This is a genomic window from Shewanella sp. KCT (assembly GCF_007636505.1).
GTDB lineage: Bacteria > Pseudomonadota > Gammaproteobacteria > Enterobacterales > Shewanellaceae > Shewanella > Shewanella halotolerans.
In genome coordinates, this window is the sequence record NZ_LVDJ01000002.1 from 277,927 (window position 1) to 393,269 (window position 115,343).

The following is a 115,343-nucleotide window of genomic DNA, read 5'->3' on the forward strand; positions in this document are numbered from 1 at the left end:
GGCACTGGCACTGGCACTGGCACTGGCACTGGCACTGGCACTGGCACTGGCACTGGCACTGGCACTGGCACTGGCACTGGCACTGGCACTGGCACGCATGAAAACCCGTTACATATTGATAGTCAACAAGATTTGCAAACGATTAAAGAAAATAGTGTTATCGATACGGTATCGGGCAAACTCGCGGCCAGCGGCGATACTAAGGACGCCGTCACCTGGACTGTGGAGACCAGTAAGGGACAATATGGCGATCTTGTGCTCAATCCCAGCACGGGTGAGTGGCACTATCATCTCAACAACTTCGATGCCAAGACCAATGCCCTGTTCGAAGGCGAGCACCACAACGAAACCTTTACCATTACGGCCACAGACAATTTGGGTAACAGAGTCAGCAGCGTCATTTGCGTCGCCGTCGAGGGCAGTAACGATCTGCCGGTGATCTCCGGCGTCCATCACGCCAGCCTCAACGAGCTGGGCTCGGTTGATCGGGTATCGGGGCAATTGATCGCCACAGATCCCGACTCGGGAGACGGCGTCCATTGGGCCGTGCCCCACTCATCAGGCGTCTATGGCGAGCTGGTGATCGACCCAGATACAGGTGTCTGGCAGTATCGGCTCGATAATAGCTCGCCCAACACCCTCTCCCTACATGCGGGCCAGGTGGCCACTGAGACCTTCAGAGTCACGGCAACCGACAGCTCTGGACAACCCGTCAGCCAGATAGTGACCATAGAAGTTCACGGCGCAGATCAGCGAGCCGTCATCCATGGCATGGCCAGCGGCTCGGTGACAGAAGACAGAGACCTGGTCGCCGGACAGCTACAGACATCTGGGCAACTGACGGTGATCGATCCCGATGGCGGCGACAATCACTTCATTGCCACCACACTCCAAGGGCAATACGGCACCCTCACCATCAACGATCTCGGCCACTGGAGCTACACAGCAGATAACTCACAAAATCCGATACAAGGGCTCAAATCTGGCGAGTCCCTCACCGAGACCTTGTTTGTTCATAGCGTCGACGGTACCGAGCAGAAGGTGACCGTCACCATCAATGGCACAGACGACAAGGCGGTGATTGGCGGCGCGGCGACAGCCAGCGTGACCGAAGATAGGGACCTCTATCAGGGTCAGCTGAGAGTGGACGGAACGCTGACGGTCACCGATGCGGACAGTGGTCAAGCTCAGTTCCAAGCAACTAGTTTACAAGGTCAATTTGGTACCTTGTCGATTGATTCATATGGCCACTGGACCTACACCGCCGATAACTCACAAACCGCCATTCAGGGGCTCAAGTCCGGCGAGTCCCTCACCGAGACCCTATTTGTTCATAGCGTCGATGGCACAGCGCAAAAGGTGACCGTCACCATCAATGGCACCGACGACAAAGCAGTGATTACTGGCGCAGCCACGGGGACGGTTACCGAAGACAAAGACCTCTACCAAGGGCATTTGCGTGTTGATGGTGCGCTCACTGCGACCGATGCAGACAGTGGTCAAGCTCAGTTCCAGGCAACTAGTTTACAAGGTCAATTTGGTACCTTGTCGATTGACTCAAATGGCCACTGGAGCTACACAGCAGATAACTCACAAAATGCGATACAGGGGCTCAAGTCCGGTCAGTCACTCACAGAGACTCTGTTTGTTCACAGCATCGATGGCACAGCGCAAAAGGTGACCGTCACCATCAATGGCACCGACGACAAAGCAGTGATTACTGGCGCAGCCACGGGGACGGTTACCGAAGACAAAGACCTCTATCAGGGACAACTGAGGGTCGATGGTGCGCTCACCGCCACCGATGCGGACAGTGGTCAAACGCAGTTCCAAGCAACCTCACTACAAGGTCAATTTGGTACCTTGTCGATTGATTCAAATGGCCACTGGACCTACACCGCTGATAACGCTCAAACCGCTATTCAAGGGCTCAAGTCCGGCGAATCACTCACTGACACCTTACTGGTGCACTCAGTCGATGGCACAGAACAGAAGGTCACCATCACCATCAATGGCACAGACGACAAAGCGGTAATTGGCGGCACGGCCACTGGGACTGTGACCGAAGACAAAGATCTCTATCAAGGCCAGCTGAGGGTCGATGGCGCCCTGACGGTGACCGATGCCGATAGCGGTCAAAATCAATTTGTCGCCACTAGCCTGCAAGGCCAATACGGCACTTTGACCATCAACGATCTCGGCCACTGGACCTACACGGCCGACAACTCCCAGGCCGCTATTCAAGGACTCAAATCCGGCGAGTCCCTCACCGAGACCCTATTTGTTCACTCGGTCGATGGCACAGCGCAAAAGGTGACCGTCACCATCAATGGCACAGACGACAAGGCAGTAATTGGCGGTACTGCAACAGGAATTGTTAATGAGGACAAAGACCTCTATCAGGGACAACTCAGAGTCGATGGTACCCTGACAGTTACCGATGCCGACAGCGGCCAAAACCAGTTGATTGCCACCAGCCTACAGGGGCAATACGGCACACTCACCATCAACGATCTCGGCCACTGGACCTACACCGCCGACAACGCTCAAACCGCCATTCAGGGGCTCAAGTCCGGCGAGTCACTCACCGAGACTCTGTATGTACACTCAATCGATGGTACAGAGCAGAAGGTGACCGTCACCATAAACGGCACAGACGATAAGGCGGTGATTGGCGGCGTGGCAACAGCCAGCGTTACCGAAGATAGAGACCTCCACCAGGGTCAGCTGAGAGTGGACGGCGCGCTGACGGTCACCGACGCTGATCACGGAGAGGCGCAATTCGCCGCCTCTAGCCTTCAAGGCCAATACGGCACTTTGACCATCAACGATCTCGGCCACTGGACCTACACGGCCGACAACTCCCAGGCCACTATTCAGGGGCTCAAGTCCGGTGAATCACTCACAGAGACTCTGTTTGTTCACAGCATCGATGGCACAGCGCAAAAGGTGACCGTCACCATTAACGGAACCGACGACAAAGCAGTGATTGCTGGCGCAGCCACGGGGGCGGTTACCGAAGACAAAGATCTCTACCAAGGCCAATTGCGTGTTGACGGAGCACTCACGGTAACAGATGCCGATAGTGGTCAAGCGCAGTTCCAGGCAACTAGTTTACAAGGTCAATTTGGCACACTGTCGATTGACTCAAATGGCCACTGGACCTACACAGCAGACAACTCCCAGGCCGCTATTCAAGGGCTCAAATCCGGCGAGTCACTCAACGAAAACCTGACGGTACATAGTCTGGATGGCACTGAGCAGCAGATCATCATCAAGATCTCAGGACAAGATGACGCAGCCGTCATCACGGGAGAAGACAAGGGCTACTTGAAGGAAGACCATTATCCTGCAGGTGATGCGCACCATACCCTGCACTATACGGGTTCCCTGGACGTCCATGATCCAGACAAGGGAGAGAGCTATTTTCGGGCGACTCACGACGCTCAGGCGATCTCAGATCCCTTCGGTGGCAGCCTGGATATCGAGAAGCACGGGGTGTGGCAATATGTGGTCTCAAATGACGCCCTTCAGCATTTAGGTAAGGGGCAGTTTGAGCAGGTCGTCTATCGCGTCTACAGCACCGATGGCACGAGTAAAGATATCAAGATCACCCTAGAGGGCACCAACGATGCCCCCGTGGTTAGCGCCACCCAGATACTCCCTGCAGGCCTGGAAGACCACGCCTTCACCATCACCCAGACCCAGCTGCTCGCCAATGTCACTGATGTCGATGACAACGACGCCGGGCAACTTACAGTCGCCAACCTGCATGCCGATCATGGAACTATTACCACCAACCCCGACGGCAGTTTCACCTTCACGCCAGAGAAGGACTACAACGGCGAAGTGCATTTTACTTACGATGTGAAAGATGCCCACGGTGGTACGGCTCACACTGGCGCAAGCACTACATTAGCAGCTGTCAACGACGCAGCAATAATTACAGGAACCGATACCGGCTCTGTCACCGAAGATCTTCATCCTCATGCCCCTGTGCAAGGGAACTACGCATATAAGCTCGAAGCACGTGGCACACTTCAGGCTATAGACCCTGATGCTGGAGAAAGTGGCTTTGAATTCAAAACTCTTATCTCGGCAGCTATGCACCCAGAGTGGCGACCTTATTCTTCATCGCTGGGTGGACAATTAGCAATTGACCCAAAAGGGAACTGGAATTACTACATAGATAACCGCAAACCTGAAATCCAGCACTTAGGTAAAGGCGAAACCTTAACGGATACCGTGACGGTGCACTCTAAAGATGGCACCACCCACGATATCGTCATTACCATCCACGGCACTAATGATGCCCCGACAGTATCAAGTGAGGTGCAGTTAAACTCAGGCAAGGAAGACACTGTTCAAACCATTACTGCGTCTGATTTGCTGGCGCATGCAACCGATATTGATAATAACGACCAAGGCCAGCTTACCGTCGCAAACCTTATCGCCGACCATGGCTCCATTCGAGACAACCAAGACGGCACCTATACCTTCACCCCCGACAAAGACTACAACGGCGCGGTGCATTTTACTTACGATGTCAAAGATGCACATGGCGGTACGGCTCACACTGGCGCAAGCACTACATTAGCAGCTGTCAACGACGCAGCAATAATTACAGGAACCGATACCGGCTCTGTCACCGAAGATCTTCATCCTCATGCCCCTGTGCAAGGGAACTACGCCTATAAGCTTGAAGCACGTGGCACACTTCAGGCTATAGACCCTGATGCAGGAGAAAGTGGCTTTGAATTCAAAACTCTTATCTCGGCAGCAATGCACCCAGAGTGGCGACTCTTATTCTTCATCGCTGGGTGGACAATTGGCAATTGACCCAAAAGGGAACTGGAATTACTACATAGATAACCGCAAACCTGAAATCCAGCACTTAGGTAAAGGCGAAACCTTAACGGATACCGTGACGGTGCACTCTAAAGATGGCACCACCCACGATATCGTCATTACCATCCACGGCACTAATGATGCCCCGACAGTATCAAGTGAGGTGCAGTTAAACTCAGGCAAGGAAGACACTGTTCAAACCATTACTGCGTCTGATTTGCTGGCGCATGCAACCGATATTGATAATAACGACCAAGGCCAGCTTACCGTCGCAAACCTTATCGCCGACCATGGCTCCATTCGAGACAACCAAGACGGCACCTATACCTTCACCCCCGACAAAGACTACAACGGCGCGGTGCATTTTACCTACGATGTCAAAGATGTACATGGCGGCATAACCCACACAGGCGCCAGCACCACACTGGCAGCGGTGGGTGACCAGGCCCAGATCTCAGGCGATACCCGGGGCGAGCTCGTCGAAGATCACCATCAGGACGCCCACAACCAGATTGCTATCTCGGGCCAGCTCAATGTGCAGGATCCCGATGCGGGACAGGCGGCCTTCCAAGCGGGCACGGCGACACAATTGGACGACCCCTTCGGCGGCAGCCTGCATATCGGTGCCGATGGCAGCTGGACCTACGACGTCGACAACGCCAGGCTACAAGAGCTGAGCGAACATCAGGAGGTCTTGGTTACCCACAGAGTCTATACCTTGGATGGCACGGCGCAGGATATCGTCATCAAGATAACAGGCACCAACGATGCCCCTATGCTTGGCGTGGCGCAGCTCTCCAGCACCACGGGGCATCTCACGGTACAAGACCCAGACAGCCAAGACAGCCACAGCTTCTCGGTTGCCCAACAAACGGGACAATTTGGCACCCTGGTTGTCGACCCAGACACAGGCGCCTACAGCTACCACCTCAATCAGAGCGTTGCCGGCATGCATTACGACAAGGCCAGCGGTCAGTACCAAGGCACAGACACCTTCGAGGTGCAGGTCAGTGACAACCATGGCGGCAGCGAGACCAAATTTATCAGCTTCGATGCCAGAGTTAGCCTCACCGCGCCAACAGGCGCAGGCCTTCAACCCCAATTGCATGCAACTGTCACCAGCCCATCGCAACTGGTGGACACTAGGCCACAGCTGCCCCCGACACAGACCATAGGCAACGCCATTACTCTCGCACTGAGTCATGGCAGCGATACCGGGGCCTCCGACAGCGACGGTATCACCCATGACACCCACCCTGTGGTCGAAGGGCAGACGGACATCCCCTTCTCCTTGGTCACCCTCTATGAGCAGGGCAACAAGCTCACCAGTGTGTTAAGTGATGCTCAGGGACACTACAGCGTCGCACTTAACGGCCTTAGCGAAGGCGTGCACCAGCTCACTGCCACTGCCCAGGCCCCCGGCAGTCAACAAACTGTGCAGTCCACACCGCTCGCGCTCACACTCGACACCCAGACAGACATAGCCGTACATAGCGCCTCACTGAATGGCCATGGCGAGTTGGTGGTGCAGGTCTACCTGCCCAAGGATAGCGAGCTGACTCAGCTGGTGATCAGCAGCAGTGGCGGCGGTCAGCCCCTGGTGATCGACCCTCAACACCACGACGCCATTGGTGGCAGCGTGAGTCATCCCGATCATCAGTATATTAATTTCGAGCATATCGACCTCTCATCGCTGCCCGATGGCGAACTCACCATCAGCGTGCGCGGGCAAGATGTAGCGGGCAATCAGGCATCAGCCAGCAGTAGCCAATTTAACGGCTTACCGCTCAGCCTCAACACCAATATACCGCCCCTCACCCTGGCGCTGACCCATGATACCGGCCAGTCCAGCAGCGATGGCATCACCACAGACGCCAGCCTGACCATAGGTGGCCAGCTCGCCGGCATGCGGGTGGAATATTCGATCGACGGCGGTCAGCATTGGCAGTCGCAATTTACGCCGGTGCAGGGCCACAACCAGCTTTGGGTGCGCCAGACCGACGCCTTCGGCCACGCATCACCTCACACCCAACTCGACTTTGAGCTGGATAATCAGGCGCCGCTCCCCCAGATACGACTCGACGCCATCACGCCAGATAATCTGGTCAATGCCGCCGAGGCGGGCAGAAGCATAGCGGTCACGGGCAGCGTCAACAGCGAGGTGCCCGCCGGTACGCCAATCACCCTGGCCATAGGGCAACAGACCTATCAGGGACAGGTGGACAACCAGGGGCATTTCAGCGTGCAGGTGCCCGGCAGCGCGCTGGCCGGCGCCCATGAGATCAATGCCTCCCTGACCACCACAGATCTTGCCGGTAACCAGGGAAGCGCCACGGAGAGCCATCAATACCGGGTCGATACCCAGGCCAGCATAGACATGAACCCCATCGCCGGCGACAACATGTTACAGGCCGGCGAGCAGCACCAAGCCCTCACCATCAGCGGCACGGTCACTAATGTCGAAGAGGGGCAGAGGGTGACCGTCTCCATCGGTGGGCAGCAATACCATGCCAATGTCCATAACGGTTGCTGGAGCACTCAGCTAAGCGCCGCCGAGGTCGATGCCTTGCCGGGCGGCAGCCTGGAGATCAAGGCCATGGTCAGCGATCTGGCGGGTAACCACGCCCAGATGAGCAGCCCCCTGTATGTAGTCGACCACGCTAACCCCATTCCCAGCATGAGTTTTCTCACGCCGCCTACGCCAACGGGAACGGGCGCCATTGGCTCCCACATTTCGGGCGATCTGATTGCGCCGCCGCTACTGCAACAGCTTACCCCCAACGCCCCCACAAAAGGCGCCTGGGCGATCGATGACGGTCATGGTCACCCCACCCTGAGCCTCAGGGGCCAGTACGGCACGCTCACCATAGATCCAGATACCGGCCATGTGGATTATGTCTATAACCAGGCACCCTCACCTGGCGATAAGGCTGCCGGCGGTACCCACTGGGCGGGGGAAACCGTCTCGGAAACCCATCACGATATCTTTCATATCCTCTATCACGACAGCCACTCCTCCAATGTGGATGTGGAAGTGAATCTGGATATCACCTATGTTCACGGTCACAGTGGTCACAACCAACTATCGACCCAGTTGGTAGATATGACGGTCACCCCTGTCACCACTAGCCCTGCCCCGCCGCCACCGCCGCCTGAGCTGCACGATACTCCCCAATGGGATGGCGACCAAGATGCGATCGATGATGCCCAGGTGATTGTCATCCCGATGGATGAAGGTAAGGAAGAGGATAAGCATGCTGCAGATCTGGATGACAAGCCGGTGCATAGCCAGCCCCATGAGTTGGCGGCGAGTGGCGCCGAACCCTCTCATACAGAGGCGGACGCCCGCCCACTGGCGGCTGCGGCGCTCGCCCCCGTGGACCACTACCTGCAGATGGTGGGGCTGAGTCAGCAGGATCTGGCGCAAGTCGAGAGTCACACTAAGCCTCAGCCTGATCTGGAGACGCCGCTGATGGCCACAGAGCACTTCGACGCCGACGATCTCACCCTGACCCCGGCAGATCAGTTCGACAACCCGCTGCTGGAGGAGCATGAGAAAGAGAAGCCTCATCCATCGCTTGTGGATATCGACGATCCCAGAGACGATCAGCATGCCAGTGCCCATGACGATGACCTTCTACACAACGCCTTAAACGATATGCACAACCAGTTTTAAGACATAAGAAAGGCCCGCTCGCGGGCCTTTGCATTTAACCTAGGCTTGGTCGCTAAGATTGAGACAGGCTCTTCAGGCCGCTGGTGTCTACCCCCTTTAGCGCCTCGCGCTCCATCGCTTTCTTCTCTTCCCAGGCATTATGTTTCTTCTGCTCGTCGAGTTTCTGCTGCTCCAGACTCAGCCTCACCTGGCGCTGAATCGCTTCCTGCTCAGACTCGCATTGCTTGAAGCCGTCGGACCATCCCTGAGCATACTGCTTATCGGCGTCGAACTTGGCGACATCCTTCTTGAACTGATCGAAAAGGCTGCCGCCCGCCTTATTGCCACTATGGCATCCATCGTCGTAACCATCGGCATAGGCGACCGGATATCCTTGGTCTATCATGATGTCTCTCTGGCTGGCACAGGCCGACAGCAAGAATGTCGTCGCCACCAGCAAAGGCACAATCCCCAATTTGGCAAACTGCTTTTCTTGCATCTCTTGACCCCCTTTTCATTTGGCAGAAGCGACACACTAACACACACATCCGACCAGAAATCCACGTCAATCGCACACTTTTTGAATGATTAGCAATAATTAATGTTGAGATCTCTTGACCCAGTGCCGGCCTAATGTGTGACAACTTGTCTCATCCACTTCAGCCAAATGGCCCATTTTGCCTCGGTTTTACCCATAAAAGCCTACAAAAAACATGGCATTAAATTTGCCATGAAATGAGTGATGATTTCCCACGGCAAGTAATATGAGATGTAACACCCAAGACGTTAGCCAGCTAAACAAACACATAGGAGAATTCAGCGGCGCCTTCGCCGACCTCGGCACCTTTCTGCCACTGGTACTCGGCCTAATTGCCATCAACCATTTCTCCCCTCAAGGGATCTTTCTCGGCTTCGGCCTGTTCGCCCTCTTTACCGCCTACTTCTATCGCAGACCCATTCCGGTACAACCGATGAAGGTGATTGCAGCGCTGGTGATCGCCCAGGGACTCACGCCGGGCATGCTGCAAGCCAGCGGCATCATGATGGGACTCATACTCTTGCTGCTGGCCTATAGCGGCGCCATCGGCTGGATGGCCAAACAACTGTCCCCCGCCGTGAGCATAGGTATACAACTGGCTATCGGCCTGCAACTCATCTGGATGGGCGGGCAGATGATGAGCGGCACCTGGCTCATCGGCATACTGGCCTTCAGCGCCCTGTTTATGAGCCGTTTCATGCCGCTTCCCTACCTGGCCATGCCCCTGGTATTGGTGCTAGGCGTTCTATGGCAGGCAAACCAGGGCTCGGCCACCAGCTTCACCCTGTCGGCCACCACAGACTGGCAATTGGGCTGGCCCAATATGGATGAATGGAGCTCGGCGGCGCTACTCCTGGTACTGCCACAGCTGGCGTTGACCCTGACCAATGCGGTTATCGCTACCTCAGCCATGGCCAGTGAGAAGTTTCCCCAAGATAGGCTAATCGATGACAAACGTTTCGCGCCGCGGCGCCTGGCCACCAGCTCGGGCTGGGCAAACCTGCTATTGGCGCCACTAGGCGCAACGCCCATGTGCCATGGCGCGGGCGGCCTGGCGGTGCAATATCACTTTGGTGCCCGCAGCTGGCGCGCCCCGGCCCTGTTCGGTATCTGCTGCCTGCTGGTCGCCCTGTGCTGGGGCGATACCATAGCCCAGGTGCTATCTCTGATCCCTCTTGCGATCCTGGGGAGCCTGCTGGCGATCGCCGGCCTGCAACTGGCCTGGTCGAAACGCTTCCTCGATGGCAAACCCTTCTGCATCTTTGTGATCTTATCCACCGCCGCCGTCTGCCTGACCATCAATACCGCCGCCGGACTCGCCGTGGGGGTGATATTGGAGATGGGCCGCAGGCAGTGGCATCTGATCTCTGATCTAAGACACTAACAGCTTGTGCATGTTAATCCCTCGGCACCGACCCTCGGCAGCTAAGGGATTAACGTATCATCGAACTCGAGATAATGTTCACCCAAGAGCTGCGCCGTCCTGCCGCTACGCTTCATTTCGCGTAGCGCCTTCGAAATGGCATCGACAAAGGCTTCCGTCTTGGGCGTGCGATGACAGGTGATCTGATCAAATTCGATCCTTATGGGATGCGCAGGCGAATAGCTGAGGCGATATAGATACTGGTTCACATCGGGTAGATAGGCGAGAAACACCTGAATACGACCACTTTCCAGCTTCTTGATATTCTGTTCATCGGTCGCGGCGTACTCTATCTTGACACCTGACGCTAGCAGCTCTTGATCCCACACCTCAGTGCCTAGGGTTGCCCCGACCAATCCCCCCTGAAGCTGGGCAGTCGATGTCAGCGCAGGGGTGCCTCGCAGGGTCATCATATACTCTTTAAAGACGCCCAACGGGAAACTGGTCACTATCTTATCCACACCAAACTCTTGGCGCATCACGTTGGCGTAACTGTAAATACAATCGTAACGGCGCTTGCGAAACATGTAGATGGCCCGCTTTTCTGGGATGACATCTTCGACAAAGTCGACCTTCGCCATACCCGCCGCCTCCTGCAGCAGATTTTGATAGGGCCCACTGTGCTGCTTATTGATAAGGCCGGTAAAGTGGGGAGCAACCAGGCTAATCTCGGCCGCCCAAAGAGAAACATTCACACAGAGGGTCAGACACAGACTAAGACTCGACAGTATGAGTACACTAATCAACGGCATGGCTTTTCCTCATTGAGAGTTAGTCTATATGCTGACGATGGAAAATGGTTCGCCAGCAGACAATTCCTCCACGGACACTAGCTATAAACATAGTCGCAAATGCCTGATTGAGAGAAAAATTCACCTTGCCATCCCAAGGCCCCGCGCCAATTTAAGTCGCCTTGGGATAATCCGTATACCCAGCGGCGCCACCGCCAAACAATGGGCCCTTGTCGAAGCTTGCCAGCGGCAACTTGTACTGCAACCTGTGGGGCAGGTCCGGATTGGCGATAAAAGGGCGACCGAAGGCCACCAGATCCGCATAGCCCTTGCTCAGCACCTCACTGGCTCTGGCGAGATCGTAGCGTCCTGCCACGATAATAGTGGCGTCGAACAGGTTGCGCAGCTGCACCCTGAAAGACTCGGGGATCTGCGGCGCGTCATCCCAATCCGCCTCAGACAGATGAATATAGGCGATCCCCACCTTTGACAGCGCGCCGGCTGCCAGCAAGATGGTATCGACGATCTCCGGGCAGTTCATGTCCTTAAAGGTCACGAAGGGAGCGAGACGCACGCCGACCCGCCCGGCGCCTATTCTTTCGCTCACGGCCGCCACCACCTCAAGCAGGAAGCGAATACGTTTCTCACCGCTGCCGCCGTAGGCATCGCGGCGCTTGTTAGAGTTGGTGCGCAGGAACTGATCGATGAGGTAACCATTACCGCCGTGGATCTCTACTCCATCGAAGCCAGCTGCCAGCGCATTGCTTGCCGCATCGGCAAAGTCCTTGACCACACGATCGATATCCGCCTGGGACATCTCTCTGGGCGTCGGACAATCCAGCATCTGCCCCTCGGGGTGCACATCATCGACCACCCAGACCTGGGTTCCTTCCGGCTTAATGGCCGAGGGGGCCATGGGCGCCTCGCCGCCCTGAAAGACAGGATGAGACACCCGGCCCACATGCCAGAGCTGATTGAAAATCTTACCACCCGCACTGTGCACCGCATCTGTCACCTGACGCCAGCCGTCGATCTGCGCCTGGGTATAGATGCCTGGGGTGAAGGAATATCCCTGGCTATCGCCTGAGATCTGAGTCGCCTCGGTTACTATCAGCCCCGCCGAGGCGCGCTGTGCATAGTAGGTGGCCATCATCTGGTTGGGCAGATTGCCCGGCTGACTGGTGCGTGAGCGGGTCATCGGTGCCATAACGATACGGTTGGCCAAGGTGTTCTGGCCCATCTGGTAGGAGTTAAAGAGTTTCATCGGGTTTCCTTATGCCGACAGCTGGCGGCAGATGCAGTTCAAGTTGTTCGATGAAACAGAGTCTATTACCCGTTACATAATTTGATAATTAGGCTAGTATTGAAATCATTTTCAAAAATTTTTTGATATGTATCATCTCAAAGATCTGCAACTGGCGATCCGCATCGCCGATCTGCACAGCGTATCGGCCGCCGCCCGCGAGTTGGGCATGACTCCTGCCTCCGCCAGCGCCGCCCTGCAGCGTCTGGAACATAAGCTCAACTGTCAGCTGTTCGCCCGCTCGACCCGCAACATGCAGCTCACCGAGGAGGGCCAGGCCTTCATCGACACCGGGCGTCAGGCCCTCAGCCTGCTGCAAGGCGCCAGCGACGCCCTCGCCGACAAGCGAGGCGAACTCAGGGGCGAGCTGCGCATCGCCCTCCCCTCAGATCTTGGCCGCAATCGGGTCAGAGCCTGGCTGGATGAGCTAGCGGCCCAGGCTCCCGAGCTGACCCTGAGGCTCTATTTCGGCGATCAGCTGGACGACCTCATCGCTCAGAATGTCCACCTGGCGCTGAGATACGGTGAACTACAAGACTCCTCCCTGATGCGTCGGCAACTGACGCGTATGCACAGGGTGGCGGTGGCCTCCCCAGGCTACTTAGCGCGACATGGCCGCCCGAGCCATCCCCAGCAGCTTAGCCAACATAAGATCTTATTGCTCAACCGGGGTAACACCCCATGGCACAAGTGGCGATTTGCCGACAAACAACAGCCCCTCGAGGTCGAGCTGACGGGCAGCAAGAGTTGCAACGACGGCGCCGTGGTAAAAGAGTGGGCCCTGGCGGGGGAAGGGATCGCCTACAAAAGCTGGTTCGATGTGGCCCAGGAGGTCACAGAGGGCAGGCTCGAGCTGCTGCTGACCGACTATCTGGCCGACCCCATCCCTCTGCAGCTCACCTATCTGCAAACGGAATACCCAAGCCACAAGGTCCGCACCTGCATCGAGTTTCTTAAAGAGAAATGCCAGGCCTTCGACAACCAATATCCGCTGCTCAGGCGCTAGCAACAAAAAACGCCGGCTCAATCTCCTGGCCGGCGCTTTTAATTACGTAAACTTGAAAGCCAGTAGATTAGTAACCAGTTCGGCTCACCGCGGGCCAGTGTTTATCCACCTCTTGCTTGATAAAGGCCTGCTTAGCCTCGGTCAGCTTATCCAGCTCGATCCCCACCGCCTGCTGCGCCGCCTCCTTGGTGGAGATGTCCGGGTAGCTCACTTGGGTGACAGACAACATGCTGAGGATTTCGCTAAGCGCGCGGCGGGCATGTTCGGCCTGAAGGATCGCCGTGTCGAGCAGGGCGTTAGCCTCCTGGGGGTTATGGGCATAGCTGCCGTGGGATGACATGGCGAAATCCCAGCGCCACTGGGCATGACGGATCGCCATGATGGCATCGTTCATGATGGCCCAGCTCGCACCCGCATCCCAGGCGGCTCCCGCCTCATAGTGGGCCTTGACCAGCAGTTGCTCCACGCGTCTCGCCTTCTCGGCTATCTGCGACTTGGCCGAGTTGAGCTGCTTCATTAAGGCCTGTTTATTCTCATGGCAGCCCTGACACACAACGTCATAGTTTGGCAGCGCCTTGCCCACCTGATGGTTGGTGTAGGCCTTGCCCTCGCCGTCGGTCGCCGCCGGCATGTGGCAGGTCACGCAGGTCACCCCCGCCTTAGCGTGTTCGCTGCGACTCCAGTGCTCAAACTCTGGGTGGCGCGCCTTGAGGATGGGCGTCTTAGAGACGGGATGGATCCACTCGTAGAAACGGCGGGTATCGTAATATTTTTCAATAAGATCTGCGCTACTGCCGAAGATCCAGGGAATGTTAACCTTGTTGCTGCGCTCCGGCTGAAAATAGTAGGTCACATGACACTGGCCACACACCTGCGCCCCCTGCATTGCCTCATCCTGCTTGTCGAAGGGCAGATGGACCTTGGCCATGGCGTCGCGGGCGTGAGGACGCGGCAGGGTCAACTCCGCCTTACCCTGCTCATGACAGTCGCTGCAGTAGACCACGCTGTTCATCTCGGTGCCGAGATCGGTAAAGTTCTTCGCCGAAAAGCCTTCGACCCCCAGCTCATCGATGAGCCTTGGCACGTCCGGCGACTTACAGGTCCAGCAGCTCGCCGACAGCCCCTTCTTGCCCTCTCCCGGTGGCACACCTGTGCGCAGGGTATGGGTCACGTCGGCCACCGCAAACTGATGCCCACGAGGGCTATGGTACTCCTTGGCGTAGGCCGAGCCCGCCCAGAGGATAATGGCGGCGGGATAGCTGGCCAGCATGTCGCTGCGCGCCGCCTGGGTCGAAGTCGCCTGCCAGCTGGCATACTGGTTAGGATATTTGGCCTTCATCTTCTCGGGGCTAATATCTGCGGCGAGCGCCTGACTCAGGGTGCACCAGCCTAGCAGGCTCAATGCGATGGCAGTTAGTTTCTTCATTACACTTCCACACTCATTTAAATGACTACTTGTGTCTGGGATAGATTGTCTCTGGGCTAGCCCGGACGTCCGTCGACTCTGGGCCGGATTAATATGGGCGCGTAGCACCAGACAAACCAGCCGAAAGCCAGGCTCCAGCAGCTGCCGGCGATCCACAGCCACAGCTCGCTATACTCGGGAAACCACAGCGGCATCACGGCCCGGCACAGCGCCGCCAGCGTGATGCCCATAAAGGCCAGTGACATCTTGGGGCCCTGATAGATATTACGGCTGGTATGGCCCAGAGAGACCCGGGAGATCATCGACAGGCAGAGCCCGGCCATGGTGCCTATGGCAAACAGATGCAGCAGATGGCGATAGGCATTTTCATCGTCAATATTCCAGGCGAGCGCCGCCAGGGTCAGGGGCAGACAGAGATAGGCCAGCTGCAAGGACCAGAGCATGGGCTCGCCGAGCGTCTTGTGGGGCAGCCAGCGACTCCAGCGCAGCAGGTGTGCCAGCGCCGTCACCGCCAGCAATGCTTGCTCGCCCCCGGGCGAGAGGTATTTAGTGATCCCCTGGGCAATCAACAAGATCATCAAGGCAATCAGGCTGAGATCCAACGCCTTAATCGGCTCGGGTTTGGCCTGTTTGATACGCACCGCGGTAAAGAAGGGGATCACCCGGCCGCCCACTATGGTGATCAACAGCCCCAGCCACCAGAGCATGCCCTGCCAGATATGGTGGCTCAGCACGAAGTCGCGCTGGCTCAGGGCGTAGTAACTCAGCAGGTTGATCCCCGTGGCCACCAGCAACATGATGGGAAAACCTATGTTGCGCCACTGCTTGACCCGGTAGATGCAAGACCAGAGCTTGGCCGCCGTTAGCAGCAAGAAGATGCTGTCAAACAGCGCGGGCAGCCACACCGGCAGCTCAAACGGCGACAATAGCAGCACCCGCGCCAGTAACCAGCAGGCAAATACCAAGGCCAAAGGCCAGCCCTTGAGGCTTGGCTGATTGGTCCAGGTCTGCACCGAGGTGAGCAGGAAGCCCGAGACGATCGCCATGGCAAAACCGAACAACAACTCATGAGGATGCCACCAGAGCGGCACCACCTTGACCCAGAACTGAGATCTCAGCAGGCTCATCTCAGGTAGATACCAGGTGATCAGCCAAAGCGGCACATACAGGGTCGCCAGCAGGGCACCCCCCAGGAAAAAGGGCCTAAACCCCAGGCGCCAAATCGCCGGTGTCTTGTCGACCACGCTAGGATCATCGATATTTAGCATCTGCTGCGCCTCGGTCTGAATAAGGGATTAAACAAACATCTTGAATATAGCTTTATTGCCGCCAGTCTACTCAGAGGAGAGATAGCGGACAACGGATATTCGAGCCGAACAAAAGAAGTGTGAACCAGGTAGGTAAATTAGGCTATGATATTGAATTTAAATACCTCTTTAGAGGCATACTCAGTAAGTGACGTAACACTTGAGAAGCCACCGGAGAGATTCGAAGCAAGGCGAGACAAGAAAGTTCAGGAAATAGACAAGGGTAATGTAGATGGCACAGTTAACCGCCGATAACATAGAGTCGAATGATGCCTTGGACGACTACTTAGCCACCCATGAGGCCGTGCTCCTGCTCTTTGGCGGCGCCCACTGTGGCGTCTGTCAGAGTATCAAGCCCAGGCTGCTGCAGATGCTGGCCGAGCAGTTTCCCAAGATGCGCCTCGGCTATATCGACTGTGAGCAGCAGGCCGATATTGCCGCCGCCCACAGGGTGTTCACCCTCCCCGTCGTCGAGCTCTACTTTCAGGGTCAGGCGTTTGCTCGCTTTGTGAAGGTGTTTGCCATGGCCGAGGTGAGAGAGGCGATCGCTCGCCCCTATCAATTGCTGGACTAGAGAAGGTGCGAATAAGTCCCGTGCTTGCTCTGCGTGTGCTTAAAGTGGATAGATGCAAGGCACAGTTTGCAGCGAATGGCCTAGTCCTTCGCAAGAAGTGTAACGCAGCAAATACCGCTGTAAGCCTCGCCCTGCGGGGCTTTGATAGCGACGACTTGCTCGCACCTTCCCTGGCCTATACGCCTCTTTACTAACAGACCATGATCAATCAAGTCAAAGGACGAAATCCCTGATAGCTAATGGGCTTGTCGGCCTCGCCTTCAGCCTTGCGTGAAGAATGGGCAGCCTTATGCAAAGCAGACTGCTGCAACAGGCTTGAGGATTGGGCCTCGTGCCCATCATGGCCACCACATCCGCAGCCGCCACTCGCACCCGAGCCACTCGCACTGGAGCAACAGCCACCGCCATCTGCACAGCAGCCGCCCTTCTTGGCGTGATTGAGGGAAGCCCGTCCCTGTGAGGCGTCCAGCAGACGACGCTCCAGCAACTGGGTCTGGCTAAGCAGCACCTCGATACTCTCAGCGTTGTCACCCTGGCTGACGCTTATCCCCGCCGCCAGCAACTTACCCAGCATGCGCTCGCCGATATGCTGCACTATCACTATGTCTGTCTTCTGCGCCTTGATCAGGCTAAGCAGCTCACTCTTGGCGCGACAACCACCGCCATCTATGGCCGGGTTATCGAAGCTAGTGATCAGCTGGTGATATTCGTTGAAGAAGCCGATGCGCTGCGCCTTGGTAAAATGCGCCGCCAGACGGCCCCTGCTCATGGGCATAGCAATTATCATGATGATTCCTTATTGGTTCGATGTCAGCAGCACTATGGCCTGCCCCTGAGTGATCGCCGTCGCCACCTTTTGGCGGGCGCTGGCCAGTAGATTGCCGAAGGTCTGGCGAGAGATCCCCATGGACGCGGCCGCCTCCAACTGACTCAGACGCTGGACATCTCCCAGCGCCAGAGCCTCAAATTCGTCGGCCTCCAACTGGATCTTCTCCAGCTCCACGCTTGGGATCCCATTAGGCTTAAACAGGCTGCAGGGCGGACGGCACTGCAGGCGGCGACATTTTTTGGGTCTTGGCATGGCCATTCCCTTTATCGATTAAATGTTGATGAGTTATTGGCGTAGGCCAATAACTGAATTGTGGGAGATCTTATGAAATGAAACTGAGGGCCGGCTCACACTGGCTTATATTCGCGGTGGCTAAAAAAACAAAAAGCGAACCACCTAAGAGTGATTCGCTTTTGAGAGGCCCTAGAGACTAGAGACTAGAGACTAGAGACTAGAGACTAGAGACTAGAGACTAGAGCGCGTGCTGCTTAGTCAAGGCTCGAGTGCTCATCTCACCAGCATCTATGCTCTTAAATTTTGGCGTCAGGTATTCCTTCGCCATCTGAACACGCTGGGCAAACTCCGGCTGCTGCACCACAGTCTCATCCAGCACCATCAGCCTGGCTTTCTCCTGCCACTTCTTGATGGTCTTAGCCGACTTGACGGGATCGATCGGCAAGATCTGCACATGGGCCTGATTCCATCCCATATCGACATCGTACTCGACCACATACTCCTTGCCCGCCTCGACCTCGGCTTCGAGCACAGAATAACGCTCAGAGAGTGATACGAAGGTGTGCTTGCCCGGGGTGACTCTCACCTGAAAATAGGTGCCCGCCTTGGTACTGCCCACATAACCGGTTTCAGACCAGACATCGAAAGGCACCTCACCGATCAGCGTCTCCATGCGATAGAAGTTGATCACCGCCGAGTGCTCATCGGGTTTAATCGGCTCGACGCCTGTCTTCATCACGGGAAAACCCAGCAAGGCAGGGTTGGCCAACAGGTTATCGTAGGCATCGTTCTTTCTCGGCGCGCCGATATCTTTGGCCTTCTTGGTCTGCATGATCATGGAGACACCAAGGTCACGCTCGACCTCCTTCATCTTGCCCGTGGTGTAGTCTATAGTCAGATACACTGTCTCACCGGGACGATTATCTACCCGACTATAACCGAAGCCCACCAGCCCCTGCACCAGATGCACAGAGTTAAGCCCGGTTGCCAGCTTTAACAGGGTATGACTGCCGTTAGAGAGATCGGCAACCACATCGTTGTTAGCCGCTACCCAGGCACCGCGGGCGCCCCCCTGAAAGTTAGCACCGCGGATCACATAGACGAAGGTTTGCTCCTGAGTCGGCGTCGCCTCAGGTTTAAACTGGCTCACCAGCTCAGGATCAACCTTATAGGAGGTGGCACAACCTGTGGTCAGGCCTAATAAAACAACCCCTAAAATTAGCGAAAAATGTTTTTGTATCTTGTAGTTAGTCACGATTTTTGTTCCCTCAAAAAAAAGAAACTAGAAGCTACTGCCAGGCCAACCGAGTGTCAACAAAAATACAACAAATGTATTAGTCCGCTCACTGACCTCCCATACTTAATTCCGGTTCGATTAAGATCAGTGCCGTTTGGCGGCCATCCAGATACCAGACGCCGCTGGCGTCAAACATGGCATCTTCCTCCAGCATGATACGGATCTCGCGCTCCCATTCGGGGATAAACACGGCGTTATTGAGCTCGATGGAGTAGGCGGTATTGAGATGCAGGGGGTGATCCCCAGATCCCGCGATCCCTTGCTGGGCATCCCACATCCCTAAGCTAGTGCCGGCGCCATGACCGTGATAGCCGATGGGATGAGAGTAAATAGTCGGCTTAAGCCCGGCAGCGATGGCCTGTTCGCGCGCCGCCTTGAGCACCTCATTGCCCGTCCTGCCCACGGCAAACTGAGCCGTAAGTAGGTCTTGCAGCTGGTTACCAGAGTTAAACGCCTTCACCAGATAGTCGGGCGCCTGGGTCTCGCCATCGCGCAGTACATAGGCGAGTTGCTGGGTATCGGTATTCAATCTCAGGTAGGTGATACCAAAGTCCACATGCAGGAGATCACCCGGCAGAATTAGGGTATCGCCAGAGAGGTCTTGCTGCTTAGCCCTCTGTATGGTGACGCTGGGATGGAACCAGGTGTCGAGTTTCAGCTCACGTACCCGCTCCCTAAACCACCACACCAGATCCTCGCTGGTCGTCTGCCCCACCTTAATCACCCGATTGGAAAAACCCTGGGCGATTATCTCATGGGCCATCTTGATCAGGCTGGAGTAGAGCTCAACCTCCTCTGGGATGCGGCGCTCAAGCCAGCCCACCGCAAGCGGCTCGGCAGACACCAGCGCCTGTCGATAACGCTCGGGCAGATGACTCAAGAGCCGCTGCTCGTCTCCCGATACCAAGCCGTCGGCGTGGGCCCAGTTGCCGGAGCGGTTCACTCCGATACGCTTGGGTTGATAGCGCTCCACTAAGGCGTTAAGCGCCTGCCACTGACTGGGATGCGCCTCCTTATCCCAGGCCTTGGAAAACAGATTCCCCACACTGTAAGGCGCGATGGCATAGGCGTTCACCTCACCCGCTTTATCGCGGGCAAATACCAGTATGGTGGTGCGCCGCGCCGACAACCAGGTAGCAGGTAGCAGGGTTTTCAGTACAGGATCTTCGTTATATTCACGGCTGATCAGCAGCCACATATCGATATTGGTCTCGCCCATCAAGTCGGGCAGCAATTGCTGCACACGCTTCTGAGTCAGACTGTCGATCATCGCCGCACGCTCGCGCAGCGGCAGTATCTCGTCGGTAGCGGCCGCCCGACCAAACTGAGGCGCCAGTAGGCAGACGAGCGAGATAAAAATCGCAAAGAGGCTTAAGTTATTATTCTTATTGGTAAACATTCGAGCTCTCACAGTTAGGTAGGGGATTTTTTAGACTAATCAAAAACTCAGCCCAAGACCAGAGAGTTGTTTTTCGAGCTGAAGCGGCGTTAAATAACCTAATCGACGGCAGTCTTGGCAGAGGGTGATGAGATGGACACTCAGGCGCGTTATTACTATGAACCGAGCAAGGGCCATGGGCTGGCGCACGATCCGCTCAATGCCATCGTCGGACCCAGACCGATCGGCTGGATCGCCTCGCGCAGCCCCGAGGGCCATAGAAATCTGGCTCCCTACAGCTTCTTCAACTGCTTCAACTACCATCCGCCCATCATAGGCTTCGCCAGCGTCGGCTATAAGGACAGCCTGGCCAACATATTGGCTACGGGCGAATTTGTCTGGAATCTGGCCACCCGGCCGCTGGCCGAGAAGATGAACCTCACCTCGGCGGCCCTGCCAGCGGGCAGCGACGAGTTTGGTTTTGCCGGGCTCACGCCTGTGCCGGGTAGCATTGTGGGGGTCGACCGAGTGGCCGAGAGCCCGGTCAACTTCGAGTGCAGGCTGACCCAGTCGCTGCAGCTGCAATCGGCCGCTGGTGAGAAGATTGATACCTGGCTGGTGCTGGGCGAAGTGGTCGCCGTGCATATCGACCCCAGCCTGATAGAAGATGGCAGCTACCAGACCGCTAAGGCCGATCCTATCCTCAGGGCCGGCGGCCCCTCTGCCTACTACGGCATCTCTGAGGCGCTGCGCTTCGACATGCAGCGGCCCCAAGTGCCCTAATCGCTTTATGCCTGCGCCGTCATCCGCTGGGCCAGCGCAAAGCTGTCGTCCATGGTGCGGGCGTACTCCACCTGACCACGGCGTTTGCGGATCCCCGCCCGCCTGAGCTTGAGCAACATGCGTGGCTGCAGGTTGTTGATGATCAACGCCACCTGCTTGCCCGACAGATCTTGGGCGATAGACTCCATGGCGACGATGGCGCTCATATCCAGCAGAGTCACCTCGGACATATCCAGAATCACCACCCGCACGTCGGGACGCACCAGGGCGATGGTCTTGAGCGCCTTGTGGGCCGAACCGAAAAACAGCGGCCCATTGATGTCGTACACCACCACACTCTCAGGCACCTGGTAGGCCTGATGATTAGTCTCCACCGCCCTGGCATCGGTCAGGCTGATGCTGCGGCGAATAAACAACATGGCCGCCAGCCCCATGCCCACCGCCACGGCAATCGTCATGTCGAACAGCACGGTAAGGGCGAAGCAGAGCACCAAGATCAACACATCGTCCCTCGGCGCCACCTTGAGGGTACGGGCAAAGTGTTTGGCCTCGCTCATGTTCCAGGCCACCACCAGCAGCAGCGCCGCCATCGAGGCCATGGGAATGTATGACAGCAGCGGCGCCAGCAGGAGGATCCCCGCCAGAATAAACAGGCCATGCACCACTGAGGCCAGCGGCATGCTGCCCCCGGCCTTGACGTTGGCCGCGGTGCGAGCGATGGCCGCCGTCGCCGGAATACCGCCAAACAGAGGCACCAAGATGTTACCCAGCCCCTGGCCGATCAGCTCATCGTTGGGGTTGTGCTTCTTGCCCGACATACCGTCGGCCACTACGGCGCACAGCAAGGATTCCAGCGCCCCAAGGATGGCGATGGTAATGGCAGAGGGCAGTAGCTCGCGCACCAGCTCGAAGCTCATGCCTATGGGCTGACCATCGGCGCCCGGCAGGTTCCAGGGCCACTCGAAGCTGGGCATGATGGGCGGAATACCGCTGCCCAGCAGGCCATCGAGCTCATAGTGAAAACGGCTGCCTATGGTCGCCACCGAGAAACCGCCGATCATCTGGGTCATGACCCAGGCGATGAGTGCGCCCACCAAGAGCGCCGCCAGATGCGCCGGCACCTTAGACTTGAGCTTAGGCCAGACCAGCAACACGGCCAGGGTCAGGGCACCGATCAGCGTCTCCTGCCAACTGATGCTGGTCAGCGCCTGGAGGATATAGGAGAGCTTTTCCAGGTAATGTTCGCCACCGGCGGCCACCTCAAGGCCGAAAAAGTCTTTGATCTGAAAGGTGGCGATCACCACACCTATCCCGGCGGTGAAGCCTACGGTCACGGGATAAGGCACTATCTCGATCAACTTGCCCAGCTTACCCAGCCCCATCAACAGCAGTATCACCCCGGCCATCAGGCCGCTCAGCAGGAGTCCCCCCAGGCCAAACTGCTGCACTATGGGCAGCAGAATCACCACGAAGGCCGCCGTCGGCCCAGAGATGTTGACCTTAGAGCCGCCACACAGGGCGATCACTATGCCGGCGATCATCGCCGTGTAGAGGCCGTGCTGGGGCGGCACGCCGCTGGCGATCGCCAGTGCCATAGAGAGTGGCAGGGCAATCACCCCCACGGTCAATCCCGCCAAGATGTTGGTCTGTATCTCCTGAAAAGAGGGTTTAGCGCTGATGCTTTTTTTGACTGCTGAAAACATGTTGATCCCGATGAAATAATGCTTGCGGCCGCAACACAGTTGCGAACATCTGAGTGTAACGAGTCGAGATCAAGGCTTGTCTGCACTTGGCAAAAAATGGCAAGTCGTGAGGTGACGATACACCTGAAGTTTCTGTGAGCGTAGAGGCTGGACTGCTAAGCAATGAATGCCAGTATAACCACAGTGTGATTATGAGCTTTTATTCTAAACCCTGGGCGGGCGCCAAGGTAAGGGGCTGGGCGAAAAAAATCGTACGCCTTTGGTCTAAGCCTGGCGTTTAAACCCTCTCCTTCCTATCCCCTACTCTCTTTGCCACACTTCTCAACCAAAAGTGTGACTTAACCCCTTGAGCTGACGCGGCGTTTGACGCATGCTATACGGTCCGGGGGCTAGCGCCCCCGGATTCCGTTCGGATGAAGGTAGCAGGAGAGTGGGGAGTCAACCCCACACCGACGAGGCAAGTTTGTCGCCAAGCGTTATCGGCGAGAAACCACTCTTTCAGGTGCCATATTGTGGCGTGGACTGTTACTGGACGAGCCTCTGGAGAGACTGTGAGCCCAGGATAACCCCTAGGTATCACGGCGCCGAAGGCGAAAGTGCAGCCCCAATGGCTCTGCGCGAAACGCTCAGGCAAAAGGACAGAGGAGAGGATGACTGTAGCGGTTATAGCCCCGGCTATATTCAGTCACTGTCGTTTGTTGCTTTTGCCCAGTTGGTATCCACCAATGTAAATGCTTGTCGAAGCTAATAGCTGTAACTGTCAATAGCTGTCAAATAGCCACAAACGCCAGTCTCCACACAGACATTTCTTTTCCTCCTCCATATTAGGGGGTCTACGGACCCTTGAGTTTAATATTCGAGGAACATCATGAATTTTTACGCGTTACTAAGCGAGATCAACGCCATCGTCTGGGGCCCTATCACCCTGTGCCTACTGGTCGGTACCGGCCTCTATCTCACCCTGCGCCTCAGGCTGATCCAGGTATTCAAACTGCCCCTGGCACTCAGGCTGCTGTTCAAACCCGCCAGCGGCCAGGGGGATCTCTCCTCCTTCGCCGCCCTGTGCACCGCGCTGTCGGCCACCATAGGCACGGGCAATATCGTCGGCGTGGCCACCGCCATCAAGGTAGGCGGCCCGGGCGCCCTCTTCTGGATGTGGCTGGCGGCCTTCTTCGGTATGGCCACCAAGTATGGCGAGTGCATGCTGGCGCTCAAGTATCGCACCACAGACGCGCGCGGCAATATCGCCGGCGGCCCCATGTATTACATAGAGCGCGGCCTGGGTCTGGGCTGGCTGGCCAAGCTGTTCGCCCTGTTCGGCGTCGGCGTCGCCTTCTTCGGCATAGGCACCTTTGCCCAGGTCAATGCCATCAGCGATGCCATGATCATCGCCTTCCACCTGCCCGCCTGGGTCACGGCCCTGGTGCTCACCCTACTGGTTGCCGCGGTTACCCTTGGGGGCGTTAAGCGGATCGCCAAGGTGGCACAGAAGCTGGTACCCAGCATGGCGCTGGGATATGTGCTGGCCTGCCTGTGGATTTTGGTGACCTTTAGCGAGCAGATCATCCCGGCGCTGCAGCTGGTGATCCACTCGGCTTTCAGCCCCATCTCGGCCGCCGGCGGCTTCCTGGGTGCAACTGTTGCGCAGGCGATTCAGATAGGGATCGCCCGCGGCGTCTTCTCCAACGAGTCGGGTCTGGGTAGCGCGCCCATCGCAGCGGCCGCCGCCAAGACCAAGGAGCCGGTCGAACAGGGACTGGTGAGCATGACGGGCACCTTCTTCGACACCCTGCTCATCTGCACCATGACGGGACTGGTGCTGATCATCACGGGGGTCTGGAGCGGCGACGCCGCCGGTGCCGCCATGACCAGCGCCGCCTTCGCCACCGGCGGTTCGGCCATCATCGGCCAATATCTGGTCACCATAGCCCTGGTCTGCTTCGCCTTCACCACCATACTGGGCTGGCACTACTACGGCGAGCGCTGCTGGTACTATCTCACCGGCCACAAGCTGGGCGAGCGAGGCATTAAGATCTACCAGTTTATCTTTCTCAGCCTGATTGCCGTGGGTGCCTTCATCCAGCTGGATCTCATCTGGCTGCTGGCCGATACCGTCAACGGCCTGATGGCGATTCCCAACCTTATCGCCCTCATCGGCCTGCGCAAGGTGATCATAGCCGACACCCTGAGCTATTTCGCCGCCAAAGACAGCCAGGGCGCGCAGCAGGAGCTGGCCGCCTGAGATCTTAAATGATCGCCAGAACGCTTAAAGGATCGCTGCCGAGCGCGGCGGCGATCACAACAAGTCGACAAAAGCTGATCGAGATCAAATACCCGAGTAATTTAATCAAGTACTCTGTGGCCAGTTAATCGAACCAACAGGAGTTGTTATGAGTTGTTGTGGCGGATGCGGCGGACAAGCCGAGAAACCTAAACAGGAAGAGAGCAAACAAGAGAAGGCAGCAGAGCAGGAGGCCGACACCCAGCAGACCAAGGACTAGGCGCCATCTCACCACCTCCCTACACCACTGCATCGAAAGCCGGCCCTCATCACCGGCTTTTATTTTGCCTCCTAATCAGCCCGGGGCCGGGCGATTCTAGCGGCGTAATTTAAGATAGAGTTCGCCATCGCGGATCTGCAGATCCTCGACCCCATCGGCGAAGGCGTTCCAGAAGCCGCGATCGCCAAACTCCCCAACCAGATTGACGTTCTTCATGTTACCCAACCAGGCATTGGGGATAGGCACGCCCATCAGGCTCACGCCAGCCAGGGCAACCACGGGGCGACGGCTGGCATCCAGATGGATATCCAGCCCGGCGTTCACCCGCAGGATCTCACCGGCCATGATGGGAAAGTCCTGGGGAATGGGGATCAAGATCTTGGCGCTGGCCAGATTGTCGGAGAAGTCTATCGCCACGCGCTCGGCAAAATCAGGGTTGCGGCCAATCATGGCGTTGACCTCCTTCTCGCTAAAGGTCACCCGGCGATCGGCGTCGCGCTCACGATAGGGCTCGGGCTCGAGTTTACCAGCGCCGCCGTGGCGATCATCCTTGCGCTCCACCTGCCAGCCCAGCTGGGACAGCTTGTTATCCAGTCGCTGCTCCTCCTTCGCATTGAGGGTCACAGGGGTAAAGGGCGAGGGAAAGATATAGGTCTTGATGATAAAGAAGCTGGCCAGCGCGGTCAGCACCATGGTCAGGAGCACGATCAAGAAGATCTGCATTCCGCTAAAGCCTCGCTGAGCGCGCATCGCGGTCATGGGGCCTCTTTTTCTGGCAAGCAATTTGTTAGCAAGCATCACGCCTTCCTTTGGCCGCCGAACAGTGTTGGTTCGTGGCGCTATAAATCAGTCTGTTGCAGGCTATGGTACTTGGCTAAGGGGAAGAAGAAAACCTGGGCCACACCCTAAGGGTGGGCCCAGGCGGAGATCGCCGACACCAGGAGAGAGGGTAGCGTCGGCAAATTTGTAGGCAAAGGTTTGATTTAAAAGACGTAAAAATAACGCAGCTTCAAGGTCGACTCTGTACCCACCACATAACCGCCGAAGGGAGAGTTCTCACCTATGTAACGGGTCCTGTGGTCGGTAGAGGCGTTATTGACCAGAAAATGTTCGTTCACCAGCATCAGCTTATGACGTTTATCGTCCGTCAGGTTAGCGGTCAGGTTAAACTCCAGCTTAAGGGTCTGCCCCAGCTCGTCATCGTTCCAGCTGGCGTACTGGGGATGAAAGGTGGCGCTGAAGGTATCGTTAAACTGATAGTCCGCCTTGATGTTGAGCTGGGCACCATTATCTTTAAACACCTGACCATCGGCGCCCTTCATGTCGATCGCCGCCAGGGTCGGATTAACCCGCAGGCAAAACTTGTCCCAACAATCTTTATAGGCGAGACCCACCGCGGCGATATTGGGGCCGGCGCCGAGCCAGTCCCCCTTGATGAGATCCACTGAGACACCGAAGTTATCGTTCCAGAAGCCGTAGGCCCAGTTGCGCGCCACGGTCATGTCGCCGTTACGGTTTATCTTGGCAGCCGTGGTGTTGCTCCAGTTAAGCCCGAGAAACTCCACATTCACCGCCTGCAAGATGGCTTCGACCTGCTGTTTCTCCTTCTTCTCCGTGGGCTGCACTGTGCGCGCCGACTCGAAGCCTAGACCACCGATAATGGTCGCCGCCGATGCCGGCGTGGCGGCAATAAAGGCGCCAGAGATCAACGCCGGAACAAGGAGTAATTTTTTCATGGGCCTTCTCTTATTGGTTATCACAGAGGTAATGGAATGCCATCTTATCCCCGCAGGGACGATCCGCCTTGGCAGTTAATATGCGAAAAACCAATAGATACTGGCGTGGTTGCGCTAGCCTGCTATGAGACGGCTAGGATGCGAGCGCTCTTGTTGCAAGCCATGCCCCACTCCTTGGACTAGGCATTCGTGGGGATTCTGTTAGAGTAATTAAGATAAACATAAAGTGCATGAGGAACTTACCTATGGGTGTATTCACCAAGCTGTCACTCCCCCTACTCGCCGCCCTGGCGCTCTCGGCCTGTAACCAGGAAGAGCAATCAGCCCCCGCGCAGCCACCTGCGGCGAAGCAAAGCGCTGAAGAGACAGTCGCAATTAAGACCGATGAGGCCAAGATGACTCAAGTCGAAACGAGCAAGGCTCAGCCCAAGGCCGAGGATCTTAAAATTGTCGCCGAGGGGTTATCTAAGGAGACCAGCGACTCACTGCAGAAGGCGATCACCATGACACAAGGCACGGTTAGGTATTTCAATCTCGAAGGCGGTTTCTGGGGCATAGTCGCCGACGATGGTCGCCACATACTGCCGCAAAATCTCCCCCAGGAGTATCGCAAGGATGGCCTGCGCCTGAGCTTCAAGGCCCAAGAGGTTAAAGATATGATGACCATACAACAGTGGGGCATACTCTCTAAGCTGAGCAATATCGAGGTGACCGGCAGGGTCGACAGCAAGTCCGGCGATCCCCGCCTCTAGGCACTCACCTTCCCTCCCCTCCACATTCTACCCGCATTAGACTAACATTTGGCCCGGCTAAATCAGCGCCGGGCCGAGCGGTTTTTATTAGCGGAGACAGATAACCTATTTAGTGAATTTGGACTAAATTTTATAGAGTCACACTCAACATAAGGTTTGGGAATGATTGATAAAATTGCGAAAAGGATCGCTTCGCTGAGCGCCCTGCAGTGGAGCCTGCTGACCGGCCTGCCACTGGTGCCGATAGCCTACCTCTTGATACGCCAAGGCGCCTGGGGCTGGCTGGCCCTGTTAGTTATCGACTACCTGTTTATCCTCTCCGTGCTGCTAGCCATGAGTAGCATGTTCGGCAGGCTGCGCAGCGCCGCCATCCATCTCTCCGAGGGCGATCTCAGGGTAAGACTCGACACCCAGGAGGCCCTCGGCGGCCCGCTGTTTAAGGCCTTCAATCAGATAGGCGAGGATGTGTCGCGCACCGTCTTCTCCCTGAGCAAGTCTGCCCAGCAGCTGGTCAGAGTGGCCGATACAGTGCAGGCCGACTCCCAAGTCTCCAAAACCGGCGCCCTCAGGCAGAAAGGCGATGTCGAAGAGGCCAAACAGATAGTCTCCAGGCTGTTTGAGACCACCGCCGAAGTCTCCTCCTTCTGCGAGTCCACCTCACAGCTGGCCAGCGAGTCCAAGCGTCAGGCAGATCGTGGTAAACAGGAGATGCGCTCCCTCGAAACGGCCCTTGAAGAAGTTGGCGAACAGTTTGCCGCCTCGGACCAGAACTTCGAGCAGCTCAAGCAGGAGAGCCAGCAGATAGGTCAGGTGGTAGAAACCATCAAAAGTATTGCCGAGCAAACCAACCTGCTGGCGCTCAACGCCGCCATCGAGAGTGCCCGCGCCGGCGAGCTGGGCCGAGGCTTCGCCGTAGTCGCCGACGAGGTTCGCTCCCTGGCGCTACGCACCCAGGTGGCCACCGAAGATATCAACAACAAGATAGTCAACCTGCAGACCCAGATAAATGGTGCCATCGCGGCGATGCAGAAAAACCGCCAGAGCGTGCAACACTCCCAGAGCGTGGCCAACGAGGCCGAATCCCATTTCGAAGAGTTGGTGAGTCAGATAGACGCCATCGATGCCCTGGGCCAGGAGATCGCCGTCGCCTCTCAGCATCAGGTAGAGCAGACTCAGGTGCTGGAAACCTGTCTGGTGGAGGTCGACAAGGTATCGGATGAAAACGTCAAGGCTACCCAGGAGACACTGCTGGCTAGCATCACGGTGCGTAATCTGGCGGGTGAGATCGACTCCCTGCTGCACCGCTTTGCCACCGACAGCGAGCAGATCGGCCGTGAGGATACACGCCGCGACAAGCTGATCGAATGGAGCGACGCCCTGGATCTCAACCTCGCCGAGATCAACCGTCAGCACCAGACCCTGGTACACCTGATCAACGAGCTCTACTATCTGCTCAACAACAACTATGGCCTGGCCTCCATCAAGCGGGTGGTACAGGGGCTGATCGACTACACGGCCAATCACTTCAAATATGAAGAGACGCTGTTCGAGCAGTTTGGCTACCCCCAGGACAAGCAGCATACCGACTCTCACCACCAGCTGGTGGGCAAGGTGCTGGCGTTTCAGCGCCGGGTCGAACAGGGCGAAGATATTGGCGATGAGTTGATGGCATTTCTGAAGAGCTGGCTCAGCCAGCACATCCAGAAGGAGGACAAGGCCTATGTGGACTGCTTCAAGCGCAATGGCATGAACTAGATACTGCCGCATGAACTAGAAACTGCGGCATGCGCTAGAAGCTTTGGCATGAGAAGCTATCGCTTGAGCTGGTCACAGAGGATGCTACACTTGCGGCCTGTTTTACTTTCAACCGAGATAAGGTAGTGCAATGAATCCTATTATTGCGATCTTAAAAGAACACAACGTCAGCGACGCGCAGATCCAGGAGCTGTTTCAGGCCCTGACCGAAAACCCTCTGATGGCCATGGGCACCATTGGTCAGCTGGGGATCGCCCCGGAGAAGCTACAACAGTTGATGGCGCTGGTGATGCAAAATCCCGCCCTGATCAAAGAGGCGGTGACCGAGCTAGGCCTGGATTTCGCCAAGGTCGAGGCGGCCAAGGCCCAACTTCAGAAGTCTTAAGCTTTTCATCTCATCAAAAAAGGCTGCCCTATGTAATTGGGGCAGCCTTTTTTATTGCTGACTTAATGGCTAGATTGATCGCCTACTTGCCACCCGGCTCGGCGAAGCGGGTCATCCAGTCTTTCACCTGGTGATACCAGTAGATGGAGTTGTTAGGCTTCATGATCCAGTGATTCTCGTCGGGGAAGTAGATCATGCGCGACTCCACGCCACGGGTCTGCAGGGTTCTGAACAGCTCGAAGCCCTGGCCCACAGGCACGCGATAATCCAGCTGACCATGGATCACCAGGGTCGGGGTGTTGAAGTTGCCCGCGCCATAGTGAGGCGAGATAGACTGGTAGATCTCTGGGTTATCCCAGTAGTTGCCAAAGCGTGGGCTGTGCACCGAGAAATCCGCCGCCATCTGAGAGTACATGTTGTATACGGCAGCGTGGATCAACAGGGCGTTGAAGGGATGCTTCTGCCCCAGGATGATAGAGGTCAGGTAACCACCATAGCTGGCACCACCGGCCACCATGCGCTTGTCGTCGATCCAGGACTGCTGCTTAAACCAGTCTGCCGCCTTGAGCACATCTTCCAGTGACTTGTTCTTCCAGTCCGGGTTGATGCTATCGGCAAACGCCTGGCCGAAGCTGTTGGAACCGTGGAAGTTTGGCCAGGCAGTAACATAGCCCCAGGAGGCGAAGGTCTGGGCGTTCCAGCGGTAATGGAAACCGTCTGAGATGGCGTTGTGCGGCCCACCATGAACCAGCATCATCAGCGGATATTTCTTGCTGCGATCGAATCCCGGTGGGTAATGCACCCACATCTGGATCTCTTTGTCCTGATAGCCCTTGTAGGTCACGGACTCATAGGTGCCCAGATCGACATCCGCGAGGATCTCGTCGTTAAAGCTATCCAAACGGCTGTTCTTGCCGTTCTTGCCATTCACCTTCACCAGGCGCGCCGGGTAGAGAAAGCTATCATTAGTCGCAACCAGGGTACCATTGTTGGCGATGGCCGGCTGCCCAAAGTTGGTCGCCTTAGTGATCGCCTTCACCTTGCCATTCTTGGCATCGATATGGAACAGGCGTCTGGTAGCCGCATCGTCGATGGCGGCATAGAAACCCTTGCTGTCTGGGGTCCACACAAAGCGGGCCACAGAGCGATCCCAATCCTTGGCAAGCATCTTAGTGCTGCGCTTCTTCAAGTCGAACAGCATCAGCTTGGCGGTATCGGCATAGAAGCCCTGAATATGCTGGCGGGTGAAGGCCAATGTCTTACCGTTAGGGCTGAACTGCGGGCTGGCGTCCGGCGCCAGGTTGTCTGGGGTGATGTTCTCCGCCTTGCCGCTGCCGATGGCCGCCAGGAAGAGATCCAGCTTAGGATTCACCTGATTGTCGCTGCCGTTGGCGTTAAAGGCGATCCAGGCTTCATCGGGGCTGATGTCATAGCTGCCCGCACCTTGGGAAGAGCGTGGCAACTCGATATTCAGGGGCTGAGTGATCGCCTCCACCTCGCCGCCCTTGGCGGCAATACGGAACACATGAGCCTGACGGCCTTCGTCTATCCAGTGATCGAAGCTCGAATAGGGCAGCGCGTTCCACTGATGGGCCGACACCTTGTTGTCCTTATCGGCCTTGAGCTGCTCGCCTATCTCTTTCCAGTTCTTACCCGGATAGACAGAGCTGATGAAGTAGAGGTGCTCGCCCACCCACTTGAGGCCATAGACGCCGCTGGGCACATCGCTTAGACGCTGAGCCTCGCCCGGTCCATCCATAGGCAAGAGATAGATCTGCCCCGCCTCATCCTTATCGCGCTTGCTGATAAAGGCCAGGGTCTTGCTGTCTGGTGAGAATACCGGCTCGCTCACCCGCATCCCCTTGGCGGTCAGGGCGCGCTGCTGCTTGCCGTCCTGGCTAAACAGCCACAGCTGGGTATTGCCCTTATCTTCGGGCACATCGTACTCGGTGACTGGGGCGATGATGTAATCGCCGTTGGGGGAAATGCTGGGGTTACCTATTCGACTGAGCTGCCATAGCACCTCCACCGACAGGGGCTTGCCCATCTGGGCAAAAACCGTCGTCACCGGCATCAAGATGCACAGCAACAAAATGGCTATCTTCTTCACGCGTCCTCTCCTTCAAGTTGTTTTTATTGTGATTTGGCCAACATGATCGACCCTAACACTTAAACTAAGCTTAATCCTTAGCACACCTCCAAGAGCTTCACTCTATCACCACGCAACATAAGTACAAATTTTCGCCACATAGATAGACTATCCTGCACCAGACCTGCGCCAGAGGCTCGACAGAGTTGCACAAACTGCAAATCTGATTCACTCAGATTGCAAATCAGCCAGGGCTCACAAAGCCTTCTGCAGTTGAAAGGCTCATCACAAACCCGAGCTAAACCCTTGATTAAAGCTAACTCCCACCCAGAACATTTGGCTATTATGCCAAATGAAGGCTCCACTTTTTGAGGCGCACCATGAAACCTGCAACGACACAGATCCAGACTCAAGCTCAGGCCCAGACTCATACCCAAGCTCATATCCAGAGCCAAGAGCGACTCAACACCCGCGCCGCCCTACTCAAGGCGCTGGCCCACCCGACCCGTCTCTGGCTGGTTGAACAGCTGGAACACCAGGAGCGCTGCGTCTGCGAGCTGACCGATGGCGTCGACGCCGACATCTCCACCGTCTCCAAACACCTGGCGCTACTGCGGCAGGCGGGCATAGTCGCCAGTCGCCGCGAGGGCAAGCAGATCTACTACCGGCTGGAGACGCCTTGCCTGCTCGGCATGCTGAGCTGTATCGAAGCCGCCCTAGCGCAATCACCCGGCTGCTGCGCCAATTCATAAGCAGCCAAAACAGATAAAGCCAAACCTATTCAATCCGTGAGATAAGGGGAAACAGATGAAGATAGAAGTACTCGGCAGCGGCTGTAAACGCTGCACTAACCTCGCCAGCGACATCGCCAGGATCGCCGATGAGCTTAACCTCAACATAGAGCTGACCAAGGTGACCGACATGGCGCAGATCGCCGCCTACGGCGTGATGTCGACCCCAGCCATAGTGATCGACGGCGAGGTGCTGGCCGTCGGCCGCCTGCCCAGCGAGGACGAGCTCGCCCAGCTGCTGACCAAGATCAACAAGGTGCAATAGCGCCTCAATCACCTTTAGGGGGCCCCATGCTAGCCTGGTTTACCCAACTCGCCGATCTCCTGATCTACGATCTGCTCGGCCTCTCCAGCCAGAGCGCCGCCGGACAGGCGCTGCACTTCTTCGTCGAAGACACCAGCAAGATCTTCGCCCTCCTGCTGGTGATGATCTACCTGATCGGCTGGCTACGGGCAGCGCTCAATGTCGAGCGGGTGCGCGACTATCTGGCGGGCAAGCCTAAGCTGCTGGGTTATGGCTTGGGGGCCGGCTTTGGCGCCATCACCCCCTTCTGCTCCTGCTCCAGCATTCCCGTGTTCCTCGGCTTTACCACGGCGGGGATCCCCGTGGGGATCACCATGGCGTTCCTGCTGACCTCGCCGCTGATCAACGAGGTGGCCATCTTGCTGCTGTTTAGCCTGCTGGGGGCCAAGATCACCCTGCTCTACACCCTCACCGGCATCACCATTGGCATGCTCGGCGGTGCCCTGCTGGATCTGCTACATGCCGAACGCTGGCTACAGCCCCTCGCCGCTAACGCCTACCGACGCGGCGCCACCCAGACGCAAACTTCAACTTCGATGTCTGACACTTACACGCCAGGCGAGAGCCCGCTCGGCATAAATCCGCCCGGCATGAGCTGGCGCCAACGCCATCAATTTGCCAAGGAGGAGACGTTCACCATCTTCGGCCGCGTGTGGAAGTGGGTGATTATTGGGGTCGGTATCGGCGCGGCGCTGCACGGCTTCGTGCCCGCAGGTTATCTTGAAGCCAACCTGGGCGACGGCCAGTGGTGGTCAGTGCCCATCGCCGTGCTAATGGGCATCCCCCTGTATGCCAATGCCACCGGGGTGATCCCGGTACTTGAGAGCCTGTTGATCCAGGGCGTGCCCCTGGGCACCACGCTGGCCTTCTGCATGAGCACGGTCGCCGCCAGCTTTCCCGAATTTGTCATGCTCAAACAGGTGATGCAGTGGCGCCTGCTGGCCCTGCTGTTTGCCCTGCTACTGGTCGCCTTCACCCTGATGGGTTGGGTGCTGAACCTGGTCACCATTAGCGGATGACAAAGCAGGAGAATTCGCGATAGCATAGGCGAACAATATTGCTTAGCCGCTGAATCAACAGGCAAATAATTCATAAAAGGACAATCTTAGCCATGGAAAGAGGCACGCTGGTTCGCTGGAACGATGACAAAGGCTTTGGCTTCATCAAGCCGAACACGCCCAATGCCCAAGATGTGTTTATCCATATCTCCACCCTGAAACAGATGGCCAGAAAGCCTGTGGTGGGCGACGAGATAGTCTATCAAAGCCAGCAACAGAGCGATGGCAAGATAAAGGCGATTAAAGCCAGCATCGAGGGGGTCGCCGTCATATCGGGCGTAACTTCTGGCCTCGCGAATAAACCGACTCGCTCCCAATATAAAGACCATACGCCCACGTCCCACTATTCCCATCGTCGCTCCGGCTCACGCCTACAGCGGATGATCTTCATTATCATACTGGTAAGTATCGGCAGCTTCGCCATTAAACAGTATCAGGCACTCAATGCCACTCCGGTGATCACCTACGATGAACTCCCTACAGTAGAGACCCAAGAGTGGCAACCGGCGACGCCTAAGTTTCGCTGTGAGGCTGGTAAGACACATTGCAGTCATATGCGCTCCTGCGAGGAGGCCACCTATTACCTTCGTCATTGCCCGGGCACAGAAATGGACGGCGATGGCGACGGTATCCCCTGTGAACGCCAGTGGTGCAACTAAAGGAACACCCTAAATCAATTAACAGCTACAACGACAAGGAAGCTTCATGAAACAAGGATTGGTATTTCTCGGTCTGGCCCTGGGTGGCCTGGCCCTCAACGTCAACGCTCAGCAGTGCGATCTCACCATCACAGGCACAGTGCCCGAAGGGATTAGCCTGGATAAGCTGGTCGTCTCCACCTACAACAAGGAACTGCCGGTCACCAGCCGGGACTATTCCCTGTGCGCCAGCAAGCAAGATCTTGAGGTCGTCGGCCGCCATAGCCCCAACAACACCATCTACCTGATGGATAAAAGCGGCGCTATCCCCAGAGGCATATATACCGCCGAGGTGTTTGTGCAGAGCAAGGCAATCACCCTAGGCCCTGCCTCCAGCCTGACCAAGCAAGCCTGTAACCTGCGCTGCGGCTACTATGCCAACCAAAGGGTGCTGCACTCAGACAAATTGCAGCAACTGGCAAGCCAGTATCAACAACTGGCGGCCAGCGATCGCAAGGCGATTGGTTCCTTCGTTAGCCAGCATAAAGCCGAGTTGGCCCAGCTCTACTATGGCGACTTAAAGCCCAAATCCATGGCGCCAGTCGATACCAGCGATCTCTGGGTCGATCCCTACAGCGGTGCCGGACTCTACTTCGATTCGCCCGAAAACCTGCTCAATAGCACCTTTAGAGACACTGTGGGCACCGAGGCCAGAGAGGCGCGCAAACAAGACAAGGCCGTCGCCGAGGTGATGAAGCAACATATGGCCTCGCTACAAGGGCTTATGAAAGGCTTCAACAGCTGGCAGGCCCGCGGGGACGCCATCGCGACCGTAACCGATGAGCTTAAGGCGAGCCAAGATCCGGCGGCGACTCAGGTGGCGCAGATCTTCATCGACGGCTACCAAGAAGCCGAGGCGACGCTCAAGGCATACCTAGCCAACGACAACAAGACGCCTATCGCCTCGCTCACCCAGGCCGACAAGGCATTCGAACTGCTGCTGGCCGACTGGACTGTCGCCGCCTACACCCACAGCAAAGATAAACAGGCCTTCTCGGCACTGTTCAGCGAGCAGTTTAAACTCAAGCTGCCAATTAAGGATCGTGAGTTAGACAAGGCGCTGAGCCGCCTGATAGACCTGCCCAGTCATCTGAGTAAGATGTCACTCGAGCAAGGCTACCAAAACATTCAGGTCGAATTTAAAGATGCCTTGCCCAAATCAAGCGAACGCTATGACTTCAAGGATGCCCTGCACAGCGTCAGCTTTGTGTATGAGAAGGGTGCCTGGCGACTCGATAGCGTCAGCCAGCTGCCGATCGCCCACTACGAAACCAACTAGCAGGCGCTTGGGTTAAATTAGTCGCTTAAGCTAGGCGTTTATCTTGGGCGTTTATCTTGAGCGTTTATGCTGGGCGTTAATGTTAGCCGCCGCGCTTGAATTAGGAAAGAAAGCGGGCGACTCACGCCGAGGGGGCCAGGTCGCAACTCGAGCTGTAATGGTTCAGCTCGATGAGGCCCTGCAGCAAGATGCCGTGATAGCGCGCCTTGATCAGCTGATAGTCCAGCTCGGGGGCGAAATAGTAAGTCACCTCTTCGGCGCCAGTCTGTTCCACGGGCACCAGCATCAATTCTCCCCAAGGCGCCACCTCGGCGGCTTGCGGAGCCTTCACATAAAATTGATAGGGCTCCATGGCATCGGACGCCTGACGAACCAGGGCAAACTGATGCCTGCCCTGCATCAACAGTCGGCGCATCTCTATCGCCAGGGTGTCTACGTCCCGCAGGGCCTTGTCTTTGGAGTGATAATCGGTCACCTCACCATCCAGATCCACCCGCGCGGCGCGGCCATTGTGACTGAAGCGCACCTGCATGTCTCTGGCGCGAAAGCCGCTCACCTGCTGATGAAACGCCTGGGTGACCCACTCCTCTGTGGTCTCCGACCAGCTGAGTTCGGCCCGCTGCCGATAGCGGGTGCCTATGCCTAGGATGCTGGCCTCACTGTTTGAGGTCACTACTGCCTGTTTGCCCTGCCACTGCTCGGTGCGGCTCATGGTGCCCGTGTGTATGCCGCTGAGATAGATGTCGTAATCCGAGCGGCGAGTACACTGTGGCTTCTGCTTAGGGGCCGCATCGATAACAGCCTTGTCTTGTGCATCACGAATCCGAGTCTCGTCCGCCTTCGCGTACTGGCTCAAAGCCAGGGCCGCAACAACGGCCGAGGCGACAAGCATAGGCTTGGTGTTAACACACAATCGAACAGGCAGAGCGAACGGTACAGTCATGACTAGAAGACTTCGTTGACGTTGAGGTAGAAGTTGGTCTCATTCTCGCCGACCCCCACATCCAGACGCAGGTTGATGTTATCTTTGATCTTAAAGCGGAAACCCGTACCGTAAGAGGTCAGCAGTTCATCGTTAAGATCGCTCACCTTATCGGCCACGCTACCCACGCCGCCCCAGAACACCATGCCGTAACGCTGGAAGATAGGCAGACGGTACTCGACCTGACCCATCATCATCTGCTTGTCACGGTAGCGGCCCTTGATGTAACCGCGCATGGCGCTGGAACCGCCGAGATCCGGCAGCATGTTCCAAGGCACATCGCCGCTGGTGAAGTGGCCCTGCACCTGCCAGGCGATTAGGCCAGGCATCTGGCTCAACAAAGAGGTGGTGCTGAGATCGATATAGTTGGCCAGCTCAAGGTCATACTTGGCGAAGCTGTCGTACTCGCTGTTTTGATACAGACCCGCATCGAGCTGCAACAACCAGCCCTTGGTGGCGTTGAGGCGATAGTCGCGGGAATCATAGATGCTGGTCACCACCAGGCCCGAGCTAAAGTTGCTTGGCAAGATGCCGTCGGATGGCAGGGGAATATCGCCCTCTACCCGAGTGAACTTGTCGGCACTGGCGTAGGTAAAGTCGGCGCCCACACCAACAAAATAGTTGTCGGCCACCAGCGTCATCCAGCGCGGCGTGAAGCTGTAGAGCTGCTCGTCGAACTCATGGTGATTGCTGTCGATGTTACCGTCGGCTATGCCACGGCCGTAGTAGACAGACGCCTCGTTGTGCAGCTCCAGCCCTAGCTGCAGGCGCTGCTTGCCGCCGTTGAAGAAGGTCATGTTTTCCACTTCGACGCCGTAGGAGTTGTTCATCGACACGAAGGAGTTCAGCACCAATGAGGAAGGCTGCTCCTCGGGCGACGCGCCATCTGTCTTATACAGGCCCACCATCAGCAGGCCCACGCCGAACTTCTTCTCGGGCGTGTAATAGGCGGTCGGTAGGTAGCTCATGTCTATGGTCTTGCTCTCGTCAAACTCACCGTCGGCGCCGAAGACGTCAAGGATCTCATCGATCCAGGTAGGCTGCATATCTTTTGGCGTTTCAATCAGGGGCTCTACGGCGGCGGCCAATTGAGAAAAGGCCAGCAGAGAAAAGCATAAAATCCGTTTCATAAACACTCTAATGATTAGTCAGGAAAAATAAGATGTTAGGAGTTATGGGCTACGTATTTGTTGCAGTGTAAAACAGCAGCAACCGCAAGCCGAGCGGCATTTTACCACCCCAGCGCCGTTCAACAACGACTTTTTCGATTAACAAATGTTCAGCAAACTGGAAACACTTAGGTTAAGACGGACTGCAGGGACAAGGGCTAGCACTGAGTAACTAGCAGCAAAGAATTGGTATTGAAGAAATAGCGATTAAAGATAGGCGGCGCGCCCGAAAACGCGCCCAACGAGGGATTAACGCACCCAGCGCATTAACTGATTGGCATCCTGCACCGCGAGCTGGCGCTTCACCAACTTGCCCGAACCGTCAAACAGCAGGAGTTCGGCGGCGCCTGCGCGGTATTTGGCGATCAGCTTATCCCCCTCTGGGGTGCCGACTCTGGCCAGCAGAAACAGTACATTATCGCCCAGGTGGCCCCGCGCCTCGTTCATCTGCTCTGTCTGGGTATGGCTCACCGCCAGATTAGGGTCGTAGACAAACACCAGGGCCGGCGTGCCCTTGCCTATCTCCTCATGGGTCGCCTTGAAGCCCTTGGGCATCATCATAAGCAGCAGCGCGATCATGCCCACCACGGCCAGACTCACCCCAATCGCCATCCAAGGCCCCCGCTTAGTCCCATTTAAATGCTGATTTCCCATGCCGCTCGCTCCCTTTGATAACCATTCCAGACACAAAACAGTCACCATGCTACCCAAGCAAGCTGAGGCAAATCTTAAAAATGGGTAATTGTTCAGGTTAAAGCCGATCGTCAGCGCAGGGGCCCAGATAAAGAGTTAGGCCGCGCTGCGCAGATGCTTAAGGTTATGTAGCATGGCGAGCACACGTGGCGTCATGATCCTGTGGGCGGTCGCTCTGGCCGACTCCTGCGCCTGCTGCAGGGTGCGACTATCCAGCAATGTCGCCAACCTCTGGCTGCGGGCCATGGGAATGTCGGACTCAGAGCAGGCTGCGGCAATATAGGCCCAGCGATAGGCATCGACCAGCTCGCCGCGAGCCTCAAACAGCATAGACAGACGATACTGAGCGGCGGGCAAGCCAGCATCAGCCGCCAGCAGATAACTCTCGATGGCGCGATCCAGATTGGCCGCGCTTTTAGCTTCTGCACCCGCATCTAAACCTAGTCCATGCTCCAGCATGTAACCCAGGTTAAGCGCCGCCAACATATCGCCCTGTTCAAACGCCCTCATGAAACAGGTCATTGCCTCGGCGTGACGCTGCGCCTTGGGCACCTCGATTGGCCAGTCCTCTGCTAAGCCAGAATCTCCTATACCTGAGTTGCCAAAGCCAATATTTACATAGCCAGTACTCATAAAACCAGGGTCACGCAGCAACATCAGGCCGCGAGCGGTAGTGGCGCGGATAATGCCCCCCTGCTCCGCCGCCTCAAACAGTGTCAGCGCCGAGCGATACTCCGGCGCTCCACCTAAGCCCATAAGCTGCATCATCCCCAGATGATAGGCCGCCTCCACATCCTGCTTCCTCTGCCAGGCCTTCTGACACCAACGTTTCGCGCTACGCACACTCGACCCCACAGGCGTCACGCCGATGCAGGAGAGGTTATAGTGAAACCAGGCCTCCTCTGGCGGCAGATCTTGCCAGGCCTCTAACAGACGCTGATAACGGCGGAGATGCTTTTCGCCATACTCCTTCGCGCTCGGCGCGTCCCAGTAGATAAACAGGCGCTCAAAGCCCTGCAGATCTAACCAGCCCGGCATTATGGTCGGCTTACGTCGCCCCTCGATAAAAAACACGGCCACAACGAGCAGCGCCAGCATCACGGCGATCACCAATACCGGCATAAGATCTTCATGCATGTTGTGTATCCATACCATCGACAGCCAAGGAGCTGTTATTCCTTGAGAAATGAAAGCCGCATTATTGATTGAAGCGAGAAGAAAACCAAGCACCCAGTGAAAAGCGAATGAGGAGATGACAAGAGCAAATTCTGGCACGATGGCCCTACAATAAGCTAACTAGTTCAACATCTTGTGGCTGTATTAGTGCAGATTAAAGTTTACTCTGCCTCACTCATTCAAACTATTCAAAGGCCCAATTACGCCTGCAGACTCGGACTTTAATTCATATCGGAGCTGCTATCTTGACCCCTGCCGCCAAAAGCAAATTTCTGGCAATAAAAAAGCAAGCGATTAAGCTTGCTTTTGGTTGCGTACTAAAACGTGTTATTTAACACGACGGCGCATGAATGCTATTGGTGCAAGAAGTAATGCTAACCAAGACAAACTACCACCTGATGAGCCTTCTTTTTCTGGTTCTACCGGCGCTTGACCTTCGCCATTAATAGTTACCGTCACAGAGGCTGTCACTTCAGCATCACCATCAGAGATGGTATAAGTGAAGTTCTCAGTGGCAGATTGCCCTTGATATAAGTTAGCAAACTGTCCATTAGGACTGTATGTCACTGTACCATCATTGTTATTGGTGACCTTACCCTTCAATGCATCAACATTGATGGCTGTGACAGTGAGTGAGTCGCCATCAGCATCGGTATCATTTGCAAGTAAGGCAATTTGTATATCACCAGACTTGGTCGTTACAGCTGTGTCAGCGACAGCAACAGGATTTTCATTAACACCTACAACACTTATGGTCACGTCAGTCGTGCTTGTCGCGCCAATTTCATCTGTGATGGTATAACTAAATACTTCATTGGCCGTTTCACCTTTAGCCAAATCGTTAAACTCGCCGTTAGGATCGTACACAAAGGTGCCATCACCATTATCAGTCAGCTTACCTTTCAAGCTAGCTTGTTTAGCAGTGAGGGTAAACGTATGACCATCAGCATCGGTATCATTCGTTAATGGGGATATAGTGACTGTTGAATTCTCATTAACGCTGATAGCATCGGGCATCGCCGTGGGTGCTGTATTAATTTTGATGCTGACATCAACGGTTGATTCTGCAAAACCACCTTTGTTGTCGGTAATGATGTAACTAAAACTGTCTATTACAGCTGAACCTGGTGCTTCATTTGCAAAAGCATTACCTGAGTCATAGTTGATAACATTACCTGAAATCGTGACAGCGCCCTTCGTCGCTTCGGTCGTCACACTCTCGATAACAAGAGTATCGCCGTCTGCATCGGTATCATTTGCCAATGGTGAAATCGTCACTTTTTGGCCAGACCAAATAGTCACTGTATCTAAATTGGCCACAGGTGCATTATTTGGTGGAACGTCAGTGTTTAACGGTTCACCCGCGCTGACCTGATATCCACCCGTATCTGCAGTGTCATCTTCATGGCTAACAACAACATACAGTGTCGATTCCAGCTCAGACTTAGCTAACTTTGAGAACACATAATCTGTCGCTGATGGGTTTGTTGCTAAGGTGATACCATCAACAATTGCCGTAGACGCATCTGATTTATAAACGGTTAACTTAGGCTTCATACCTAAGCTAGCATCTGTCACGCGCACCACGAGATCTTTGCTCGTATCTATGTTTTCTAAGACATAGAAATCAAGGTCGCCAGCACTGTCAATCACACCATTGACGCCGGCATTCGTCGTCTCGAGTGTAGTGGCATTATGATAACTGTTATCACCGTCATAATAAGGCACATCGCTAACAACTAATGAAGTCTTAGCAATACGTACAAAGTTCTCTGTGATGTTTGGCAAAGCTTCTTGTACTGGCTCAGAGCCATCTAATGTTGGCGTAAATAGCCCTGTAGTGGTATATCTTGCCTGGCTATCTTTGTTATCAACATTCACTTCGACTTGGTAAATACCATTCTTATTGTATGGCGCAACTGCTGAGTAAATACCGTCACCTGCAACAGCATCACCTCCTTGACCATTGTCAAACATTTCCAAATCCGTCGCGTTGCCCATAGGATCCTTGATCGTCGCGACAACGTTAGCACCAGTGATAAGTTTATCTTTGGTTAACGCAGTCGTTAAAATCATAGGACTCGGATAACTTACGGCATTACCAGCAAAGCCCTCAACTGAAACGGTATAACTCCCCGCAAGGCTTGGTTCCGCACTGACATTGATTGTCGCATCGAGTGGACGATTAGCATTTGTATTTATCAGCTCAAGTTGCCATTCACCATGGCCCAGTGAGGCAATAACGCTATTAGGAATATTAACATTACAAGACTGCCCGCCAGATACGGTAACGCAATCAAACGCCAGGCCTTCTACTTGATTACCTGAGGCGTCTTTAAGCAAGAGTTGCAGATCTGCGGTGTCACCATTATGGTTTACGAAAATGTTCACATTATCTAAACCAGAGTCGATATGAATCCCCTGAGTGGCGTTCGTATTGTTTACAACATTAATCGTTGATGACACTAAGTTTTGGTTATCAGTGGCAATGGCATTGGCTTGTAAGAACGCATCGACAATTTCCGCGAGTGTCGTGGGTGAAGAAAAGTATTTACCACCTGTCGCATTCGCCATTGTCACTAAAGGGCCCGTAGGCGAAGCTGAACCATAACCGAAACTAAAGATAGGCACATTTGCATTTTGATAGGCCGTGATGACTGAGGCTTCATTTTTTAAAGAGGCATTATCATCACCATCAGCGAGTACGAAAACAACACCTGGAGCACCACTTGCCGCAGCTGTCTGGTAGGTCAGCAAATTATCAAGCGCCAGGGAACTGCCATCGAATAATGCCGTTGAACCGTTGGCATAGAGTTTATCAATTGCGCCTTTCAGCGCTTGTTTAATACCAGTATCCGGTTTAGGTATTTTCTGCACGGCAAAATCTTGATTCACACTCGAGCCACTAGAGAAAGACACTAAGCCCATCGCGGTACTGCCTTCAGCGGTAGCATCTACAAGTGTTTTCGCAGCCTGTTTCGCGTTATTAATCGGCGACCCATACATGCTACCTGACCTGTCCATAACGATCTGCATATCGATATCGCCTTCAACCCACACAAAATTGAGCTGATCACGACAACTAGACTGAGTCTCAGGTAACTCTGTCTTAACTGGGTTGCTTGCATCAGGTGCATTATTAGCTAACGTAGTGTATCGAGTACGAGTTGGTTGGGCTGTTTTTCGACCAGATTTAGGGTCATCTTTCACATCTTGGGTTAGCACTTCCCAAGCGCTCTTTCCATACACTCGGCCCTGCGCGGTACGGTTTACATCACCAATATTGTTCGCGGTTGAATGATTCAACCATTTCATTTCACCGTTTCTCGCCTGCCATTGATTACTCATGATGGAATCAGTGGCGACATCTGTGCTAAGCGACGCATTTGCCACCCCGGATACCGCATTACCTTTATATTCATCATATACACCGTAGGCATAGTGTCCCCACTCATGCGCTAAGGTATAACCCGCTCCGAGAGGATCGGTAAGCATGTTGTGGTCTTTACCTTGTCCAGCGCCATTGGGGAACACATCGCCAAACCAGATATGCATACCATTGGCACCAAAGCCCGCGGCATTAGCACGCGGCCATTCACGCTCGCCCCAAATAATATCCGACTTAGATCTATGCTTATTCTCTCTGAAGATACTTATCTTTCCGAGCTTATGCTCCCCATTCGATTGCTCACATACTCCATCGGCAAAATAACCTAAGATTTCTTCGTAAGCCTTCTGCTCATCACCTTCGGGATTATTGTGCAAAGACACAGTAATATCGAAAACAGCATTCGACGAGTCAGAACTCATTGCTGAAACAGCTTGCATATGGTTAGCAGAAACAATAGATTTTTCTTGCTGTTCAGTAACAGTGTTTACACGCGATAACCAACTGTTTGCAGCCATAGCTGAACTGGATGTTAAAGCCAACCCTATACAGATAGCGACCTTACTTAGTTTATTTTCCTGTATCACTTCATATCTCCTTTAGAAAGCAATAATAGATGGAAGGTATATTTACCTTCTTTCACAACGAGTGTTCCGTTCTTCGTTAACTGTTTTGAAATTGCAGGGTACAAAGACGAGAAATCAGCCAAAGGTATTAGCTGAAAAATATATTTAATGAGTTTACCCTCGGGTAATTCGAGGTCTGCAGGAATATCATTGGGAATGTGCAATACAATAATGCTTGGTTCGACAACTAACTCATGAATGACAGAGTCATATGAATACGGAAATGAGCTCGGTTCAATTTCACAGTACTCTAGCTGCCCACTAAACCAATACTTATAGGCATGACCAACACGTGTAACATCTTCAGCAAGAATGTTTTCAGAACATAGACTTACTGGTATTTCGCCACTCACAATCTTGTGTGACAAAAGCAGCCCATTAGAGTCAAACTCGATGACGTCGATATCACTCTCATTGAGTTCACGAATAATCTGAGTTGTATATTGGCGCTGAACATCCAAGGATGAATTAAATCTATAGATGGCTTTTGCTTGTATTTCTGTACAAAATACAAACAGCAATACAGCCAAAAGAAGGGAAATCTTTCGTTTCATCCGTGAAAACTTGCTCGTCCTAAAAATCTGCTAGCAATGCTAACAAAAATGAAAAAACTTTTGTATTTTTTTTAGCATATTCACAAAAAATTAAACCTGTTTCTATTTATAGACTCTATTCACCATTAAGAATTGGTATGCAAATAGGGCAATTATTTCGCTCCACACAGACAATCCAACAAAAAGTGTAACATGGTACACGTTTTAGCTATTCAAACTGAAAAACAGGCTAAAAGTGTATCTCATAACACTTTTGAGTGGTCAGGATGAGAAATCCTAGTCGGGCCCCTCTCTCTAGCGCACGGCCGCAACGAGCAGCGCCTGCATCACGGCGATCATCTAAACCGGCATAAGATCTTCATACATGTTGTGTATCCATACCATCGACAGCCGAGGGGCTGTTATTCCTTGAGAAATGAAAGCCGAATTATTGATTGAAGCAAGAAGAAAACCAAGCACTTAATGAATAGCGCCCGAAGAGATCACCAGGGCAAACGCTGTCGCGTTGCCCCTACAATAAGTTAACTAGTTCAGCACAGTGTAGCCGCGATTGGCCATGCATTTCTTCATCACATTGTCATTTTCAAGCTCATAAGCCTTGCCGTCATGCTGCTTCTCGGCCCTGTGCTTCAGCGCGCCAGAAACCAAACCGATGCCCGCACCGACTTTTGCGCCATTGGAGCCGCTACCACCCGCAATAGCACTGCCCGCCGCACCTATGGCCGCTCCTCGTGCAGCAGAGCCTACCATGTCACGCCCCGCCGAATTGCCCTGCTCTCTTTGAACCTGCTGGCTAAGCGTCTGACACTCATACAGATCGGCGTGATACTGAGTCTGGTCGACATCCTTTGTATCGATAATCACATTGGCGCTGACCATCAGAGGCGCAAGCGCACCGAACATCATTAACTTGGGGAGAATCAATTTCATCTTTACCGTCCTAACATAAAAAGTTAGCCGCACTTTAAGCCAGGAACCGACAACCCACTAATCCCACTTGAAGGATGAAACCCTTCCAACACAGGCGTAGTCTAACGAGCAAATCCCGCCCAGAGTTAACACTTTTATGGAGCCATAACATCTAGGCAAGGCTTGCCTTATGCGATGGCGATACTGTAGGATAAGTTAATATTTTGTTGTTAAAACAACATTTAAGCACTCGCTAAAGTACGCAAAAGAATGTCAGGGATGGCGCCGCTCTCATCAGAGAGACGGCATAAGGCAAGGACAGCTTTCACACCTCACCTCAAACTCCCCCTCTCTGGCACGTTGGCTCTGGCTCAGCCAACTTTAATGCAATAGCAAAGCAGATAAGCAAACTGCACAGTTTGTGACCTTGGATAAGGTTTTATCCGCGGCAGCTTGATAGCTTTATGTTTTTATTAGATTAATCTGATTATTCGCGCTCTGGGATAGCTAGAATTCTCTGCGGTAGCTATCGCTTGTGCCAGTGCCAACACTTTGGATTTAAGATGCCAAGCTGCGCTTGGCGAAAGTCGTGGTGTTCCACACCACACCAGGGGAAAGGGGACCGTTTCGACAGGCCCCCTTGTCCAATCCCCCTACGACCCGCGACGAAGCGGAAATCTCCTTCAGGCTTATGATGAAAATTGGCTAGCGCGCCAGACGCTCATCCCTGATTCGACTGGCGCTACGTCGGCATCCGTGCCTCGTTACGCCATTTTCATCAACACCCTCGGCCGCTTCGAGCGGGAATTAGCGCAATCAGAATCCCGCGTATAAAACGGCACTGATTAATTTACATTACAATTTTCAACTTTGATTACTACCTTGATATTTGATAAAGGAGTTACTTTGGTCAGTTTATCTCAAAAAGAAATCTCCCTTCAAAAACTGAAAGAACTATCTAAAGATTTTCGAAGTAAAGAGAAGAACATTCATTCAGCAAATGAAGCAGCAACAAGGCTATTGATCATAGATGAGGTATTGAAAGTTTTAGGTTGGAATCCAGAAGAATTTAATCCAGAGACGCATACTAGGACGCACGGATATATAGATTACTTACTTAAACATAATGGCGTCCCCAGATTGGTAGTTGAAGCTAAAAAAATAGGATTAACATTCTGCACGCCCACGAATAGAAAGCTTACCCATCATGAATACACAGTTTCATACTTTAAACAAGCATTCAAACAGTTACTTACCGAAACTATTAAGCAAGCTTCATCATATTGTTATGATAGTGCAGTAGTTCACGCCGTTATAACAAATGGTACTGAATGGATGGTGCTCCAGTTAATACCTAAACCAGGGAAGAGCATTGACAGCATGAAAGGGGTATACTTTGGAAATATATTCAAAGAAAACTTTTACTTTGATTTATTCTATGAGCTTATCTCTAAAGAACGTGTCGTTTCAGGAAACTTGGAGAGCTACTTAAGTGAATTAAATTATGTTCCTTCACCAATCCACAAAGTTCTAAAATCTGACTTTGGAAATTTAAAGTGGCGAACATATGAAAAAGAAAGATATCTAGATGAGTTCTATCGCAACTTCTTTGACGAAATTACAAATAGTAATCAAAAGAAAATGTTAGAGCATTGTTTTGTAAGCGATTCAAAACTCGAGCAATATCGCGGTGACCTTAAAAGGATATTAAGAGATACTCCACCTAATTTTCTCCCTTTGGGAACGGAGGATATGGAGCCAGGAGAAGGTGCTGCGTCAATAATAGAGGAAAAAGGTTCAGGAAAAGTTGTACTAATAACGGGATCTGTTGGTTGTGGAAAAACCACTTTAGTAAAGAAGGTCTTAAGCGAAACAAAACAATTCCATAAAGCAACAACCGTTCCTATACTAGTTGATCTAATCAATGATGTCTCAAAAAATGTAAAACAAGCCAAAGATCTAATATTCAAACGAATAAATGAAAGTTTTATAAATGAGTTTCCGGAAATCAATCATCTTGATTCACTAAAAAGCATCTATAAGGCTGAGCTTAACACTCTCAGAAATGGACCTTACAAAAATGTCTTTGAGTTGAATCAAGATGCGTATGTTCAGAAAGAAGCTGAAGAGCTAGAACGCCTTAAAAATGATATTGAAAATTTTGTTATTCGTGCGTTAAAGAATAAAACAAGCAAAAATAGCAATGTTATATTGATCATAGATAATGTTGATCGAGCGTCTGAAGACTTCCAAGAAGAAACATATGTAATCGCGCATAAATTATCTAAAGAATCAGGTGCTACTGTGATCATAACAATGCGAGAGTTTACATATTTTAAAAACAAAGATAAAGGTTGGTTGGATGTTAGAAGTGGAGACAGAGTTATTCATTTAAAGGCTCCTGACTTCAGCAAATTGATAGCCAAGCGAATTAAATATATTGAAAACCACTTCGATGAAGACTTTAGGACTAAAGAGTGGCGAAAAAACTACAATTACAAAGAATTCAAAGATTATTGTTTCAAGTATGCATCAGTAATTAGAAATAGCATACAGCGTGGAGCAACGGGACAAAGGGTTCTAGAAACTCTATCATGTATATCATGGCATAACATAAGATTTTTTCACGACTTACTGCGACAAATCCATAAGCAACTAGGATCATCATTAAATGGATGGAAATATGAAGAGGTAATCGCTGCGTTAATGATAAGCCAGGATGATGGCCAAGACAGCATCTTACCAAATTTATTCATACCTTATCAAAATGTGAACCAGGCCTATTATTTAAAGCTAAGAATATTATTTTTCCTCAACTATTCGCTGAAACCAAATGAACGAACACACGGAATCCCTAAAAATAGGATTGTATGTTTTACACAAATGTATGGATATAGAGGAAGTTGGTCTATTGCTGTAATTGAAGAGTGTGTTAGACAACGGCTTGTAGAATGCGTAGAAATACCCGCTGATGGTGATGATATTGTAAATTTCAATATAGAAAATGGAGAAACTTTTCGAATTTCACCACTTGGCTCTATGATTTTACAAGAAATTTTGCATGAACAAACCTATTTAGCTCTATTATCCTCTGATCTACCATTTCATGATTTAGAGTCTTATAACAAAATAAAAAAGGAATATTCAGAAGTACTATCATATATGGGGGAACGAACTAAAAACGAAATACTCAAAGATGGTATTGATTTACTATCTTCATCACAGCTCCCCAAAGAGTTAGGTTGGTATTTATCTGAACAATATAAGCTAGAAAATATTTCATCCTCTGGAGCTAATGCCTTGTCTGAGGTCAGACTAACTGAAGACAAACTGCAAAGTTTCATTCACTCAATAACATTTCACAATAAAGTAGCCACCCCCAAAATAGACAATCCAAACCAATATACATTGGATCTACCGGAGCTCACTGACATTATATCAGCACCGGCAGTTCAAAATAATGAAGATGACATAATCGAGTCTGATTTGGTAAGGGAGCTATTACCTCACAATCTGGAAAATCTCAAAATAAACAATTCAGAATTCATACCACTTATTTTATGCGCTCTAGTAATTAGAAAATTTTATGGATTTGAAAGTAATTATGGAGTTGATATTACAAAAATCATAAATGATTATCTAGTTGATGAAAATAACAAAAAGGAATCCACGAATGTATCTCGATCATTGAGATCGGCAAAGTTTAAGTCACTCCCTTGGCTATTAACAAGAGACGATTTACATTCTAAGTTTAAATCCTTTTCTCTAAAGGATAACTGGAAGGATTATTGGCAAGATTACTTTAATGAAGCACCTAAGTTTTAATATATAAAGTATTCACCTAGAATTTATGACAAACTTAAAATATCCTGAAAAGTAGTAATACCACCTTAGCTACTTTATCCTCATGACCCAAACTATAAAAAAGCTCCGATACCATTAGGTATCGGAGCTTTTTATTCATTTGGTTTCAGGCTGTTAAGCTTTAGACCAGCATTGCTTCTAGCGTAGGAAAAATCGTTTTAGAGCAAGGCATCTTGCCGCGACGTTTAGCTGTCTGCTAACACCTTACAAGCATGTGGCAACACAACGCCGCTCACTCTCTCACCACAAAGAAAAAGCCCCGATATCTTAAGATACCGGGGCTTCTCATTCATTTGCTTTCAGGCTGTTAGGCTTAAGACCAGCAGATGTTTTTGCGTAGGATAAAACGTTTAGTACAAGGCGCTGCGAGCGAAGCATACTAATAGTATGTGAGTAAGCAGCAACGCCGTAATCAACGTTTTAGACCAGCAAAAATTACATCATGCCGCCCATTCCGCCCATACCACCCATGCCGCCCATGCCGCCCATATCGCCAGCACCAGCTTCTTGCGGTACATCACCCACCATAGCTTCGGTAGTGATCATCAGACCTGCGATAGATGAAGCGAACTGTAGCGCGCTACGAGTCACCTTAGTTGGGTCAAGGATACCCATCTCTAGCATGTCGCCGTATACGTCGCTACCGGCGTTGTAACCATAGTTACCAGAACCGTTCTTAACGTTGTTCGCCACCACTGAGGCTTCTTCACCTGCGTTGGTTGCGATTTGACGTAGTGGGGCTTCCATGGCGCGCAGTGCGATAGTCACACCGTGCTTCTGGTCTTCGTTAGCCACGTCCAGCTCGCCAATCTTAGAGGCAACGCGGATCAGGGCAACACCACCACCGGCAACCACACCTTCTTCAACGGCGGCGCGAGTCGCGTGTAGCGCATCTTCTACGCGAGCCTTCTTCTCTTTCATTTCAACTTCGGTGGCTGCGCCAACCTTGATCACTGCAACACCGCCGGCCAGCTTAGCCATACGCTCTTGTAGCTTCTCTCTGTCGTAGTCAGAAGTAGATTCTTCTGCCTGGATCTTGATCTGGGCAACACGGGCAGAGATCTGCTCTTGCTCGCCGGTACCATCGATGATGGTAGTGTCATCTTTGGTGATCACCACGCGCTTAGCGGTACCTAGGTCTTCCAGAGTCGCTTTTTCAAGCTCTAGACCGATCTCTTCGGCAATCACAGTACCGCCAGTCAGGATAGCGATATCTTGTAGCATCGCCTTACGACGGTCACCGAAACCAGGTGCCTTAACCGCAGCAACTTTAACGATGCCGCGCATGTTGTTCACAACCAGAGTCGCTAAGGCTTCGCCTTCAACGTCTTCGGCGATGATCATCAGTGGCTTACCGGTTTTCGCCAGACCTTCAAGGATTGGCAGTAGCTCACGGATGTTAGAGATCTTCTTGTCAACCAATAGGATGTATGGGTTTTCAAGTTCAACGCTGCCGGTTTCTGGCTTGTTGATGAAGTATGGAGACAGGTAACCACGGTCGAACTGCATACCTTCAACCACGTCCAACTCGTTCTCTAGGGCCTGACCTTCTTCAACTGTGATCACGCCTTCTTTACCAACTTTTTCCATCGCAGTTGCGATGATTTCGCCGATTGACTCGTCAGAGTTAGCAGAGATGGTACCTACCTGAGCGATCGCCTTAGTGTCGCTACACTCTTGAGACAGGGTTTTCAGCTCGGCAACAGCAGCAACAACCGCCTTGTCGATACCACGCTTAAGATCCATTGGGTTCATGCCAGCGGCAACGGCTTTCAGGCCTTCGGTCACGATGGCTTGTGCCAGTACGGTAGCAGTAGTGGTACCGTCACCGGCGGCGTCGTTGGCTTTAGAAGCAACTTCTTTCACCATCTGCGCGCCCATGTTTTCGAACTTGTCTTCCAGTTCGATCTCTTTAGCTACCGATACACCATCTTTAGTGATCAGCGGCGCGCCGAAGCTCTTGTCGAGAACTACGTTACGGCCTTTAGGGCCCAGGGTAACTTTAACTGCGTTAGCCAGTACGTTTACGCCCGCAAGCATTTTTACGCGAGCATCATTACCAAATAAAACTTCTTTAGCTGCCATGTTCTGTATCCTTTAATAAAATTTTGGTTAAACGGGATATTGAGTGGGTTATTCCACTACAGCCATTAAATCTGATTCAGAAAGGATCAAGACCTCTTGGCCGTCGATCTTCTCTTTCTTCACGCCATAACCTTCGTTGAAGATCACTATGTCACCCACTTTTACGTCCAGTGGCTGCACAGTGCCATTTTCAAGAATTCGGCCATTGCCTACTGCAAGAACTTCACCGCGAGTTGACTGCTCGGCTGCACTACCTGTTAGTACGATGCCACCGGCTGATTTTGATTCAACTTCAGAACGCTTAACAATGACGCGGTCATGTAATGGACGAATATTCATCTACGGACTCTCCTAATGATTTTTTTGCCCAACAAACGTTGGCGGTTTATCAAATTAAAAGTGCGGCGAGATCGCTTTCGCCGCGGGATGTTCGATATATGGGGATGGGGTTGATGAGATCCAAGGGCTTTACAAAAAAAATCTGATTTTTTTTAACTGGGTTTTATAAAAGATCAGCCTTTCCTGATAGAATTGCCCTCCTTCTGTTACCTAGGCATTCCACATACATGAGAGACAGACACGGGCTGCTCAGTCAGCCAATCGGTCGTGTACTGCTAAATATGAGCCTCCCGAACCTGATTGGTATTCTCACCATTCTTGGGTTCAGCCTTGTAGACACCTTTTTTATCAGCCAGTTGGGGACAGAAGCCCTGGCGGCCATCAGTTTTACCTTTCCGGTCACCCTGATCGTCTCCAGCATCGCCATCGGCATAGGGGCCGGGGTATCGACTAACCTTGGCCGCCTCATCGGCAGTGGCAACAGCCCCAAAGCCAAGGTATTTCTACACGACGCCCTGCTGATCACCTTCTGGCTGATCGCCGCCCTGTCCCTGCTGGGCAGCCTGTTTATCGGCCCGCTGTTTACCCTGCTGGGCGCCAACGACGACAGCCTACCGCTGATCCGCGACTATATGTTTCTCTGGTATCTGGGGGCGCCGCTGCTGGTGCTCTTGATGGTGGGCAACCAGGGGCTACGCGCCACCGGCGATACCAAGTCGCCGGCCAAGATCATGGCCCTGGCGGCGGTGATCAACCTGGTGCTCGACCCGCTGCTGATCTTCGGCCTGGGGCCCTTTCCCCGCTTGGAAATTCAGGGCGCGGCCATCGCCACCCTGATCTCCTGGGTGGTGGCATTGTCTCTGTCTGGCTACCTGCTTATCATCAAGCGCAACCTGGTGGATTTTGCCGAGTTTAACCTTGAGCGTATTCACTGCAACTGGCGTCAGCTGGCCCATATCGCGCAGCCTGCAGCGCTGATGAACCTGCTCAACCCTGTAGCCAACGCCATCATAATGGCCATGCTGGCCCGCATCGACCACAGCGCGGTGGCAGCCTTCGGCGCTGGTACCCGTTTGGAGTCTGTTTTGCTGATCGCCGTGATGGCGCTCTCCTCCAGTTTGGTGCCCTTTATCGCCCAAAACCTGGGGGCGGGACAGACGGAGCGCGCCCGCGACGCCCTCATGCTGTCGCTGCGTTTCGTGCTGGTGTTCCAAACCCTCATCTATCTACCGCTGGCACTCATGGCAACCCCTATCGCTCAGCTGTTCAGTAAAGATCCCCAGGTGATTGAGTGGCTCGCTTTTTACATCATCGCCCTGCCCGCCGCCTATGGCCCGCTGGGGATGGTGATCCTTACCGCCACCTCACTCAACGCCTACCACAGGCCGATGAGCTCCCTGGTGCTTAATGTCTGCCGCCTGTTTCTGCTCCTGCTGCCGCTGGCGGCGCTGGGCTCCTATCTGGGCGGCGTGAAGGGGCTGCTGCTGGCGCTACCTGTCACCAACGCCGTGATGGGTATCGCCTGTTATATCCTGGCCAGTCGCATCACTGAGCCAGACACCACGCCCAAGCATGTCGAGATCTACAAGCGTTAATAGAGGCCTAGCCACCATGGATGATTTGCAACACGAGACGCTTGAACAGGATTACTTTGAGCATGACTTTAGCGGTGAGGATCTGCAGGGGCTGAAGTTTCGTCGCTGCCGCTTCGTGCGTTGCAGCTTTAACCGCGCGGATTTGACCGACTGCCATTTCGAGCTGTGCCAGTTTGTCGAGCCCGGCGATCTATTGGGGTGTGATTTTAGCTACGCCACGCTTATCAACGCCAAGTTCAGTGACTGTCGCCTTAATCTGGCGCGCTTCACCGGTGCCCGCTGCTTCGGCGCCGAGTTTCGAGAATCTAACCTGCAGGGCGCCGACTTCTACCGCGCCAGCTTCGCCAATCAAATCGGCATTAACCACTACTTCTGCAGCGCCCTGTTCTCCGGCTGTAACCTCGCCTACGGCAACCTGTCTCAGGTGATACTGGAAGAATGTGAACTGACCGACAACCGCTGGCGCGGCGCCAACCTGACCGGCGCATCGCTTAAGGGCAGTAACCTCAGCGGCGGCGAGTTTAGCCCAGAGCTGTGGGGCGAGTTCGATCTCAGGGGCGCCAACCTGACGCGGGTGGATCTTGAGGGGCTGGATCCCCGCGAGGTGGCGCTGGAAGGGGTGATGATAGACGCCTGGCAGCAGAGTCAGCTGCTGGCGCCCTTCGGCTTAATCGTCTGCGGCGAATAGCGTTAAATTAACGGCTTAATCGCCCCCTTGGTCCTGGCTTCACGATCGCAGGCACCATTTTGAAGACACTCATCTATTGCCCTCAACACATGGTCGATAAAGCGTTGACTGGCGAGGCTAATAAAACGCCGCGACGGATAGACAAGGAAGCACTTACCCTCATAGGGATCGATATCTTCAAATAGCATCACCAGCTTGCCATTATCCACATATTCCTGCGCTATCGGCAGTGGCATCAAGGCGATGCCACGCCCCATCAAGGCGGCCTCTAAGCAGGTGCCCAGGCTATTGACACACAGGTTGCCTTTTACCGAGATAATTCTGTCTTTTCCGAAGGGCACCTCGTTGAAGATCCTGCCGTTGGGGTAACGAAACAAAATGGAGTTATGCCCGTCCAACTCTTCAGGCATAGTAGGCGTACCCGCCCGCGCCAGATATTCCGGACTGGCAAAGAAGTGCACTGTCTCGCTGATGACGTGCCGCGCCACCATCTCATTTTCGTTAAAGGCATCTTCGAGCATAAAGGCCAAGTCGATATTGTTGCGGATCATATCTTTAGGCTCGGAACTGACGATGAGTTCCACCGTCAGCTCAGGGTTGAGATCCATGAACTCAAATATCGCGTGGGTGATATGCAATATTTCCGGAATGGGAAAGATCAAGATACGTAAATGGCCGGTGACCGCCGCTTCCTGCCCCGATAGCTCAGAGAAGGTTTGCTCCAGACTCGCCAGCAAGGGCGTGGTTTTATTGTAGAAATGACTGCCCGAGGCGGTGAGGGTCATCGCGCGACTCTGGCGATGAAACAGCTTAACATTGAGCTCATCTTCCAGCGTCTGCAGGCGTCGACTCAGGGTCGATTTAGGCACATTGAGAATATCGGCAGCCTCGACCAGGCTGCCTGTCTCGACGATGCGGTGGAACAGGGCAATATCTTCGGTTTTCATCACAGTCTCACTTCAATAACAGGCGGCAGACCTGATTCTGTTATTACTTTGCACACAGTCACTGGGGTAAATCAAGTTAATACAGTTTCAATTTTTGGAACTCATGATTCCATATAATTCCATTTTAATAGATGTATCGCGCTGCTATCTTAGCCGCCATGAGATACACCTTGTCACAAATGATGGAGTTTACGACATGAAACCCCTTACAACGTCACTTTCACTACTCGTATTAACTCTAGTACTTGCCGGTTGCAGCACAGAATCTGCCGAGATCGCTCCCGAGAGTGTTCGTCCCGTTAAGCTGCTGGAGATCACCGAGTTGGGCAGCGGCACCCTGAGAAGCTTCCCCGCCAAGGTCGCCGCCACCAAGCAGGCGGAACTGTCATTCAGATTATCCGGTCAGCTGGTCGAGTTCTCTCTGGTGGATGGCCAGCGTGTCACCAAGGGCGAGGTACTGGCGCGCCTCGACGACAGAGACGCACGCAACCAGCTGCTCAACCGCGAGGCGGATCATGAACTGGCCCAGGCCGACTTTAATCGTAAGGGCGAGCTGCTGCGTCAGGCACTGATCTCTCAGGCGGAATATGACCTGGCCAAGGCCCAGCTGAAATCCAGCGCCGCCAACCTGGCCAGCGCCCAGGATCAGCTGAGTTATACGGTGATCAAGGCGCCCTTCAGCGGCACGGTCGCCAAGACCAAGATCGAGAATTTCCAGATAGTACAGGCCAATCAACCGGTTCTGGTGCTGCAGAAAGATCGCTTCATCGACGTGGTGATCCAGGTGCCCGAGTCGCTGGCCAGCCGTGTGACCTCCTTTAACCCACATTCGCCTTCGCTGCCCATGGTGACCTTTAGCAATCACCCGGAGCAGAAATATGCCGCGCGCCTGAAAGAGTTTGCCACTCAGGTGACTCCGGGCACCCAGAGCTATGAGGTGGTGTTTACTCTGCCGACCCCAACCGAATTTAGCGTGCTGCCGGGCATGAGTGCCCAGCTGATCTTGGATATTGCCGGTCCCGATGCCGACAAGAAGAGCGCCATAGTGCCGCCGAGCGCCGTGCTCAAGCGGGATCAAGACGGTGAGCAGATAGTCTGGACCTATGATCTGGGCACGGGCCAGGTAAGCGCCCGCAAGGTGAGCCTGGGTAAGGTGACCAGTCAGGGGATAGAGATCACCCAGGGCCTGGCGGTAGGTGACCGCGTGGTGGTTGCCGGTGTGGCCCAGCTGCACGAGAATCAGCAGGTCAAGCCTCTGCGCTGGCAACGAGGTGTTTAACAAATGAATTTTGCCGAGTATTCGATCACCCACAAGGTGGTCAGTTGGATGTTTGCCCTGCTGCTCCTCATAGGTGGCAGCCTGTCGTTCATGAGCCTGGGGCAGCTGGAATTTCCCGAATTTACCATTAAAGAGGCGCTGGTCGTCACTGCCTACCCTGGTGCCTCACCGGAGCAGGTGGAGGAAGAGGTCACCCTGCCTCTGGAAGATGCGCTGCAACAGCTAGATGGGGTGAAACATATCACCTCAATCAACAGCGCCGGCCTGTCGCAGATCCAGATTGAGATGGAGGACAAATACGACGCCGAGAAGCTGCCGCAGATCTGGGACGAAGTGCGCCGTAAGGTGAGCGATACCCTGGGAGAGCTGCCCAGCGGCGCCATGACGCCTAAGGTGATCGACGACTTCGGCGACGTCTATGGCATTTTGCTCAACCTCAGCGGCGATGGCTACAGCGAACGCGAGCTGGAGAACTACGCCGACTTTCTGCGCCGCGAGCTGGTGCTGGTCGATGGGATCAAGCGCGTCAACATCGCGGGTATCGTCGACCAACAGGTGGTGGTGGAGATCTCCACTCAGAAGATCAACGCCTTAGGCCTTAATCAGGACTATATCTATGGCCTGATCAACAGCCAGAACGTGGTCTCTAACGCGGGGAGCATTCGCGTGGGCGACAACCGCATCCGCATCCACCCCACGGGCGAGTTCGACAGCGTCGAGGCGCTTTCACGCCTGGTGGTAAGTGCGCCCGGTAGCGCCAAGCTGATCTACCTGGGGGATATCGCCAACATCTACAAGGCGATGGACGAGACCCCGAGCAACCTGTATCACAGCGGCGGCGACATGGCGCTGTCTGTGGGCATCGCCTTCTCCAGCGGCGTCAACGTGGTCAAGGTGGGCGAAGCCGTCAACCAGAAGATGATGGCGCTCAGCGACGAGCTGCCGGTGGGCATGACGCTCACCACAGTCTATGACCAGAGCAAGATGGTGGATCAGACCATCAACGGCTTTTTGGTGAACTTGGCGGAATCGATCGCCATCGTCATCGGCGTGCTGCTGATCTTCATGGGGCTGAGATCTGGCCTGCTGATGGGGCTGGTACTGCTACTCACCATTCTCGGTACCTTCATCATGATGAAGGTGCTCAATATCGAGCTGCAGATCATCTCGCTGGGGGCATTGATCATCGCCCTGGGGATGTTGGTGGATAACGCTATCGTGGTGACCGAAGGGATCATCATAGGCCTCAAGCGCGGCCAGTCGCGTCTGGAGACCGCCAAGCAGGTGATCACCCAGACCCAGTGGCCACTGCTGGGGGCGACGGTTATTGCCATCATCGCCTTCGCGCCTATCGGTCTGTCGGACAACGCCACGGGTGAGTTTTGTATCTCTCTGTTCCTGGTGCTGCTGATCTCCCTGTTTATCAGCTGGATCACCGCCATGACGCTGACCCCCTTCTTCTGCGATCTGCTGTTTAAGGATGGCGAGATCCCCGATGAGGCGGATAGCGACCCCTACAAGGGTTGGTTGTTCCAGCTCTATCGCGGCAGCCTAGGCCTGGCGATGCGTTTTCGCGGCCTGACCCTGCTGGTCGTGCTGCTGGCCCTGGTGGGCTCGGTGATGGGCTTCGGTCAGGTAAAGAACGTCTTCTTCCCGGCCTCTAACACCCCTATCTTCTTCGTGGATGTGTGGATGCCGGAAGGCAGCGACATCAAGGCCACCGAGGCGCTGCTGGGTCGTATCGAGCAGGATCTGATGGCGGAGCAGGAGAAACAGGATCTCGGCCTGGTGAACATCACCAGTGTGGTCGGTCAGGGCGCCCAGCGCTTCGTGCTGCCCTATGTGCCGGAGAAGGGCTACGCCGCCTATGGTCAGCTGCTGATCGAGATGAGCAACCTGGAGACCCTCAACGCCTATATGCGTAAGCTGGAGCAGGACCTGGTACAGCATTATCCAGAGGCTGAATATCGCTTCAAGTATATGGAGAATGGCCCCAGCCCGGCGGCCAAGATCGAGGCACGCTTCTACGGCGAAGACCCAAATGTGCTGAGACAGCTGGCCCAGCAGGCGAGCGAGATCTTCCTCGCCGAGCCTAGCGCCACCAGCGTGCGCCACAACTGGCGTAACCAGGTGACCCTGGTGCGTCCACAGCTGGCACTGGCTCAGGCCAGGGAAACCGGCATCAGCAAGCAAGACCTGGATAATGCCCTGCTGACCAACTTCAGTGGCAAGCATGTCGGCCTATATCGTGAGAACAGCCATCTGCTGCCGATTATCGCCCGGGCGCCGGCCGATGAACGTCTCAATGCCGACAGCATCTCGGCGCTGCAGGTGTGGAGCACAGAAAACAATGTGTTCGTGCCCATCTCTCAGGTGGTCAGCGACTTCACCACTGAGTGGGAAGATCCGCTGATCATGCGCCGCGACCGTAAGCGGGTGATCTCTGTGCTCGCCGACCCGGTGAACGGCAGCAACGAGACTGCAGATTCTGTGTTTAGAAAGTTACGTGACAAGGTCGAGGCCATCAGCCTGCCTGCCGGCTATGAGCTGGAATGGGGCGGCGAATATGAGACCTCCAGCGAGGCGCAGCAGTCGGTATTTAGCTCGATCCCACTTGGCTACCTGGCGATGTTCCTGATCACAGTGCTGCTGTTTAACTCAGTCAGACAGCCCCTGGTGATCTGGTTTACCGTGCCGCTGGCGCTGATCGGCGTGGTCTCTGGCCTGCTGCTGTTCAACGCCCCTTTCAGCTTCATGGCGCTGCTGGGTCTGCTGAGTCTGACCGGGATGATCATCAAGAACGGTATCGTCCTGGTGGATCAGATCAACCTGGAACAGAGCCAGGGTAAGGAAGCCTACCGCGCGGTATTCGACTCCTCGGTGAGTCGCGTACGTCCGGTGTTGATGGCGGCGATCACCACCATGCTGGGGATGATCCCCCTGCTGCCGGATGCCTTCTTCGGTTCCATGGCGATCACCATCATCTTCGGCCTGGGCTTCGCCTCTGTGCTCACCCTGGTGGTGCTGCCGGTGGCCTACACCCTGATCTTCGGCATCAAGGTGCCTAAGGCGCAATAACCCCTTTCCATTTCGCTTCCCGGCGTGCCCGGCTCGAGAGAGTCGGGCTTTTTCTTTGGTTCATCTCGGATTAGCGGCAAGCTGGATTTACACCCGCTCACCACAGGCGCCTTGTCTCACTCATCGCGCAGGAGGATTCTCCCTCTCAGGACTATACTTAAACCGTACTTAAAACAAGGTTATTGGGAGGATACTATGTATGCTCATCACTCCATCGACAGGCGCCTGTTACTGGTGGCAGCATTGGCCACCACGGCGCTACTGGGCTGTGAGCGGCCGGTGAGCTTCTCATCCGAAGTACAGCCCATACTCAACGCCTCCTGCATCAGCTGTCATTCGGGTGCAGGCGAAGGCATGGCAAAAACCCATCTGGCACTGGATAGCTATCAGGGCGTGATGCGCGGTACCCAGCTTGGCCCCGTCGTAGTCCCCGGCAGCTCCGCCTCCAGCACCCTGTATCTGGCGATCGATCATAAGGTCGACAGCAAGATCCAGATGCCGCCCCACCACAGTGATAAATTTGCGCAAGGCGAAGGAAAGCCCCTCAGCAGCGAGCAGATCGCCCTCATCAAGCGTTGGATAGATGAAGGCGCGAAACAGAACTAAGATTCCACCTGCTGACCACCGCCCCGAGGCGGTGGTTTTTTTGATTTGCAAATAAACAGCGCGGGTGTAGCTTGCATAAAAATTAAACCAGAAAGCTAATACCAATCAAAGTAAGTAGATGATCAGAAATAGCGCAGGGAAAACGCGTGAGAACAAGGCAGGATTTTTAGATAAGTAGTTATACTACAATCAAAAATACTAACGCCGTTATCGCGTATTTTAACAAGCTAGAATGAACAGCTATTTACTACGATTGGTATAATCAGGCCCAAAAGAGCTGTTATTATCGGACTCACTTATAGGCCACTTAGTTGGACACGCCCATGGCTCGTCTGTTTTTGCTCACCCTAATTGCAGCCAGCCTGCTCATCACCGGACTGCTGACCGGCTGCGCCAATCATCACGGCCAGGCCCAAGATCAGGCTCAGGCTCAGTCCCTGACTCAGGCTCAGGCACAATCTAGTCTCCAGGCAGAGCAGCAAGAGTTGGGGGCCATGGTGCAGGCGCTGCAGCAGGCGATCGCCAGCCCATCACCCGAGCACTTAGAAATGATCGCCCGCTACGGCACGGATTCACGCTACTATGTGATGATCCGTGGCTGGCTGGTGCAGGAGCTGAGCGGCATTGAGAGTCAGCTCGCCGCCCATGGCGACAGGGCACCAGAGACAATGCGGGCCAAGGCCGAACACCTCAGGGCCGCCATCAGGCGCATCGACCTGGAATAGCTCAGCCGCTAATGTAGTAGAAGCTGAAACCAAACAACTCAGAAGCGAACATTATGAATAAAGCCATCATAGCCACCCTGCTTTCGGCCTTCGTCTGCCCGGGTTCGGGCCACTTCTACCTCAAGCGCTATAACGCCGGGACACTGATCTCCTGCATCAGCCTGAGCGGCCTCGCCTACCTGCTATATCAGGCGGTCAACCGCGCCGTGACGGTATCGGACCAGATTCTATCGGGGGAGCTGCCACTGGACTATGGCGCCATCTACGCCGCCATCAGCCAGGCCCCACAGGGTGGCGAGGCCTTCTGGGTCGAGGCCGCCACCTGGGCCTTCATCCTCGGCTGGCTCATCGGCATCATAGACGCCTATCGCCAGGGTCGAAAGTTGATGCGCCAAGAGGCGCTGCAGGGCGAAACGCACGCCGAGGCGAATCACTGACTCAGCCTGCCAGCTCAAAGTGCTAGCTCAAACGGCGAGCTCAGGCAATGGCTCAAAGGGCTGGCTAACGCCACGAAAACAGCCATAAAAAAAGGAGCCTAAGCGGCTCCTTCACAAGATCAAAAATGCTTTAGCTCTGTTTCCTGGCCGCTTCCGTGCGCGAGAAATCGTGCTGAGTCGTTCTCGGCTCAAGCTCAGTCTCATCGGCGGGAGGATTGTCGGCGAAGCGATACTCACTGTTGGCGGCGGTCGTCTTGGAAAAATCATGACGACTGCTCGAGCGCGACACCGGATCCAGCTGCGCACTTGGGTTGTTGGCAAAGAGATAATCGGCTCTTGCCGCAGCGGTCTTCGAGAAATCTGGTCTCTCGGCAAACGCCTGGGTAGTAAGTAGTAGAGAGGCTAAAGCTAAGGTCGTGCTGGCTAACAACTTCATCATGTACTCCAATCTTATTGACCACAATTAGCTAACAAAGATACTAACCTAAACCACACATTTTTTGAACAAGATCACAGTAAGGCTTGCAAATTGTTACACTTTTTGCATGGCAAGCCACCCAGCAGCAAATTTGCTATTTGGGTGATTTGCTGGGTAAACTCACTTGGTTGCAGCGGCCCCCAAGTCTATTTGCATGGCAAGTGCGCAATGCACAGCAAATAAGGCAAGTCGGGCAGATATGGCTAGCACGACCCAATGACGCGTTACGGATAACCCTTAGCCCCAGGCTAAGCAGACAAGGAAACAAACATGTCGCACCTGATCAAACTGGCGGCCCTGGTGGCTGCGCTCTACTTTGGCTACCAACACTGGTTTGCCCCCTACCCCCTGGAAACCTATCGCCTCACCTCTGTGCCCGTGAGCCTCAAGCTGTTGCCGGATCCTAAGGTGCTGCACAAGCAAAACACCCAGGTGGAGTTCGAGTCCCTCAATACCCAGAAAAAAGCCGATGACAAGCTCACCATGTTCGTGATGACCTTCAAGTCGTCGATGGAACGCTTCGAGCCAGAAGATCTGGAGTTTCTTCCGTATGAGATGGATAAATACACCGCCATGGCGGGGCCTGAAGTCGCCGCCATTCTCGAGGAGTTGATCCTCAGCAAGGGCTATATCAACACCAATGGCATGCGTGGCTACGAGGTAGAGATGCGTCTGCCCAAGGACGATACCCGCATGCTGCAACACATCTATATCATCGACGACCACCTGCTGTTGTTGATGGCCAGCTATCAGTCCAGCCGTGAAGAGCAGACCGCCCGCAACTTCCTCGATTCGGTGCAGCGCCTCTAGCCCGCCGGCTCGGGCAAATTTAGACCATAAAAAAGCCCCGCGATGCGGGGCTTTTAGCTAAATATCATTTTTGCTCATAAGCGCTTCTGACGAGCTTAAATCGGCGAGCCCGGTGGCATAGCCAGCGGCTTGTGGATCAGCTTGTGCTTGCTATCTTTCAGCCCCTTCTCTACGCCATCGAGCAGCCACTGATAGTGGGCCGCCTCATAATCGCTGCTGCGCTTCACCAGTCGGCTGAGCTGCTTCTGGGCGAAGGCCAGACGGCCCGCCAGCTGCGCCTTCACCTCGGGCGAACTCGCCGCGTCGTGGTAGCTGGCCAGCAGGGCGTCGAGCACCACGGCATTGACCCGCATCCATACCCCCTGAGCCTGACCGTTAGGGGCGTCGGCAAACACTGTCTTGGCCAGCAGCTTGTTTACCAGAGTGACGACGGAGAGCTGCTCCTTGTCGGCAAAGTAGCCCTGATTTACGCGATTGAGTCGCATCGGCTGCAGCAGCTGCCCGCAGGTGTGACGACTCAGCACCTCGGCCATGCCGATAGGGTCGATCACCACACCGGTGGCGCTGTCGAAGCTCTCGCGGGTGGCGCCATAGTTACCCGACTTAGGCACCAGGGCATCGGTCACCTTAGTCGGCAGCGCCAGGGCATCCACGCTCAGGCCCTGCAGCAGTGCGTCCAGCGCATTCTTTTGCAGCTCAGGCGCCATATAATGCCAGCTGCGCCCGCCCTCCTGGGTGGAATAGGTATAGTCGGTGCCGCCGATAAACTTGGCCGCAGCTTCTATCTGATAGCGAGTCAGCAGATAGATGGGCACGAAGGCATCGCGCAGCTCGCCATAGGGCTGGCCTTGCAGCAAGGCGGAATCGCTAAAGCCGTCGATGGCCGCCTCGCGTACCTTGGCCAGGCGGCTCAGCTCGGCCACAGGATCCTGGCCATTGTCCCAAAGACTGGCGTAGGCATGGCTGGCACCGGCACGGCGCGAATCTGCCTCGCCGATATATCTCAGCCCCTGACGCTCCACCGCCTGCATCAGCTCAGTCAGCTTAGCCTGTTGATCCTCCTGGCTAAACTGACCATAGCCATAGGCTACGGTAAACTTGTCCCAGGCACCGACGCCCTCATCATAAGGGGCAGAAATATCTATCTTGTCGCCCTTTAGGGTCGCCTTGGGGTGCGGATAATCCATCACAGAGGCGTTATCGTTACTCGACGCCGCGAAGTTATGATCTAGGCCTAGGGTGTGGCCCACCTCATGGGCCGACAGCTGGCGAATACGCGCCAGGGAGAGCTCCGTCACCGCCTGGGCGGCCGCCTCTCTGTCTTGCCAACCTGCGGTGAGGCCGCGAGCGATGAGGTGATCTTGCCTGACCCGCTGACTGCCCAGGGTCACATGGCCCTTGATGATCTCACCTGTGCGGGGATCGGCGATGGCACTGCCGTAAGACCAGCCGCGGGTCGCCCTGTGTACCCACTGGATCACGTTGTAACGAATATCCTGAGGGTCGGCATCTTCCGGCAACAGTTCCACCTTGAAGCCGTTGATGAAGCCGGCCTCGTTGAAGGCGCTCTCCCACCAGCGAGCGCCCTCTAACAGGGCACTACGAATGGGCTCGGGCACACCGGGATCCAGGTAGTAGATGATAGGTTTCACCACCTCGCTGGGCGCATCGCCCGGGACGACCTTCTGCAGGCGGTGACGCAGCAGATGACGCTGCACTATGTCTTTATCGATCGGCGCGCCGTAATCCAGATACTCATCGGACAGGTAGCCGCTGTTGGGGTGATAGGCCCTGGGCTGATAGTTGTCGTCCGGCAGCTCGACGAAGGAGTAGCGCATCCGCAGCGACATCTGTTTGCCGTCTGGGGTGACCTCGGCCACCTGAGGCCCGGCCTTGGCGCCCTTGAAGGTGAGCAGTACATCTACATCGCTGTTACGCTCGAAGGATTTCACCCCCTGAGGCAGGATGAGCGAGGTCTCCTTATCCAGCTGATAATGCCCCTGCTTGGTCTGCTCCAGGGTGTCGGCTATGCCGTGCAGATCACGCAGCACAAGCTCCTTGATCGACACCAGCGCCTGCTTGCCCTCAAGCACCTTGCCGCGCCAGAGCACAGATTCGGCGAAGGCCTCTTTGACTGCCCGCTGCTCGGCGCCGTTGTCTGTGGTCGCCCGGTAGCGGGTGTTGAGCTGTTTCAGGATGAGATAGGGGCCGTGGCGCTCAAACTGCACCAGGCGGGTCATCCCCAGCTGGCCGCGATCCAGGCCGATATCGTTAGAGCCCACGCCATGGGGCAGGCTGGTGACCAACAAGAAAGGCTGATTGAGGCGGGTCGCCTCCAGGTAGAGATCGCCCGAACCTTGCTGATAGAAGAGGTTGATAAAGCCTTTGGCGGCCTGGCTGCTCTTGATCACCTTAGCGCTATTTTCGGCGGCGAGCAGGGGGCCAGTCGGGACCAGAATGAGGGCAAGGGCCAGCGCGAGTGTAGAGGGTCTCATGTTATCTCCTTGCTGAGACTTATAATGGGAGACTGAGTTGTTCAAATATTATGCGTCTCGTGAATATCAGTCACTTAGCTTAACAGGTCTCAATTCAGGCTCAAGTGCAAATAATTCACGCCGTATCATAAGCCTCTCCACCTTGTTAGCCAGCGTAGCGACAGGCACAAAAAAGGGGCCTGGGCCCCTTCTGTTCTCTCACATATGTATAGAACTAGCGCACTTTCAAATTCAGTGACGCACTATCCACTGGGCCAGGGTGTCAAACAGCTCGTTGAGCACGATAGGCTTAGTGATGTGTGCGTTCATGCCCGCCGCCAGACTCTTCTCGCGATCCCCTGACATGGCGTGGGCCGTCATGGCGATCACCGGCAGTTCCTCCTTGGTGTAGCGCTTACGCAGCTCCTTGGTGGCCGTCAGACCGTCCATCACTGGCATCTGAATATCCATCAGCACGGCGTCGTACTGCTTGGCGTCCACCATATCCAGGGCCACCTGACCATTCTCGGCCACGTCCACCTCGTAACCCGCGCTCTTGAGCAGCTCGGTCGCCACCTGCTGGTTGATAAAGTTGTCTTCCACCAGCAGGATCTGCCCTGTGCCCGTGGCGTTGCCTTCCACCGGCAGCGCTGCCGCCGGATTGATCTTAGGCTTGTCGATGAAGGCGGCGATGATCTCGTCGAACAGGGCCGAGGCCTTGAACGGCTTCTGCAACATGGCGTAGATGTCGAGATCGTCCAGATCTTCCTTAAGCGGCTCCGAGGCATAGGCTGTCATCATGATGATCACCGGGCGTTTCTCCAGGCGGCCGTCGGCCACCATGGCATCCAGCGCCTTGATCACTTCGACCCCATCCATCTCTGGCATCATCCAGTCCAGCAGCAGGAGATCCACCGGCCTGTGTTCCAGCTTGTATAGCGCCTCGGCGCCGTTGGATGCTGTGTCCACATCGAAGTGGAAATCGCGCATGGCGGTAGAATAGATCTGCAGCGCCGTCGGGTTGTCGTCCACCACCAGCGTCTTCAGGTTACCGATCACCTCGGGCACGATAAGCGGTTTCACCTCGGCCTCTTCGGCGATCTCGAAGCTGATGGTGAAGCTGAAGGTACTGCCGACCCCCAGCTCACTCTGCACCTGCATGGTGCCGCCCATCATGGAAACCAGATGTTTACTGATGGAGAGGCCAAGACCCGTGCCGCCATACTTGCGGGTGGTCGAGCCGTCGGCCTGGGCGAAGGCGTCGAACAGGCTCTCCTGCTGCTCCTTGCTGATCCCTATGCCGGTGTCGCGCACCCAGAACTTGAGGGTGATACGGTGATCCCGCTCGCCCACATCTTCACAACCCAGCTCGATCTCGCCGCTCTGGGTAAATTTCACCGCGTTGCTGAGCATGTTGATCAACACCTGACCCAAACGCAGAGGATCCCCTTCGAGGATAAGCCCGGCGGTGACAGGTGCATACAGCAGCAGCTCGACCCCCTTCTCCTGCGCCTTGAGGGCGTTGAGATCCAGGGCGTGGTCCAGCACCTTATCCAGCGGGAAGGCGACCCGTTCCAGCTCCAGCTTACCGGCCTCGATCTTAGAGAAGTCGAGGATATCGTTGATGATGCGCAGCAGTGACTGGGCCGAAAAGCCCGCCTTGTCCAGGTAATCCGCCTGCTGCGGCGTCAACTGAGTGCGACTGGCCAGCTGCAACATACCGATAATGGCGTTCATCGGCGTGCGGATCTCGTGACTCATGTTGGCCAGGAACTCACTCTTATAGAGGTTGGCCGATTCGGCGTCCTGCTTGGCTTCCAGCAGCGCCACCTCGTTGCTCTTATGGCGGGTAATATCCTTGTGGGTACCCACCATACGCTTAGGCTGGTTATCCGAGGTGAACTCCACCACACGGCCACGGCTGAGCACCCAGTGGTACATGCCACTCTTGCCGCGCATACGGAATTCCACGTCGTAGGCGCCGATAGGATCCGCCAGGTATTGCTCGCGGTACTCCTGTACCCGGATGCGATCGTCCGGATGCACCAACTCGTCTATGGTAGAGACCAGGGCCGGGAATTCGTTGCTCTTATAGCCGAGCATAGAGTAGTAGGCCGGGTTACAGATGATCTGCTCCGAATCCAGATACCAGTCCCACAGGCCATCTTCTACCGCGTCCATCGCCAGGTGATAACGCTCCTCCGACAGCCTGAGCTGCTCGGCAGATTCATACTCTCTGGTCACGTCACGCCACACGGCAATCAGACCCAGCAGCTCGCCACGGCGGTTATAGAAAGGCAGCTTGAGGGTATCGAGCAGCACCGGCTTGCCCGCCAGCTCCACCTTCTCCTGATAGCGCAGCGGCGTACGCTCGGACAACACCCTCTCATCCTCGGCGCGGATCCGCATCGACTGCTCGTTACTGGTCATGGTCTGGGAGTCCTGGCCTATCATCTCGCTCTCGGTATATCCCAGCATGCGCTCGGCTGACTTGTTACAGCCCAGGTATTTACCCTCTTTATCCTTGAAGATGATCGCCTCGGGGATGGAATCCAGCAGGGATCGCAACAGGGCGTATTCCCGCTCACGCCGCTCAGTGGTCTCCTTGAGACGCTCGGTACGCCGCGCCACCAGGTTATCCAGGCGACGGTTCTGCTCCGCCAGGTGACGGGTATATTGCTGGTTCTCTTCGAAGATGCGACTCACCAGCTGGAACCAGGGCTCCCAGCCCTGGGTGATCTTGGCCGGTGGCTTGCGTGGCTCCTGAGAGCAGCCCTCCAGGTGCGACAGCAGGCGCGACGCCGGGTTAACGAAGGAGCGGCGGGTCTGCCAGTGCACTATGGTCACCAGCACAGACAGGGCGATCACCACCAGCAGGAAGGTCAGCTCCAGCTTCTCCCAGGAGTCCTTAAACAGCTCGTTCTCATCCTGCAGGTAGAGCAGGCGCCAGGGGGCGTTCTGCAGCGCCACCGAGTGGATATAGTAGCCGTTGCGCATGATCCCCTCGTGGGCATCGAACAGCTCAGACTCGGGCACTGAGTGCAGCGCCGAGGGGATCTTCTGGCTGATATGGAAGACGCGGTTGATGTCGGCGGCGTCGATATCGCTGTGGGAGAGAATGTTGTTCTGCTGATCCAGCAGGATAACCGTGCCCGGCATCTTGAAATAGAGGCGGATCTGCTTATCCAGTGAGGAGAGGGTCATGTCCAGGTTGATGGAGCCGATAAACTCATCTTCGAGATAGATGGGCACGCCGACCGTGGTCAACAGCCCCTTGCCGTTGGGCTCCACATAAGCGGGGCTCCAGGCCACGCTGCGCTGTGGGTTCATCGCCGGGGTGACCAGCTGGAACTGCTGCTTCTTCAGCAGCTCGTCACGAAAACGCTGCTCATCCGAGGGCCAGGGGTAGTAAGACATCATCCGATGTTTGGAGATGTAGTAGATAGAGGAGGCCTTGGGCGCCGCCTGTCTGGCGACCGGGAAGGAGAGGGAGAGCTCGAACAGCATCTCCAGCTCCTGATAAAACTTGTCGCTGCGGCCATTGAGCGAGCCCGCGCCCGTGATCCGCCCCATGTTGGTGAAGGGCTTGCCGCTCTGGGCATAGCTGGGCTCAAGGGTGAAGAACTGGCCGCTCTCGTTGAACTTCTCATACTGGGGCAGACGGTCGGTACGCACCAGCTCACCCAGACGCAGGTGATCCACCGCCACGTTGCGCAGGCTCTTCACCGCGCGGATACTGGATTCCAACAGGAGGTCGATCTGCAACACGTGACGCTCGACCAGCTCTTCGCGCTGATCCATCATCTGGGTCTTTTGGCGCTCGAAGAAGATCCAGGCCGTCAGCAACGCCATGATGATCACGCCGATATAGGTATAGAAAACCGCGCGATTGTAGTTTTTTTGAATCGGAGACTTAAGCTGTAAGTCCGGCTCTGTCGACTTCATTGATTACCTTTGAAAACAAGCATCTGCCCTTGGGCTAACCCGGGGCGGCGCATCATATTCTGCATATAGTATCAGGAAGCCAGCCCAATGGAATACAAAGGGGAGTCGCTTTTGCCAGAATGATCTCAGTCGTCAGGCTGGCACAGGGCCGGCGCATTGGCGCAGACCCACGAGATCGCCCTTACTTTAGACAAAAGACTCCGCCAGGGAGCCTTTTGCCATCGGTGGCCGCCTAAGCGGTTAGAGGTTTTCCTCGGCAAACTCTGCCAGGCGAGAGCGCACCACGCCGTTGAGGTAGACGTTGGCACTGCCGTCGAAGTTTTTAAAGCGCTCGACGATATAGGTGAGTCCCGAGGTCACCGCCGTCAGATAGTTAGAATCGATCTGCGCCAGGTTACCACTACAGATCAGCTTAGTCCCCTCGCCCATACGGGTGATCATCGTCTTGATCTGCGAGGCGGTCAGGTTTTGACACTCATCCAGCAGCACCACAGAGTTCTGAATCGAACGTCCACGCATGAAGTTGATCGACTTAAACTGAATGTTGGCCTTGTCCATGATGTAGTTCATGCTGCCACTGGGGTTAACGTCGTGCTTGTGCAGCACCTCCAGGGTATCGGTAATGGCCGCCAGCCAGGGCGCCATCTTCTCCTCCTCTGTGCCGGGCAGGAAGCCGATAGACTCGGCGATCTCCGGCGTGTTACGGGTCACTATCACCTTGTCGTAGAGGCCACGCTCCACCACCATCTCCAGGGCCGCCGCCATGGCCAGTAGCGTCTTACCACAGCCTGCGGGACCGGTGAGGATCACCAGATCGATATCGGGATCCAGCAGCGCCTGCATCGCCATCCCCTGATAGACGTTCTTGGGTTTGATGCCCCAGGCATCCAGGTTGAGCAGACGGTCACGGCCGAGATCCAATATCTCCAGCTCTTCGTCGTTGTTGCTCAGTACCCGGCCGCAGAAGTTGGAGTCTTCGTCGATAAGGTATTGGTTGGTATAGAAGTTCTCTTCACCCACCTCCTTAACTGGCACCCGGTGCACCGTATGGCGCCCCTGGGTCTCGGTATTGACATGTTCCTTGCGCGCCCAGAAATCGCCCTCAAACTGATGGAAGCCTTTGGTAAGGAAGCGAATGTCGTCGATCAGCTGGTCGGTGCGATAATCTTCGACCAGATTGATACCGGCGCCCTTGGCCTTGAGGCGCATGTTGATATCTTTGGTCACCAGCACCACATGGCGTGGGGCAAACTGATTCTGCAGATGCAGTGCTGTGTTGATGATGCGGTTGTCGTTGTTGTCGCCGGGCAGGGATGCCTGGGTAAATTCGAGTTGATGGTCGGGGAAGATAGAGAGGGAACCTACTGCGTCACCGTGTCCTTCACGTTTGGGCAAGGGCACCCCGCTGACAATCTCTTCTGGGGTGGTCTGCCCGCCGAGTATGTCTTCCAATGCGCGAATGGCGACTCGGGCATCTCGGCTAACATCTCGTTTCCTGTCTTTGATCTGATCCAACTCTTCAAGGACAGTCATGGGGACTACGACATCATGCTCCTTAAACGAATAGATGGCTAAGGGTTCATGCAGTAACACATTGGTATCCAGTACAAACAACTTCTTGTCGTCTTGTTCCATGGCGCCTCCACTTGTGCGTAGGGTGTTATATTTGTAGTCAAGCGAGCTGAGCGGGTAATTAGCCTCCTTCTCTGTCAGTATAGTGACGCGCAACAAAGCACTTAGGGATTAAATCCATACTGACACCAAAATCTCACGGCTTCAACGGAAACTTGTCCAGAAAATCGCCCGACCCAATTCGAGACTGGTGGCCTAAAATGACATTAAGATGACAAGGCGGGCGGCGGCGGATCCGATTGGATAATTTGTAATCTAATTAGTATTTTTAACGAGACAATTACGGGTCAGATATGTTCGACATCATAGTCTCGATTGGATAACATACGCGCCCTTTCGTGATTCACCCTGTAGATGAGAATTTGTAAATGCCCTTTTCCTTAGGTCAACGTTGGATTAGTGATACCGAATCGGAACTCGGTTTAGGTACTGTCATTGGACTCGAAGGCCGTATGGTCACCCTGATGTTCCCCGCCACTGACGAAAACCGCATGTTTGCCCGCGACGATGCCCCGCTAACCCGAGTGATCTATAACCCCGGCGATATCATTGAGAGTCACGAAGGATGGAGTCTTAAGGTCAGCGAGATCGAAGAGAAGAACCAGCTGGTGATCTACCACGGTATCCACACCGAGACCGGCGAAGAGGTCAGCCTCAGAGAGACGCTGCTTAACCACAATATTCGTTTCAACAAGCCCCAAGACAGGCTGTTTGCCGGCCAGATCGATCGTCTGGACAGATTTGGCGTGCGCTATCAGAGCCAGCTGCTGCGTCATAAGCTGGCCACCTCAGATCTGCTGGGCCTACAGGGTCCCCGCGTCGGCCTGATCCCCCATCAGCAGTGGATCGCCCATGAAGTGGGCCAACGCTTCGCGCCGCGCGTCTTGTTGGCGGACGAGGTGGGCCTGGGTAAGACCATCGAAGCAGGCCTGATCATCCATCAGCAGCTGCTGACCGGCCGCGCCGAACGTATCCTGATCATAGTGCCAGACACCCTACGTCATCAGTGGTTGGTGGAGATGCTGCGCCGCTTCAACCTGCGCTTCTCGGTGTTCGACGAAGACAGATGCGTCGAGGCCTACGCCGACCACGACAACCCCTTCTACACAGAGCAGCTGGTAATCTGTTCACTCGAGCTGCTGCGTAAGAAGAAACGCCTAGACCAGGCGCTGGATGCCGACTGGGATCTCATGGTGGTCGATGAGGCCCACCACCTGGAGTGGACCGAAGAGGCGCCGAGCCGCGCCTACCGCGTGGTCGAGGCCCTGAGTGAAGTGGTGCCCGGCGTGCTGCTACTGACCGCCACACCGGATCAGCTGGGCCACCAGAGCCACTTCGCCCGTCTGCGTCTGCTGGACCCGGACCGTTTCTACGACTATCAGGCCTTCCTCAAAGAGGAGGAGAGCTATAAAGAGGTGGCGAGCGCCGCCGATGCCCTGGCCAGCGGTAAGCGTCTGCCCGACGAGGCCGTTGCCAGCCTGACCGAGCTGCTCAACGAGAAAGATATCACCCCGGCGCTGCGACTGATTGAAGATGAGAGCGTCGATAATGAACTACGCGACCAGGCCCGCAGCGAGCTGCTACAGGAGCTGTTAGACAGACACGGCACCGGCCGTGTGCTTTATCGCAACAGCCGCGCCTCGGTGAAGGGCTTCCCGACCCGTATCTTCCATGCCCACCCGCAGACCATGCCGGCTCAGTATGAGACCGCCGCCAGGGTGTCTGACATGATGGGTGGCCAGACAGATCTGACCGCCAAGGTGAAACAGGCCCTGAGCCCAGAGAAGCTGTATCAGGCCTTCGAGAGCGATAGCGCCAGTTGGTGGAAGTTCGACCCTAGGGTCGACTGGCTGATCGATTTCCTCAAGAATCATCGCAGTAAGAAGGTGCTGATCATCGCCAGCCAGGCGGAGACCGCCCTGAGCCTGGAAGAGGCCCTGCGTACCCGTGAAGGGATTCAGGCCACCGTTTTCCACGAAGGCATGTCTATCATAGAGCGCGACAAAGCCGGCGCCTACTTCGCCCAGGAAAGCGGCGGCGCCCAGGCGCTGATCTGTAGTGAGATAGGCTCGGAAGGTCGTAACTTCCAGTTTGCCAGCCACCTGGTGCTGTTCGACCTGCCGCTGAATCCGGATCTGCTGGAGCAGCGCATCGGCCGTCTGGACCGTATCGGTCAGGCCAACGATGTCGAGATCCATCTGCCTTACCTGGCCAATACGGCCCAGGAAAACCTGATGAACTGGTACCACAAGGGACTGAATGCCTTCGAGCAGACCTGCCCTACCGGCCATATTCTGTTTAACGAGTTTTCCGAGGAGCTGCTGACCCAGCTGGTCTACCGTGACGATGACCAATTTACCCAGTTGCTTAACCACACCCAGAGCCGTTACAAGGCGCTGAAGAAGGCGATGGAACAGGGCCGCGACAAGCTGCTGGAGATCAACTCTCATGGTGGCGACAAGGCGCAGAAGTTAGTGGAGAGCCTAGCGGCCCGCGACCAGGATACCCAGCTGATAGGCTCTGTGATCCGCCTGTGGGACATCATAGGCGTCGAGCAGGAAGACAGCGGCGAGAATGCCATAGTGTTGCACCCGAGCGAGCACATGATGTTCCCGACCTACCCGGGTCTGCCGGAAGATGGCATTACCGTCACCTTCGACCGCGAGATGGCGCTGTCACGCGACGATATCGCCCTGATCACCCAGGAGCACCCGCTGGTGCAGACGGGGCTGGATCTGATCACCTCTTCTGAGACAGGCACCACCAGCGTCGCCGTGCTCAAGAACAAGGCACTTCCTGCGGGCACCATCTTCTTGGAGCTGATCTATATGGCCGATGCCTCGGCGCCGCGCTCGAGCCAGCTCTACCGCTACATGCCACCGACCCCGGTACGCGTGTTGCTGGACAAGAGTGGCAACAACCTGTCGCAGAATGTCAGCTACGAGAGCTTCGACAAGCAGCTGAGCGCGGTCAACCGTCATATCGCCAGCAAGCTGGTGAACGCCTCGCAGACCCTGCTGCATCCGCTGTTTGCCAAGGGTGAAGAGTTTGCCCAGGCAGCTATGAAGCAGCTGACCGAAGAGGCCAGCAACAAGATGACCCAGCAGCTCACCGCAGAGCTGGAACGACTGGAGGCCCTCAAGGCGGTCAATCCCAACATTCGTGACGAGGAGCTGGAGCACCTGAGAAATCAGATGGTCGAGCTGGGCAACTACTTAGATGCCTGTCAGCTGCAACTGGACGCCGTGCGTCTGGTGCTGGTCAGCCACGCCTAAGTCCAGCCACGCCTAATCTGCCCCACTGGCACCGACCCTGGTCGGTGCCAGCTTCTTCTGCATTTTGTCGCCAATGGCAAGCACTTAGGCTTATACTGACGCCATAGCCAAAGTAAACGCCCATGACTTAGATGCCGATGACTCTACGCTCCACACTGCTTAGCCTTTCCCTGCTCGCTCTGATGAGCCTGGCCCTCCTCCCGGCTATGGCCTCGGCCCAACGCAGTACCACACCGGATTATGATTACCTGCCACCTGCCGAGGTGGCAAAGATCACCCTGGGCGATGCTGAACAAGCTGTATTGGTGCGTCCCTGGCAGGGGCGAAATCAATATGGTGCGGCAGTCTTGTTAGGAGATTTAGGCGAGGATGCCGACCCAGAGGGACTGCTGGCGTTTCTCAGGCGCGAGCTGACACCCAAGGGCTGGGCGACCCTCAGCATAGGTGCGCCTCAGGGCGCGGCGCAGCCTAACCATATTACCGACGCAGGAGAGATCCCTAAGCCGGGTGAGCAGCAGCTTAGCCAGAAGAGTAATCAGAGCCTGCCCAAATACAGCCAGAAAGATTGGGCGGCACTAAGGGAACAACAGAAGACGGTGATGAGTCAGACCCTGGGGCAGCTCGACTCTCTCGGCAAGAGTTATCCGGGTAAACGCATACTGATAGTTACCGGCCAGAGCGCCGGCCTGGTTATCGAGATGCTGACAACTTCGGCGCTGCCGAGCCCAGATCTACTGGTGGTGATCAACCCTTATCTTGAACAGGATGAGGAGAATCGCGATCTGCCGGGCAAGCTGGCCAAGCTGGAGCTGCCGGTGCTGGATATTCAATCGCCGGACGGACTGCCCGCCTCCCTGGCGACCCAAAAGGCCCGCAAGGCACTCTCCCCCATGGGGGAACCGCTGCGTTATGAGCAGCAGCAACTGGCGTTAAACCTGGATCAGCCCAGCGCCTGGCAGGATGTGCTGACCCTGGTGCAGGGCTTCGCCCAGCGCATCCTGCGGGCCTATCCATAAAGCTTGGATATCTAGTCCCTTACTTCTTGTCTTTTACTTCTTGTCTTTACTCAGCATCAGCGCCAGGGCGATCAGCACGACGATGACGCCCATGTAGAGCAGCTCTAGCATTGAAGTGGGCTTCATCTCGGTAAAGTAAGAGAACACTTTAATGATCAACATCATAAGGATCACTTTACCCAGCTTACTCTTGAGCGAGTCTATGCTGCTGATCACCAAAATCTTGCCGCCGGCGACACTGTCTTCCGCCGCCTGCAGGTTACTGATAAACAGCTCATACAGGCCGAAGGCGAAGATGAGCAGCACAGAGCCCAGCAGGAAGGTATCTAAGATCTCGACCACCACCATCACAAGATCGTTGCGCACCTCGTAGCTGCCGGTCAGCACATAGTCCCACAGCAGGGCGACCATGTGGACCACGTCCTTCACCCCCATGATAAACACCACAAAGGCCGCCAGCACACAGGCAAACACCCCTATCATCACAGAGAGGCGGCTACTCCAGAGAAATCGTTCGAACCCTTGTCGCATTATCATGCTTTCCTTAATCAAAAATTTGGCAGCAGGATACTAGCGAGCCTCAGGGGCTTAGTCGCGCCAGGGGAGGCGGAGTGTGAAGCGGATCACATTGAAAATGTGTTTATGTCTCATTCGGTTAGCGGCGACATCTCAATGTCGCCGACCTTACCGATAAGGGTTCTGGTTAGCGCCACCATGGCTGACGCAGCCGGTAGCGCCGCTCGGGATCTTTGGTCTGACGCAGGGCGGCTATCACCCGATTCTTACCTAGCAGCAGACGTACCTGGCTCAGGGATTCCCGCGCCAGCAGGCTACGCTCACCGGCACGCCAACTCTTGTTGATGCTGAACTTGATCGCAGCGTTAGCATCGGGGGAGGTGTTCGCCAGCCTCAAGGCCAGCGCCTCGGCGGCCTCGCGCGGCGCCTCACTCACCTGGGTCACCAGGCCATAGGCCTTGGCCTGCTCGGCGTCGATCACCTCGGCGGTCATGGTGAGCTGCATGGCCACATCCTTACCCACCAGCTCTCGCAGGCCGACCAGGCCCGCCATGTCGGGTACCAGGCCCCACTTGGCCTCCATGATAGAGAGGCGGCAGTCTGGCGCGGCGATACGCATATCGGCCCCCAAGGCTATCTGAGTGCCACCGCCATAGCAGATCCCCTCGAGCACGCAGATCACAGGCACGGGCAGGCGGCGCCAACCGATGGAGACTCGCTGCGCCAGGTTGGCATTGCCCGGCAGCCATTTAAACAGCAACTTAAACGCCTGCATGGGCGACTTCATCACGCTGGCCACATCCAGACCGGAGCAGAAGTTACCGCCACTGCCACTGAGGATCACCGCCCGCACGTCTCTGCGCCTGGCGATAACCTTCTGCACCTTCACGATAGAGTCGAACAGCGCATAGTTGAGGGCGTTGTACTTTTCCGGCCGTGACAGTTCCACCCAGGCGATGCCTTCGGCTATGGTCAGGGTGACGTGGGGATGTTGCATTCCTTTACTCCTCAATCGCTGCAGTTAATCTCTGCTACTGGTCAGTCCAGAAGGAATGTAACACATTTGGCAAATATCCCTAAAAGATATAACATAAGTCCGTTTTTTGACTGGCGTCAAAATATTGCCAACAGAGCGTTTACGGTTGTTAATCAAGCTGATAGATAATAACCTTTGGACAAAGCTTGTCATTTACCTGCGCCGACACACCAGACGACCCGACCTGGATGTCTGGGATTCGGGTAGATGCCCCGGCAAAGAGACCAACTGTAAGTCCACTTAAAGCCTGTCGTTACCACAGACAAAACCGATGAAAACTGCCTCAAGACGAAGCTTTTAGCCACCAAGCAAGTGATTTGGTGTTATCTTCTAATAATGAAGGCAGATTAGGATGTTATAACTAGATGTCGATTCCCGTACTCATATGCGATGACTCCGCACTCGCTCGCAAGCAGATGGCCAGGACCCTGCCCAAGGAGTGGGATGTCGAGATCACCTTTGCCAATAATGGTGCCGAAGGTATCGAGGCGATCAGGGCTGGCAAGGGCGAAGTGGTCTTTCTCGATCTCAACATGCCAGTCATGGATGGTTACGAGGTACTGGAGACGATTCAGAAGGAAGATCTACCCGCCCTGGTGATCGTGGTCTCCGGCGACATTCAGATCAAGGCCCACGAGAAGGTGAAGGCCCTGGGCGCCCTGGACTTTATTCAGAAGCCGGTGAGTGCCGATGCCATCAGCAACATACTCCAGGAATACGGCATACTCACCATAGCTCTGGGGGAGCAAGAAAACGACAACCCCATGATAGAGGTGGATCTGCGCGACGCCTGTCAGGAGGTCGCCAACGTGGCCATGGGCCGCGCCGCCGATCTGCTGGCCAAGCTGCTGGATGTCTTCGTACTGCTGCCCATCCCTAACGTCAACGTGCTGGAAGTCAGCGAACTCACCATGACCCTCAAGGCCACCGAGCGCTACAGCACGGTATCGGCCCTGTGCCAGGGCTTTATCGGCGCGGGCGTGGCCGGCGAGGCGCTTTTGCTGTTTCACGACTCCTCCTTTCAGGATATGGCCAAGCTGATGGGACTGGCTAATCCCGAGGATGCCAACACAGAGATAGAGGTGATGATAGACACGGGCAACGTGCTTATCGGCGCCTTCCTCAGTGGTATCTCGGAGCAGCTGCACATGAAATTCAGCCAGAGCCATCCCGTGGTGTTGGGGCGTCACTGCACTGTGAATGACCTGATTCACGACAACTCGGAGAAATGGTCCCGCACCCTGGCGATGGAGATCAACTACCGCATCGAAGGCCATGATATTCAATGCGATCTCCTGCTGCTGTTTACCGAAGACTCTTTGCCGACGCTTAACTATAAGCTGGGCTACCTGCTGGATTAAGTTGGACCAAGATATGGCATATGACCAAAGCGCGATGAATGAACTCCACTGGCTAATCGATATGGTGCAGACCATAGAGGTGGGCCTGGTCGTGTTGGATCGCGACTACAACATCCAGCTGTGGAACGGCTTCATGGAGAACCATAGCGGCATCTCACCCAACTCCATCAAGGGCAAGAATCTGTTCGATCAATTCGACTACCTGCCGGCCAACTGGCTGAAGCAGAAGATGGAGTCTGTGTTTCTGCTCAAGAACCGCGCCTTCATCAGCTGGGAGCAACGCCCCTATGTGTTTAAGTTTGGCAACTATCGCCCCATCACGGGCCGCGCCGACTTCATGTACCAGAATGTGACCCTGCTGCCCCTCTCCTCCCTCACGGGCCAGATCACCCATATCAGCATGATCATCTATGACGTCACCGATGTGGCGATCAACAAGCTACAGCTCAAGGCCGCCAACGAGCGCCTAGAGCACCTGAGCCAGACAGATGGCCTGACCCAGCTGCATAACCGCCGTCACTGGCAGCTGTGCATGCAGAAGGAGTTCGACCGCCATGCCCGCTACGGCGAGCCCACCACACTGGTGATGTTCGACATAGACCATTTCAAACGGATCAACGACACCTATGGCCATATCGCCGGCGACAGGGTGATTCAGCATGTCTCCCATATCCTGCGTCAGTCCCTGCGGGACACAGATTGCGCCGGTCGCTACGGCGGTGAGGAGTTCTCCGTGGTGCTGTCGAACACCAATGCCGAGGCCGCACTGCATTTTGCCGACCGTCTGCGGGAGAAGATCGAGGCCTCTGAGCTGAGGTTCGAGAGTGCCATCCTCAAGGTCACAGTCAGTATCGGCATCTGCGGCATAGACGAACATCTGAGCAATAGCGCTCAGTGGTTAGCGCAGGCCGACAGCGCCCTCTATCAGGCCAAGCAGAAGGGGCGCAACTGTTGCGTCATCTTCAATCCCGATGAAGCCGAATGAGGTCAAATATAATCTGTGACAGATACGAAAAAGCCCATCTATGATGGGCTTTTTACTCGATGCGAGAGAAGCGAAGATTAATGAAAGCGAGAGTCTTCCTCTTCATACTCCTCGTCGTCATCTTCCATCTCGTCGCCGATGAAATAGGTGCCCCAACCGTCATAATCCACCTTGAGCTTAGCCGCCAGCAGAATCAGATCTTCACAGGCCTTGTCCAGCAGGGCCACGTCGAGTTTGTGATAAGCGATGGCGTCGAAACAGAAGAGCACTGAGCCGTCTTCCAGCTCCATCTCTTCGGCATCGTTCACCTCGAAGCCCATCTTAAAGGCTTCCACCGCCGCCTTCTCCAGACGGTCGAAGTTAGAGGCCGAGAAGTGATGTTCTATGGTGTATTCGGCATCTGGCTCAGAACCATCGGCAAGAATCGCATCCACGATCTCCTGGTTTTCCTGTTTCTGTTCCTGCAGCTGACGTTCTGTAGACATGGATCTCTCCGAATAAAAATGTTCTTAATTAATTGCTTTCTTGGCCATCAGGGCACTGGCTTCATGATTAAGCTGAGCCAGTTTTTCCGCCATCATGGCATGAATCCGGGTAGAAAGCTCTTTTACCTGAGACTTGGCCAGGCCTTTAGTCTCTATGGGATCCATCATCTCGATGATCACCACGCCGTTGTTCCAACGGTTGAGCTTAATATGTTCCTGATTCGACGCCAGCACAGGCACCATAGCGACACCCGCCTCGATGGCGGTATGAAAGGCGCCCGCCTTGAAGGGCAGCAGCCCCTTGCCCCGTGAGCGTGTGCCCTCAGGGAAGATCCAGATAGAGAGACACTTCTCTTTGATCTTCTTCGCCGTCTGCGCCATGGTCTCAAAGGCGCGGTTACGGTTTTTACGGTCGATCAGTATGTTACCCGACAGCCAGTAGATCTGGCCGAAGAAAGGGATCCAGGCCAGGCTCTTCTTGCCCAGGCTAACAGTCCCCTTAGGCACGGCGGCCGTATGGGTGAACATGTCAAAATTGTTCTGATGGTTGGCCAGGAAGATACAGGGCTCGCTGCGCTCCACCTTGGGCTTGCGCACCACCACCTTGACCCCCAATACTGGCGCGGCCCAGGAAAAAATCTTAGCAAATAGATGCACATTGTCTCTATGACGGGGGCGCAGCAGACAATAGAGGCCGCCGAAGACAAAGGCCAACAACAACATGATGGCTAAGATCAGAGATCTGAAGATTAACAGCACAACTTACTCCTGTGATTTCAGTGGCGACATTATAGCAGCAGGCCTTTTGACTTACACCTGTCGTCTTACCCCCCCCTAGCAGCCTGATAGGATACAGGGCAAGTGTTAACGATATAAGTCATGGAATTAACAGTAGAAAAACATCACCGCAATCATATGCAGCTAAGAAAAAAGCGGGTGAGTGCCTACTGCCCCCAGCCCGCTTACCTCACAAGTGCGTCGTTTTTTATCGGCTTTTTTAGTTAGCTTCGACTTTTGTAATCGAACTTTCTCTGAGTAGTCTTGACTGTAGCAGACGAAACGCGACCGTGCTGACCGCCAGAGTAGCCACAATCGCCGCGCCGCTAGGCAGGTCGAAGCTGGCCGATAGCAACAGACCTATGCCATAGCCCAGCAGGCCCACCAGATAGGCCAGCGGCCATTTACCCTTGCCGCGCAGCTTGTTGACCGCCAGCGCCGGTAAAATCAGCGAGCTGAACACCAGATAGACGCCCACCAGCTCCACCGACAGGGTGATCACTAAGGCAAACAGCAGATAGAAACCGGCACCGTTGAGTATGGCGGGGCGCAGGGCGATGATCGCCAGCACCAGGCCCGACACCACGGCCGGTAGGATCAACTGTGACCAGTTCACCCAGAGGATCTGCCCAGACATCAACTGCTTAAGCATCTCGGCGCCGTGGGGGTCGTTCGACAGCAAGAGCATGGCCGCCACCGCCGACAACACATAGAAGCAGCCGATGATCGCCTCCAGCTCATCGGCCATCCGCTTGGCCAGCCATGCAATAAACCCGGCACCTAGCAGGGCAAACAGGGCCGGCATCCAGACCGTGGCGTAGGGCAGGTGCTCCAGCTCATGGTTGGTGTGAGCAATAATCGCCCCCAGCGCCGCCACCTGGGCGATCGCCAGGTCGATGAAGATGATGCCCCGCTTAAGCACCTGACTCCCGAGCAAAACATGGGTTGAGAGCACCAGAATACCCGCGGCGAAGGCAGGTAACAGGATAGATAAGAGATCGAGATCAAACATAGTTGAGTACCAAAAAGCGAACAACGGCGCCCCCAATGAGGGCGCCGGATCTAAGCCAGGCTAGCGATTCACGCTCAGCAACAAGTGGAGAACGCTGTCGTACAGGCCAAAGAGATCCTGGGCGTCATCGTTGCCGCCGACCGACATGGGCAGATTCACCACTGGCAAGCCAGTGCGCTCACCGAGCCAGTTGGCTCCGCGCTCATCCTGATAGGAGGCGACGATAATAGCCATCACATCGCCTTGCCCGGCGCGCCCCTGCAGGCTGGCTAGATGACCCGTGCTTGGCGGCAGGCCAGGCTTAGGCTCGAGATCCCCCACCTGCTCCATGCCTAACCAGTTAAACAGGTAGCGGAAGCTGGTGTGATAGGCGATCACCTTCTTGCCCTGAAGCGGCGCCGCCTGTGATTGCCAACGGCCAATCGCCGCCTGCCAGCGCTGGCTGAAATCGGCCAGAGCCGACTCGTAAGCCGCGCGATTATCCGGATCCAGCGACACCATCTTGGCCGACAGCGCCTTAGCCACCTCCAGCAGACGCTCTGGGTCGAAGTGCAGGTGCGGATTACCCTGGGCGTGGACATCCCCCATGCTGCGATCCACCTGGCCCAGCTGATCCAGGGTCTGGGTATGCTCGGCGGCATAGAACAGCCCCTTGTCGGTCGAGCGCACCTGAGCGTTGGCCGACTTCATCTGCAACATCGGCAGCCAGCCCACCTCAAGATCGGCGCCGGCGCAGACCGCCAGATCTGCCTGGCGCATCTTAGCGATAAGGCTGGGTCTAGCCTGCACCTGATGCGGGTCCTGCATCGCAGTGGTCGCGGCATAGATCTTAGCGTCCGGTGCTAGCTCCTTGGCCAAGGCGGCATATTCAGGCTCGCAGGCGAAGATATTCAATTTCGCCTGTGCACCACAGGCAAAGCTCAGCGCCAGCGCCGCAACGCCGGCCTTTAAGTAGTTAGAATTGATGCGCACCGTGAGCCCCCAGAGTCATGACATATTGAAGTGTAATGACGTTATCATCTGTGATGCCGTCAAAGTTAGTGCCTTGCTGATTGGTATATTGCAAACGCACAGTAGAGAAGTGGCTGTGATGCCAGGCCAGGCTCACCTCAGTCTCTTTCAGTTTCTGGGCATCGAAATGCTCATCGTGCATCAGGTGCGTATCGACCTGACCGTAACGCAGGCCTGCCGACCAGCTTGGCGAGAGCTGATAAACAGAGCTGAGATACCAACCCGTATGGGCATCCGGCTTAGCGGTATCATGATCGTCCACCGCCTCATGATCATGGTCGTCCAGTGGTGCATAGTCGCTCACACGGAAATACTCGCCGCTCAGGGTCAGGTGCTGATACTTGTAGTTGCCCTGGGGCGCCCACTTGTAGACGAAGTCCGCCATATAGGTGTTCTCACCCGTATAGCTAACCCCATGACTATGGTCATGACCATCCTCAGCCACCACGGCTTCTTCATGCTCCTCATGGGCGCTGAGGCGACCGTTTTCGTTACGCAGATAACTTAGACCCAGCTGCCAGGAGCTGCTGACACCAATATCGCCACCCAACTTAGTGTAGGCGGTGTAGACGCCGACGCTCTTAAATTCGCGCTCGCCGTGTTCATCTTCGGCGCGCATATTATCGCCCTTGAAGGCCTCGACACCCATGCTCCAGTAGAGATCCGTTGGCGCGACATAGTCCAGACGCACACCGTCATCGAAGTAATGCCCACCGAGGAAGGCGCGATAGGCCGCCGGTCGATCTGAGAAGGCATCGGTATGCACATGCTGATTGTTAAGGTAACCCACATCCGACAGGAAACGACCGCCGCGCATCGACAGGCCATAGGGCATCGACAACGTCTGGATGAAGGCCTCTTCGAGTCCCACCTCGGTCTCGCCATCAGCGACCTCAATGACTGTGGTCAACTTGCCATAGAACATATCGTCTATGTTGGCGCTGAGCGCCAGCTCGGTGTGACCCAGACCGAAGCCCTCGACACGCTCGGCCATTGGGCGCTCGGCGTTTTGATAATAGCCATCGAGCACCGCACTGATGGCAGGGTTAGTCAGGCTAGGATCCGCCGCAAAACTCAGGGTTGGTAAACAGGCACAGGCAAGAGCAACCGCCAACAGGCGCGCATTGAAATTTATCATAATGTCTCCAAAAAACAGCTAAACGACTCTGCCGCCAATGGGGCGCAGAGTATTAATTATCTTGAGTTTTTGAGGTATTACGATTGTGCGGGCGGGGCGCGGCTCTGGAAGTAGTCGACATGGACGGCAGCAAGGACCGTGGGCTCGCGCAGCGGCACTTCCACCGTGAGGCTGGGCAGGCTAAAGCTGAACTCACCGACCGGCAAGACGCTATTGAGCTGCAGTTTTTGAATACACAGGGTACAGTGTGTGGTGGCGCCCTCGTCCAGATGTTCCAAGCTATGGGCAGGCGCAAGCACAGATAAGCAGAACAATATAGCACTAAGCCATATCGCCACTCCTCTTACTTTTCCTTTTACCTTTATTGCCATGGGATCTACTGGACGCATTCAAATTCCGACCAAGTTTAGGGATACGAGTGATGAAGTCAAGCCAGAATTGGCGGTGGCTCAGGCTGGAATGTAACAAAAGTTATTCGAAAATTTTACTTATGCGCCGACCCAAAGCGTGGCCCACATCACGGCCAGATTGGCTAAAATTAAGTCTGACTTAAGTTAGTGACACTAAGATGACAGCTAAATTGAGCGGCGGCTCTGAGCTACCGACTCTCACCATTTAAGGTTTAAAGGAAATGCTCTCTATGAAGGAATTTTTTCGCGAAAATTTCAAACTGCTGTTCTGGACCGCCATCTTCTTTGTCGCCATTCTCGGCGGGATCTATTACGTCGAAGCGGCGCTCGAAGCCCAGGTTCAGGTCGTCGAATAACGGCCTTGGCCTGAGTCTGCTTTTTAAGAACAAGGCACAAATATCATATTTCAGATGAGCTAGGCGCCAGGCCTGGCTCTGGCGCAGCATCATTTAGCAGGCAAACAGCTCCCTCAACGATACTTCTGTCTGTGCTCGCTGTCGTCCACCTCTTGCCTAAGCGGGGCTTGGGTCACCTTGAGGTGGTCCATCATATGGCTCACCAGCAGTATCATCACGGCAAATATCGCCACAGGCGTGGTCAAGTTACGCCACTCGGGTAGGAAATAACCCACGACCAACATCACCAGCCCCAGATAGAAGCCCAACATCTTCAATCGCATCAATGCGGCACTTCGACCCAACCAGGCCTCGCAGTGGGGACATTGAACCTGAGCTTCCAGCCCCTTACCCCGCTGGGCAGACACCTGCTGGGCGCGAAAGGAGTGACTACAGTGAGGACACAGCACAACAAAATCTCAAATAACGGCAAAGAGTGCTAGTCTATCAGATTGCGCCGCCGCGCGTTGCGAATTTACAGCACAGATGGAACAGATTATGATTCCAGCCATTAGCTAACACAGGACGGATAATATGTTACGCAACTTAGCCCTGGCGCTGGTGACTATGATGGCCCTAGCCCATCTTCCCGCCACCGCCGATGAAGCCCCCCAGCCCCTGGCCGAACTGACTCAACTGCAACAGACCATAGATTCAGACATCGCTAAACTAGGCAATGCCAACGGCGAGATGAAGCAGTTTATCGAGTACCGTATCAAGGAGCACGCCAACCAGGTTCATGACAAGTTCAAGCTGCTGATGAATCAGCAACCACTGGATAAGGCAAACCTGCTGCCGCTGCTGCACAAGCATCTGGCCTTCATCGACAAGGTGGCCGACTACTACGCCGCCGATATAGACCAATTTAAACAACAGCTTGGCAGCGATAATGACACAGGCGTCATGTATAAGCTCGCCATGCGGGATCGCCAGCGCGACGAGATCCTCAGCGCCAAGTATGAGACCCTCACCTGGCTAGACGCCCTGGGCGAAGATACCCAGGCGCTCAAGACTCAGCTGACGACCCATCTGCTCAAGCGCTCAGACATGCTCAACAGCCTGGTGCATTTCACCCAGGACAAACTCAAGCTGGCAGTGGATGAGGCAGCCAAGGCGGGTAAGGATGTCACTGCTGAGCAGACCGCCCTAGTCACCAACCTCAACGAGCGACTCAGCCTGACCAGCGCCAGTCTGTCGGTAGCGATCGAACTGCTAGATGCCCTGAGCCAGGACACCACAGCCCTCAAGCAGACGCTGTTTAGCATCTCAGGGGATATCACCCAGGACGTGCTCAACGTCGATGTGGCCAGTAACCTGCTGGATCAGTGGTGGAACAAGGCCAAGAATCAAGCGCTGGACAACGGCCCTGGCCTGTTGTTCAAGCTGTTTGTCTTCCTGCTGATCCTCTTCCTGGCCCATCTGGCTGGCAAGGCGGTGCAGCGCATCGTCAAGAAGATGGTGAGCAACTCTAAGCTCAAATTCAGCAAGTTGCTGCAAGACTTCTTCGTCTCCCTCTCGGGTAAGACAGTGTTTGCTCTGGGTTTGATGATCGCCTTGTCGCAGCTGGGCTTCGAACTTGGGCCGCTACTGGCCGGCTTCGGGGTCGCCGGTGTGATCATAGGTTTCGCCCTGCAAGATACCCTGTCTAACTTCGCCTCGGGCATGATGATCCTCATCTATCGCCCCTACGACGTGGGCGACCTGATCAACGCCGCGGGCGTAACGGGTAAGGTGAGCCAGATGAGCCTGGTCTCCACCACCATCAAGACTCTGGACAACCAGCGCCTGATCATCCCCAACAACAAGATCTGGGGCGATACCATCAATAACATCACGGTGGAACATCAGCGCCGCGTCGACATGACCTTCGGCATAGGTTACGGCGACAACATAGAGAAGGCCGAGCAGGTGCTGCGCGGCATAGTCGACGAGCATCCTAAGGTGCTCAAGCAGCCTGAGCCGACGGTGAAGCTACACCTGCTGGGCGAGTCTTCGGTGGACTTCGTGGTGCGTCCTTGGGTGAAGCCGGAAGATTACTGGGATGTGTATTGGGACATCACCCGCGCGGTGAAGATGCGCTTCGACCAGGAAGATATCTCGATTCCTTTCCCGCAGCGCGACGTGCATATCTACCAGACTGGCAAGTAAGGGCTCAAACAGAGCCCTTAACAAGACAGCTCTTTATAACAAAGCCCTTCACAAAAAAAAGCGCCTGCAATTGCAGGCGCTTTTTTTATCTCTCTATAGCAAGGAATACCCCGCCAGCCTTAGGCCAGACCTGTGATCTCGCCTCGCTCATCGATATCTATGTTGAGGTAACCGGGACGTATCCCAAGTCCTGGCATGGTCATCACCTTACCCACAAGCGCCGTGATAAAACCGGCACCGGCATTGAGTTTCAGCTCGGCGATGGGCAGCTCAAACCCTTGTGGCGCCCCCTTGAGCTTAGGGTCATGGCTGACCGACATGGGCGTCTTGGCGATACAGAGCGCCAGCTTATCGAACCCATGACGTTGCAGCTGAGTCAGCTGAGCCTTGGCCGTGTCGGATAAACTGATGCCGCTGGCGCCGTAACCTGCCTCGGCGATGGTCAGCAGCTTGGCCTCGATAGACTGCTTGGTCTCATAGAGATAACGGAACTGACTCGGCTGCTCGGTGGCGCGCACCACGGCCCTGGCCAGTGCCACCGCCCCCTCGGCGCCCTGGGTAAAGGCTTCACAGACTTCGCAGGCAAACACGCCCTCTTGCAGCACGCGGGCCTTGAGCCAGTCTAGCTCCTCCTGAGTATCCTCGGCGAAGCGGTTGATGGCCACCACCAACGGCAAACCATACTTGGCCACGTTACTGATGTGCCAGCTTAAGTTGGCATAGCCGGCGGCGAGCTTATCCATCTCGCTACCTGCGTCAGGATTATGAGACTTGAGCGCCTTGACCGTCACCACCAATACCGCCGCATCCGGCGCATTGCCCGACTGACGGGTCTTGATATTACAGAATTTCTCGAAGCCCATATCGGAGCCGAAGCCCCCCTCGGTCACCACGATATCAGCCAGTCTGAGGGCGATATCATCGGCGATGATCGACGAGTTACCATGGGCGATGTTGGCGAAGGGGCCAGCATGGATAAGACAAGGGGCACCGCTTAGGGTCTGCATCAGGGTCGGCGCGATGGCCTGACTCATGATGGCCGTCATGGCACCGGCCACACCCAGATCTTCCGCGCTGATGTAGTCGCCCTGTTTGTTCTGCGCCAGCACGATACGACCGATACGGGCACGCAGGTCCTTGAGATCCCGGCTTAGCGCCAGAATTGCCATCAACTCGGAGGCGGCGCTGATATCGAAGCCGCCCTGATGTACTGGGCCATTAACCTCGCCAAGGCCGACCGTGATGTTGCGCAGGCTGCGCTCATTCTGATCCACTACCCGGCGCCACAGAATCTTATCGGGATCGATATCTAAAGGCTCGAGCCCAGACTGTTCGCGAAAGGCGTCACTGCCCAGGCGTTGTTCATGATAGAGGCGGGCATCTATGGCCGCGGCCGCCAGGTTATGGGCACTGGTCACCGCGTGTATGTCGCCGGTCAGATGCAGGTTGAGATCTTCCATGGGCACCACCTGGGCCAGGCCACCGCCGGCGGCGCCGCCCTTGATGCCAAACACAGGTCCCATGCTGGGTTGACGGATACAGGCGCAGCTCTTCTTGCCGATCGCCTGTAAGCCCTGGGTCAGGCCGATACTGGTCACTGTCTTGCCTTCGCCGAAGGGAGTCGGCGTTACCGCCGTGACTATCACTAACTTACCATGTTTGTTATCTTTAATTCGGTTGGTGATAGCCAGATCGACCTTGGCCTTGGTTCTGCCGTAAGGGCTTAATTCGTGGGGCAAGATCCCGAAAGCAGTAGCTATGCTTTCTATGGGTTGTAAGCTGGCTTGGCGTGAAATTTCGATGTCAGTCAGCATATAGCGCTCCTACAATAAATAAGCATGAAAAAAAGCGAGCTGGTGCGAATATAGAGCAAAAAGTGGTCACAACAAACCTATTCATTGTCGGCTAAGGCATTAATTAAGGATTTATGAATCTAAATCAATAAAATGATTATTAATGGAAAAAATTAATCCAAACGGAGCGGCCCATGAGTCAGCAAAGCTTTACATTCTCACACTTTATCGCCGGCTTCTGGCGCCTAGATAGCTGGCAACAGACACCCCAGCAGACCCTGGCGTTGATCGAACACTACCTCAGCCTGGGCGTGACCTGTATGGATCATGCGGACATCTATGGCGAGTACAGCTGCGAGGCACTGTTTGGCCGCGCACTGGCCCTCAAGCCCGAGCTGAGACAGCAGATGCAGATAGTCACCAAGTGCGGCATCAAGCCTGCCTTCGCCTCGACACCTGAGCGCTACGTCAACCACTATGACACAGGCTATCAGCACATTCTCACCAGCGTCGATAACTCGCTTAAGGCGCTGCGGGTTGATGAGATAGACCTGCTGCTGATCCACAGAGCAGATCCCCTGATGAATGCCGACGAGGTCGCCCAGGCCTTCGAGCAGCTCTATCAGACCGGCAAGGTGCGCCACTTCGGCGTCTCCAACTTCACCCCGGCTCAGTTCGACCTGTTGCAGTCCCGGCTGGATCGCCCCATGGTGACCAATCAGCTGGAGATCTCCCCTCTGGCCATGCATACCCTGAGCGATGGCAGCCTGGATCAGGCGCAGCAGTATCGTTGCCCGCCCATGGCCTGGTCCTGTCTTGGCGGCGGCGAGATCTTTAGCAGCCAGAGCGAACAGGCCAAACGACTTCGCCAGACGTTAACCAAGATAGCCGCCAACCATGGCACGGACGATATCAGCCAGATCATCTACGCCTGGGTGATGGCCCTGCCGAGCCAGCCAAGGCCTATCATAGGTAGCGGTAATCCTGAGCGGATCAGCGCCGCCGTCGCCGCCGACGAGATTAAGCTCGACAGGCAGGAGTGGTTTAGCATCTGGCAGGCCTCCACCGGCCACAGCGTCCCTTAGGGCTCTAAGAAGTCATTACCTTTCTCATCAGAAACGACAAAGCCAGCAATCTGCTGGCTTTTCTCTATCCATCTCAAAACTAAGACCTAGCCATTTAAGCTAGCTTTTGAGGAATTAGCTTTCAAGGATTTAGCTTTCAAGGATTTAGTCGTGAAACTTCACCTGACCCGTCAGGTGCGGTCTGCGCCCCTTGACGTCGCGCAGTTCGAACATCAGCCCCTCGGCACTCTCGGTATCGAAATCGAAACTCACCTGGGCAGGCATGAGTAGCGGCAGCTTGAAGGCCACCTCCACGGTACAAGGCTTATCACCTATCTCAGGCATCAGCTGGGCCACGCTTCTCGCCTTAGACCACATGCCATGGGCCAGCACGCGATCGAAACCGAAACGCTTAGACAGCACGGGATGCAGGTGGATCAGGTTATAGTCGCCCGATGCCTTGGCATAGCGACGGCCAAGATCTTCGCTCAGCTCCCAGCTAACCGGATTCGACCAGCTCATTGGGCTCGCCTTAGGCGGACGCGCGCGCTTGCCGCTACCCTCGATACGGTAGAGATAGGTCGACAGCGATTCCCACACCAGCTCGCCGCCGACAAAGGCGCGAGACACCAGCTCAAACTCCAACCCTGAGTCTGTCATCTGGCTGCTAGTCAGCTCACACTCGAGATCATAGCGCTCATCCACACTCGTGGTGCGGTAACGGGTAATACTGTTCTTCAGGTGGATCATGCCCAGCAAGGGGAAGGTGATCGCATCTAAGGTAAAGATGCTGGCATGCAGGCGAAACACCATGACATAGAGATAGGTCAACGGTAGCTGCTGACCATCGAACTCGAAGCCACACACCTTGGCATATTGGGCGACCTTATCGCCGCGCACGGCCACCTGTGGACAGGTCACCTTAACATGGGGCAGAGGCTGTTCGTCCCAGCCTGGCTTTCGGCCAAAAAAGATCTTGCGATAAAGCGATAACAGCGACGGCATCGCCTTAAGTTCAACACAAATTTCTTTATTCACGCTATCCAAACCCTTCACACTTTACTTAGCCTAAAAATTGCAAGCCCGCGAGTATACCCCAAAATCACGCTTTTTACCTAAACCTTAAGTCTGTTTAATGCGCGTCGCCCCCGCCTATGGCAAAATAGCCCTCCTAATTTCAGTCAGCTTTTCCCATGGGCGTCACTCTGTGCAAGACAAAAACTTCGATGCATTAGCCGGTAAATTTGCCAAGAACATCTACGGCACGCCTAAGGGCGAGGTCCGCGCCGCCGTGCTGTGGCGGGATATCTCCCAGGCCATGACACAACTGCCCGAGGGGCCACTGCGTATTCTGGACGCCGGCGGCGGCTTCGGCTTCTTTAGCCAGAAGCTGGCGAAGCTTGGCCATAGCGTCACCCTGTGCGATATCTCCAGCGAGATGTTGGCCCTGGGTCAGGCGCAAATAACAGAGTATGAAAGCAATAGCGGCGAGAAGCTGGACATCACACTGCTGCACGCACCGATACAATCCCTGACCCGGGAAGAGCTTGGCCAGTTCGACCTCATCCTCTGCCATGCGGTGGCCGAGTGGCTCAGCGATGCCAAGCAGACCCTGGCCGGTCTGACCCAGCTGTTAAAACCCCAGGGGCTGTTTTCCCTCATGTTCTACAACAAGGAGGCGATGCGCTTTCACAGCCTGATCTCGGGTAACTTCGACTATGTGGCGGCGGATTTCAAGGTGAAGAAGAAGGTGGGCCTGACCCCAAGCTGTCCCCTGTATATAGACGATGTGCGCGCCTGGGTGACAGATTGGCAGATGGAACTGGTGACGGCCTCTGGCGTGCGGGTGATCCACGATTATCTCAAGACACACCAGCCCCCTAATTCAGATTTCAGCCAGCTGCTGGAGATGGAGCTGCAATATTCGACCCACCCCGCCTACATAGGCCTGGGGCGCTACGTCCACTTCATCACCCGTTGGCAAAGATAGCTAACTCACTAATCGAACAGCTCCACCTGGCTCTCCCCTTGAGCCGTGACTATCTGTTTCAGGTAGCGCTGCTCTTCGCTCATCATCTTACTAATCCGCTCTGGTGACAGGCGCATCAACTTAACCTTGCCGCTGTTGGGATGAAACAGCACCTTACGTGGCCAGGGCCCGCCAAGATCTTCGCTCACTATCTCTATCCCCTCAGTCTTGAGGTAGTTCTTCACAAAGCTGATATTGGACTCGCCGACGTTCAGCACACTGGTGGCCGTCATCTGCGCGCCGCCGAAGACCTTGGCCTTGAGGCGATTACGCATCCCACCCAGACTCAAAATGCTGTTAATCAGTTGCTCCATGGCCCAGTTGCCATAGCGGCAGGTATAGCTGGTCAGCTGATGCCAGTCTTCATGGAGTTGCCGCTCGGGCAGAAGGAAATGGTTGAGGCCGCCTATGCCCAGCAAGGGGTCCCAGATGCAGGCGGCGACGCAGGAACCCAGGCGGGTGAAGATCAGCTCATCATGGGCGGTGACATAGAAGTTGCCGGGATCGACCCTGGCCACCACGGCGTCGTGGCGGCTATCCCACTGGCGGGGAATCGCTTCAAATTCCGGTCGAACGGGGAAAAGGGTCGCCTCTGCCTGCATCTTGCCTCCCTGCATCGATGGACTTGGCGTCCATCGAGATCTCTCCAAGGTTTATCCTGCCTATCAGTATAGCCAAACGGGAGAAACCGGTGCAGAGCAGAGAAAGGTTAGTTACAGGCCGTCTGCCAGCAATTTTGTACCTTGGCTCCTTCTATGCCGGTAAACTTGGCGGGTATCCCCTTATCCCCCACCACGTGCCCAGCACCAACCACCACAAACAGCGGCGACGGGCCATCTTGCTGCATCATCAAGGATCTGATCTTGGCCGTCATCTGCTCGTTGCGTTGCCACAGCATCTTGTCGATAAGCTCCTTATCGCCATCGTGCAGCATCTGCCCCTGCATCAAGGCATCGAGCCCCGCCTCATCGCCACTGCGCCAGGCCTTGATCAGCTGCACCATCTCCTCATCCGGCGCATCTATCGCCTCCAGCACCATATCCCACTGCATCTGCGGGCTGAAAGAGGCCATCAGCTTAAACTGATACTCTGTGCTCTCAAGCTCGATCACAGGGCGCTGGCCGTTCTTGCTCAGCATCATCTGATCCACGCCCCACTGGGCCTGATAGCCCAGGGAGGCGAAACGCATCACGCTAAACTGCATAGCCTGCATCCAGGGTGCGTAGGGCTGCATGGGCGTACAGATCTCGCGGCGAGTATGGCAGTATTCTTCAAGGCGCGTCTGGGTCTTGGCATCGGCCGCCACCTGAGCCAAACCATACTTGCGGATCAGCCCCATGATATCCGCCTTGTTAGTGTCGGCCTCAACCGCCAGGGCGCCCGACTTGGCAAAGGCCGCTTCGATCTGTTCTGCCATGGGGTAAAAATCGGCCTGGCCGATATGAATCGATCCCAACAGATAGGTCTGCTTGCCTTGATAAGTGATCTTATAGAAGGGCGGCTTGTCATCACCGGCGGCCATCGCGCTGAGTGACATGATCCCTGTCAGTAGTAAAATCCCTACGGTTAATAAACGCGGTCGACTTGTTGCCATCTGGCTTGCCCCTTATAATTCGGCTAAATTTTTCAACACGAGGCTGTTATGCCACATAGTCACCTAATAGAGCAACTGAAAGAGAACCTGCAGTTGGCTTATCGTCAGGCCATCGACGCCGATGCCAAACTGGATGAGTTAAAGAAGGCCGGCCACGGTAAATTCACCACCATCTTCACCCAAGATGAAGGCTTTACCTCGCGCAGCAACCGCTTCGGTCCCTATGTACAGGAGCTGGCCGACGAGATGACTAAGCTGCCAAGCCAAGGCGATGGTCTGGCCCCGGCGCTGGAGAGTTTCGTGCGGAAGCTAGGAGTACTGCTACAGACCCTGCAGGCATTTAAGAGCCAGGCCAAGTAACTAAAGTAACTGAATGAGCGGGTAAGCTCATACTTTAGTGTCATATTGCTGTCATGGCCTAGCCATAGAATCGCCCTACTTTTCGTACGAGGCGGACCTAGATGACAGCAATCGACCTGAGCAGTGAACTGGATAAGATCATCGAGAATGAGAAGATCCATGTGCTGTTTCAGCCCATCTTCAACATCAACAGCCAGCGGCTACATGGCTTCGAGGCCCTGAGCCGGGGACCCGAGCATAGCGCCCTCTTCTCTCCCGTGCCCCTGTTTCAGACCGCGGCCCACGAGGGACGCCTGTCCGAGCTTGAAGAGATCTGCCGTCGTCATTCCATCAGACAGTTCGATGCCCGCGAGTTGCCGGGCAAGCTGTTTATCAACATCTCCCCCAAGGCCCTGCTGGAACCCAGCCACGCCAAGGGGCTCACCCTCAGCCTGGTTCAGGAGCTGGGGCTGTCGCCGGATCAGATAGTAATAGAGCTGTCGGAGCAATATCCCGCCGACGATATCGATCTCCTGAAGGAATGTCTCAACCACTACCGCAGCCAGGGGTTTCTGACCGCCATCGACGATCTCGGCACCGGCTATTCGGGGTTGCGACTCTGGTCCGAACTGGCGCCAGACTATGTCAAGATAGACCGCCACTTCATCCACCAGATAGATCAATCGCCGGTGAAGCAGGAGTTTGTCCGCTCCATCATAGATCTCTGCCAGAGCCTCAGCTGTAAGGTGATTGCCGAAGGGATAGAGACCCCGGCGGAACTGGCGTTACTGACTCAGCTCGGCATCGTCTATTGTCAGGGCTACCTGCTGGGCCGCCCCCAAACGCAGCCGACACAGACCCTAACGGAACTGGCGCCCCAGGAAACCAAGCAGCGACAAACCCGTTACGCCGAATCGGCCGAAAGTCTGTCGACCCGCACCATATGCGTCACGCCCGAGACCAAGCTCAAGGCCCTGAGCGCCCGCTTCGTGCGCTCGCCGCACCTGCAGGTAGTCGCCATCGTCGATGCCGAGCAGAAGCCACTTGGCGTCGTCGACAGAGCGCAGTTGATGGAGCTGTTCAGCACCCCCTATGGCCGCGCACTGCACGAGAACAGCCCAGTGATAGAGGTGATGAATGACAAGGTACTGAAGGTGCCAGCCTGCATGCCGATCTCCGAGGTGAGTCAGTGCCTGACCGCAGAACATGGCACGGTTGCGCAACATTTCATGGTGATGCGTGACCAACAACTGTTAGGAATAGGCCACACCAAAGATCTGCTGCAACAGATCACCGAGCAGCGCATCAAGATGGCTCGTCACGCCAACCCCCTGAGCGGTCTTCCTGGTAACATCCCCATTCAGGAGGAGCTGCAACGCCTGCGCCAACAGGGCCGCGCCTTCTACCTGGCCTACTTCGACCTGTGCCACTTCAAGCCCTACAACGATATCTATGGCTTCTGCCGCGGCGATGAGGTGATCCAATCTTTGGCGCTACGCCTGCAGCAGCAACTGGGGTGCGAGCATTTTGTCGGCCATGTGGGCGGCGATGATTTTGTGGTGATAGGCACAAGCCAGGCGATCGTCGACGAGTGTCGCCGCCTACTGCTCGACTTTAACCAAGACAGAGAAGCCTTCTACAGCCCAGACGACTGGCTGGCCCAGTGCGTGATGGCCGAAGACAGACAGGGACAGAGGGTGGCTCACCCCTTGATCAGTTTGTGTGTCGGCCTGTTGCCCCCCGAGGTGACTCGCTTTTGCGACGAGCAGGGGCTGTCGGCCTATAGCGCAGCGGCAAAAAAACAGGCCAAAGCCGCATTGAATGGCTTTAGCCTGTTTACGCCCGCGCCCAACGACGCGGCAATTGCCATGTATCGGCCGCTCAAGTTCGCCTGAGAGGCCCAACAGCCTTAGAGTTTGGGCTGCACCGTCTTCTTCAGCCAATCGCCCAGCATCTTAGACTCGTGTCTCAGGGGCTTGTCGTTCATTACGCCAGTGGTGTGCATGAAGCTCATATCTCTGAGCTTCTCGTCACCGGCGATCACCACATTATCACCGTCGAGCACCTGGTAACTAAAGGTCATGCGTGGCGGGTAGATATCTTCGATCAGACGAATGTCGTTAGGGGTCGCGCCAAAGGTGGGGCGCACATCACCGGCCAGATCCACGTCTGTCACCACCAGCTCCAGCTTCTGATTCGGCTTAAGCGTCTTCTCGGCGGCCTTGTTGAGGTTCTTGGTCAGGGTGTCGAACACACGCTGCTCATAGCGAGACTGAATGTCACCCACCGCCTTCACATCACGGTAGCTGTCGACATCCTGCCAGGTGATCTTGACCACCCCGGCCTCTGTGACTGGATTCTCTTTGGCTTCTTCGGCGGCAAGGTTGAGTGACACCAGTGCGCCCACCAAGAGTAGAGATTGAAACTTCATATTATGCCTCCTTAATCGCCCAAGCTTGGGACACCTACTGAGTCTAGCGACTGCATTGAGTGTACAAAAGCTAACCTGAATATAGGCTTAATGCAAAATCCTGGCGAATCTTTTCGCCATCATTTACTTATTGGACAAGCGCAATTAACCCTTTTCTCCCCAGCCCACAGTTTTTGGCAGCCTTTGTATCAATTTGCTTCGAGCCTGGGGTAGACTCACAGGGCAAGCAAGGCTACTAAGGTAAATCATGCAAAATCGATCTTCTCTGCTGTTCGTCGTCATCCTCTTTTCGCTGCTGGCCGGCGCCCTCTATTGGATCACCTTAGAGGAGGAGACCCAGCCCCCCCCAGAAACCTGGTCGGCCTTCGTCTATGCCCATGGCTACAACTCGGGGCGCTACAAGAAAACCGATGACTTCGAGGATTACCAAAGCTGTAAGGCCTTCGCCACCGAGCAGGCCAAGGAGCTTGGCGATGTCTTATGGGAGTGTGGCCTCAGGTGTCGCTTCGATAACAGCCGTCAGGGCTTTCAGTGCGAGACCATGCAGAATCAGGAGTGAGTCAGCCGCCTTTCATCGCTCAGCGAGCCAATTTGATTTGTTCGTTTTTTATTCAGCTTCTGTTCAAGCTATTGCCATTAACATAGGTATCAATGAAACGGCAGCAGCACTCGGGCGGCAGCAAACACAGCCCCAGATGCCGACAACAGATTGAATTTAAGACACCGACAGGAGCTATGACAATGAGCAAGCTAACCCACACAAGATTCTCAGGTAGATTCGCCCTATTGGCCTCGCTAATCCTTGGTTTCGCCTTTATCTCGGGCGCCAACGCCAGCGAGCTTAGCGACAGCGAACGCGCCGCGGTAGAACAACACTTCCAGATTCTGGACCAGCAGCAAGAAGCGAGCGATAACCAGACGCTCGACGGCTTCCAGGCCGATCTCGACAGCCAGCTTGAGCAGGCCGAAGAGGAGTTTATGGAAGGCGCCTGCGCCGAGCATGAACTAACCTTCGATAGCGATAGCCAGGTCTGCTACTAGAGCAGGCTTAGTAAGGGCTCGCTAGAAAGGAAATAGCTGAAACAGCTGAGGGTAAGTCGCCTTCAGCTGTTTTTTCTTGGGCGAAAACTTCTTCCCCTGAGGCGTCGCCTGCCCAGAAGGCACAAAGGGCAGCTCCTCGCCAGTGCGATCTTCATAGATCTGCCCGGCGATCAGATCGTAATCCTCCACGAAGGGATAGGCATAGCCATCCTTCTCAGGCCAGGCCGGCAGCTCGGCCAAGGCATCGGGGTTAAGCAGTATCCGCTCGAACCACTCCTGCCCCAGGGAGATCAGGAAGGCGCGAAATTCGGCAAAGCCATATTCGCTGTCACACCCGGTCACTATGTAGGCGGCGCCCCACAGCGACCAGAGGTAAGATCGACGCATCTGCTGCGAGAAGAACTTATCGAAGGCCGCCAAGTCTTGGTTGTCGAGTTCGTTCAGCTTCGCCTTAAGCTCCGCCGCCAGGCTCTCCTGATCTTGCTCAGGCTTGCTGCGGGTGACTAACTGCCAAAATTCATTCTCGTTCATGCTCTTCTCATACCCAACGCGGTTTATGGTTAACGATTGCCTTCATATACTCCTGTCCTGCGTATCCTGACTCATTTTTATCAAGCGACAGGCCAAGAGGCCACATCTTACCCTAAGCCAGCCCGGCTGGCAGCAGGGCCTTTGCAATTTAGCCAAAGCAATAGACTTTTAGGTAAAGCATTAGACATTTAAGTAAAGCGTTGGACTATGTTGCGCCATTTTTCTACACTGCGGGGCAAATCATTCACCCAAGAGCCAAGATGAACCGACCAAGTCCCAGCATACTGCTACTGATCGCCCTCTATATTGTTATCGCCATCCTCGCCGGTTGGCGCGCCCTGGACAGCCAGACCCTAGATCTCTTTACCCTGGGCGTGATCCCTGTGCTCATCGGCCTCATCGCCCGCACCAGCTGGGCAAGCCTGGTGCTGAAGATCTATATCGGCATACAGACCCTGGGCTTCACGGCGCTGGGCGCCACTGCGGTGATCGCCTATCAGATCACCCCTGAGGACGTTAAGGTGGTAGTGCGCGGTCAGGAGCTGCCTATCTGGGCCATCGCCCTAGTCGTCACCGCTCTGCTGAGTTTCCAGTGGTATATGGCCTTCTCCAAGGGACTGAAACAGTATCTGCCGCAGGCGGCTCAAACCAGCGACGAGACCAAGGCTTAATCCCTCTATCGGGGAGGTTTACATCCCATCTCCTCCCCAGCCCTTATCTGGCAGGCCTTCGTGCCAATTCAGTCAAATCCAGGCCGCTTTCCTCTGTCACAGGGTTAAATTTTTACTGAATTTGACTGAAAGCACCCTTTGAGCGCATAAAACCGCTTTCATTATAGGGATGCTTGTGGCATGTTAAGTCCAGCAATTGCAAGTATCTAATGTAATTGGTATTACTAAATCTACGGAAAGAAGAGACTATCCAAATGAATAAAACTGAACTTGTTGCAAAAATAGCGGAAAGCGCTGAACTCACTAAAGCTGAAGCTGCTCGCGCCTTAAAGTCTTTCGAAGAAACGGTAGCGGAAGCGATGAAGAACGGCGAAAAAATCTCTATTGTAGGTTTTGGTTCTTTCGAGACCACTAGCCGTGCAGCACGTACAGGCCGCAACCCACAGACGGGCAAAGAAATTCAGATCCCAGCGGCTGTAGTACCTAAGTTTAAAGCCGGTAAGACGCTAAAAGACAGCGTAAACTAAATCGGTATTTAATCCGTCGAAAAAACCTCCTCCATGGAGGTTTTTTTATGCACCCTCCTAGTGCATCCTCTGCCTCATTTTTAACCAATTCGTTGCCTACTTCTGATGCAAATAAAATAAACTGTTGAAAAATAACAGATAAATATTTGGCACGCTCTTCGCTATAGCTTGTACGCGGCCTGACAATACTCATAACAACAGGCAGGGCCGCTCCCATAGACCAATAAGAAGGAATGAGTATGAAACAAGCATTGCGAACCCTAAGCCTACTCGCGGGCACCTTGATGGTTGCCCTACCGGCCAGCGCTAGCGTCACGGGCAACATAGGCGCAACCTCCAACTACTTGTGGCGCGGTGCCACACAGACGGGAGATGCGCCCGCGGTTCAAGGCGGCATAGACTTCGAACACGACAGCGGCCTCTACCTCGGAACCTGGGCGTCCAATGTGGATTTCGGCGACGACACCAGCTATGAGATCGACTTCTACGGCGGCTATGCCGGTAGCATAGGGGAAGACTTTGGTTATGACATCAGCTACCTCTACTACGCCTACCCCGACAGCGATTCGAGCATAGACTTCGGTGAAGTCACCCTGGCCCTGAGCTGGAAGTGGTTCAGCATCGGCTATTCAAAGGTGGTCAATGCCGGCAGCGACGTGGCGGCGGATCCTTTCGATGAGAAAGATCTCAGCTATATCAACGCAGGTGTCAGCTTCCCACTGTCGGAGACACTGTCTATCTCGGCCCATTATGGCTACTCCAGTGGTGATGTCGTCAACGCCTGGTTCGATACCGACAACTATGCCGACTACTCTTTGTCTCTGGATAAGGAAACCGACTTCGGTACCATCTCCTTCCTGGTCAGCGATACCGATCTCGAGGGTGACGATCCTAAAGTGGTCGTTGGCTACAGCTATAGTTTCGATTTGTGATCTAAATTTAAATGAGTTGCCACTAAATTAGCTGGCAACTCACTATTACTCTTAAAATATTTCAATTAAAAACAGATGGTTACAAAATGACCGCCCGTCTATTCGCTCACATTTTGTCTAAATCCACGACAAATACAATTGTGTTAACTCGATCAAACAAAAATCGAAAATCCCCTGCTATTTTTCTCATTAGCGCTCGCTAATGTGCTCACACCTTAGGACGCTAAACTAGCTAACGCTTTGACTCAGTTAACTTTATGTTAAAGCGGTTCAGTGCTAAGCGGCACCAAATGAGTGCACAAGCACTTTATTTGACGAGGATTTCACTATGGCTCAGTTACTCGATGTTATTCCGAACGATGCTGAAATCGAAGCGATCACAGCACCCAAAAACCCTAAGGCGGCCTGTGAGCTGCAACACAGACGCGAAGTCAAACGTCGCCTGGAAAAGTTACTCGAAGAGGCGGCACTTAAACGCGCCATGGGGGGAGATTTCTACTAACCCCAGACTCCTTAGCCTCCTTCGCGCCAACACTGCATGGGGCCAGGCTCCATGCAGACGTTTGCTCTCGACATTGAGCACGTTAAGCTTTAGATTCACTAGCCAGTTAGCACTCAAATTCAGGGCTCAAAGATTCCCCTTCTACCCAGGTTAAATTGGTGTAAGATTAAATTCAGCACATAACTTATTGATAGTCATAATTCTTCCAAGCGGTTCGTCTGCAAGAGGTCACCATGACGCTGAGTAAATCCTTACGCCTTCTCGCCCCGCTGCTCCTGCTACTTAGCGGCTGTCAGGGCGCCGAACCTCCCCAGGCCCTGGGCACACTGGAACGCGACCGGGTACTGCTGCGCGCCACCACCTCAGAGATCATCACGGCACTGCCCAAACGCGAGGGCAGCCAGGTCACCGAAGGCGAGTTGCTGCTACAGTTCGACACCCGCAAACAAACCGCCCGCGTCGCAAGCGCCCGGGCCCAGTGGCAGAAGGCCCAGGCCTATCTGCTTAGATTAACCAATGGCGAGCGCCCCGAGGATATCGCCAGCGCCCAGGCTAATCTGGAGCGCGCCACCGCCGCCATGGTGCAGGCGGAAAAGACCTACAGGCGCATCGACAAGCTCAAGCGGCAGAACCTGGTGAGTCAGCAGGATCTGGATCAGGCCGTTGCCAGCCGGGATCAGACCATAGCCGAACACAACGCCGCCAATGAGGCCTTGAGCAAGCTGATTGTCGGCGTGCGCCAGGAAGATATTCAGCAGGCCCAGGCCGCCCTGGATGCCGCCGCGGCCGAGCTGGATCTGGCGCGGCAACTGCTGGATGACCTCAGCATCACGGCAACCCGCAGCGGCCGCCTCGACAGCCTGCCCTTTAACCTGGGGGAGCGGGTGCCCGCCAACGCCGTGGTGGTGGCGATTCAGGCCGACCAGGCCGCCTATGCCCGGGTCTATATTCCCGCCCCAGCTATGTCCAAGCTCACCATAGGAATGCAGCTAAAAGTCCATGTCGACGGTCAGGAGCAGCCCTTCAGCGGCACACTGCGCTGGCTAAGTAAGGAGCCGGCCTTCACTCCCTATTATGCCTTGAATCAGCAGGACAGGTCTCGCCTCGTCTATCTGGCGGAGTTCGATCTCGACGACTCGGCCCAGCGCCTGCCCACGGGGATCCCCGCCCAGGTGGAGCTACCCTGATGCAGCCAAATGCGGATCTGGCCATAGATGCCCGCGGCGTCGATAAGCAGTTTGGCGATCTCTTGGCGGTGGCCGAGCTGGATCTACAGGTGCAGAAGGGCCACATCTACGGCTTTCTCGGCCCCAATGGCTGCGGCAAGTCCACCACAATACGCATGCTCACCGGCCTTCTGACCCCTACCCGAGGCGAGATCTCCGTGCTCGGCATGGCCATCCCCCAGCAGGCCGAGACACTCAGGCGACGCATCGGTTACATGACCCAGAAATTCTCCCTCTACGAAGACCTGAGCGTCAGGGAGAACCTGCAATTTATCGCCGACATCTATGGCCTGGGTGCCAGGGAGAGCAAACGCAAGATAGATGAGCTGATCGATACCTATCATCTCGACGCCCAGCGCCAACAGCTAGCGGGCACCCTTAGCGGCGGGCAGAAGCAGCGCCTGGGGCTGGCCTGCGCCTGTATCAACGAACCCGAGCTGCTGTTTCTCGACGAACCCACCTCGGCGGTGGATCCCCAGAACCGACGCGACTTCTGGGAACAGCTGTTCGATCTCTCCGAGCGCGGCACCAGCATACTGGTCACCACCCATTACATGGATGAGGCGCAGCGCTGCCACCAGCTGGCGATCATGGAAAGCGGCCACATTCGCGCCAAGGGCAACCCTCAGGCGCTACTCGAGGCGATGCCGCTGCATGTCATAGAGATAGCCGGCCACAGTCTGCGCCAGCTAAAGTCACACCTGAGCCAGTTCAGCGAGATCCCCTCCGCCGCTCAACTCGGCGACCGTCTGCGAGTCCTAGTCGATAAGCAGATAGCAGATCCCATCCCCTGGCTGCTGGAGAAGAGTCGCACCATGACAGGGCGAGAAAAATCTGAACCGCTGAGCACAAATCAACTAAAGCCAAGCCAATTAAGCCTGGTCTCGCCCAACCTGGAAGATCTCTTCGTATCCGTCACAGGTAAGGGACTCAAGGCATCTCGGGAGGCTGAAGATGTTACTAGCTAGCCTGAGACGGATAAAATCGATCACCACCAAGGAGATCCGCCAGCTCAAGCGGGATCGCATCACTTTCGGCATGGTGGTGATGATCCCCCTGATCCAGCTGTTGCTCTTTGGCTATGCCATCAATACCGATGTGCGTAACGTGCCTGTGGTGGTGGTGGATCAGAGCCACTCCGCCGCCGGGCGCTGGATCGTCGAGGCCGTCAAGGCGACTCAGGTGGTTAGCATAGAGCAGCACTACGCCAGTGCCGAGGAGGCCGAGGCCGCCATCACCCGCGACGAGGTACGCGCGGCGCTAATATTGCCCCCCAACCTTACCGAGAAACTGGCCAACGGCGAAACGCTGGGCCAATGGGTGGTCGACGGTTCAGATACTATGGTGGCCTCGGCCATCAGCCAACTGAGAAACATGCCGCTGGATCAGATCACGGGCCAGGACAGCCAACGACTGCCCACCTTCGAGGTCGCCCTCTTCTACAACCCAGAGCAGCGCTCGGCGGTTAACATAGTGCCTGGGCTGATCGCGGTGATCCTCACCATGACAATGATCCTCTTTACCTCGGCAGCCATAGTAAGAGAGCGCGAACGCGGCAACCTGGAGCTGCTGATCACCACCCCGATCAAGCCGTTAGAGCTGATGCTGGGTAAGATAGTCCCCTATATCCTGGTGGGACTGGTGCAGATGACCATCATCCTCGGCCTTGGGCATCTTATCTTCGATGTGCCCATCAATGGTGCCATCGCCCAGCTGCTGATGGGCACCCTGCTCTTCATCGCCGCCAGCCTCACCCTGGGGCTTATCATCTCCACCATAGCCAAGACCCAGCTACAAGCGATGCAGATGACCATCTTCATCATACTGCCCACTATCTTGTTGTCGGGCTTCATGTTTCCCTTCGAGGCCATGCCTAAGCCCGCCCAGTGGATCGCCGAGCTACTGCCCGCGACCCACTTTATGCGCATCATACGCGCCATAGTGCTGCGGGGCGGCGCCCTGAGTGACATGCAGTTTGATACCCTCTGGCTTATCGGCTTCACCCTGGTCGGTATCCTGGTCGCCTCGCTGCGCTTCAATAAGCGCCTCGACTAAAACATTCACTAGCAGCAGAGTTAACGACACAAAAAAAAGCGCCCGAGGGCGCTTCTTCAATTCAACAAACACAGGCTTTAGCTGTTGGCTTCGGCTGCCTGCTGACGCTTCTTGATGAAGTATTCGCGAGTCAATCCAAAAACAACAGGGCTGAGCAGCGTTAGGGCGATCAGGTTAGGTATCGCCATCATGGCATTCAGGGTATCGGCCAGCAGCCAGATGAAATCTAGCGAACTGACGGCTCCTAGCGGAACAACTATGACCCAGATGGCTCTGAAAGGTTTTACCGCGCGCACACCAAACAGGTACTGCACACACTTCTCGCTATAGACGCTCCAACCCAGGATGGTGGTGAAGGCGAAGATAGAGAGAGCGATGGCCACGATATAGTTGCCCATAGGCAGGGCGTGAGAGAAGGCATAGGAGGTCAGCGCCGCGCCATTCTCACCCGATGTCCAGGCGCCGGAGACTACGATCGCCAGACCGGTAATGGTACACACTACCAGGGTATCGATGAAGGTACCCAGCATGGCCACCAGGCCCTGAGCCACAGGGTTGTTGGTCTGCGCCGCCGCATGGGCAATAGGCGCACTACCCAGTCCGGCCTCGTTAGAGAAGACGCCGCGGGCCACACCGAAGCGCACCGCCGCCCATACTGCCGCCCCGGCAAAACCGCCCTGGGCCGCCACAGGATTGAAGGCGCTGTGAACGATAAGGGCGATAGCATCTGGGATAGCTGCGGCATTAACCACTATCACCGACAGACCGGCGGCGATATAGAATACCGTCATCAGAGGCACCAGCTTACCCGCCACATCGGCGATACGCTTGATGCCCCCCATCAGCACGGCGCCCACCAGCACCATGAGCACCACACCCGTCACCCAGGTTGGCACGCCGAAGTTACTGCTCAGGGCATCGGCCACTGAGTTGGCCTGTACCGTGTTGCCGATACCGAAACCGGCAAAGGAGCCAAACAGGGCGAAGGCGGTACCCAGCCAGGCCCACTTGCTGCCCAGACCATTCTTGATGTAGTACATAGGGCCACCGATATGGTTGCCGTTGTCGTCGACTTCACGATATTTCACCGCCAGCACGGCCTCGGAAAACTTGGTTGCCATACCCACCAGAGCGGTACACCACATCCAAAACAGGGCGCCTGGGCCACCGATAAAGATGGCGGTCGCCACCCCTGCGATGTTACCCGTACCTATGGTGGCCGACAGCGAGGTCATCAGGGCATTAAAGGGGCTGATCTCCCCCTTCATCTGCTTATCCTTGTCGGGAATGCGTCCGGACCAGAGCAGCTTAAAGCCGGTACCTAACTTGAGGATCGGCATCAACCGCAAGCCAAAGGAGAGAAAGAGTCCCACGCCTAAGATCATCACGAGCATGGGAGTACCCCATACGAACCCGTTGATCATACTGACAAATTCAGTAATACCTTCCATTCAAACCTCGTCGTTTTTATCGTTATTTTGGTGATCTACGCCACGCTCTGTTGATTGCATCCCAGAGTACAACGAAAAGCGTTCAAAATGAAAGCAGCGATTGTTAACAAATTGAAACAAAGAGAGATGTTTGCTGACGCTGCGAGCCTCACGCCGAAAAATAAGACTCAAGGGATGTTCAGGGCGTTAGACGCAAGCGAGCCGCTAGCGCCTTGGCAGAGAAGGCTTATCCTGCGGGTCAAATGCTCCGGCTGCGGCGGCCTTCATCAGACGGCGAAACTTGGGACATTCCATATGACTGGGCGCGGTGCAATTGGCGGCGTGTCTCAAACCGTCACGCATCGCCTGCATCCTCAAGATGGTGCGCTCCAGCTCGTCGGCCCGGCGCAGCAGCAGCTCCCTGTCTATGAGGGGATCGCCGCCTGTAGCTAGCATGCTGCCAATCTCATCGAGGGACAATCCCGCCGAGCGGCCAAGGGCGATCAACGCCAGACGCTCTAGCACCTCGGCGCCAAATTGGCGGCGAATACCATGACGTCCCAGCGAGCGGATCAACCCCCGCTCTTCGTAATAACGCAGGGTCGACGCCGGCACGCCCGAGCGCTTGGCGACCTGTGAAATATCCATATCCTTCCCTTGACCTCAAGTCGACTTGAAGTTGTAAGCTAACAATATCAATGGCTTCACACAACAAAGGAATGAATATGTCTCCCCTTATCGACTGTCTCCTCATCGGCCTGGGCGCCACCCTGATCATGGATCTCTGGGGCCTGCTGCGTCATCCCCTGCTGGGTATGCCGCTGCCAAGCTATTATCTGGTGGGCCGCTGGCTGGGCCACATGCCCAAGGGTCAGTTTCGTCACCAGGCGATTACCGAGGCCGCCCCCGTCCCGGGTGAGACCCTCATAGGTTGGTTGGCCCACTATCTTATCGGCGTTAGCTTTGCCGCCCTCTTGATCCTCATTACCGGCTCAAAATGGCTCACCAGCCCAAGCCTGACCCCCGCCCTCGCGGTGGGCCTAGTCACTGTGCTCGCCCCCTTCTTGCTGATGCAACCCGGCATGGGCGCAGGCATCGCCGCCTCTCGTCTGCCCAACCCAGGCCAGGCGCGGCTACACAGCCTGCTCACCCACGGCATATTCGGGCTCGGCCTCTATCTCTCGGCCCTCGGCCTGCGACTCTTTCACTGAGACGAACGACTATAACTTGGAGGGGAATGAACAGAGACACAAACGCATAATTGCAGTATCGGCCAATCAACGAGCTTGGCTGGCCTTTCGCTGCAACTGACGGCGCATCGCTTGGGTTGTGGGATATTTGGGCAATACTAACCAGCACACCAGATAGGCGAACACAGGTAGGAAGAAGAATAGGCTGCTAAGAACAAAAGCAACCCGCAGTCCGTTGACTCGCCAACCGAAATAGTCGGCCAACCCAGAGCAGACGCCGGCTATAACGCCCTTCTCACCCCGGGTTAAAATCTTAATTTTCTCTAAATCCGTCATGAAAATCCCTTTTAAATTCAGATTACTATTAACAAGCGGTCACGCTTGACCCTAGAGTCACTATAACCAAATTCTGTTGATTTTGTTACACCAAGAGTCTAAGTCTTGATATATGAGTTCTTAAGCAGTTCCCGCTGTTGCTAGAATATTTAGCAACCTCAAAGCATTCAGTCTTCATTCCAAAGCTAGCGCCTCGGCAGTCCCACACTAATCAGCGCCGTTAGCCCGAGCAGCGCCGTCGAGATCCACAGGCAGGCGGCCAACCCATAGGCCTGGTACACCCAGCCTGAGAGGATAGTGCCCAGCAGACGCCCCATGGCATTGGCCATGTAGTAGAAGCCCACATCCAGGGAAACGCCATCGTCGCTGGCATAGCTGACAATCAGGTAACTGTGCAGGGAGGAGTTCACCGCAAACACGGCGCCAAACAGCATCAGGCCAAGCAGCAACACGCCGAGATTGAACTCGGGCACCTGTGCCGCCAACTCACTACTCATCAAATAGGCGATCAGCGCAGGAATAATTGTCAGGGCACCTGCCCACCACATGGCGCTGCGCCCGTCGGGCACCTGGCCGCTGGCCTTGCCCGTAACCCTGGGGGCTAGGCTTTGCACCGCGCCATAGCCGATGATCCACAGCGCCAGGAAGCCACCCACCTGATAGTGGTCCCAGCCAAATTGACTGGCGAAATAGACGGGCAACGCCACCACAAACCAGACATCGCGGGCGGCAAACAGGCACATGCGCGCCGCCGAGAGTATGTTGATCGCCCGGCTCTTGGAAAACAGCTCGGTAAACTTAGGCTTGTTCTTGGCCTTGCCGAGATCTTGCTTGAGCTTGATGATGCTCACCAGCCAGACGATAGCCAGCAGCGCCGCCATCAGACCGATCGCCCCCTTGAAGCCCAGCAGCGCCAACAGGGCGCCGCCGAGGAAGAAGCCTGCCCCCTTGAGGGCATTCTTAGAGCCGGTCAGCACGGCGATATACTTATACAGCCTGCCCTCTTCCCCCTTGGCCACCAGCATCTTGACGCTGCTCTTGGCGCTCATCTTATTGAGATCTTTGGCGATCCCCGATAGCGCCTGGGCCGCCATCACCCAAGACACGACAAGCCAGCTACTAGGCACCAAGAGCATGCCCAAGGCCACCACCTGCAACCCGAGGCCGATATTCATGGTGCGATTGAGCCCGAGGCGCGCCCCCAGATAGCCGCCCACCAGGTTGGTGACCACGCCGAAGATCTCGTAGAAGAGAAACAGCATGGCGATGGACAGCGGCGAATAGCCAAGCTGGTGAAAGTGCAGCACCACCAACATGCGCAGCGCGCCGTCGGTAAGGGTGAAGGCCCAGTAGTTGCCGGTTACCAAGAGATACTGGCGCATCTCGCTCGGCAGGGCGCGCAGGCTGGCAAGCATCATTTAAGCCTTATCCATGCGGCCGACCATACGCGCCAGTTCGGCGGTGCGGTTGGCATAGCCCCACTCGTTGTCGTACCAGACGTAGAGCTTGAGTTGAGTAGCGTTGATCACCATGGTCGACAGGGCATCGACTATGCTGGAGCGGGGATCTGTCTTGTAATCCACAGAGACCAGCGGGCGCTCCTCGTAGCCGAGAATATCTTTCAGTTCGCCGGCGGCGGCCGCCTTAAACAGGGCGTTGACCTCCTGCTCGGTCACCGGGCGCTGCATCTCGAACACACAGTCTGTGATGGAAGCATTTGCCAGGGGCACACGCACCGCATGGCCGTTTAACTTGCCCTTCAGCTCGGGGAAGATGTGGGTGATGGCAGTAGCCGAGCCCGTGGTGGTGGGGATCAGCGACTGGCCGCAGGCGCGGGCGCGGCGCAGATCCTTATGGGGCGCATCTAAGATGGTCTGAGTATTGGTGATATCGTGAATGGTCGTCATGGAGCCATGCTTGATGCCGATCTGCTCGTGCAGCACCTTCACCACAGGCGCCAGACAGTTGGTAGTGCAGGAGGCCGCGGTGACGATAGGATATTTGTCCTTATCATACAGCTGATGGTTAACCCCCATGACGATGTTAAGTACGCCCTCTTCCTTCACCGGCGCGGTCACCACCACGCGCTTCACGCCTTGATCCAGATAGGCCTGCAGCAGCGCCTTAGTCTTCATCACCCCAGAAGCCTCGATCACCAGGTCGCAGCCGGACCAGTCGGTGTCGCCGATGGCGCGGTTGGCACTGGTGTTGATACGCTTGTCACCTATGATGATCTGCTCGCCCTCGGCGATTGCCTCATGGGCCCAGCGGCCGTGGATTGAGTCGAAGGTCAGCAGATGCGCCAGGGTGGCGGCATCGCCCGCCGGGTCGTTGATCTGCACAAACTCGATATCGTCCCACTCCCAGGCGGCGCGCAGCGCCAGGCGTCCCATGCGGCCAAAGCCGTTAATTCCCACTTTGATTGTCATCTGATCGTCCTATTCGTTAAATTCGCGGTAACCGCCTAGGCCTTGCCCAGACCGCGCAGGTAATTGGTTTTATCCCGATTGACGAAGGCCACCAGGGAGAGCATCACAGGCACCTCCACCAGCACACCGACCACGGTCGCCAGGGCTGCCCCCGAGTGCAGACCAAACAGGGAGATGGCCACGGCCACCGCCAGTTCGAAGAAATTAGAGGTGGCTATCATGCAGGCGGGCGCCGCCACATCCTGCTCTAGCCTCATCCGCTTGGCCGCCAGATAGGCGATGAAGAAGATGCCGTAGGTCTGCAGCAGCAAGGGGATGGCGATCAGCAAGATGTTTTGCGGCTGAGCCAATATGGTGTTGGCCTGCAGGCCAAACAGCAGTACAACTGTGGCCAGCAGGCCCAGGATAGACCAGGGCTTGAGGCGGGCGACGAAGGCCTCGACACTCAAAACATGACCCTTTTTATTCAATACCTTGCGCGTCGCAATACCCGCTACCAGGGGCAGTACCACATAGAGCACCACAGAGATCAGCAGGGTCTGCCAAGGCACCTGAATATCACTCACCCCAAGCAGGAAGGCGCAGATGGGGGCGAAGGCGAACACCATGATGATGTCGTTCACCGACACCTGCACTAGGGTGTAGTTAGGATTACCCTTGGTGAGCTGACTCCAGACAAACACCATGGCGGTACAGGGCGCGACGCCCAGTAAGATCATGCCGGCGATATACTCGCTGGCGATCTGAGGGTCTACCCAGGAGGCAAACAGCACACGAAAGAAGAGCCAGCCTAGCAGCGCCATGGTAAAGGGCTTAATCAGCCAGTTCACCACAAGAGTCAGCAGCAGTCCCTTGGGGCGCTTGCCCACATCCTTCACCGCCGAGAAGTCGATCTGCACCATCATGGGGTAGATCATCACCCAGATCAGCACAGCGATCAGTAGATTGACGCTGGCGTACTCGAACGAGGCGATCAGGGCAAACTGCTCCGGCAGCAGATAACCCAGGCCGACGCCGGCGACTATGGCTAGCCCCACCCAGACACTCAGATAACGCTCAAATAATCCCATGGTTTATCCCTTACAACAGACTTGCACCCGCTCGGGGCGCTGACCCATCTCGGCCAACCTGGCCTGGGCCTGACTCAATAGCTGAGGGTTACCCGCCAGCGTCTTTTGGATCACCTCGCCCGCCCATTCGGGCAGCTCAGGGTTGATGCGGTAGAACACCCACTGGCCCTGGCGGCGATCGCTCAGCAGCTCGGCCTTGCGTAGCTGCGCCAGATGACGCGAGACCTTGGGCTGACTCTCGTCCAGCGCCACCATCAACTCGCACACACACAGCTCGCCCTCGGCTTGGATCAGCAGCAGGCTCAGCAGACGGGTCTCATCGGAAAGGGCTTTAAAGATTGCGACAGCCATCAATAGATCCTCAAATAAATATATGGCTAAGCATATATATGGTTTTCCATATATACAAGTCGTGATGACCACAATTTTGCCCTGGCAGATTAATTTAACGCACAAAAAAGCGAGCCATCGGGCTCGCTTTAAGGTCGCTAAAAACGTCAGGCTAATCAGGCCCTAGGATTAGTTACCGGCTATCTTCATCTCATCGAGCAGAATAGCGCCGGTGCGGATAGAGGAGCGCAGGTCCTGCTCCTTACCCACGGCCACCATGTTGCGGTACATCTCCTTGAGATTGCCGGCTATGGTGATCTCTTCCACCGGATAGAGGATCTCGCCATTCTCCACATAGAAACCGGCGGCGCCGCGAGAATAGTCACCGGTCACGCCGTTAACCCCCTGACCCATCACCTCGGTGACGATAAGGCCTGTGCCCATCTGTTTCACCAGCTCATCGAAGGTCTGTCCGGTATGGGACAACGTCCAGTTGTAGATGCCACCGGCGTGCCCTGTGTTAGTCAGCCCTAACTTGCGCGCCGAATAACTGGTCAGCAGGTAAGTCGAGAGTATGCCGCTGTCGATAATGTTGCGATCGATCGTCGCCACCCCTTCGCTGTCGTACCAGGCACTGGCCAGTGCCCCCTTAAGGTGCGGCTGCTCGGCGATGGTGAACCACTCGGGGAAGATCTGGGTGTCTATGGCATCGAGCAAAAAGCTCGACTTGCGATACAGGCTACTGCCGCTGATGGCGCCTACCAGGTGGCCCATGAGGCCGGTGGCCACATCGGGGGCGAACAGAATCGGCAGCTTAGTGGTGGCAATCTTACGAGCCCCCAGACGACTCAAGGTCTTCTTGGCTGCCTGCTGGCCCACGGCCTCTGGCGTCCACAGATCATCGAAGCGGCGGGCGACAGTATAGTCGTAGTCACGCTGCATATGGCCATCTTGCTCGCCGATCACCACACAGCTCAGGCTGTAGCGTGAGCTAACATAACCGTTGAGGAAGCCATGGCTGTTACCATACACCTTGGCACCCGTATGGGCGTTGGCGCTGGCACCGTCGGAGTTTTTAATGCGGGCATCGGCATCCAGGGCCGCAGTTTCGGCGCGGGCCGCCAGGGCTTCGAGCTCGGCGGGCGTGGTCTCGTGGGGATAGTAGAGCTCGAGATCTTCGATCTGCTTAGCCATCAGCTCGGCATCGGCCAGGCCATTGAATGGATCTTCCGAGGTGAAGCGAGCGATATCGTCGGCGGCCTTCACGGCGCGGCGAATCGCCTCAGGGCTCAGATCTGAGGTCGACGAGCTCCCCTTGCAGCCATCTCGAAACAAGGTGATCCCCAGTGCACCATCTTTATTAAACTCAACGGTCTCCACCTCTTTCAAGCGCGTCGAGACAGAGAGTCCCTGCTGCTTGCTGATGGCCACTTCGGCCCCCGAGGTGCCCAACTTGGCGGCATATTCCAATGCCATAGACACGGCGTCTTTCAATGAATTCAATTCGGTTTCGATGCTTGGAGAAGCCACAGATCTACTCTTTTGTTATCAATCGTGGCCGTAGCATAGCAAACCCGTCGGGCTTTCACATTAAATAACTGAGTCGTTTCGTAGGCGATATTGGCCGGAAATGTTATGATTAGGGGAGTTATGGCTTGGACCCCAGAGATTTTTTAATGATGAATATTGTTGGCGACTCAGAACACTTTAAACAGCCCTTCGATCATGACGATGATTACGTCAGCAGAGCCGATATAAAGCGCGAAATTGCCATTTACCAAGAGCTAGGTAAGAAACTGGTCTCCCTCAGCAAGAGTCAGCTGAAGAAGCTTGAGCTGGATGAGCTGCTACACGACAACATCTTGAAGGCCAAGACTATCCGTATCAACAGCGAGGCTCACCGTCGCCAGCTGCACTATGTGGGTAAACTGATGCGCAGCGTCGACATCGACGAGCTGCAGGAAAACCTGAAGAACGTGCTTAACCAGAACCGCAACGAAAGCTCTAAGCAGAACGTCGCCGAGAAGCAGAAAGATCATCTGCTGACAGGTGGTGATGAGGCGATTCAGACCCTGCTCGAGCAGCATCCCGGCCTTGAGCGCCAGAAGCTACGTCAGCTGGTAAGACAGGCAAACAAGGAGTTAGCCAAACAGCCTGAGACGGCCTCTAAGTCAGCTGCCGAGTTGGTAAAGTATCTGCGCGCCGAGACCGGCGAATAGCCAGCAGCCCTCGAATAAACATCGAGAGCAAACAGCCCGCCGCTAGTGCGGGCTTTTTATTGTCTCGAGTCTGAGCCGCAGCCCGAGATAGGCCAGCAGCAGATAGAAGAGCACCAGGCCCCACAGCTGCCACCATAGCGGCGCGACGCTCTGCCAGTCCGCCCCCATCTGATTAAGCTGTAACATTCCCTTGATGGTCACCACCCCAGGGATCAGCTGAGACACGGCCTGCAGCGGCGCAGGGATCAGCTCCACCGGCCAGACGAAGCCCGACACAAACAGGATAGGCATGGAGATCAGCAGTAGCACCTGGGTCGGTAGATCCCGGCGCACAAACAGGCTGCTAAAGGCGATACCGGCCAGGCTAGTGGCCAGCAAGAAGGGCAGAAGAAACAGACAGACCTGCCCCAGGTTGCCCTGCACGCCCACCTGATACCAGTAGTGGCAGTAGCCTATGTAGTAGGCGGTAAACAGGCTATAGATGAGGCCGAAGGTGGCCACCCTGGCGCTCAGCAGCTGCCCGAGCCCCACGCTGCGCCAATACCCCTGACGCTGCCACTGACCTGCGCCCAGGATGCCGGTGCCTATCAGCAGGGTCTGATGCAACACCAACAGGAGCACGCCGGGCACTACGTAGGAGGTATAGCCCAGGCTGGGGTTGAAAGCTGGCACGCTGTTGAGATGAATCGGATCCAGCTCGCGCTGAACCTGCTTGGCCGCCTCACCTCTGGCCAGCAGGCCCTGGAACTGAATATATTTCCCGGCATCAATCCCCACAGACACCAAACCCTCGAGGATCGCCGAGTAGACCAGAAAATAGTTGGCATCGCCGCCAAAGGCCAGGGTGACGCCACGCTGGCGCAGCAGATCCCGCCGAAATCCCTCGGGGATCACCAGATAACCATGGGCCTGCCCTGAGTTAACGGCGGCCTGGGCCTGGGTCAGGTCATTCAATTGAGCCACCACCTCCAGCTTAGGGCTGGCCTGGGCATGGCGGATCACCAGGCGACTCAGGCTGGAGTGGTCGCCATCGACCACCACTATCTGCTGCCGGGTCGGCACCTCGTTAAGATAGGGCAAAGGATAGAGTACCGAATAGAAGATCACCCCGCCAAACAGGGTGATGGCGATCGCCTTGTCGGTAACGATAGCCTTAAGCTCTTCAAACATCAGGGCAAAAAAGTTCATTCCTGCCCCTCCGTTATCTGCGCCTGGCCCAGCTGCTCGCCAATCTGTTCCCGGCGCATCTTAGCCAGCATCAAGGCGATCAGCGGCAGCAACAACAGGAAGCCCCAATAGCTCGACAGCTGGGAGACTAATACCTGAGTCTCCTGACCATAGGCGATGACGCCGATATGGGTATCGACATAGTGGCTCGAGGGCATGATCTGTCGCCACCACTGCGCCAGAAGCGGCATCTCGTGGGTGGGGAAAGTCACCCCCATGAAGGCGAAGGAAGGCGCAAACAAGGCGGTGCAAAAGCTGATCACCCGGGCCGAGTCTTGCAGCAGGGCGAAGATGGTCAGCACGATCAGCCACACCGCCATGAGCATCACCAGCTGGGCGATGAGCAGCTGACCCAGGCCGCCGCGCATCGGCAATCCCAGGTAGCCATAGAGCCAGGCGTAGACAAGTCCCAGCTGCAACATCAGCAGTGGGGTATAGACCAAGACCTTACTCAGCAGCACCCGGTAGGTCCCTAGGCTAAACCACTCGGCCAGGCTCTCGCGCCTCAGCTCCTCGGTAAGGGCATTGGCAAACACCAGCATGGCCACTATCTGCACCAGGGCGATCAATATCGGCGGCACCAGGAAGGCCACATAGTTGTTGTTGGCGTTATAGAGCGCACTGCTCTGAGTCTCTATCAGATTCAGGTTAATCTCCGCCTGCACCGGCGGCACGCCAGATGCCAGCTGCTTCAGCCGCGCCTTCTGTTTGAGGCCATCGGCCAGGCTGAGCTGGATCTGGCTGGAGAGCAGCTTGCCCACCAGCAGAAATTGGGCGTTGTAGCGAATATCGATGCTGGGCTGATGCCCTATCATCAGGTCCTGATTTAACTTGAAGGGGAGCACCACTATGGCATAGGCCTCAGCTCTCTCCATGGCGGCCTGAGCCTGACCGATATCCTGATAGCTCACAGGGCTGATCACCGAGTTGGCACTCAGCTGACGCACCAGCATGCGGCTCAGCTGGCTCTGATCCTGATCCACCACGGCAACAGGCAGGGCGCGAGGCAGCCCGGCGCTAAACAGCCACCAGAGGGCGACCGTGCCCAGCAAGGGCAGATAGCTGACCAGGGCGAGCTGCCAGGGCGACTGCCACAGCCGCCTGAGTTCCCGCGTGATGAGTTGCCCCATGGACGCCAAGGCCTACTGTACCAACAGGCTGGTCATGCCCACTCTGAGGTCGGCGATGGGGGTTACGGGTCTTAGCTCCATCTCGAAGGTGCGCATATCGAAGTCGTGGCCACTCTCGGTGGAGCGCCAGGTGGCGAAATGGCCCATGACGCTGATGTGCGCGATCTTGAAGGGGTAACGCTCGCCGAGCGCCGGGATCTCCACCTCCAGGGTATCGCCCACCTTAAAGCCCTTAAGCTGGTCTTCACGCACCTGAAACACGGCCCAGGCATCCTGCATGTCGATAACGCTCACCACAGGGAAGCCGCTAGGCGCCAGCTCGCCAGGGTGCAGCAGCACCTCGCTGACCTCGCCGGACTTGGGCGAGCGCATCTGGCTGTCGGCTAAAATAGCGCTGACCTCTTTGACCGCGCCCTCGGCCATGCGGGCATTACCCTCGGCCGCGGCCTTGGTCTCTTCACGGGCGCCCTCTTCGGCCATCTGATACATGGCATAGGCCGCCTGCTGGGTGTACTTGGCCGCCTGCCACTGGGTAAAGGCCTCGTCGCGTTTCTGACGGGCCAACACCCCTTCGCTAAACAGGGCTTCTACCCTCTGGTAGGTGGTCTCTGCCAAGGTTGCTGCCGCCTTCGCCTTTAGCCATTGCTCCTTAGAAGCCGCCACCTGCTGCTTGCGGGCGCCGTTATCCGCCTCCTGTTGCAACGCCTTGGCGGCATCGCGGCCCCCTTGGGCTTGCATCAGCTTGGCATTGAGCTCAGGGCTGTCGATGGCAAACAGGAGATCACCTTCTGCCACCTGGTCGCCGCGGCGCACCATGACC

At 55.3% G+C, this 115,343-nt stretch carries 98 protein-coding genes and 1 riboswitch (1 of these 99 running past the window's edge); of the genes, 45 read left to right on the plus strand and 53 right to left on the minus strand.

Features of this window, described 5'->3' with window-relative positions; translation table 11 throughout:
- Window positions 1-132: 132 nt before the first annotated feature.
- Together AYI87_RS04070 and AYI87_RS04075 are read left to right on the plus strand one after the other, a co-directional pair.
- Entirely contained in the window at window positions 133-4,839 is a 4,707-nt protein-coding gene (locus tag AYI87_RS04070) for a VCBS domain-containing protein (RefSeq protein ID WP_222116765.1), read from the plus strand.
- Entirely contained in the window at window positions 4,829-8,524 is a 3,696-nt protein-coding gene (locus AYI87_RS04075; protein WP_186300547.1) for a VCBS domain-containing protein, read from the plus strand. Before AYI87_RS04070 ends, AYI87_RS04075 begins: the two co-directional genes overlap by 11 nt.
- 52 nt (window positions 8,525-8,576) lie before the next feature.
- Here the strand turns inward: AYI87_RS04075 and AYI87_RS04080 are convergent, their stop codons facing one another.
- Window positions 8,577-9,002, minus strand: a complete 426-nt coding sequence (locus AYI87_RS04080) for a hypothetical protein (protein ID WP_144199840.1) — start codon at window positions 9,000-9,002, stop codon at window positions 8,577-8,579.
- A gap of 265 nt (window positions 9,003-9,267) precedes the next feature.
- Here AYI87_RS04080 and AYI87_RS04085 point away from each other — a divergent pair, with 265 nt between their 5' ends.
- Window positions 9,268-10,425 (plus strand): putative sulfate/molybdate transporter, encoded by a 1,158-nt coding sequence (locus tag AYI87_RS04085; RefSeq protein WP_144199842.1) that lies wholly within the window; start codon window positions 9,268-9,270, stop codon window positions 10,423-10,425.
- 41 nt (window positions 10,426-10,466) lie between these two features.
- Here AYI87_RS04085 and AYI87_RS04090 read toward each other — a convergent pair whose 3' ends face one another.
- Complete coding sequence (locus AYI87_RS04090; protein WP_144199844.1) at window positions 10,467-11,216, minus strand: substrate-binding periplasmic protein; 750 nt, start codon at window positions 11,214-11,216, stop codon at window positions 10,467-10,469.
- A 151-nt stretch (window positions 11,217-11,367) separates the two neighbouring features.
- Entirely contained in the window at window positions 11,368-12,459 is a 1,092-nt protein-coding gene (locus AYI87_RS04095; RefSeq protein WP_144199846.1) for an alkene reductase, read from the minus strand.
- Window positions 12,460-12,586: 127 nt separating this feature from the next.
- Between AYI87_RS04095 and AYI87_RS04100 the strand changes: the two genes are divergently transcribed.
- Window positions 12,587-13,504 carry a LysR family transcriptional regulator gene (locus tag AYI87_RS04100; protein WP_144199848.1) on the plus strand — a complete coding sequence of 306 codons (918 nt, stop codon included), beginning with the start codon at window positions 12,587-12,589 and terminating at the stop codon, window positions 13,502-13,504.
- 67 nt (window positions 13,505-13,571) lie between these two features.
- Here the strand turns inward: AYI87_RS04100 and AYI87_RS04105 are convergent, their stop codons facing one another.
- Both AYI87_RS04105 and AYI87_RS04110 read right to left on the minus strand, forming a co-directional pair.
- Window positions 13,572-14,930: an ammonia-forming cytochrome c nitrite reductase subunit c552 gene (locus AYI87_RS04105; RefSeq protein WP_144199850.1), complete on the minus strand. Its 1,359-nt coding sequence runs from the start codon at window positions 14,928-14,930 to the stop codon at window positions 13,572-13,574.
- A 56-nt stretch (window positions 14,931-14,986) separates the two neighbouring features.
- Entirely contained in the window at window positions 14,987-16,198 is a 1,212-nt protein-coding gene (locus tag AYI87_RS04110) for an NnrS family protein (protein WP_144199852.1), read from the minus strand.
- A gap of 271 nt (window positions 16,199-16,469) precedes the next feature.
- Between AYI87_RS04110 and AYI87_RS04115 the strand changes: the two genes are divergently transcribed.
- Window positions 16,470-16,811: a thioredoxin family protein gene (locus tag AYI87_RS04115; protein ID WP_144199854.1), complete on the plus strand. Its 342-nt coding sequence runs from the start codon at window positions 16,470-16,472 to the stop codon at window positions 16,809-16,811.
- Between the two features lie 208 nt (window positions 16,812-17,019).
- Here AYI87_RS04115 and AYI87_RS04120 read toward each other — a convergent pair whose 3' ends face one another.
- The 4 genes from AYI87_RS04120 to AYI87_RS04135 form a co-directional block, all read right to left on the minus strand.
- Window positions 17,020-17,598: a NifB/NifX family molybdenum-iron cluster-binding protein gene (locus AYI87_RS04120; protein WP_144199856.1), complete on the minus strand. Its 579-nt coding sequence runs from the start codon at window positions 17,596-17,598 to the stop codon at window positions 17,020-17,022.
- A 9-nt stretch (window positions 17,599-17,607) separates the two neighbouring features.
- Complete coding sequence (locus AYI87_RS04125) at window positions 17,608-17,892, minus strand: DUF134 domain-containing protein (RefSeq protein ID WP_144199857.1); 285 nt, start codon at window positions 17,890-17,892, stop codon at window positions 17,608-17,610.
- A 220-nt stretch (window positions 17,893-18,112) separates the two neighbouring features.
- Window positions 18,113-19,129 (minus strand): hypothetical protein, encoded by a 1,017-nt coding sequence (locus AYI87_RS04130; protein ID WP_144199858.1) that lies wholly within the window; start codon window positions 19,127-19,129, stop codon window positions 18,113-18,115.
- 88 nt (window positions 19,130-19,217) lie between these two features.
- Window positions 19,218-20,570 (minus strand): M24 family metallopeptidase, encoded by a 1,353-nt coding sequence (locus AYI87_RS04135; protein WP_144199860.1) that lies wholly within the window; start codon window positions 20,568-20,570, stop codon window positions 19,218-19,220.
- Window positions 20,571-20,702: 132 nt separating this feature from the next.
- Here AYI87_RS04135 and AYI87_RS04140 point away from each other — a divergent pair, with 132 nt between their 5' ends.
- Window positions 20,703-21,332, plus strand: a complete 630-nt coding sequence (locus AYI87_RS04140) for a flavin reductase family protein (protein ID WP_144200141.1) — start codon at window positions 20,703-20,705, stop codon at window positions 21,330-21,332.
- A 5-nt stretch (window positions 21,333-21,337) separates the two neighbouring features.
- On the opposite strand, the gene dauA is transcribed toward AYI87_RS04140, so the two are convergent.
- Window positions 21,338-23,047, minus strand: a complete 1,710-nt coding sequence (gene dauA, locus AYI87_RS04145) for a C4-dicarboxylic acid transporter DauA (protein WP_260865076.1) — start codon at window positions 23,045-23,047, stop codon at window positions 21,338-21,340.
- Between the two features lie 518 nt (window positions 23,048-23,565).
- Window positions 23,566-23,687, plus strand: a riboswitch (glycine riboswitch).
- Window positions 23,688-23,903: 216 nt separating this feature from the next.
- Here dauA and AYI87_RS04150 point away from each other — a divergent pair.
- Window positions 23,904-25,277 carry an alanine/glycine:cation symporter family protein gene (locus AYI87_RS04150; RefSeq protein ID WP_144199863.1) on the plus strand — a complete coding sequence of 458 codons (1,374 nt, stop codon included), beginning with the start codon at window positions 23,904-23,906 and terminating at the stop codon, window positions 25,275-25,277.
- A 355-nt stretch (window positions 25,278-25,632) separates the two neighbouring features.
- Here the strand turns inward: AYI87_RS04150 and AYI87_RS04155 are convergent, their stop codons facing one another.
- Entirely contained in the window at window positions 25,633-26,295 is a 663-nt protein-coding gene (locus AYI87_RS04155; protein WP_260865067.1) for an arginine N-succinyltransferase, read from the minus strand.
- Window positions 26,296-26,519: 224 nt separating this feature from the next.
- Window positions 26,520-27,272, minus strand: a complete 753-nt coding sequence (locus AYI87_RS04160) for a hypothetical protein (protein WP_144199867.1) — start codon at window positions 27,270-27,272, stop codon at window positions 26,520-26,522.
- 245 nt (window positions 27,273-27,517) lie between these two features.
- On the opposite strand from AYI87_RS04160, the gene AYI87_RS04165 reads away from it, so the two are divergent.
- The 3 genes from AYI87_RS04165 (at window position 27,518) to AYI87_RS04175 (ending at window position 30,164) form a co-directional block, all read left to right on the plus strand.
- Window positions 27,518-28,024 carry a hypothetical protein gene (locus AYI87_RS04165; RefSeq protein ID WP_144199868.1) on the plus strand — a complete coding sequence of 169 codons (507 nt, stop codon included), beginning with the start codon at window positions 27,518-27,520 and terminating at the stop codon, window positions 28,022-28,024.
- Window positions 28,025-28,186: 162 nt separating this feature from the next.
- A complete protein-coding gene (locus AYI87_RS04170; protein ID WP_144199869.1) occupies window positions 28,187-29,779 on the plus strand; it encodes a bacteriohemerythrin in 1,593 nt (530 codons plus the stop codon).
- A gap of 130 nt (window positions 29,780-29,909) precedes the next feature.
- Window positions 29,910-30,164, plus strand: coding sequence for a DUF2999 family protein (locus tag AYI87_RS04175; protein WP_011864297.1), 255 nt, complete (start codon window positions 29,910-29,912; stop codon window positions 30,162-30,164).
- An 82-nt stretch (window positions 30,165-30,246) separates the two neighbouring features.
- Here the strand turns inward: AYI87_RS04175 and AYI87_RS04180 are convergent, their stop codons facing one another.
- Window positions 30,247-32,274, minus strand: a complete 2,028-nt coding sequence (locus AYI87_RS04180; RefSeq protein ID WP_144199871.1) for an alpha/beta hydrolase family protein — start codon at window positions 32,272-32,274, stop codon at window positions 30,247-30,249.
- 359 nt (window positions 32,275-32,633) lie between these two features.
- Here AYI87_RS04180 and AYI87_RS04185 point away from each other — a divergent pair, with 359 nt between their 5' ends.
- From AYI87_RS04185 to AYI87_RS04205, 5 genes are all read left to right on the plus strand, one after another.
- Window positions 32,634-33,005: an ArsR/SmtB family transcription factor gene (locus AYI87_RS04185; RefSeq protein WP_144199873.1), complete on the plus strand. Its 372-nt coding sequence runs from the start codon at window positions 32,634-32,636 to the stop codon at window positions 33,003-33,005.
- 55 nt (window positions 33,006-33,060) lie between these two features.
- Window positions 33,061-33,309 (plus strand): thioredoxin family protein, encoded by a 249-nt coding sequence (locus AYI87_RS04190; protein WP_144199874.1) that lies wholly within the window; start codon window positions 33,061-33,063, stop codon window positions 33,307-33,309.
- Between the two features lie 26 nt (window positions 33,310-33,335).
- Window positions 33,336-34,367, plus strand: coding sequence for a permease (locus tag AYI87_RS04195; protein WP_144199876.1), 1,032 nt, complete (start codon window positions 33,336-33,338; stop codon window positions 34,365-34,367).
- Window positions 34,368-34,459: 92 nt separating this feature from the next.
- The gene (locus AYI87_RS04200; RefSeq protein ID WP_144199877.1) at window positions 34,460-35,065 is read left to right on the plus strand and encodes an excalibur calcium-binding domain-containing protein; all 606 of its coding nucleotides are present in this window, start codon (window positions 34,460-34,462) and stop codon (window positions 35,063-35,065) included.
- A gap of 46 nt (window positions 35,066-35,111) precedes the next feature.
- On the plus strand, window positions 35,112-36,383 hold the full coding sequence (locus tag AYI87_RS04205; protein WP_144199879.1) for a hypothetical protein: 1,272 nt from the start codon (window positions 35,112-35,114) through the stop codon (window positions 36,381-36,383).
- 121 nt (window positions 36,384-36,504) lie between these two features.
- On the opposite strand, the gene AYI87_RS04210 is transcribed toward AYI87_RS04205, so the two are convergent.
- The 7 genes from AYI87_RS04210 to AYI87_RS04240 all read right to left on the minus strand — a co-directional run bounded on the left by AYI87_RS04210 (window position 36,505) and on the right by AYI87_RS04240 (window position 45,901).
- On the minus strand, window positions 36,505-37,326 hold the full coding sequence (locus AYI87_RS04210; protein WP_186300548.1) for a hypothetical protein: 822 nt from the start codon (window positions 37,324-37,326) through the stop codon (window positions 36,505-36,507).
- Window positions 37,327-37,328: 2 nt separating this feature from the next.
- Window positions 37,329-38,495, minus strand: coding sequence for a BamA/TamA family outer membrane protein (locus AYI87_RS04215; RefSeq protein ID WP_144199881.1), 1,167 nt, complete (start codon window positions 38,493-38,495; stop codon window positions 37,329-37,331).
- Between the two features lie 288 nt (window positions 38,496-38,783).
- Window positions 38,784-39,188: a hypothetical protein gene (locus AYI87_RS04220; protein ID WP_144199883.1), complete on the minus strand. Its 405-nt coding sequence runs from the start codon at window positions 39,186-39,188 to the stop codon at window positions 38,784-38,786.
- Window positions 39,189-39,323: 135 nt separating this feature from the next.
- A complete protein-coding gene (locus AYI87_RS04225; RefSeq protein WP_144199885.1) occupies window positions 39,324-40,364 on the minus strand; it encodes a tetratricopeptide repeat protein in 1,041 nt (346 codons plus the stop codon).
- Window positions 40,365-40,730: 366 nt separating this feature from the next.
- Window positions 40,731-44,378 carry an Ig-like domain-containing protein gene (locus AYI87_RS04230; protein WP_144199887.1) on the minus strand — a complete coding sequence of 1,216 codons (3,648 nt, stop codon included), beginning with the start codon at window positions 44,376-44,378 and terminating at the stop codon, window positions 40,731-40,733.
- Window positions 44,375-44,971 carry a hypothetical protein gene (locus AYI87_RS04235; protein ID WP_144199889.1) on the minus strand — a complete coding sequence of 199 codons (597 nt, stop codon included), beginning with the start codon at window positions 44,969-44,971 and terminating at the stop codon, window positions 44,375-44,377. The genes AYI87_RS04230 and AYI87_RS04235 overlap by 4 nt, the downstream gene beginning before the upstream one ends.
- Window positions 44,972-45,496: 525 nt before the next feature.
- The gene (locus AYI87_RS04240) at window positions 45,497-45,901 is read right to left on the minus strand and encodes a glycine zipper family protein (RefSeq protein ID WP_260865068.1); all 405 of its coding nucleotides are present in this window, start codon (window positions 45,899-45,901) and stop codon (window positions 45,497-45,499) included.
- Between the two features lie 885 nt (window positions 45,902-46,786).
- Here AYI87_RS04240 and AYI87_RS04245 point away from each other — a divergent pair.
- Complete coding sequence (locus AYI87_RS04245; RefSeq protein WP_144199891.1) at window positions 46,787-49,705, plus strand: AAA family ATPase; 2,919 nt, start codon at window positions 46,787-46,789, stop codon at window positions 49,703-49,705.
- A 474-nt stretch (window positions 49,706-50,179) separates the two neighbouring features.
- Here the strand turns inward: AYI87_RS04245 and groL are convergent, their stop codons facing one another.
- Window positions 50,180-51,829, minus strand: coding sequence for a chaperonin GroEL (gene groL / locus AYI87_RS04250; RefSeq protein WP_144199893.1), 1,650 nt, complete (start codon window positions 51,827-51,829; stop codon window positions 50,180-50,182).
- A gap of 48 nt (window positions 51,830-51,877) precedes the next feature.
- Complete coding sequence (locus AYI87_RS04255; RefSeq protein ID WP_011864277.1) at window positions 51,878-52,168, minus strand: co-chaperone GroES; 291 nt, start codon at window positions 52,166-52,168, stop codon at window positions 51,878-51,880.
- Window positions 52,169-52,395: 227 nt separating this feature from the next.
- Between AYI87_RS04255 and AYI87_RS04260 the strand changes: the two genes are divergently transcribed.
- Both AYI87_RS04260 and AYI87_RS04265 read left to right on the plus strand, forming a co-directional pair.
- A complete protein-coding gene (locus AYI87_RS04260) occupies window positions 52,396-53,763 on the plus strand; it encodes an MATE family efflux transporter (RefSeq protein ID WP_144199895.1) in 1,368 nt (455 codons plus the stop codon).
- Between the two features lie 16 nt (window positions 53,764-53,779).
- Entirely contained in the window at window positions 53,780-54,451 is a 672-nt protein-coding gene (locus AYI87_RS04265) for a Qnr family pentapeptide repeat protein (protein WP_144199897.1), read from the plus strand.
- A gap of 2 nt (window positions 54,452-54,453) precedes the next feature.
- On the opposite strand, the gene AYI87_RS04270 is transcribed toward AYI87_RS04265, so the two are convergent.
- Window positions 54,454-55,398 (minus strand): LysR family transcriptional regulator, encoded by a 945-nt coding sequence (locus AYI87_RS04270; RefSeq protein ID WP_144199899.1) that lies wholly within the window; start codon window positions 55,396-55,398, stop codon window positions 54,454-54,456.
- 196 nt (window positions 55,399-55,594) lie between these two features.
- On the opposite strand from AYI87_RS04270, the gene AYI87_RS04275 reads away from it, so the two are divergent.
- The 5 genes from AYI87_RS04275 to AYI87_RS04295 all read left to right on the plus strand — a co-directional run bounded on the left by AYI87_RS04275 (window position 55,595) and on the right by AYI87_RS04295 (window position 61,523).
- Window positions 55,595-56,677 (plus strand): efflux RND transporter periplasmic adaptor subunit, encoded by a 1,083-nt coding sequence (locus AYI87_RS04275; protein ID WP_144199901.1) that lies wholly within the window; start codon window positions 55,595-55,597, stop codon window positions 56,675-56,677.
- Window positions 56,678-56,680: 3 nt separating this feature from the next.
- Window positions 56,681-59,755: an efflux RND transporter permease subunit gene (locus tag AYI87_RS04280; RefSeq protein ID WP_144199903.1), complete on the plus strand. Its 3,075-nt coding sequence runs from the start codon at window positions 56,681-56,683 to the stop codon at window positions 59,753-59,755.
- Between the two features lie 195 nt (window positions 59,756-59,950).
- Window positions 59,951-60,361, plus strand: a complete 411-nt coding sequence (locus tag AYI87_RS04285; RefSeq protein ID WP_144199905.1) for a c-type cytochrome domain-containing protein — start codon at window positions 59,951-59,953, stop codon at window positions 60,359-60,361.
- Window positions 60,362-60,684: 323 nt separating this feature from the next.
- A complete protein-coding gene (locus tag AYI87_RS04290; RefSeq protein ID WP_144199907.1) occupies window positions 60,685-61,086 on the plus strand; it encodes a hypothetical protein in 402 nt (133 codons plus the stop codon).
- 53 nt (window positions 61,087-61,139) lie between these two features.
- On the plus strand, window positions 61,140-61,523 hold the full coding sequence (locus AYI87_RS04295; protein ID WP_144199909.1) for a DUF6677 family protein: 384 nt from the start codon (window positions 61,140-61,142) through the stop codon (window positions 61,521-61,523).
- A 130-nt stretch (window positions 61,524-61,653) separates the two neighbouring features.
- Here the strand turns inward: AYI87_RS04295 and AYI87_RS04300 are convergent, their stop codons facing one another.
- Window positions 61,654-61,962: a hypothetical protein gene (locus tag AYI87_RS04300; RefSeq protein ID WP_260865069.1), complete on the minus strand. Its 309-nt coding sequence runs from the start codon at window positions 61,960-61,962 to the stop codon at window positions 61,654-61,656.
- Window positions 61,963-62,271: 309 nt separating this feature from the next.
- Between AYI87_RS04300 and AYI87_RS04305 the strand changes: the two genes are divergently transcribed.
- Window positions 62,272-62,811, plus strand: coding sequence for a hypothetical protein (locus AYI87_RS04305; RefSeq protein WP_144199911.1), 540 nt, complete (start codon window positions 62,272-62,274; stop codon window positions 62,809-62,811).
- A 95-nt stretch (window positions 62,812-62,906) separates the two neighbouring features.
- Here AYI87_RS04305 and AYI87_RS04310 read toward each other — a convergent pair whose 3' ends face one another.
- From AYI87_RS04310 to AYI87_RS04320, 3 genes are all read right to left on the minus strand, one after another.
- Complete coding sequence (locus AYI87_RS04310) at window positions 62,907-65,306, minus strand: zinc-dependent metalloprotease (RefSeq protein ID WP_144199913.1); 2,400 nt, start codon at window positions 65,304-65,306, stop codon at window positions 62,907-62,909.
- 231 nt (window positions 65,307-65,537) lie between these two features.
- Window positions 65,538-69,230, minus strand: a complete 3,693-nt coding sequence (locus AYI87_RS04315; protein WP_011864265.1) for a response regulator — start codon at window positions 69,228-69,230, stop codon at window positions 65,538-65,540.
- A gap of 240 nt (window positions 69,231-69,470) precedes the next feature.
- Window positions 69,471-70,865 carry a PhoH family protein gene (locus AYI87_RS04320; protein ID WP_144199915.1) on the minus strand — a complete coding sequence of 465 codons (1,395 nt, stop codon included), beginning with the start codon at window positions 70,863-70,865 and terminating at the stop codon, window positions 69,471-69,473.
- A 365-nt stretch (window positions 70,866-71,230) separates the two neighbouring features.
- On the opposite strand from AYI87_RS04320, the gene rapA reads away from it, so the two are divergent.
- Both rapA and AYI87_RS04330 read left to right on the plus strand, forming a co-directional pair.
- Window positions 71,231-74,137, plus strand: coding sequence for an RNA polymerase-associated protein RapA (rapA, locus tag AYI87_RS04325; protein WP_144199917.1), 2,907 nt, complete (start codon window positions 71,231-71,233; stop codon window positions 74,135-74,137).
- A gap of 131 nt (window positions 74,138-74,268) precedes the next feature.
- Window positions 74,269-75,153, plus strand: a complete 885-nt coding sequence (locus tag AYI87_RS04330) for a DUF3530 family protein (RefSeq protein ID WP_144199919.1) — start codon at window positions 74,269-74,271, stop codon at window positions 75,151-75,153.
- Window positions 75,154-75,186: 33 nt separating this feature from the next.
- Here AYI87_RS04330 and AYI87_RS04335 read toward each other — a convergent pair whose 3' ends face one another.
- On the minus strand, window positions 75,187-75,684 hold the full coding sequence (locus tag AYI87_RS04335; protein ID WP_144199921.1) for a YqhA family protein: 498 nt from the start codon (window positions 75,682-75,684) through the stop codon (window positions 75,187-75,189).
- 172 nt (window positions 75,685-75,856) lie between these two features.
- Window positions 75,857-76,666 carry a crotonase/enoyl-CoA hydratase family protein gene (locus AYI87_RS04340; RefSeq protein ID WP_144199923.1) on the minus strand — a complete coding sequence of 270 codons (810 nt, stop codon included), beginning with the start codon at window positions 76,664-76,666 and terminating at the stop codon, window positions 75,857-75,859.
- Between the two features lie 404 nt (window positions 76,667-77,070).
- Between AYI87_RS04340 and AYI87_RS04345 the strand changes: the two genes are divergently transcribed.
- Both AYI87_RS04345 and AYI87_RS04350 read left to right on the plus strand, forming a co-directional pair.
- Window positions 77,071-78,066: a response regulator gene (locus AYI87_RS04345; RefSeq protein WP_144199925.1), complete on the plus strand. Its 996-nt coding sequence runs from the start codon at window positions 77,071-77,073 to the stop codon at window positions 78,064-78,066.
- Window positions 78,067-78,079: 13 nt separating this feature from the next.
- Window positions 78,080-79,051 (plus strand): GGDEF domain-containing protein, encoded by a 972-nt coding sequence (locus AYI87_RS04350; protein ID WP_144199927.1) that lies wholly within the window; start codon window positions 78,080-78,082, stop codon window positions 79,049-79,051.
- A 77-nt stretch (window positions 79,052-79,128) separates the two neighbouring features.
- Here the strand turns inward: AYI87_RS04350 and rraB are convergent, their stop codons facing one another.
- The 6 genes from rraB to AYI87_RS04380 form a co-directional block, all read right to left on the minus strand.
- Window positions 79,129-79,536, minus strand: coding sequence for a ribonuclease E inhibitor RraB (rraB, locus tag AYI87_RS04355; RefSeq protein ID WP_144199929.1), 408 nt, complete (start codon window positions 79,534-79,536; stop codon window positions 79,129-79,131).
- Window positions 79,537-79,560: 24 nt separating this feature from the next.
- Window positions 79,561-80,295 (minus strand): 1-acylglycerol-3-phosphate O-acyltransferase, encoded by a 735-nt coding sequence (locus AYI87_RS04360; RefSeq protein ID WP_144199931.1) that lies wholly within the window; start codon window positions 80,293-80,295, stop codon window positions 79,561-79,563.
- Window positions 80,296-80,533: 238 nt separating this feature from the next.
- On the minus strand, window positions 80,534-81,325 hold the full coding sequence (locus AYI87_RS04365; RefSeq protein WP_144199932.1) for a metal ABC transporter permease: 792 nt from the start codon (window positions 81,323-81,325) through the stop codon (window positions 80,534-80,536).
- 60 nt (window positions 81,326-81,385) lie between these two features.
- Window positions 81,386-82,297, minus strand: a complete 912-nt coding sequence (locus AYI87_RS04370) for a metal ABC transporter solute-binding protein, Zn/Mn family (RefSeq protein ID WP_144199934.1) — start codon at window positions 82,295-82,297, stop codon at window positions 81,386-81,388.
- Window positions 82,281-83,474, minus strand: coding sequence for a hypothetical protein (locus AYI87_RS04375; RefSeq protein ID WP_144199936.1), 1,194 nt, complete (start codon window positions 83,472-83,474; stop codon window positions 82,281-82,283). The genes AYI87_RS04370 and AYI87_RS04375 overlap by 17 nt, the downstream gene beginning before the upstream one ends.
- A gap of 77 nt (window positions 83,475-83,551) precedes the next feature.
- Window positions 83,552-83,812, minus strand: coding sequence for a hypothetical protein (locus AYI87_RS04380; RefSeq protein WP_011864252.1), 261 nt, complete (start codon window positions 83,810-83,812; stop codon window positions 83,552-83,554).
- A gap of 302 nt (window positions 83,813-84,114) precedes the next feature.
- Between AYI87_RS04380 and AYI87_RS21370 the strand changes: the two genes are divergently transcribed.
- Window positions 84,115-84,240, plus strand: coding sequence for a hypothetical protein (locus AYI87_RS21370; protein WP_258406364.1), 126 nt, complete (start codon window positions 84,115-84,117; stop codon window positions 84,238-84,240).
- Between the two features lie 113 nt (window positions 84,241-84,353).
- Here the strand turns inward: AYI87_RS21370 and AYI87_RS04385 are convergent, their stop codons facing one another.
- Complete coding sequence (locus tag AYI87_RS04385) at window positions 84,354-84,689, minus strand: hypothetical protein (RefSeq protein WP_144199938.1); 336 nt, start codon at window positions 84,687-84,689, stop codon at window positions 84,354-84,356.
- 124 nt (window positions 84,690-84,813) lie between these two features.
- On the opposite strand from AYI87_RS04385, the gene AYI87_RS04390 reads away from it, so the two are divergent.
- Window positions 84,814-86,427: a mechanosensitive ion channel family protein gene (locus AYI87_RS04390; RefSeq protein ID WP_144199940.1), complete on the plus strand. Its 1,614-nt coding sequence runs from the start codon at window positions 84,814-84,816 to the stop codon at window positions 86,425-86,427.
- Between the two features lie 119 nt (window positions 86,428-86,546).
- On the opposite strand, the gene AYI87_RS04395 is transcribed toward AYI87_RS04390, so the two are convergent.
- Window positions 86,547-88,241, minus strand: coding sequence for a formate--tetrahydrofolate ligase (locus AYI87_RS04395; protein ID WP_144199942.1), 1,695 nt, complete (start codon window positions 88,239-88,241; stop codon window positions 86,547-86,549).
- A 173-nt stretch (window positions 88,242-88,414) separates the two neighbouring features.
- On the opposite strand from AYI87_RS04395, the gene AYI87_RS04400 reads away from it, so the two are divergent.
- On the plus strand, window positions 88,415-89,305 hold the full coding sequence (locus AYI87_RS04400) for an aldo/keto reductase family oxidoreductase (RefSeq protein WP_144199943.1): 891 nt from the start codon (window positions 88,415-88,417) through the stop codon (window positions 89,303-89,305).
- Window positions 89,306-89,449: 144 nt separating this feature from the next.
- Here the strand turns inward: AYI87_RS04400 and AYI87_RS04405 are convergent, their stop codons facing one another.
- Window positions 89,450-90,289, minus strand: a complete 840-nt coding sequence (locus AYI87_RS04405; protein ID WP_144200149.1) for a MaoC/PaaZ C-terminal domain-containing protein — start codon at window positions 90,287-90,289, stop codon at window positions 89,450-89,452.
- 202 nt (window positions 90,290-90,491) lie between these two features.
- On the opposite strand from AYI87_RS04405, the gene AYI87_RS04410 reads away from it, so the two are divergent.
- On the plus strand, window positions 90,492-91,274 hold the full coding sequence (locus AYI87_RS04410) for a methyltransferase (protein WP_144199945.1): 783 nt from the start codon (window positions 90,492-90,494) through the stop codon (window positions 91,272-91,274).
- A gap of 8 nt (window positions 91,275-91,282) precedes the next feature.
- Here AYI87_RS04410 and AYI87_RS04415 read toward each other — a convergent pair whose 3' ends face one another.
- Together AYI87_RS04415 and AYI87_RS04420 are read right to left on the minus strand one after the other, a co-directional pair.
- A complete protein-coding gene (locus AYI87_RS04415) occupies window positions 91,283-91,915 on the minus strand; it encodes an MCP proteins methylation stimulator CheD (RefSeq protein ID WP_011864245.1) in 633 nt (210 codons plus the stop codon).
- 107 nt (window positions 91,916-92,022) lie between these two features.
- A complete protein-coding gene (locus AYI87_RS04420; protein ID WP_144199947.1) occupies window positions 92,023-92,907 on the minus strand; it encodes a TraB/GumN family protein in 885 nt (294 codons plus the stop codon).
- Window positions 92,908-92,955: 48 nt separating this feature from the next.
- Between AYI87_RS04420 and AYI87_RS04425 the strand changes: the two genes are divergently transcribed.
- Window positions 92,956-93,267: a prephenate dehydrogenase gene (locus AYI87_RS04425; RefSeq protein ID WP_144199949.1), complete on the plus strand. Its 312-nt coding sequence runs from the start codon at window positions 92,956-92,958 to the stop codon at window positions 93,265-93,267.
- A gap of 101 nt (window positions 93,268-93,368) precedes the next feature.
- Window positions 93,369-95,141 carry a bifunctional diguanylate cyclase/phosphodiesterase gene (locus AYI87_RS04430; protein WP_144199951.1) on the plus strand — a complete coding sequence of 591 codons (1,773 nt, stop codon included), beginning with the start codon at window positions 93,369-93,371 and terminating at the stop codon, window positions 95,139-95,141.
- Between the two features lie 14 nt (window positions 95,142-95,155).
- On the opposite strand, the gene AYI87_RS04435 is transcribed toward AYI87_RS04430, so the two are convergent.
- Window positions 95,156-95,677 (minus strand): DUF3016 domain-containing protein, encoded by a 522-nt coding sequence (locus tag AYI87_RS04435; RefSeq protein ID WP_144199953.1) that lies wholly within the window; start codon window positions 95,675-95,677, stop codon window positions 95,156-95,158.
- A 247-nt stretch (window positions 95,678-95,924) separates the two neighbouring features.
- Between AYI87_RS04435 and AYI87_RS04440 the strand changes: the two genes are divergently transcribed.
- Both AYI87_RS04440 and AYI87_RS04445 read left to right on the plus strand, forming a co-directional pair.
- A complete protein-coding gene (locus AYI87_RS04440) occupies window positions 95,925-96,236 on the plus strand; it encodes a hypothetical protein (RefSeq protein ID WP_144199955.1) in 312 nt (103 codons plus the stop codon).
- Window positions 96,237-96,418: 182 nt separating this feature from the next.
- Window positions 96,419-96,718, plus strand: a complete 300-nt coding sequence (locus AYI87_RS04445; RefSeq protein ID WP_144199957.1) for a hypothetical protein — start codon at window positions 96,419-96,421, stop codon at window positions 96,716-96,718.
- A 21-nt stretch (window positions 96,719-96,739) separates the two neighbouring features.
- On the opposite strand, the gene AYI87_RS04450 is transcribed toward AYI87_RS04445, so the two are convergent.
- Window positions 96,740-97,249: a DUF4240 domain-containing protein gene (locus AYI87_RS04450; RefSeq protein WP_144199959.1), complete on the minus strand. Its 510-nt coding sequence runs from the start codon at window positions 97,247-97,249 to the stop codon at window positions 96,740-96,742.
- 260 nt (window positions 97,250-97,509) lie between these two features.
- On the opposite strand from AYI87_RS04450, the gene AYI87_RS04455 reads away from it, so the two are divergent.
- The 7 genes from AYI87_RS04455 to AYI87_RS04480 all read left to right on the plus strand — a co-directional run bounded on the left by AYI87_RS04455 (window position 97,510) and on the right by AYI87_RS04480 (window position 103,162).
- Entirely contained in the window at window positions 97,510-97,920 is a 411-nt protein-coding gene (locus tag AYI87_RS04455) for a hypothetical protein (RefSeq protein WP_144199961.1), read from the plus strand.
- Between the two features lie 254 nt (window positions 97,921-98,174).
- On the plus strand, window positions 98,175-98,447 hold the full coding sequence (locus AYI87_RS04460; protein WP_011864236.1) for an HU family DNA-binding protein: 273 nt from the start codon (window positions 98,175-98,177) through the stop codon (window positions 98,445-98,447).
- Window positions 98,448-98,686: 239 nt separating this feature from the next.
- A complete protein-coding gene (locus AYI87_RS04465) occupies window positions 98,687-99,379 on the plus strand; it encodes a TorF family putative porin (RefSeq protein ID WP_144199963.1) in 693 nt (230 codons plus the stop codon).
- Between the two features lie 328 nt (window positions 99,380-99,707).
- A complete protein-coding gene (locus AYI87_RS21180; RefSeq protein ID WP_186300549.1) occupies window positions 99,708-99,881 on the plus strand; it encodes a hypothetical protein in 174 nt (57 codons plus the stop codon).
- A 233-nt stretch (window positions 99,882-100,114) separates the two neighbouring features.
- On the plus strand, window positions 100,115-101,068 hold the full coding sequence (locus tag AYI87_RS04470) for an HlyD family secretion protein (RefSeq protein WP_144199965.1): 954 nt from the start codon (window positions 100,115-100,117) through the stop codon (window positions 101,066-101,068).
- Window positions 101,068-102,075 carry an ABC transporter ATP-binding protein gene (locus AYI87_RS04475; RefSeq protein WP_144199967.1) on the plus strand — a complete coding sequence of 336 codons (1,008 nt, stop codon included), beginning with the start codon at window positions 101,068-101,070 and terminating at the stop codon, window positions 102,073-102,075. The genes AYI87_RS04470 and AYI87_RS04475 overlap by 1 nt, the downstream gene beginning before the upstream one ends.
- On the plus strand, window positions 102,062-103,162 hold the full coding sequence (locus AYI87_RS04480) for an ABC transporter permease (RefSeq protein ID WP_144199969.1): 1,101 nt from the start codon (window positions 102,062-102,064) through the stop codon (window positions 103,160-103,162). Before AYI87_RS04475 ends, AYI87_RS04480 begins: the two co-directional genes overlap by 14 nt.
- 77 nt (window positions 103,163-103,239) lie before the next feature.
- On the opposite strand, the gene AYI87_RS04485 is transcribed toward AYI87_RS04480, so the two are convergent.
- Both AYI87_RS04485 and AYI87_RS04490 read right to left on the minus strand, forming a co-directional pair.
- Window positions 103,240-104,613 (minus strand): alanine/glycine:cation symporter family protein, encoded by a 1,374-nt coding sequence (locus tag AYI87_RS04485; protein WP_144199971.1) that lies wholly within the window; start codon window positions 104,611-104,613, stop codon window positions 103,240-103,242.
- A gap of 204 nt (window positions 104,614-104,817) precedes the next feature.
- A complete protein-coding gene (locus AYI87_RS04490; protein ID WP_011864229.1) occupies window positions 104,818-105,240 on the minus strand; it encodes a helix-turn-helix domain-containing protein in 423 nt (140 codons plus the stop codon).
- Between the two features lie 77 nt (window positions 105,241-105,317).
- Here AYI87_RS04490 and AYI87_RS04495 point away from each other — a divergent pair, with 77 nt between their 5' ends.
- A complete protein-coding gene (locus AYI87_RS04495) occupies window positions 105,318-105,803 on the plus strand; it encodes a DUF2938 domain-containing protein (RefSeq protein WP_144199973.1) in 486 nt (161 codons plus the stop codon).
- Between the two features lie 66 nt (window positions 105,804-105,869).
- On the opposite strand, the gene AYI87_RS04500 is transcribed toward AYI87_RS04495, so the two are convergent.
- The 6 genes from AYI87_RS04500 to pmbA all read right to left on the minus strand — a co-directional run bounded on the left by AYI87_RS04500 (window position 105,870) and on the right by pmbA (window position 111,477).
- Window positions 105,870-106,118 (minus strand): PspC domain-containing protein, encoded by a 249-nt coding sequence (locus AYI87_RS04500; protein ID WP_144199974.1) that lies wholly within the window; start codon window positions 106,116-106,118, stop codon window positions 105,870-105,872.
- A gap of 185 nt (window positions 106,119-106,303) precedes the next feature.
- Complete coding sequence (arsJ, locus tag AYI87_RS04505) at window positions 106,304-107,536, minus strand: organoarsenical effux MFS transporter ArsJ (protein ID WP_144199976.1); 1,233 nt, start codon at window positions 107,534-107,536, stop codon at window positions 106,304-106,306.
- Window positions 107,537-108,547, minus strand: coding sequence for an ArsJ-associated glyceraldehyde-3-phosphate dehydrogenase (locus tag AYI87_RS04510; RefSeq protein ID WP_144199978.1), 1,011 nt, complete (start codon window positions 108,545-108,547; stop codon window positions 107,537-107,539).
- Window positions 108,548-108,582: 35 nt separating this feature from the next.
- Window positions 108,583-109,617: an ACR3 family arsenite efflux transporter gene (gene arsB / locus AYI87_RS04515; protein WP_144199980.1), complete on the minus strand. Its 1,035-nt coding sequence runs from the start codon at window positions 109,615-109,617 to the stop codon at window positions 108,583-108,585.
- Between the two features lie 3 nt (window positions 109,618-109,620).
- The gene (locus AYI87_RS04520; protein ID WP_409928959.1) at window positions 109,621-109,971 is read right to left on the minus strand and encodes a metalloregulator ArsR/SmtB family transcription factor; all 351 of its coding nucleotides are present in this window, start codon (window positions 109,969-109,971) and stop codon (window positions 109,621-109,623) included.
- A gap of 165 nt (window positions 109,972-110,136) precedes the next feature.
- Window positions 110,137-111,477 carry a metalloprotease PmbA gene (pmbA, locus tag AYI87_RS04525; protein WP_144199984.1) on the minus strand — a complete coding sequence of 447 codons (1,341 nt, stop codon included), beginning with the start codon at window positions 111,475-111,477 and terminating at the stop codon, window positions 110,137-110,139.
- Window positions 111,478-111,626: 149 nt separating this feature from the next.
- On the opposite strand from pmbA, the gene yjgA reads away from it, so the two are divergent.
- The gene (yjgA, locus tag AYI87_RS04530; protein WP_041406308.1) at window positions 111,627-112,166 is read left to right on the plus strand and encodes a ribosome biogenesis factor YjgA; all 540 of its coding nucleotides are present in this window, start codon (window positions 111,627-111,629) and stop codon (window positions 112,164-112,166) included.
- A 42-nt stretch (window positions 112,167-112,208) separates the two neighbouring features.
- Here yjgA and AYI87_RS04535 read toward each other — a convergent pair whose 3' ends face one another.
- The 3 genes in view from AYI87_RS04535 to AYI87_RS04545 are tightly spaced (at most 12 nt apart) and all read right to left on the minus strand, a layout consistent with a single transcriptional unit that may run on beyond the window.
- The gene (locus tag AYI87_RS04535; protein WP_144199986.1) at window positions 112,209-113,354 is read right to left on the minus strand and encodes an ABC transporter permease; all 1,146 of its coding nucleotides are present in this window, start codon (window positions 113,352-113,354) and stop codon (window positions 112,209-112,211) included.
- The gene (locus tag AYI87_RS04540) at window positions 113,351-114,523 is read right to left on the minus strand and encodes an ABC transporter permease (RefSeq protein WP_144199988.1); all 1,173 of its coding nucleotides are present in this window, start codon (window positions 114,521-114,523) and stop codon (window positions 113,351-113,353) included. Before AYI87_RS04540 ends, AYI87_RS04535 begins: the two co-directional genes overlap by 4 nt.
- 12 nt (window positions 114,524-114,535) lie before the next feature.
- Window positions 114,536-115,343: the 3' portion of an HlyD family secretion protein gene (locus AYI87_RS04545; RefSeq protein WP_144199990.1), read on the minus strand. 164 nt of this gene lie beyond the right edge of the window; only the last 808 of its 972 coding nucleotides appear in the window; its start codon lies off the right edge, out of view; its stop codon occupies window positions 114,536-114,538.

Coding starts and splice junctions, on each gene's coding strand:
- AYI87_RS04080 (WP_144199840.1), bottom strand. CDS start 9,002: ATGCAAGAAAAGCAGTTTGCCAAATTGGGGATTGTGCCTTTGCTGGTG.
- AYI87_RS04085 (WP_144199842.1), top strand. CDS start 9,268: ATGAGATGTAACACCCAAGACGTTAGCCAGCTAAACAAACACATAGGA.
- AYI87_RS04090 (WP_144199844.1), bottom strand. CDS start 11,216: ATGCCGTTGATTAGTGTACTCATACTGTCGAGTCTTAGTCTGTGTCTG.
- AYI87_RS04095 (WP_144199846.1), bottom strand. CDS start 12,459: ATGAAACTCTTTAACTCCTACCAGATGGGCCAGAACACCTTGGCCAAC.
- AYI87_RS04100 (WP_144199848.1), top strand. CDS start 12,587: ATGTATCATCTCAAAGATCTGCAACTGGCGATCCGCATCGCCGATCTG.
- AYI87_RS04105 (WP_144199850.1), bottom strand. CDS start 14,930: ATGAAGAAACTAACTGCCATCGCATTGAGCCTGCTAGGCTGGTGCACC.
- AYI87_RS04110 (WP_144199852.1), bottom strand. CDS start 16,198: ATGCTAAATATCGATGATCCTAGCGTGGTCGACAAGACACCGGCGATT.
- AYI87_RS04115 (WP_144199854.1), top strand. CDS start 16,470: ATGGCACAGTTAACCGCCGATAACATAGAGTCGAATGATGCCTTGGAC.
- AYI87_RS04120 (WP_144199856.1), bottom strand. CDS start 17,598: ATGATAATTGCTATGCCCATGAGCAGGGGCCGTCTGGCGGCGCATTTT.
- AYI87_RS04125 (WP_144199857.1), bottom strand. CDS start 17,892: ATGCCAAGACCCAAAAAATGTCGCCGCCTGCAGTGCCGTCCGCCCTGC.
- AYI87_RS04135 (WP_144199860.1), bottom strand. CDS start 20,570: ATGTTTACCAATAAGAATAATAACTTAAGCCTCTTTGCGATTTTTATC.
- AYI87_RS04140 (WP_144200141.1), top strand. CDS start 20,703: ATGGACACTCAGGCGCGTTATTACTATGAACCGAGCAAGGGCCATGGG.
- AYI87_RS04150 (WP_144199863.1), top strand. CDS start 23,904: ATGAATTTTTACGCGTTACTAAGCGAGATCAACGCCATCGTCTGGGGC.
- AYI87_RS04155 (WP_260865067.1), bottom strand. CDS start 26,295: ATGACCGCGATGCGCGCTCAGCGAGGCTTTAGCGGAATGCAGATCTTC.
- AYI87_RS04160 (WP_144199867.1), bottom strand. CDS start 27,272: ATGAAAAAATTACTCCTTGTTCCGGCGTTGATCTCTGGCGCCTTTATT.
- AYI87_RS04165 (WP_144199868.1), top strand. CDS start 27,518: ATGGGTGTATTCACCAAGCTGTCACTCCCCCTACTCGCCGCCCTGGCG.
- AYI87_RS04170 (WP_144199869.1), top strand. CDS start 28,187: ATGATTGATAAAATTGCGAAAAGGATCGCTTCGCTGAGCGCCCTGCAG.
- AYI87_RS04175 (WP_011864297.1), top strand. CDS start 29,910: ATGAATCCTATTATTGCGATCTTAAAAGAACACAACGTCAGCGACGCG.
- AYI87_RS04185 (WP_144199873.1), top strand. CDS start 32,634: ATGAAACCTGCAACGACACAGATCCAGACTCAAGCTCAGGCCCAGACT.
- AYI87_RS04190 (WP_144199874.1), top strand. CDS start 33,061: ATGAAGATAGAAGTACTCGGCAGCGGCTGTAAACGCTGCACTAACCTC.
- AYI87_RS04195 (WP_144199876.1), top strand. CDS start 33,336: ATGCTAGCCTGGTTTACCCAACTCGCCGATCTCCTGATCTACGATCTG.
- AYI87_RS04200 (WP_144199877.1), top strand. CDS start 34,460: ATGGAAAGAGGCACGCTGGTTCGCTGGAACGATGACAAAGGCTTTGGC.
- AYI87_RS04205 (WP_144199879.1), top strand. CDS start 35,112: ATGAAACAAGGATTGGTATTTCTCGGTCTGGCCCTGGGTGGCCTGGCC.
- AYI87_RS04210 (WP_186300548.1), bottom strand. CDS start 37,326: ATGACTGTACCGTTCGCTCTGCCTGTTCGATTGTGTGTTAACACCAAG.
- AYI87_RS04215 (WP_144199881.1), bottom strand. CDS start 38,495: ATGAAACGGATTTTATGCTTTTCTCTGCTGGCCTTTTCTCAATTGGCC.
- AYI87_RS04220 (WP_144199883.1), bottom strand. CDS start 39,188: ATGGGAAATCAGCATTTAAATGGGACTAAGCGGGGGCCTTGGATGGCG.
- AYI87_RS04225 (WP_144199885.1), bottom strand. CDS start 40,364: ATGCATGAAGATCTTATGCCGGTATTGGTGATCGCCGTGATGCTGGCG.
- AYI87_RS04235 (WP_144199889.1), bottom strand. CDS start 44,971: ATGAAACGAAAGATTTCCCTTCTTTTGGCTGTATTGCTGTTTGTATTT.
- AYI87_RS04240 (WP_260865068.1), bottom strand. CDS start 45,901: ATGAAATTGATTCTCCCCAAGTTAATGATGTTCGGTGCGCTTGCGCCT.
- groL (WP_144199893.1), bottom strand. CDS start 51,829: ATGGCAGCTAAAGAAGTTTTATTTGGTAATGATGCTCGCGTAAAAATG.
- AYI87_RS04255 (WP_011864277.1), bottom strand. CDS start 52,168: ATGAATATTCGTCCATTACATGACCGCGTCATTGTTAAGCGTTCTGAA.
- AYI87_RS04260 (WP_144199895.1), top strand. CDS start 52,396: ATGAGAGACAGACACGGGCTGCTCAGTCAGCCAATCGGTCGTGTACTG.
- AYI87_RS04265 (WP_144199897.1), top strand. CDS start 53,780: ATGGATGATTTGCAACACGAGACGCTTGAACAGGATTACTTTGAGCAT.
- AYI87_RS04270 (WP_144199899.1), bottom strand. CDS start 55,398: ATGAAAACCGAAGATATTGCCCTGTTCCACCGCATCGTCGAGACAGGC.
- AYI87_RS04275 (WP_144199901.1), top strand. CDS start 55,595: ATGAAACCCCTTACAACGTCACTTTCACTACTCGTATTAACTCTAGTA.
- AYI87_RS04280 (WP_144199903.1), top strand. CDS start 56,681: ATGAATTTTGCCGAGTATTCGATCACCCACAAGGTGGTCAGTTGGATG.
- AYI87_RS04285 (WP_144199905.1), top strand. CDS start 59,951: ATGTATGCTCATCACTCCATCGACAGGCGCCTGTTACTGGTGGCAGCA.
- AYI87_RS04290 (WP_144199907.1), top strand. CDS start 60,685: ATGGCTCGTCTGTTTTTGCTCACCCTAATTGCAGCCAGCCTGCTCATC.
- AYI87_RS04295 (WP_144199909.1), top strand. CDS start 61,140: ATGAATAAAGCCATCATAGCCACCCTGCTTTCGGCCTTCGTCTGCCCG.
- AYI87_RS04300 (WP_260865069.1), bottom strand. CDS start 61,962: ATGATGAAGTTGTTAGCCAGCACGACCTTAGCTTTAGCCTCTCTACTA.
- AYI87_RS04305 (WP_144199911.1), top strand. CDS start 62,272: ATGTCGCACCTGATCAAACTGGCGGCCCTGGTGGCTGCGCTCTACTTT.
- AYI87_RS04310 (WP_144199913.1), bottom strand. CDS start 65,306: ATGAGACCCTCTACACTCGCGCTGGCCCTTGCCCTCATTCTGGTCCCG.
- AYI87_RS04315 (WP_011864265.1), bottom strand. CDS start 69,230: ATGAAGTCGACAGAGCCGGACTTACAGCTTAAGTCTCCGATTCAAAAA.
- AYI87_RS04320 (WP_144199915.1), bottom strand. CDS start 70,865: ATGGAACAAGACGACAAGAAGTTGTTTGTACTGGATACCAATGTGTTA.
- rapA (WP_144199917.1), top strand. CDS start 71,231: ATGCCCTTTTCCTTAGGTCAACGTTGGATTAGTGATACCGAATCGGAA.
- AYI87_RS04330 (WP_144199919.1), top strand. CDS start 74,269: ATGCCGATGACTCTACGCTCCACACTGCTTAGCCTTTCCCTGCTCGCT.
- AYI87_RS04335 (WP_144199921.1), bottom strand. CDS start 75,684: ATGCGACAAGGGTTCGAACGATTTCTCTGGAGTAGCCGCCTCTCTGTG.
- AYI87_RS04340 (WP_144199923.1), bottom strand. CDS start 76,666: ATGCAACATCCCCACGTCACCCTGACCATAGCCGAAGGCATCGCCTGG.
- AYI87_RS04345 (WP_144199925.1), top strand. CDS start 77,071: ATGTCGATTCCCGTACTCATATGCGATGACTCCGCACTCGCTCGCAAG.
- AYI87_RS04350 (WP_144199927.1), top strand. CDS start 78,080: ATGGCATATGACCAAAGCGCGATGAATGAACTCCACTGGCTAATCGAT.
- rraB (WP_144199929.1), bottom strand. CDS start 79,536: ATGTCTACAGAACGTCAGCTGCAGGAACAGAAACAGGAAAACCAGGAG.
- AYI87_RS04365 (WP_144199932.1), bottom strand. CDS start 81,325: ATGTTTGATCTCGATCTCTTATCTATCCTGTTACCTGCCTTCGCCGCG.
- AYI87_RS04375 (WP_144199936.1), bottom strand. CDS start 83,474: ATGATAAATTTCAATGCGCGCCTGTTGGCGGTTGCTCTTGCCTGTGCC.
- AYI87_RS21370 (WP_258406364.1), top strand. CDS start 84,115: ATGAAGGAATTTTTTCGCGAAAATTTCAAACTGCTGTTCTGGACCGCC.
- AYI87_RS04390 (WP_144199940.1), top strand. CDS start 84,814: ATGTTACGCAACTTAGCCCTGGCGCTGGTGACTATGATGGCCCTAGCC.
- AYI87_RS04395 (WP_144199942.1), bottom strand. CDS start 88,241: ATGCTGACTGACATCGAAATTTCACGCCAAGCCAGCTTACAACCCATA.
- AYI87_RS04400 (WP_144199943.1), top strand. CDS start 88,415: ATGAGTCAGCAAAGCTTTACATTCTCACACTTTATCGCCGGCTTCTGG.
- AYI87_RS04405 (WP_144200149.1), bottom strand. CDS start 90,289: ATGCCGTCGCTGTTATCGCTTTATCGCAAGATCTTTTTTGGCCGAAAG.
- AYI87_RS04415 (WP_011864245.1), bottom strand. CDS start 91,915: ATGCAGGCAGAGGCGACCCTTTTCCCCGTTCGACCGGAATTTGAAGCG.
- AYI87_RS04420 (WP_144199947.1), bottom strand. CDS start 92,907: ATGGCAACAAGTCGACCGCGTTTATTAACCGTAGGGATTTTACTACTG.
- AYI87_RS04425 (WP_144199949.1), top strand. CDS start 92,956: ATGCCACATAGTCACCTAATAGAGCAACTGAAAGAGAACCTGCAGTTG.
- AYI87_RS04430 (WP_144199951.1), top strand. CDS start 93,369: ATGACAGCAATCGACCTGAGCAGTGAACTGGATAAGATCATCGAGAAT.
- AYI87_RS04435 (WP_144199953.1), bottom strand. CDS start 95,677: ATGAAGTTTCAATCTCTACTCTTGGTGGGCGCACTGGTGTCACTCAAC.
- AYI87_RS04440 (WP_144199955.1), top strand. CDS start 95,925: ATGCAAAATCGATCTTCTCTGCTGTTCGTCGTCATCCTCTTTTCGCTG.
- AYI87_RS04445 (WP_144199957.1), top strand. CDS start 96,419: ATGAGCAAGCTAACCCACACAAGATTCTCAGGTAGATTCGCCCTATTG.
- AYI87_RS04450 (WP_144199959.1), bottom strand. CDS start 97,249: ATGAACGAGAATGAATTTTGGCAGTTAGTCACCCGCAGCAAGCCTGAG.
- AYI87_RS04455 (WP_144199961.1), top strand. CDS start 97,510: ATGAACCGACCAAGTCCCAGCATACTGCTACTGATCGCCCTCTATATT.
- AYI87_RS04460 (WP_011864236.1), top strand. CDS start 98,175: ATGAATAAAACTGAACTTGTTGCAAAAATAGCGGAAAGCGCTGAACTC.
- AYI87_RS04465 (WP_144199963.1), top strand. CDS start 98,687: ATGAAACAAGCATTGCGAACCCTAAGCCTACTCGCGGGCACCTTGATG.
- AYI87_RS21180 (WP_186300549.1), top strand. CDS start 99,708: ATGGCTCAGTTACTCGATGTTATTCCGAACGATGCTGAAATCGAAGCG.
- AYI87_RS04470 (WP_144199965.1), top strand. CDS start 100,115: ATGACGCTGAGTAAATCCTTACGCCTTCTCGCCCCGCTGCTCCTGCTA.
- AYI87_RS04475 (WP_144199967.1), top strand. CDS start 101,068: ATGCAGCCAAATGCGGATCTGGCCATAGATGCCCGCGGCGTCGATAAG.
- AYI87_RS04480 (WP_144199969.1), top strand. CDS start 102,062: ATGTTACTAGCTAGCCTGAGACGGATAAAATCGATCACCACCAAGGAG.
- AYI87_RS04485 (WP_144199971.1), bottom strand. CDS start 104,613: ATGGAAGGTATTACTGAATTTGTCAGTATGATCAACGGGTTCGTATGG.
- AYI87_RS04490 (WP_011864229.1), bottom strand. CDS start 105,240: ATGGATATTTCACAGGTCGCCAAGCGCTCGGGCGTGCCGGCGTCGACC.
- AYI87_RS04495 (WP_144199973.1), top strand. CDS start 105,318: ATGTCTCCCCTTATCGACTGTCTCCTCATCGGCCTGGGCGCCACCCTG.
- AYI87_RS04500 (WP_144199974.1), bottom strand. CDS start 106,118: ATGACGGATTTAGAGAAAATTAAGATTTTAACCCGGGGTGAGAAGGGC.
- arsJ (WP_144199976.1), bottom strand. CDS start 107,536: ATGATGCTTGCCAGCCTGCGCGCCCTGCCGAGCGAGATGCGCCAGTAT.
- AYI87_RS04510 (WP_144199978.1), bottom strand. CDS start 108,547: ATGACAATCAAAGTGGGAATTAACGGCTTTGGCCGCATGGGACGCCTG.
- arsB (WP_144199980.1), bottom strand. CDS start 109,617: ATGGGATTATTTGAGCGTTATCTGAGTGTCTGGGTGGGGCTAGCCATA.
- yjgA (WP_041406308.1), top strand. CDS start 111,627: ATGAATATTGTTGGCGACTCAGAACACTTTAAACAGCCCTTCGATCAT.
- AYI87_RS04535 (WP_144199986.1), bottom strand. CDS start 113,354: ATGAACTTTTTTGCCCTGATGTTTGAAGAGCTTAAGGCTATCGTTACC.
- AYI87_RS04540 (WP_144199988.1), bottom strand. CDS start 114,523: ATGGGGCAACTCATCACGCGGGAACTCAGGCGGCTGTGGCAGTCGCCC.